Below are 113847 nucleotides of genomic sequence, written 5' to 3'. Positions count from 1 at the left end.
ACGACACGGTCGGACGCTCCTTCGTCAATGTGGTGGCCACCCCCAAGGGCGGCACCCACGTCAGTGGCTTCGAGCAGGGCCTGACCAAGGCCTTCACCCAGGCCATGGGCAACAGCCGCATCCTGAAGTCCGGTGAGGAGGTCATCAAGGAGGACGTCCTGGAGGGCCTCACCAGCGTGGTCACCGTCCGCCTGGCCGAACCCCAGTTCGAGGGCCAGACCAAGGAGGTGCTGGGCACCCCGCCCGTCCGCCGCCTGGTCGCACGCGTCGTCGAGGCTGAGCTGACGACCTGGCTGACGGCCCCCAAGTCCAAGGCCCAGGCCCGCACGGTGATGGAGAAGGTCGCCAACGCCTCCAGGGCGCGGGTCGCGGCGCGCATCCACAAGGACAACCAGCGACGCAAGACCGCGCTGGAGTCCTCCACCTTGCCCCCCAAGCTCAAGGACTGCCGCAGTACTGACACCGACAAGACCGAACTGTTCATCGTGGAGGGCGACTCCGCGCTCGGCACCGCCAACGTCGCCCGCAACTCCGAGTTCCAGGCGTTGCTGCCGATTCGCGGCAAGATCCTCAACGTGCAGAAGGCGTCGGTCGCCGACATGCTCAAGAACGTCGAGTGCGCCAACATCATCCAGGTCGTCGGCGGCGGCTCGGGACGCACCTTCGACGTCGATGCGACCCGCTACGGCAAGATCATCTTCATGGCCGACGCCGACTCCGACGGCGCCCACATTCGCTGCCTGCTGGCGACCCTGTTCTTCAAGTACATGCGCCCGATGGTCGAGGCCGGTCGCGTCTACTCGGCGGTGCCGCCGTTGCACCGTTTCGAGTTGATCAAACCCAAGCGGGGCTACGAAAAGTACATCTACACCTACTCCGACGCCGAGTACCAGCGCAAGCTGGCCGAACTGACCAAGAAGGGTCAGAGCTTCAAGGAGCCGCAGCGATACAAGGGCCTGGGCGAGATGGACGCCAGCCAGCTCAAGGAGACCACGATGGACCCCCAGCACCGCACCCTGCGGCGGATCACCGTGGACGAGGCCGAGGAGGCCGAAAAGGTCTTCGAAATGCTGATGGGCAACGACGTGGTGCCCCGCAAGGAGTTCATCATCGACGGTGCCTACGCCATCGACGCGGAGACCATCGACGCCTGAGCGAGGCAAATGTCACGTGGCGTTCACCGGGTCGCGGGCCGGTCAGGGCCTAGATTGCTTGCGTGAGCTCCACCACTGACCATGCGCTGGCACCGTCCACCGCCCTCGAGTCCGCCCGACCGACCTCGAAGCGGCGGGTGCTGGGCTGGGCCATGTGGGACTGGGGCACCCAGCCCTTCAACACGGTGATCACCACCTTCGTGTTCGCGGTGTACCTGACCAGCGCCTCGTTCGGCGACACCAACTCCACCTCGCAGGCGCTGGCGGTCTCCACCACGGTCGCCGGTCTGGTGGTGGCGTTGATCGCGCCGGTGCTGGGCCAGTCCGCCGACCGCAGCGGACGGACGGTCTTCCACCTGCGTTGGCAGACCTGGCTGCTGGCCGCGATCTCGGCCGCGCTGTTCTTCATCGTGCCCGCCCCCGAGTACCTGTGGCCGGGTCTGGTCATGCTCGGGGTGGGTTCGATCATCTCGGAGCTGGCAGGGGTCAACTACAACTCCACCATCGACCAGGTGGCGAACACCCGGAACATCGGACGTGTCTCCGGGGTGGGCTGGGGGATGGGGTACCTGGGCGGCATCATCGTGCTGCTGGTCATCTACTTCACCTTCATCGCCCCCGGCACCCTCGAGAACGGCCTCGACATCCGCTACTCGATGATCGTCTGCGGCCTGTGGACGTTGGTGTTCACCATCCCCACGTTCATGATGCTGCGCGACCGGCCCGCACCACGGAACCGTGAACGCGTGGGCATCATTGAAAGCTACAGGTTGTTGGGTGGCACCATCGGCCGGCTGTGGCGGGAACGGCGACAGACGTTCTGGTTCCTGCTCGCCTCGGCCCTGTTCCGCGACGGGCTGGCCGGGGTGTTCGCGTTCGGGGCGGTCATCGCGGCGGGGACGTTTGGCTTCAGCGCCGGCGACGTCATCATCTTCGGGGCGGCTGCCAACATCGTGGCAGGTCTGTCGACGATGGCCTTCGGCCTGCTCGACGACAAGGTGGGGCCGCGCACCGTCATCCTGATCTCGCTGGCCAGTCTCAGCGTCCTGGGCACGGGCGTCTTCCTGCTGCACGATGGCGGCACGACTACCTTCTGGGTGCTCGGCCTGCTGATGTGCATGTTCGTCGGCCCGGCCCAGTCAGCGAGCCGCAGCTTCCTGGCCCGGCTCATTCCCGAGGGACGCACCGGTGAGATCTTTGGGCTCTATGCCACCACCGGCCGGGTCGTGTCCTTCTTGTCGCCGGCCATGTTCGGTCTGGCCATCGGGCTGGGTGCGTTGCTCACCGGGGACCAGAACACCCAGTACTGGGGCATCCTCGGCATCGTGTTGGTCCTGGCGGCCGGCTGGGTGGCAATGCTGTTCGTCAAGGAGCACGACCAGCACGGCGCCATGGAGTGAGGCCGGCGGCGGCGCGCTGACGACACAGGCCCTGTTCAGGTGGTGGGCACCCGGCTTACGCTGGGTGCCATGACCGAGATCCTGCCACCGCTGCCCGAGGACCAGATCCACCGGGTGCTGGTCGTCGTGGCGCACCCCGACGACGTCGAGTACGGCACGTCCGCAGCCGTTGCCCGGTGGGTCCGACGAGGAATCCACGTGTCCTACCTGCTGCTGACCGCCGGTGAGGCCGGCATGCAGATTCCGCCCGAGGAGGTCGGCCCCCTGCGTGCCCGCGAACAACGCGCCGCCTGCGACGCCGTCGGCGTGGACGACCTGGTCATCCTGAACCATCCCGACGGCATGCTCAACGACCACCTGGCCCTGCGCAAGGACATCGCCCGGCGCATCCGGGAGGTGCGTCCCGATGCGGTGGTCGCCGGCACGTGGGAGGTCGAGGTCGGCTGGGGCCTCAACCAGGCTGACCACCGGGTCGCGGGCCTGGCAACCCTTGATGCGGTGCGTGACGCCGACAACACCTGGGTCTTCCGTGACCTGGCCACCGAGGAGAACCTGCCCAAGTGGGCGACCCGCTGGCTGCTGGTCTCGGGTGCGACCCCCAGCCACGTCGTCCCCGTCGACCAGCGCGACGTCGACGCCGCGGTGGCGTCGCTGGAATGCCACGGCGAATACCTGGCCGCAATCCCGGGGCACCCGGCGCCCGCCACGTTCATTCCCGAGATGCTGCAACAGCAGGGAACCGCGGGCGGAGTCAGCCACGGGGTGGCCTTCAAGGCCTACCAGTTGATCCGCGACTGAGCCGTCAGCAGAACTCGGGTCAGTAGATCTCGGCCAGCAGCCCGGTGTCGACGTCGAACATGAACCCGCCGACCTCGGCCAGTCCGGTGATCAGCGGATGGCTGCGCAGCGTGCGCACGTCATGGGTCAACGCCGACAACTGGTCAGTGGTCGCCCCCAGCACCATGCCGCGAATGTCGGTGCCGTCACGCTCGAGGATGCTCTCGGCGATCTGCTGGTCGGAACCCGAGGCCATGGCGCAGCGTGTGTGGGGGACCACCATGATGCGGTTGACGTTGAGCAGGTGCACGCCCAGGATGCAGCCGACGGTCGCGTCGGGGGTCGCCCGTCCGCCCGGCGTGCGCAGGATCTTGGCGTCGCCCAGGTTCAACCCGAGCATGCGGAGCGGCTCGATGCGGGAGTCCATGCAGGTCAGCACGAGAACCCCGGCGTGGGCGACACCGTCGAAGCCGCCCTCCTGGAAGGTTTCTGCATAGGTCTGGTTGCGCGTCAGCAGGTCATCAAATTCGCCCATGGGCGCAACGTTACTCCTGGTGCCCGGCACGCCAGGACAGCGTTCACGCCGATGTGCAGACGCACAGCTGCAGTCTGGAGTCGACCCCGAATGGCTGCCCAGACCAGTCACCGAAGCGTTCGACGAGCTGGAAACCGCCGAGCGAGAGCAGCAGGGTCAACTCCTGCGGGAAGATGATCCTGACCTCCATCGGGGCCACGACGAAGTCGGGGTCGGAGTCGGTGGACAGGTACCACGTCCCGCGGGTCACCTGCGCGGGCGCATCGTAGGTGTCGGCGACATCGACGCCCACCTCGCCACGCTCCGGGTCGGTGAACGCCAAGGACTCCCTGGTGCGCCGCACGCCATCGGCTCCGGCAAGCAGGCGCACGTCCGGGTTGAAGACGTCCAGCACGAACCGTCCCTCGGGTGCCAGGTGTCGTCGCACCGAACGGAGGCAACTGAGCAGGTCCTCGGTCTCATGCAGGTGCAGCAGCGAATTGGCAGTAATGAAGATCAGGTCAAATGTTCGGCCAAGGTCGAAAGAGCGCATGTCGCCCTGTACCCATTCCACGTGGGCGCCGCGCTCGCGTGCCTTGCGATCAGCTTCGGCGATCATGTCGGGTGAGGCGTCCAGACCGACGCACGGATGTCCGTCGGAGGCGATGGGAATGAGTTTGTGTCCAGTGCCGCACCCCAGTTCAAGGACGGACCCACCCTGCCGAGCAGCCTCGGCCCGGTAGAACTCAACGGCTGGTCCGCCGCCGGGAAACATGCGGTCGTACAGTGTGGGATGGGAGTAGAACAATGCGCTCATGGCGCTTCCTTTCCGCATTGCTGCAGGTCTCTGCGGCGTGGGGCTTTCGGCGGGAGCCCGTCGTTCGTGCGTTGCTGAGGGCTACAGGGCACGATACGGGTGCGAAGTACGTCCGGGAGGACTCGGTGGCTCGGCGCGGCGTGAGCGCGCGGATTGCTGGGCGGCACACGTGAGAAGTTGAGCGGCTCCACGGCGGCAGTTCCTTCGTCGGTGACCGGATCTACGCCTGCGTTTCCTGGTACCCGTAAGAATGCCACGACAGCACGACCAGTGTGGCCGACTCTCTTCGGCCGGGCTGACGTCGGACATACGGTTCATGCCGGTCACGGAAGAATCACCGGTATTCACACCATTCACCCCAGGATGTGGCCTCACCATGGGCAGTATCCTCATCTCCATCCTGGATGGGTGACCGCCTCGCGAACGCGTCGCCGGTGTGATGTGTCTCGCCCGCGGCACTCGCGGACCGACCCGAAAAATGAGGCAGGAACTTTTCCACAGGGGTTGACCCGCGAATTCCCGCGGCATAGAATAGTACAAACGTTCGAGTCAACGGTGATTCGGGCGATGTTCACAGCAGAGGCGGGTGGTCCGAATGGGATCCAGCGCAGCAGGTACCACTGGTCAACAGGTACGTGGAATGCGATCTGGTGGTGCGAGTTTCAGTGCGGCGGGTGCGCGGCAGAAGCTGGTCGAGTTGAATGCGGCGTTCGAGGCGAAGAAGCGGGCCGAGGCCGAGCAGTTCCGCTGTTTCGCGGAGTTCGCTGACCAGTACCGCTACGTGCCTGATGAGGGTCCGGTGCTGGCGGGTACCGAGCGGTTGATGCAGTGGGGCGGGGACGGGACGCCGGGTGTGGCGGAGTTCTGCACCCTCGAGGTAGCCGCGGCACTCAGGATGTCGGAGGAGAAGGTCCGCATCGAGATCAGCCTGGCCCTGGCGGTGCGGCACCGGCTCCCACGGCTCTGGGCGCGGGTCATGGCGGGCGGGCTGCGGGTGTGGCAGGCGTGCGAGGTGGCGTCGGTCACCCACAAGTTGTCCTACTACCAGGCGTTGGACCTGGATGAGGAGATCGACGTCCTGGTCGAGTCGATGGCGTTCACCCGGCTGTTGGAGTTGGTCAAGGCCCGGGTCATGGACACCTTGCGCGAGGACGCCGACGATGACCACGCGGCCCAATTGGCCAGGCGGCGGGTGGAGTTCGGCGAGTCCTGCCTGGGGGTGACCGACGTGACCGCGGTCGTGGGGGCGGTGGACGCGACGGTGCTGGACAGGCAGTTGACGCGGTTGGCGATCCTGCTGCGGCAGGGCGGGTCGACCGAGTCGTTGGACGTGCGCCGCGCGCGGGCGTTGGGCCTGTTGGCGAACCCGGCGCGGGCACTGCAGTTGCTGCAGGCCGCGTTGACCGACCAGTTGCCGGATCTGGACCTGGATCAGGTCTGCCCGGCTGAGGGTCAGCCGGGTCATACCTGCGGGATGGTCACCGTTGACCCGGAGCGGTTGTTGCCGAAGGCGGAGGTCGTGGTGCACATCAGCGGCTCGGGTCTGGAGACCGGTGCCGGGCTGGTCCGTACCGAGGGCATGGGTCCGTTGCTGGCCGGTTGGGCCAAGGACCTGCTGGGCCACACCAGGGTCACCGTGCGACCGGTGTTGCATCCGGACAACCTGGTTCCGACCGATGCGTATGAGTGTTCGCACTGGATGCGGGAATGGGTCCAGCTCAGGAATCCGTATGAGGTGTTCCCGTTCTCGAAGAAGACCTCACGGCATGCAGATCTGGACCACACCATCGAGTGGGAAGCCGCCCCGACCTGGGACTCCAGCCGCGACCAGTGGATCCATCAACTGGCTGGGAACAACGGGCACGGCCTTGATGGTGGGGGTGACGGCGATAGCAGTGGCGGTCGATCACACGGTCGGACCGGACGTGAGCGGGTGCCCTTGACCGGTCCCCACAACCTGGGTCCCCTGTCGCGCAAGGTGCATCGAGCGAAAACCTTTGGCGGCTGGCACCTGACCCAACCGTCCCCGGGTACCTTCCTGTGGCGATCACCACTGGGGTTCGGCTACCTGGTCACCCCGTCCCACTCGTGGATGATCGAAGACCCGTCCGGTCAAATCCTGCCCAAACAGCAGCACCCGGCATCGGACGAGCTCGCGAGCTGACACCCAGAGCAGCCAGTACCCGCCGTCACCCCGGCGGGCTACTGGCATGCGCGGACAGGCTCAGGTCACGGCGTCCAGGTCAGATCAGCGTGCCCGCGTCAGATCAGCGTGTCCTGCTCGGGGTCATCGTCGACGGATGTCCCTCGAGGGTCCTCAGCGCCCGTGCTGTCCACATCAGTGTCATCCGGGTCCGTACCCGTCAGGTCCGAGTCATCGACATCTGGGTTCCCGACCGCCATCTCGGGGGCGTCGTGGCCAGACTCCGTATGCGCGACTGCCGCAATGCTCCGCGTGGACACCGCCGCAATGGGCATGGCTGCTGGGGTGCCCGAACCGTCGCGCTTGCCGGTGGCCGGAGGCAGGTCGATGGGCGACCCCGAGGCGGCCGCAGCCACGGCGGGCGCGGCGCCAACCCACCCCAGCAGCAGCACGTCCTCACCCTTCAGGAACTTGTGGCAGCGCACGCCGCCGGTGCCGCGGCCCTTGGCCGGGTACTCGCTGAACGGGGCGACCTTCACCAGACCAGTCTGGGTGCCGGCCAGGGCGTCCGAACTGCCGGACACCGTGACCACCACGTCGCCCTCGGCCGCGGGTCCGAACCAGATGGCCCTGGCGCCGCTCGCCAGCCGGATGCCCGCCACGCCGCCGCCGGTGCGCCCCTGGGGTCGCACCGCCTCGGCAGGGAAGTGCAGCAATTGCGCGTCCGAGGTGACGAAGGCCAGGTCCAGGCTGTCATCGGCCAGTTCGACGGCGCCCACGACCTCGTCACCCTTGTCCAGACGGATCACGTCCCAGTCGTCCTTGCTGGCCAGGAACTCCGGGTTCACGCGCTTGACCACGCCCCGGGCGGTGCCCAGCGCCAGACCCCGGGCGTCGTCGCCGAGTGAGGTCAACCCCACCACCCGCTCGTCCTTGGCGAAGGCAAACAGTTCCTTGGCCCGTGACCCACCCTTCAACGACCCGGCGTGGGCCGTCAGCGGCACCGTCGGCAGGTCGATGGTGCTCATCTTCAACAGTCGACCGTGATTGGTCAGCACACCGAACTGGCCCCGGGTGGTGGAGCGAATCGCGGACGTGATCACGTCATGCGAGGCACGCGGTCCGGTGGCGGGCAACGCCTCGTGGGTGTCCACGCGGGCCATCAGGCCAGCAGAACTCAGCAACACCCAGCTGGGGCCGTCGGGAATCTCCAGGTCGGTCGGGGCAGCGGTACTGGCGACCACGCCGCTGCTCTCCAGCAGCACGGTCCGTCGCGGGGTGCCGAACTGCTTGGCCACCTCGGTCAACTCGTCGGCGACCAGGCTGCGCAGCACCAACTCGTCGTCCAGGATCAGGCTCAGCTCGGCGATGGTCTTCTTCAACTCGTCGCGCTCGGCCTCCAGACGAATCGACGACAGCCGGGTGAGTTGGCGCAGCTGCATGTCCAGGATGTAGTTGGCCTGGGTCTCGCTCAGGTCGAAGGCCTCGATCAACCGGGTGCGGGCCTCGGCGGCGTCATCACTGCTGCGGACGATGGCGATGACGTCGTCAATGTCGACGATGGCCAGCAGCAACCCCTCGACCAGGTGCAGCCGGTCGGTGGCCCTGGCCAGACGGAACCGGGTGCGACGCTCGGTGACCTCGAGGCGATGCTTGAGGTAGACCTCGAGCATCTGCATCAGACCCATGGTGCGCGGCTGGCCCTCGACCAGGGCGACCGAGTTGATCGAGAAGGAGTCCTCGAGCTTGGTCATCTTGAACAGCTGCGCCAGCAGCGCCTCGGGATTGATGCCGTTCTTGACCTCGATCACCAAGCGGGTGCCCTGGGCCAGGTCCGTCAGGTCCTTGACGTCGGCGATGCCGGTGATCTTCTTGGCCTGCACCAACGTCTTGATCTGCTCAATGATCTTCTCCGGACCGACCGTGTAGGGCAGTTCGGTGACGACGATGCCCTTGCGGCGGGGCTGGACCTGCTCGATGCGGGTGGTCGCCCGGATCTTGAACGAACCACGGCCGGTGGCATAGGCATCCTGAATGCCATCCAGCCCAATGATCTTGCCGCCGGTGGGCAGGTCGGGGCCCGGAATGAACCGGGTGATCGTGGCCAGGTCGGCGTCGGGGTGGGCCAGCAGGTGCTTGCAGGCCTGGACGACCTCGACCAGGTTGTGCGGCGCAATGTTGGTGGCCATCCCGACCGCGATGCCGGTGGCCCCATTGACGAGAAGGTTGGGGAACGCGGCCGGCAGCACCGAGGGCTCCACCTCACGGCCGTCGTAGTTGGGCTTGAAGTCGACGGTGTCCTCGTCGAGACCGGCCGTCATGGCCACGGCAGGTTCGGCCATGCGGCACTCGGTGTAGCGCATCGCCGCCGGACCGGCGTCCAACGACCCGAAGTTGCCGTGGCCATCGACCAACGGCAGGCGCATCGACCACGACTGCGCGGTGCGCACCAGCGCGTCATAGATGGCGGTGTCACCGTGCGGGTGCAGCACACCCATCACCTGCCCGACCACCCGGGCGCACTTCACGTGACCACGGTCGGGACGGATGCCCATCTGGTCCATCGAGTAGAGGATGCGCCGCTGGACGGGCTTGAGACCGTCGCGAGCGTCCGGCAGGGCCCTGGAGTAGATGACGGAGTAGGCGTACTCGAGGAAGCTGGACTCCATCTCGGCGGTCACGTCGACGTCGATGATGCGTTCGACCTCTTCGTCGGTGCCGTTCTGCTCGCTCGCCATCTGCTGGTCAGGCTCCTTCAACTGGTGCAGCGACCCGCAGCGGGCACGACCCACCCGGGCGCTGACATGAATCCAACGCCCCAGTGTTCCAAATCCGGCCCGTCACGCCGAATCGGCGCGCCGTCAGCCGGTCGGACGCCCGTCGGTGAGGGGCTCGCCGAGCATCGCCCGCACCTTGGGAGCCAGCTCGTCGCCGTCGGCGCCGCGCACCTCGGGGACGGTGTGCGGGGTGTAGTGGACGTGGTTGGGGTCCCCGAGCACGGTGGTGGTGCCGTGGGCCAGCACCTGCTGGGCCATCGTCAGCTGACGGATCGCAATCGCCCGCACGTGGTCGGGCTGCAGGTCGGCGAACTCCCGGTACAGCATGGGGTCGTGCTGGCCGTCGTCACCCACCAGCAGCCACTTCACGTGGGGCAGGTCGCGGGCCAGTTCGTGCAACGAGCGACGCTTGTGGTCGGGGCCGCTGCGGAACCATCCGGTGTTGGTCGGGCCCCAGTCGGTCAGCAGCATCGTGCCCTGCGGGTAGCCGTGCCGCTTCAGGAACCGGCGCAGGAACGGGTAGGTGTTCCAGGCGCCGGTCGAAATGTAGATCGTCGGTGCGCCGGGATGTTCGGCCAGCACCTGGTGGTACATCCGCGCCATCCCGGGCACCGACTGGCGAGCCTGCTCGGTCACCATCAGTGAGTTCCAGACGGCAATCAGGATGCGGGGCAGCGAGGTCGAGATGACGGTGTCGTCAATGTCGCTGATCAACCCGAACTCCTGGTCGGCGCCGACCACCTGGACCGGCGCCTGGGTGGCCCTCGACTCTTCGGTCTTCAGGGTCACCTCGTGCCAGCCCGGCCCCAGCGACGTGTTCCGGACGCGGACGTCGATGTAGCCGCTGCGGTCGGCCTGCACGTCGATGGTGTCCTCGCCGATGGTGATCTTCACCGTGGCCCGACCGATGGGGATGGAGGCAAAGTTGCGCCACCCGCGGCGCCGCATGAAGTCGTCGGCGACCCGCATCAGGTCGGACTTGGGGGTGGCGGGCTGCAGGATCACCCGCCCCAGGATGCGCAGCTGGTCTGACGACCCGTAGCCGGCGTAGGCGACGATGTGTTCCACCCAACTGCGTCGCCGGCGCAGGCGGGCGCCGAGCCAGCGGCTGAAGTGTTCATCAAGGCGGGCACCAACGAAGGGACGATCCGTCATGGCAGCCAGACTAGTCACATGGCGGCCATCGAGGGGCTGGGCGCCAGCAGCGGCAGGTGTGAAAGGATGACCGGGTGCAGGCTCCCATCACCGGACACCATCTACCCGAGCAACTTGGCAACGGCATCGCCGCGTGCGGCTTCTTCCCCGACCTGGTGTCGGAGTCGATCGCGCTGGCCCTGGCCGGTGAGAGCGTCCGGGCCTTCCTGGTCCACCACGAGCCAACGTTCGTCGGCGACGAGGTGCACCGCCACCTGTCGGTGATGGTGATCACCCCCACCAGGTTGCTGGTCAGCCACACCGACGAGTCGACCGACAACCCTCAGCGGCAGGTGCAAGCCATCACCTCGACCGAGTCCGTCGCCCTGTCGCGCATCAACTCCGTCACCCTGACCCGCGTGCTCGCCGAGCCGCACAAGGATGCCGGCACCATTTTGGAGACCTGGCTCAGCGTCGGCTGGGGCACCATGCGCCGCATCGAGATGGAACCGGCGCACTGCGCCGACCCCAACTGTGATGCCGACCACGGCATGTCGGGATCGGCTGTCGCCGACGACCTGACGGTCCGGATGAGCCCCGCCGCAGACGGCGCCACCTCGGTGACCGAACTGATCGCCTTCGCCGGCGTCCTGCAGCTGGCGACCGCCGAGGCAGCCCGCTGATGGCCGGCCCCCGCCGCGCCCAGCCTCCTGACCCCACCCAGCCGCTGCTGCCGCGGTGGCGTGAGTCGACCCTGGCCGACCTGCTGCCGAGCCTGGCCGCCCACCTCGGTCTGCCCGAGGCGGGGGTGCCCAGCATCGACCTGCCGCACAGCCAGCGCTACGTGCTCGTGCTGGTGGACGGCCTGGGTCATGAAGTGCTGCAGCAGGCGCTGGCGATCGCCCCCTACTGCGCGAGCCTGTTCGGTGACGCCGCCCGCCTCAGCGTCACCGTGCCCTCGACCACCGCCACCTCGCTCACCTCGCTCGGAACCGGGCTGACGCCGGCAGAGCACGGCATCGTCGGCTACTCGTTCCGCGACCCCTACACCGGTGTGGTGTTCAACTCCCTGCAGTGGAACACCCCCACCGAGGCGGAACTGCTGCAACAGCGCACCACCTGGTTCGAGCGACTGACCGCGGCCGGCCACGCCAGCCACGCCGTCGTCCCGGTGCGCTTCGACGGCAGCGGACTGACCCGTTCGGCGCTGCGCGGCCAGGTCGTCAGCGGCCTGCTGCGCGAGGACGACGAGGACGACCTCGTCGCCCGCACCGTGGCCGCCTCCCGCGCCGGTGAGCGCAGCCTCGTCTACGTCTACGAACGGATGCTCGACCACACCGGTCATGCCCACGGCGTCAACCATCCCTACTGGCGCTCACAACTGGTCCGCATCGACGCCATGCTGGAACGGCTGCGCGACGAACTCGACGACGACGTGGTGCTGCTGGTGACCGGCGACCACGGCATGGTCGACGTGCCCGAGGAGCGCAAGATCATCCTCGAGAACCACCCGGAACTGACGGAGGGCGTCGACCAGATCGGCGGCGAGGGCCGCTTCCGCCAGCTCTACACCAGCGACCCGCAGTCGGTGGCCCAGCGGTGGGCCGAGTGGCTGGGGGAGCGGGCCTGGGTTCGCACCCGCAGCCAGGCCATCGCCGAGGGCTGGTTCGGCGCCGATCCGACACCCGACATCGCGGGACGCATCGGTGACGTGGTCGCCGCCATGCGCGAGGACTGGGCGGTGATGAGCCTGACCCTGCCCGGCGAGATGGGGCTGGTGGGCATGCACGGTTCGATGACCAGCGCCGAGATGCTGGTGCCCCTGCTCATCGACGAAGGACGCTACGAGGACGAATGGTGAGCGAGGACACCCCCCGGCTGCCGTGGGGCGGCGAGTACGATCCCGGTGAACTGGTCTTCTTCACCGGACCGATGGACTGCGGCAAGTCGACGCTGGCGCTGCAGATGCACCACACCCAGTCGGCCCATGGACGCCACGGCGCCCTGCTCACCAGCCAGGACCGGTCCGGCACCTCGGTGATCACCTCACGCATCGGACTCAGCAGCCCCGCCGTCGAGGTGGGTCCCCACTTCAACTTCTGGGCCTACGTGGTCGCCCAGATCACCACCGGAACCAAACTGGACTTCCTGGTCTGCGACGAGGCCCAGTTCTACACCCCCGACCAGATCGACCAGTTGGCCCGGCTGGTCGACGAACTGGGCCTGGACGTGTTCGCCTTCGGCATCATGGCCGATTTTCGCACCGAACTGTTCCCGGGGTCACGACGCCTGGTCGAACTGGCCGATCGCATCGAGACCCTGCAGGTGCAGCCGCTGTGCTGGTGCGGGGCCCGCGCCACCCACAACGCCCGCGTCGTCGACGGGGTGATGATCACCGAGGGCTCGCAGGTGGTGGTGGGGGACACCGAGGGCCAGCCCAGCGCCGTGCACTACGAGGTGCTCTGCCGCAAGCACCACCGGCGCCGGGTCACCAAGGAAATGTCCCGCGCCACCTTGTCCCCTGAGGTGCTGCCCTTCGACGAGGAGCTGCGATGACCCGCCCCCTGATCACTGCCGCGACCCTGGACGACCTGCTCGCCGCCGGCGGACGGACGCGGGTGCTCGACCTGCGCTACTACCTCGGCCAGCCCGGCCGGGGCAAGGAAGAGTACCGCCAGGGCCACATCCCCGGCGCGGTCTTCGTCGACCTGGAGGACGTCTTCGCCGCCCACCCTGCCGCCGGGGGCGTCGGTGGCCGGCACCCGCTGCCGAGCCTGGCCGCGCTTCAGGACGGTCTGCGCGCGGCGGGCGTCAATGACGGTGACTCCATCGTGCTCGCCGACCAGGGCAACCAGATGGGCGCGGCCCGGGCCTGGTGGGTGTTGCGCAACATCGGCCTGAGCGACGTCCGGGTGCTGGACGGCGGACTGGCGGCATGGCAGGCCGCGGGGTTCCCGATCAGCACCGAGGTCTGCGAGGTACGACCCGGGAACATCACCGTGGGCCAGGAAGGGCAGATGCCGCAGGTCGTCGCCGACGACATCCCTGCCCTCGTCGCCGCCGGCCACCAGTGCGTCGACGTGCGGGCGGCCGCGCGATTCCGCGGCGAGACCGAGCCCATTGATCCGGTCGCCGGGCACATCCCGGGTGCGGTGAACCTGCCCGCAGAACATCTCGACGCCCCGGTCGGGCTGCTCCCTGCCGACCAGTTGGCCGAGGTGCTGGCCGACCTGCGGCCCGGGGACGTCGTCTCCTGCGGGTCGGGGGTGACGGCCAGCAAGGTCATCCTGGCCGCGGAACAGGCCGGGATCACGGGGCTGCGGCTCTACCCGGGCAGCTGGTCGGACTGGATCAGCGACCCCCGTCGTCCGGTCGCCACCGGCCGCGCCTAGGGCTTGGGCCCGCCAAAGACGATCTCGTCCCAGGTCGGGATGCTCGCCCGGCCCTTGCGCGCCTTGGGCTTGGGCTTCGGGGCAGGGGCGGGCTCCTCGGCGATTTCGACCAGGGCGTCCTGCTCGGGAGCCTGGAGCCCCTCCGTGGGCTCCTCCGGGGGCGCGACCTCCGCCACCTCGTCGCTGGTCTCGTCCGGTTCTGTCTCGTCCGGTTCTGTCTCGTCCGGTTCGGTCTCGGGTGCTTCTGGTTCGTCGGCGGACGTCTCGTCGAAGGCCTGCCGCAGCAGGTCGTCGTCGGGATCCTCGTCGGTGACCGGCCGGGACAGGTCGGCATAGACGTTCACGGAGTCCTCGTCGAAGCTGCTGAGCATGTCGTAGAGGACGTCCAACTGGGACGCGTGGCCGACCAGGTCATCCTGGGACGCCTGCACGCTCAACTCCGGTTCGTCATCGACCTGGACCTGCTCGATCGGCTGACGCGGGATGGGGCGGGCAGGGAACTCCGGTGCGGACGGGCCCGTGGGCTCACTCAGTCCGATGGTCGGTTCGTTGTCGGGGTCGTGTCCCGCGAACGTAGGGACAGCCGCCACCTGCGGCGCTGGTTCACCAATCAGCGAACGGGCCAGGTCGTCCCTGGCCACGCTGAACCGGCTGCGCAGGTCGAACCGGAACTCTGCCTGGTGCTCCTCGCCGTCCTGGCTGAACCGAGCCACCACCACCCATTGGCGCTCCGGGTCACGCCACGCGTCCCAGGCCACGTCCTCGGGCGAGAGGCCGCCGCGCTGGAGTCCCTCGGCAGCAACATGACGCAGGGCACGCACCGACGAGGACTCGCCCTTGCGTCGGACCGGGCAGTTCAGCGCCTGCCCCAGGACGTGCTCGCGTTCGGCAATCACCGGTGCGGCGAACGGTTCGATGTGCTCAGCCGGAACCCCGGCGGCCTCGGCGACGGTCTCCAAGGACTCGCCACCGCGAATGCGGGCCTGGATCTCACGAGGGCTGAGTGCGCTGTCCATCCGACTCTCCTGGTTGCTCCGGCATGGGCAGGCTGTCAGCCCACCATCGCGTCAACCTATCAAGTCGAGCCGACCCGACGTGGGCAGCGCGCGGCGAAGGCTGAAGCGCTGGTCGAGGCTGCAGCGACGGGACGGCCCGCTGGTTCAGTCGCGGGTGTCGACGTGGCGCGACTCATGGGTCGTGTGCACCCGATTGCGCTGCGCCTGGGCCACGAACGAGAAGAGGATGGCGGCGATGCCGGCGACGATCAGGATCCAGCCCAGGATGCCATCCGTGACGCCGGGAACGTCGACCTGCAGGGCCCAGTTGAGCACTGCGCCGATGATGATGAGGACGATGCCGAGTCCGATCCACATGTGAGCCTCCTGAAAGGGTTTGGGTCGTGCCCATCATGGCGGCTACCGCGGCCCGACGTCGTAAAACGCCACAATTGCCCCGACTCACCACCCACGGAGGGGACGGGTGCGACGCCCTCTTGACACGTGTGATAGATATGACCGCGACACGGCCGCGCAGAGCGGGCGGCATGCAAGCGTTGAGAGGAAATGATGGCGACTGATTACGACGCGCCCCGCAAGACCGACGAGGAGCAGCAGGAAGACTCGATCGAAGAGCTCAAGAATCGTCGGAATGACGCCAAGTCGGGTGACGTCGACCAGGACGAGGTGGAGGCCGCTGAGTCCTTCGAGTTGCCCGGTGCTGACCTGTCCCACGAGGAGCTCACCGTCCGGGTGCTGCCCCGACAGGCCGACGAGTTCACCTGCGCCTCCTGCTTCCTGGTGAAGCACAAGAGCCAGATCGCCGAGACCAAGGGCGACAAGATCTACTGCGTCGACTGCTACTGAGTTGTTTGTGGGGGACAACCCCCAACACCCCCGCGGGACGTCCCAGCCACTCGGCTCGGGCGTCCCGTGTTTTGTAGGGAGTGGCCTTGCGTGGGGACAACCCCCAACACCCCCCGCGGGACGTCCCAGCCACTCGGCTCGGGCGTCCCACGTGCGTTGGTGTCTGAATCAGACCTTGATGACGGTGGGCAGGCCGTCGTTCTCGATGCCCATCCGCGAGAGGCGGCGGGCGACGTGGCGGGTGGCGGCCAACTGGGCCGCGCCCATGCCGACCGCCGACGACAGGGCCCAGATGAAGGCCTCGGTGGCGGGGACGTCGGGGTCGCCGGGCTGGGGCGGTTCGGTGCCGGTCGCCAGCTTCCAGGCAGCCTTCAACACCCGGTGGGTGACCATGGTCACCGCCGCGCCCAGCGCAATGCCGTACACCTTTTGAATCAGCTTCTCCGAGAGCTCCATGGCGCCCATCCTAGGACGAACCACGGCGCAGGGGGCAGTAGGTTGGACACATGAGTTCCACCTCGTCCCCCCCTGCCCACGCCGGGACGCTGCCGACCCCGCACCACGACGAACGGCTGGCCGTGCCGGCCATGTGGTGGGTGGTCTCCCTGTTCCTGGCCATGACCTTTGTCGTGGCCGTGTGGGCCATTCTCAGCGACGTCTGGGCGCTCGGTGCCCTGGTGGTGTTCTTCGGACTCGTCGTCATCTTCCTGATCGGCTACGGCTCCGCACGGATCACCGCGGACGGGACCGGACTGCGAGCCGGGGGAGCCTCCATCGACTGGGAATGGGTGACGGGTGCCACCGCCCTGGACGGCGAGCAGACCCAGCTGGCGCTCAACGCCGCCGCCGACGGACGCACCTGGCTACTGGTGCGTCCCTTCCTGAAGAGCGCGGTCCGGGTCGACCTGGCCGACCCCGCCGACCCCCACCGCCACTGGCTGCTGGCCACCCGCCAACCCGGCAACCTCGCCGCCGCCATCCTCGCCCACAGCGCGGCCGCCCCGACCACCCGGCGGGGGTCCCAATGAGCGAGCGCCCCCTGAGGATCGCAGTCCGGCTGCTCGACACCGACCTGCCCGTCCCCGGCTACGCACACCCCGGCGACGCGGGCGCCGACCTGCACGCCAGGGAAGACGTCACCCTGGCGCCGGGGGAGCGCCGCCTGGTCCCCACCGGTCTGGCCGTGGCCATTCCCGAGGGCCACGTCGGTTTCGTCCATCCACGTTCGGGACTGGCCGCCCGCCACGGGCTCGGCATGGTGAACGCGCCGGGCGTGATCGATTCCGGGTACCGCGGCGAAATCCAGGTGAACTTGATCAACCACGACCCGCACACCCCCATCGCTTTGAAGCGCGGTGACCGCATTGCCCAACTGGTCATCCAGACGGTGGTCACCGCCGACTTCCAGCCCGTCGAGGACCTGGACGACACTGCCCGTGGAACCGGCGGGCATGGCTCGTCGGGCGGCATCGCTGATTGGTAGACTCGATGCGGTATGCCCCCGATGTCGGCGGAGCCTTCCGTCGCGTCCCAGCCCGACCTGAACTCGAAAGGCATCACCCGTGATCTTTGGTCGCAAGAAGAAGCAGAAGCTCGCCGAAGAGGACATCCTCGACGAGAACGAACTGCTCGAGGAGGACGACCTCGACGACGCTGACGAGACCGCCGTGGACCCCGAGCAGGACGACCTCACCGACGAGGACGCCGAGGCTGACGACGTCGACGAGGACGACGACGCCGAGGACGAGGACGAGGACGACACCGCCGAGGAGACCGAACTGGCCGACCACGACCTGCGTGAGGACGGCCCCTTTGACCTGTCCGAGGTCGACCTGGAGGCCGACGACATCGAGCGGATGGACTTCGGCAGCCTGATCCTGACCCCGTTCGAGAACATGCAGGTCCAGTTGCAGGTCGACCAGGCCACCAACCAGGTGCAGTCGGCGCTGGTCATGGTGGACCAGTCCGCCCTGGAGGTCGCCCTGTTCGCCGCCCCGGCCCGCACCTCCATGGTCAAGGACATCACCGACGACATGACCAAGCAGACCGTCGAGGCCGGCGGCGAGGTCGAGATCACCGACGGACCCTTCGGCCCCGAGATCCGGCGCGTCCTGCCCGTCCAGGGCGAGGATGGCCAGCAGGCCTACCACGTCTCGCGCACCTGGTTCGCGCAAGGTCCCCGCTGGCTCCTGCGCGGCGTCCTGATGGGTGAGGCGGCGCTGGCCGAGGGCTTCGAGGAGGGCGCCGGGGAACTGCTGTTCGAGTTCTTCTGCAATGTCGTCGTCTCCCGCGGTGAGGACCCCATGGTCCCCGGTGACCTCATCCCGATGACGCTGCCCGACAGCATCACCGCAGCAGCGGAAACCACGGCAGAGTAGGCAGTCGAGCATGGGTACCACTGAGGTGACCGGTCGTCGTCCCGTGGGCATGTGGGGTCGGGCGGTCCGCCGCCTGACCTCCTCCAACAGCGAGTTCGAGAACGACCAACTCGCCGGACTCGCCCGCGAGTCGGGCTGCCAGACCCTGTCGGAGTGCCGGGCGCGTCAACTGGTCACCCTGCACGGACGCATCAACAGCGTGACGCTCAGCCCCCGCGGCGGCCGGTCATGGCTGGAGGCCGGACTGGAGGACGGCACCGGTGCGGTCACCCTGGTCTTCATGGGGCGACGCAGCATCCCCGGCATCGAGGCGGGTCGGATGCTGCGGGCCACCGGACGACTGGTCCAGCGCGGCAACCGCCGGGTGATCTACAACCCGCACTACGAACTGCGCAGCTGAGCCCTGCCCGATGAACGGGACCTCACAACCAGGTCTCCCGGTCGTCGTGGATCGGCGGCGGCGCTCCCTCGCCGTGACGCAGCTTCGGCCGCTTGACCAGATGGTCGGCCAGCACCTGCTCGTACTCGGGTGAGACCACCAGCAGCACCTCGTCGCCCACTTCGATGACCCCGTCACGATCGGGTGCCATCCCGATCCCGTCCCGGATCACCGACACCAGGACCGCGTCGCCGGGCAACTGCAACTCACGGATGGGGCGCCCGACGATGGCGCTGTCCTCGGGCATGGTCAGTTCCACCAGGTTGGCAGACCCCTCCCGGAAGGTGAACAGCCGCACCAGTTCGCCGACGGTGACGGCCTCCTCGACCAGGGCACTCATCATCCGCGGGGTCGAAACCGCCACGTCAACGCCCCAGGACTCGTCGAACATCCACTCGTTGTCGGGATGGTTCACCCGGCTCACCGTGCGAGGCACACCGAACTCGGTCTTGGCCAGCAGCGAGTGCACCAGGTTGGCCTTGTCGTCGCCGGTGGCGGCGATCGAGACGTCATAGGACTCCAACTGGGCCTCCTCCAAGGAGTCCAGCTCGCAGGCGTCGGCAAGCAACCAGTCGGCATCGGGCACCGACGCGGTCTTGATCGCGGCAGGGTCCCGGTCGATCAGCAGGATGGAATGACCGTTGCCGATCAGCTCCTTGGCGATGGACCGGCCCACATTGCCGGCCCCCACGATGGCGACGCGCATCTCAGGCTCCCTTCATCGGCGGACAGGCGGGGCCGCCAGCACGGACTCGACGGTGCTCAATGTCTCGGTCTCGACGGCGGCGTAGACCAGGTCGCCGTCCTGCAGGATGGTCGCCTGGTTGGGCACGAGCCCCCGACCGAAGCGCATCACGAATGGCAGCGGCGTGCCCACCACCGCCTGGATGGCGTGCACCCTGGTGCCGATCCAGTCCTCATGGGTCTTCACCTGGACCAGTCGGACATTGCCCGCAGGGTCGGTCCAGACCGGCTCGGAGCCTTCCGGCAGCAATCCGCGCAGCACCTGGTTGGCGGCCCAGCGCACGGTGGCTACGGTGCGAATGCCCAGGCGTTCGTACACCTCGGCACGACCCTGGTCGTAGATGCGGGCAATGACATTGGTCAGACCGAACTCCTCGCGGACCACGCGGGCGGCCAGGATGTTGGAGTTGTCGCCGCTGGACACCGCAGCAAAGCCGTCCGCCTCACGGATGCCCGCCCGGACGAGCACATCGCGATCGAAGCCGACGCCCTTGACGGTGATGCCCTTGTACTCCGAACCGAGCCGACGAAACGCGTTGACGTCCAGGTCGACGACCGCCACCGAGTGTTCGCGGCGCTCCAGGGACTTTGCCAGACTCGCCCCCACCCGACCACAACCCATGATCACGATGTGCACGTGGGCCTCCTTCACTGCCGTGCTCAGCCCCACGCTACCGGTGTTGGGTCCAGCACACGACGAGGAGCAGACGCCGTCCGGCGCGAGATTCTGGCCCACCGTCGCCGCCCCGACGCCCACCGGGGCGTTCGTGGGCACTGGCGGGTCACCCCGAAACGAGGTGATTCAATGACCCGGTCGTTTCTCAAAGGGGTGCCTGATGGCCAAGCTGTTCAAGTTCAACCTGCTCGTGCTGGTGCTGCTGGCCATCCTGCTCGGCATCGGGCTGGGGTCCTTCCTGCCCAGTTTCGTGGTGCGCATCTTCGTCACCTTCAACGGCCTGTTCGGGAACTTCCTGGGCTTCATCATTCCGCTGCTGATCGTCGGGCTGATCACCCCGGCCATCGACGAACTCGGCAAGGGGGCCGGCAAGTGGCTGGCGGTCACGGCCGGAATCGCCTATGTCTCCACCATCCTGGCCGGGCTGCTCAGCTGGGGCACCAGCATGATCGCCTGGCCCCGGTTGCTGGCCGGCAATGACGTGACCGACCTGGCCGACCCCGAGTCAGGCCTGCTGACCCCCTACTTCACCATCGACATGCCGCCCATGTTCCAGGTGATGACTGCCCTGGTCTTCGCCTTCGTGGTCGGGGTGGCCCTGACCCGCTTCGACGCCCCGGCCCTGCACCAGGTCTTCGCCGACTTCCGCGAGGTCATCAACATCGTCATCAGCAAGGTGATCGTGCCGCTGCTGCCGCTCTACATCTTCGGCATCTTCCTGAACATGACGTTCGCGGGCCAGGTCTGGTCGGTGATCCGATCCTTCTTCTGGGTGGTGGTGATCGTCTTCGCCCTGACGGTGGTCTACCTCGTCCTGCAGTACGCCGTCGCCGGCACCATGGCCAAGAAGAATCCCTTCACCCTGCTGCGGACGATGCTGCCGGCCTACGCCACCGCCCTGGGAACCTCCTCCTCGGCGGCCACGATCCCGGTCACCCTGCGTTCGGCCATCAAGGCCGGGGTTTCGGAGAACGTCGCCTCGTTCGTGATTCCCCTGTGCGCCACGATCCACCTGGCCGGCTCGACCATCAAGATCACGGGCTTCGCCCTGGCCATCATGGTCATGTTCGGCATGCCCACCCCGCCCGGCCTGATCCTGGGATTCATCCTTCTGCTGGGCATCACCATGGTGGCCGCCCCCGGCGTCCCCGGCGGCGCGATCGTCACCGCTGGCGCCCTGCTGGAATCCCAACTCGGCTTCAGCCCCGAACAGGTGGGGTTGATGATCGCCACCTACATCGCCATCGACTCGATTGGCACCGCCGCCAATGTCACCGGTGATGGCGCCATCGCCGTCATCGTCGACAAACTGGCCGGCCACCCCGGCCACCGCGACCTGGGTCTGCACCTGCCCCACGAGGAGAAGACCGCCACCGCGGGAGCGTAGCGCCCTGGTTCCGTCGAACCATTGCCGACTCATCTATACAGGTATAGTCTGGCCGTCCAGCGTCCATGGCACCGGAGCCGTGGGACGCGCGTGACACTCAACGGAAGACGGATCATGGTGGATCTTGCAACCGTGGATCGAACAACACTTGGCAAGGCGTTCGACCACTCAGTCCTGTTCAAGAATGCGACCGAGACAGATATCCGCGGCGGCTGCGAGGAGGCCAAGCAGTACAACTGCTCGGCGTTCTACGTCGCCGCCCCCTACTGGCTGCCCGTGGCCACCGAGGCGCTGGCCGGCTCCACGGTGAAGGTGGCCACGGCCATTGCCTTCCCCTCCGGGGTCGCCGACTGGCGCTCCAAGGCGGCCGAGACCCGGCATGCCGTCGAGGCCGGTGCCCAGGAACTCGACATCGTCATGAACATCGGGGCGCTGCTCAGCGGTGACGACGCCGCCGTGCGACGCGAGCTGGAGGCCTTCGTCGGCGAGGCTGGTGAGGCCGTCACCAAGGTGATCCTCGAAGTCTGCTACCTGTCCGACGACGACATCCGCCGGGCCTCCGAACTGGTGGTCGAGGCCGGCGCCAACTACGTCAAGACCTCCACCGGCCAGCATGCGGGCCCGTCCATGACTCAGTTCCTGGCCATGCAGCAGGCCGTGGCGGGCTCGGGCGTGCGCACCAAGGTGGCCGGCGTCCAGGCGCCCCGACCCCAGAACGCCTACGCCTTCCTGCTCGCGGGGGCCGACCTGATCGGCACCCGGGCGGTGCCCGAGATCATCGACGCCCTCGACCAGATGCGCAGCATCGGACTGGTCCCCTCCCCGGCGCCCGCCTCGTGACCCACCCACACCCTCGACAGACAACGCAGTTGGGAGAACACCCATGGTGATGACAGTCGCCGAGTACGCGAAACACTTCGACATGGCCCTGCACAAGCAGGACTCACTGGAAACCGACATCAGGGCCCATGCCCAGGCCGCCCGGGACGCCGGGGTCGCCGCCTGCTACACCAACTCCTACTGGACGCCGGTGGTGGCCGAGGTCCTGCAGGGCTCCGACGTGCACGTCGGCACGGCCATCAGCTTCCCCTACGGATGCACCTCCACCGCCATGAAGTTCGCCGAGATCGAGGAGGGCCTGGAACTGGGCGCGACCGCCGTTGACATGGTGATCAACATTGGCCAACTGCGGATGGGCAACCACGACTTCGTCCGACGGGAGGTCGAGGGCCTGGTCGAGCGCACCGCCGGCAAGGCCCTGTCCAAGGTCATCTTCGAGGTCTGCTTCCTGACCGATGACGAGATCGCGACGCTGACCCGCATCTGCTCGGACGCCGGCGTCAACTACGTCAAGACCGCCACCGGCTCCGAGGGCTTTCCCACCGAATCGCAGGTCGCGGTGATGCGCAAGAACATCACCAACGAGAAGACCCTGCTCAAGGTCTCGGGGGTGCCCCGCACCTTCACCATGGCCGCGACGCTGTGGTTGATCGATCGCATGGGGGTCTCCCTCATCGGCACCAGAAGCGCCGCACAGCTCGTCGCCCAGTACCAGGAACTGTTTACCGAAAGGACCGATTCATGACTGACTACCTCATGGGAATCGACGCCGGCACGACCGGCTGCAAGTCGATCGTCTTCGACTTGGATGGCAATGTCATCGGGCAGGACTACCGCGAGTACCCCTGCGTCTACCCGGGCCCGGGGCTGGTCGAGCAGACCTACGCCGACATCATCCCGCCGCTCGCCGACTCCTGCAAGGCAGCCATCGCGGCGTCCGGGGTGGATGCCAAGGACATCAAGGCCGTGGCCTTCTCGACCCAGGCGACCTTGATGGCCATGGTCGACGAGAACCACAAGTTGGTCCGTGACTTCGTGTCCTGGCAGGACCTTCGCGGCGCCGACTACATCCCCAAGCTGCGCGAGGCCTACGGCGCCGCCGAGATCTACCAGGAGACCGGTGATCCGCAGGGGACGAACTCCGCAGCCCCCAAGTGGGCCTGGCTGCGCGACAACGAACCTGAGAACTGGGCGCGGACCCGCTGGTTCCTGTCCGAGCAGGAGTTCCTGCTCAAGGACTGGGGTGCCGACGGCTACTGGACCGACCTGTCCACGGCTTCTCGTGAAGGCATGCTGGACGTCGACACCATGGACTGGTCGAAGGGCGTCCACGACCTGGTCGGCATCCCGCTGAGTTCGCGTGCCACCGTCGTCACCGAGCCCGGCAAGGTCGTCGGCCAGATCAGCGCCGAGATGGCCAAGCGCACCGGACTGGTCGAGGGCACCCTGCTGTGCATGGGCGCCCATGACCAGAACTGCTCCACCTTCGGCGGTGGCGCCATCAAGGGTGACGACTGCGTGATGGTGATGGGCACCTTCGGGTCCTGCTACGTGGTGATGGACGAGTCGCGCCGCGACCCGCACCGCAAGCTCATCGTCAAGCCCAACCACGGCATGGGCAACTGGACGATCGAGGCGTTCTCGAACACCTCGGCCTCCTCCTTCCGCTGGTACCGCGACACCTTCGCCGACCTGGAGCGAGCCGCCGGGTCGGTGACCCGGATGGATCCCTACGACATCATCACCAACCAGGTCACCCAGTCACCGATCGGTGCCAATGGGGTCACCTTCCTGCCGTTCCTGGGTGGGGCGTCGGGCGCGCGGCAGAACCCGCACGCCCGGGCCAACCTGCACGGCATGAGCCTGGCGACGAACAAGGCCGACGTGGCCCGTGCCGTTCTGGAGGGCATCAGCTTCGAGATGCGCGACATCCTGGTGGCCCAGTCGGCGGCCGGGATCAACCCCTCCACGATCCGACTCGTCGGTGGGGCGGCGAAGTCCAAGGTGTGGTCGCAGATGCTGGCCGACATCTTCCAGAAGCCGATCCAGGTGCTGCGGACCTCCGAGTCCGGGTGTCTCGGTGCGGCCATGTACGCCGGTGTCGGGGCGGGGCTGTACGCCTCGTGCGAGGAGGCCGCCGAGCGTGCCGTCGCCGTGGTCGCGGAGTTCACCCCTGACCCGTCGACCGCGCCCGCCTACGACGAGGCGTTCGACCGGTTCGTCAAGCTCTACGAGGCGCTGGACACCCGCGTCTTCTAGGAGTGACGGCGATGGCCCGGACCCACCCAGGGTCCGGGCCATCGCTGTGTGCGCTCCAGGTCAACGACGCTGGCGACTTGCCACCAGGTCGGTGATCCGGGTGTGCAGCGAGGCGGCGTCCATCCCGTGCTGGTGCTGCAACCCGGCGTAGGTGCCGGTGTGCACGTAGGTGTGGGGGACAGCAATGATGTCGACCACCGCGCCGCCGTGGTGGGCGATCAGTTCGCTGACGATGCCGCCCAGCCCGCCGCGGTCGTAGTGCTCCTCGACGGTGATGACGTGGCCGGTCCGCCTGGCCGAGGACAGCACCAGGTCCTCGTCCAGGGGAACGATCGTGCCCAGGCAGACCAGGTCGACATCAATGCCGTCGGCGACCAAGGCGTCCACGGCCTGCATCGTCTCGATGGTCTGGTAGCCGGCGGACACGACGGTGACCTGGCTGCCCTGGCGGACGTGGCGGCCCTTGCCGATCTGGAAGTCCTCCTCGAACAGGACGGGCACGTTGCCGGCGCCGATGCGCATGTAGACGGGCCCGTCGTGCTCGATCATGGCCCGGACGCCGGCGCGGATCTCGCTGTAGTCCTGGGGTGCCAGCACCGTCACGCCGGGAATCATCCGGATGATGGCGAAGTCCTCGAGCGAGTGGTGGGTCGACCCCAGGTCGGCGTAGGTCATGCCGCCGTTGCGTCCGACGATCTTGACGTTCTGGTTCATGTAGCCAATGTCGTTGCGGAACTGCTCGTAGTTGCGGGCCGTGACGAACGGCGCGATGGCGCAGAAGACCGGGATCTTGCCGGTGGTGGCCAGACCTGCGGCCAGACCGGTGGCGCCCTGCTCCTCGATGCCCACCTCGAAGTAGCGGTCGGGGTGCGCCTTGGCGAAGTCGCCGAACCCGGACGACTTGCCCGAGTCGGTCGAGATCACCACGATGCGTTCGTCGGTCTCGGCGACCTCGGCCACGGCGCGGCCGAACTCCTTGCGGGGGTCATAGGTCTGGGCGTTCATCGGGCTTCCTCCAGGCTGGCGATCACGGCGTCGCTCTCGGCCACGGCAACGGCCAGTTCGTCGGGCGAGGGCTTCCAGTAGTGGCTGGGCACGGTGCCCTGGATCGAGGTGACACCCTTGCCCTTGGTGGTGCGGGCCACGATCACGCTGGGCTTGCCGGGCTCCAGGGGACAGCGGTCCAGGGCGGCGGTGATCTGGGCCATGTCATGGCCGTCGATCTCGGCGGTGGCCCAGCCGAAGGCACGGAACTTGTCGGTCACCGAGCCCATGTTCATCACCTCGTCGGTGGTGCCCGAGATCTGCATGCCGTTCAGGTCGACGAACACGACAATGCTGCCGAGTCGGTGGTGGGCGGCCATGGCGGCGCCCTCCCAGTTGCTGCCCTCGGGCAGTTCGCCGTCGCCCATCATGACGAAGATCCTGGCTTCGGGGTGCTCGTGGCGCAGGCCCAGTGCCATGCCGCAGGCCAGGGGCAGTCCGTGACCGAGCGCGCCGGTGTTGGCCTCGATGCCGGTCAGCAGTGACATGTTGGGGTGGCCGGGCACCGGGGAGGACAGGGCGCCGTACTGGTCCAGCACCGAGGCGTCGATGATGCCCCGCTCGGCGAGCACGGCGTACTGTCCCATCGCCTTGTGGCCGGCCGACAGCAGGAAGCGGTCGCGGCCCGGGTCATTGGGCCCGGACGAGGGTCGCATGGCGTGGAAGTAGACGGCTGTGATCATGTCAATGGCCGACATGGCACCACCCAGGTGCCCCGAGGGGTTTGCTTGGAGCATCCGCAGCACATTGCGGCGGGCGCGGGCAGCGTGCAGCTGCAGCAGCGAGTGATCGTCAGTCATGGGTCCGTCCTCGGCAACTTGTATTGACTTGTACACCATACCTAGACAGGTATAGACAAGCAAGGCGGGTGCGAACGGGTGCCGAGCGGCATACAGTGCTGGGGTGAACATTGCCGATGGGCTCAAGCGTCTGGTGATCGGCCGCAAGCTCGCCTCGAGTCAGTCGGGGGAGCAGCTGCTCCCCAAGCGGGTCGCACTTCCGGTCTTCGCCTCCGACGCGTTGAGCTCCACGGCCTATGCCCCCGACGAGATCCTGCTGACGCTGTCCCTGGCCGGCATGGCCGGGTTCGCGTTCTCCTGGCCGATCGGGCTGGCGGTGGCCGTGGTGATGGGCGTCGTGGTGCTCAGCTACCGCCAGAACGTGCGCGCCTACCCCAGTGGTGGCGGTGACTACGAAGTGGCCAAGGTCAACATTGGCCCCACGGCCGGCGTCAGCGTCGCGGCGGCGCTGCTGGTCGACTACACCTTGACCGTGGCGGTCTCGGTCTCGTCGGGGGTGCAGAACGCCAAGGCGATGCTGCCCTTCATCGAGGGCCACGAGGTGGCGGTCGCCATCGGAGTGATCGTGGTGCTGATGCTGGTCAACCTGCGCGGGGTGCGGGAGTCGGGCGCGATCTTCGCCATCCCCACCTATGCGTTCATCGTCGCGATCGCCGGCCTGGTGGTGTGGGGCCTGACCCGGATCTACCTGCTGGGCGAGGAGGTGCTCTCGCCCACGGCTGACTGGCAGGTCGTCGGCGTCGACCCATACACGAACTTCGAGGGCTTGGCGATGGTGGCGCTGCTGGCCCGCTCGTTCTCGTCGGGTTCGGCGGCCCTGACCGGGGTCGAGGCCATCTCCAACGGGGTGCCGTCCTTCCGTGCGCCCAAGTCACGCAATGCCGCCACCACGCTGGCGCTGCTGGGCGCCATTGCGATCACCATGCTGATGGGCATCCTGCTGCTGGCCAACAAGGTCAAGGTGCACCTGATCGACGAACGCGGCGGGTCGCACTACCTGCTGCCCGACGGGTCGGTCCGCTACCAGGAGGGCACCACCGTCATCGGGCAGCTGGCCACCGCGGTGTTCTACGACAACTTCAGGGTGGGCTTCTACGTGGTGATGGCCTGCACCATGCTGATCCTGGTGCTGGCGGCCAATACGGCGTTCAACGGCTTCCCGATGCTCGGCTCCATCCTGGCCAGGGACGGGTTCCTGCCGCGCCAGCTGCACTCCCGCGGTGACCGATTGGCCTATTCCAATGGCATCGTCACCCTGGCGGTGGCGGCGATGGCGCTGGTCTTCGCCTTTGACGCCTCGGTGACGGCGCTGATCCAGTTGTACGTGGTCGGCGTCTTCGTCTCGTTCACGGTGGGGCAGTTCGGCATGGTCAAGCACTGGACGCGGCTGCTGGCCAGTGAGCGCGACCCGGTGGTGCGCCAACAGATGCGACGCTCACGGGTGATCAACGGGATCGGTCTGGTGATGACCGGGGTGGTGCTGGTGATCGTGCTGGTCTCCAAGTTCCTGCACGGTGCCTACCTGGCCGTGATCGCCATGGGCGTGCTGATCCTGGTGATGCGCTGGATCAGGCGCCACTACGACTCGGTTGCCCAGGAGCTGCGGATCACCGACGACTCCGAGCGGACGATGCCCTCGCGGGTGCGCGCGGTGGTGCTGGTCAGCCGGGTGGACAAGCCGACCGTCCGGGCCGTCATGTATGCCCGGGCCACCCGGCCCAACAGCATCGAGGCGGTGCACGTCGCCGTCGACGACGACGCCTCCAAGGACACCTTCGACGCCTGGGAGTCCGAGGACTTCGGGGTGCCGCTGCGGGTGATCGCCTCGCCCTACCGGGAGGTGACCACCCCCTTCATCGCCCACATCAAGGCGATGCGCACCGACAACCCCCGCGACGTGGTGATCGTCTACATCCCCGAGTACGTGGTGGGGCACTGGTGGGAGGGCCTGCTGCACAACCAGACCGCCCTGCTGATCCGGATCAGGTTGCAGTTCATCTCGGGGGTGATGGTCACCAGCGTGCCCTACCGGTTGCAGTCCTCGACCACCGCGGCCGAGCGACTGGGCCGCGACCACCCGAGCAGCTGGCGGCGTCCCGGCGTCCAGCAGAGTGACCTCGACCCTGCGGAGTCCCGGCGGGACTGATCCCACGGGGTCGGTCCGTGTAACGAATCAGTAACGCCACGCCGCGCTCCACTGGCGCCACCGGATCGTCCGCGCTACGTTTCTGAGACCTGAACCACCTGTCAGGTTTTGGTGCGGGCAACGTCATCGTTGACCAGCCGCGCTGGACGTCCCGTTCGGCACGCACCGCCTAGACCGGTGAACTGGAACTGGAGCTGGTGCCCCAGGGCACCTTGGCCGAACGGATGCGCGCCGGCGGCTCCGGCATCGCCGCCTTCTACACCCGCACTGGGGTGGGCACCCAGGTCGCCGAGGGCGGTCTGCCGCAGAAGCACCACCCTGACGGCAGCGTCGCGGTCGCCTCGCAGCCCAAGCCGGTGCAGACGTTCATGGTCGACGGTGTCGAGCGCGAGTTCGTCCTGGAGCAGGCCATTCGCGCCGACTACGCCCTGGTCCATGCCCGCAAGGCCGACCGCCACGGCAACCTCGTCTTCCACGCCGCCGCCCGCAACTTCTCACCGGTCGCCGCCATGGCCGGCAAGGTCTGCATCCTGCAGACCGAGGAACTGGTCGAACCCGGCGAGATCAACCCCGACGAGGTACACCTGCCGGGGGTCTTCGTCCATCGCATCGTCGAGGTGGGCACCGACATCGAGAAGCGCATCGAGAAGCGCACCATCCGAGAGGGGAACTGACATGGCACTGACCCGCCAGCAGATGGCCGCGCGGGCCGCGGCCGAACTCAGCGACGGCATGTACGTCAACCTCGGCATCGGCCTGCCGACCCTGGTGCCCAACTACGTCCCCGCGGACGTCTCGGTGGTGCTGCAGAGCGAGAACGGCATCCTCGGCGTCGGCCCCTACCTCCTCGACCAGGACGTCGACCCCGACCTCATCAATGCCGGCAAGGAGACCGTCACCCTGCTGCCCGGGGCCAGCTTCTTCGACTCGGCGACCTCCTTCGCCATGATCCGCGGCGGCAAGATCGACGCCGCGATCCTCGGCGCCATGCAGGTCTCGTCCGGCGGTGACATCGCCAACTGGATGATCCCCGGCAAGATGGTCAAGGGACCGGGCGGCGCCATGGACCTGGTGCACGGCGCCGCCTCCGTCATCGTGCTGATGGAGCACGTCGCCCGGGACGGATCCCCCAAGCTGCTGGAGCAGTGCTCGCTGCCGCTGACCGGCAAGGGCGTGGTCGACCGGATCATCACCGACCTGTGCGTCCTGGACGTCACCGACGAAGGACTGCGGCTGGTCGAACTGTCGCCCGGCGTCACCCTGGACGAGATCCGCGCCGCCACCGGTGCGCCGGTGCTGGCATGAGCACCCTGCTGCCCGGCATCAACAGCCAGCAGGTCAGCACCGGACGCGGCCGTTTCCACGTCATCGAGGCCCACCCCCAGCTGGTCGGCATCCCGGTGGTCTTCATCCACGGGAACGTGTCCAGTTCGCTGTTCTTCCAGCCGACCATGCTCGACCTCGATCGGCACTCCTATGCCATCGACCTGCGTGGCTTCGGGGATTCCGAGACCCTGCCGGTGGACGCCCGTCGGGGGCTGCGCGACTTCTCCGACGACGTCGCCGCCGTGTTGGACGCCCTGCGCCTCACCAGCGTGCACCTGGTCGGCTGGTCGATGGGTGGGGGAGTCAGCATGCAGTTGCTGTTGGATCGCCGCGACCTGGTCGCTTCGCTGACGCTGATCTCGCCCGTCTCGCCCTACGGTTTCGGCGGCACCAGCCTGGACGGCACCCTGCTGAGCCCCGACGCCGCCGGCACCGGCGGTGGCGGCGCCAACCAGGACTTCCTGGCCAGCATGGCCAGCCGGGAGACCAGCGACAGTTCCAGCTCGACGGCGCGCTCGGTGTTCCGCGCCACCTATGTGGCGCCCGGCTACCGCACCGACCTGGAGGACCTGTGGGTCGAGTCGATGCTGTCGACGGCGCTTGGCGAGGACAACTACCCCGGTGACAGCGTGGCGTCCGAGTCGTGGCCCGGCTTCGCCGCCGGGACGCGCGGCATCCTCAACACGATGGCCCCGACCCACTTCAACACCACCGCCATCGTCGACCTCGACGACAAGCCCGCGATCCTGTGGGTGCGCGGCGACCAGGACGCCATCGTCAGCGACGAGACCTATTTCGACCTGAACACGCTCGGCAGGGCCGGCATCATCCCCGGGTGGCCCGGAGATCAGGTGGCGCCGCCGCAGCCCATGGTGGCCCAGACCCGGGCAGTCCTCGAGTGCTACCGCGCCCAGGGTGGCCGGGTCCGTGAAATCGTCCATGCCGGCGTCGGCCACTCGGCGCACCTGGAACGCCCCGAGGAGTTCCGCGCCGCCCTGTCCCAACACATCACCGAGAGCGAGTCGACCCCATGAGCCTGCCGGACAACGCCATCGTCATCGTCGGGGGTGCCCGCACCCCCGTCGGGAGTTTTGGGGGTTCACTTGCCGCGGTGCCGGCCCACGAACTGGGTGCCACCGCGACCAGGGCCGCCCTCGAACGGGCCGCGGTGGGCATCGACGGGGTGGGGGAGTTCATCTTCGGTTGCGTCGGGCAGACCGGCAAGGACGCCTACATTGCCCGCCGGATTGCCCTGGCCGCCGGTGCCCCCACCTCGTCGACGGCCATGACCGTCAACCGCATCTGCGGCTCCGGCCTGCAGGCACTGGTCAGCGCCTGCGACGAACTGCGTCGCGGGGACAGCGACGTCGTGGTGACCGGGGGCGCCGAGTCAATGTCGCGCCAGCCCTACCTCGACCTGGACGCCCGCGCCGGCTACCGGTTGGGCAACCGCCAACTGGTCGACGGCACCCTCAGCCTCGTCACCGACCCGTTCACCGACACCGCCATGGGCATCACGGCCGAGAACGTGGCCGCCCGCCACGGCGTCAGCCGGGATGACCAGGACGAGTTCGCCGCCGAGTCGCAACGACGGGCGCAAGCCGCCATCGCCGAGGGCGCCATGGCCGCCGAGATCGCCCCGGTGACGATCAGCACCCGCAAGGGCGACCAGGTCGTCGAGACCGACGAACACCCGCGCGCCGGCATCACCGTCGAGAAGCTCGGCGCGATGCGGGCGGCCTTCGTCGGCGACGGGACGGTGACCGCCGGGAACTCCTCGGGCATCAATGACGGTGCCGCGGCGCTGGTGCTCACCACCGCCAGGATCGCCCGGGAGCGTGGTCTGGTGCCGCTGGCCGAGTTGGTCGACGCCGCCAAGGCTGGCTGCGACCCCGACGTGATGGGCTATGCGCCGAAGCCGGCCATCGACAAGGTGCTGGCCCGCAACGGGCTGGTCGCCGCCGACCTCGACTGGGTGGAACTGAATGAGGCCTTCGCCGCCCAAGCGGTGGCCGTCATCCGCGACACCGGACTCGACCCGGCCACGGTGAACCCGCTGGGCGGCGCCATCGCCTGGGGGCATCCCATCGGCGCCACGGGGGCGATCCTGAGCCTGCGGACGATCACCAACCTGCGCAGCCGCGGGCTGGAGCACGGTCTGGTCAGCCTGTGCATTGGTGGCGGCCAGGCCCTGGCGGTCATCTTCCGGGCCGTGTGACCGGCTGACGGCCACGGCCCGCGCGCTAGGGTCAGGAGCGTGAACCACACCGAGAATCCCGCTCCCGTCCCCGAGCCCGGGACGGTGGTGGGTCCGGTCGAGGTCGGGGCGGTGGCCCACGGCGGCCACTGCGTCGCCCGCCTGGACGGGCGGGTCATCTTCGTCCGGCACGCCATTCCCGGCGAGGTCGTCACGATCCGCCTCACCGACACCGGCAAGGCGAAGTTCTGGCGTGGTGACGTCGCCGAGGTGATCACCGGCAGCGAGCACCGGGTGCGCCCACCCTGCCCGGTGGCCGGGGTCTGCGGCGGCTGCGACTTCCAGCACGTGGCGCCGGTCCACCAACTCGAACTCAAACGCCGGGTGGTGGCCGAACAGTTGCAGCGACTGGCCGGGATCACCTGGGAGGGCACCGTCGAGTCGGTCGACGAACCATTGCACTGGCGCAGCCGGATGCGCTACGTCACCGAGACCGGCCTGGCCGGGCTGCACGCCCACCGGTCCCACGAGGTCGTCGAGCTTCCCGAGGGAGGCTGCCGGATCGCCGAGGACACCGGCCCCGACGTCGAGACCCTGCACTTCCTGGCCCGGGAGGCCCAGGGCCGCGACCTGCACGTCGCCACCGCCGAGCCCGTCTCGGCGGTCGCCGGCACCGAGACCCTGATGGGTCGGCGCACCGTGCGGGAGCAGGTGGGTTCGACCGTGTTCCAGGTCGCCACCGACGGATTCTGGCAGCCGCACGTCCGGGCACCCGAGGTGCTCACCGACGCCGTGCTGTCAGCGCTGCAGCCACGGGTGGGGGAGATCGGGCTCGACCTGTACTGCGGTGTCGGACTCTTCGCGGCGGCCCTGGTGGAACACGGCGTGCGGGTCATCGGCGTCGAGCAGGATCGGCGCGCCGCCCAGTTCGCTGCCCGCAACGTGCCCGAGGCCGAGATCATCAGCGGATCGCTGGAACGCAGCCTGCACCGCCTGCCCCATCAAGTCGACCTCATCGTGCTCGACCCGCCCCGGACGGGTGCTGGAGCGAAGGTGGTGACCCGGCTGGCGGGGTTGGGCGCGCGGGCAATCGCCTATGTGGCGTGTGACCCGGCTGCTTTGGCTCGGGACCTGGCCACCTTCGCCGACCTCGGCTGGCAGCCGGCTGGCATTCGCGCCTTCGACCTGTTCCCGATGACCCACCACATCGAGTGCCTGGCGCTGCTGACGAAGGCGGATGCTGAAGTGCGGTGATTCGGGAAGATGCGCGGAGATGCGGGTGTGCTCGAGGGTTCTTAGTGCACACCTTGTCCTTGGAGTGAGTTTGACTGTTGACCAAGGTGACACCTCGCACACGGGTGCCTGGATTTTCAGATGCGGCTTGAAGACCTTCATTTCTGACTAAGGGTCTCCCCGCGTCACCGCGAGGGCGTCCAGTTTCTGGCCCCTGGATCACCGCCCGTCCTGTGGTTCCGCTGAGTTTTCCCCTTTCACCACCGTGCGTTCGATCAACTTCTGAAATCGTGAGGACAACTGCTCCGCACGCTTCACGCTTTGAAGCCCCTCTTCGTCGACCAACCCCAGACGCAGGAGTGTATAGGTCTCCGACCATTCGTCCACCATCTTCCTGACAACTACGTCATCCGAACCATTAGATTGCGTCGCCGCCTCCAAGACTGCTAAACTCGAGTCCAGGCTTGCGAAAAGTGTGATTCTATTTCCAGGTGACTGAATGTGGGCCTCGGTGAACTGGTCGAGCGCTCTACGATAATATTCCAGCCATTTCGGATCAGCCTCGGATACAAAAAGCCGGCTCCGATTCATGAGAATCGTGCCGTACGTCGTCCGAGTATACGAATCATCATAGAGATTGACCGCGCGACCAGCAAATGACTCGGCGCGCCCCCAATCGTGAATAGCTTTCGCGTGAATGGCACGTTGTTCCCAATATCGACCACTCCAATCGCCAAACACGGTGATAAGGGCTTTGTAGAAATCGTCGAAGTCCTCATTCGGAAATGCGGCACTCAAAGTCTTGTAGGTCATCAAGTGAGACATAAGCAACGGCAATCGATTTCTTTCCCGCATTCCTTCTCTCGAGGCCGCTGGGGCGACACGCTTGATGATCCGCAAGATGGACGCGAGGGCGTCACGCGGCGGCAGCACGCGCAGCAGGGAGGCCAGCGACCTATCGCGCTGTCGCGAGATGAGAACCGAACCGTTCAGTTGTACTAGAGCCTGCAGTCCTGAATCGTCTGTCAGCGCGGCAACAATCGCGTCAGAGGCCACGCCGAGCGCTATGGCTGCGTCAGCGGATGTCACGGTCCTTTGCCCCTGCGAAGCCAGGGCGAGTAGTAAGACCAATTCATGTTGCCAGTCCGCCTTGAGATTGGTGACTTCCGTGTCCAAGCGCTTCCTGAATCCCAACCCGTACTCTACGTCGAGCATCGCCGAAAAAATGTCTCTGCCCTTGAATACTGCAAGAGCAGCGCGACGATCTATTAGCTCGAGGCTACCGAGGCGACCGGACGATCTAAGTTTCTCGTAAAGAGCCGTTGAATCCTTGTTCCCGAGACCCTTCTTGGCGACAAAAGTCGACTTCCCGTAGGTTCCGGTGAGCCGCTCTTCGAGTCTAAGCTCGTTGCCTAGAACTTCTCCGCATAGGAACAGAAGCTGAGTTCCACTTTCTTCAGCTAGGCGTAGACTCCGATCGATATCGTCGCCAAAGTCGGCGCCACCATCAATCACGACCACGGTTGGGAATTGTCGAGCGAGTTCCACTAGAAGGTGGCTGTCCCATCTCGAGGACCTGTCGAACTGGAATACATGCGCTCCCATGGCAATGGCTGAACGGGCGACAGTCAGCAGCACAGTCGATAACCCAGTCAATCGTGGAGCATATTGTATTATCAATCGCGCTGATCGGTGCTCAGAGGACATCCAATTACCCAGCTGGGTGATCAATTCGGAGCTGGTACTGAGATCCACGGGTGTGCGAAGAACCACATCCCGCCAAGTGGGTGGGTCGCCACCAAGAAAGTCGTGGGATCTTGGTGGCGGCTCCACACGGTTCGTAACCAGTCTATGAAGTTGTGGAACACTAAGTTCGCGGGCTTCTCGCAAGGTGGTGATCGCCTGGTCTGTCAACTCAAGATCAGACCTCCACACCTTGACGAACTCTTCGCCTGGCTGGCTAATTACGATGTAGCCCAGTTTCTCCAGTTCCCATCGGTTACCCTCTGAGACGAAGGGGTCGACTATAAGTGAAGGTGCGGTTCCGGTCGGCGGATGCGAGAGAAGCACTGACTCTACGTCTGGGTCCCCGAGGAGGCGAGCGCCCATCACGATAAATGGCTCCGACCCCAGCACGCCGGCTAGCATTTGGTGCCAGACTTGGCGCGCGGCTCCAGTGCCCACGTATTCAGTCATGGAGAAGACGAGGCGGCTCGGCTCATGACCCAGCACGTGTCCGTGAAGATGGATGACATCTAGATCCCCAGTCTCCGAGTATTCGTCGTCCCAGGCAACTGTCCGAATAGGTCGCGCGGTGGCGGAATTCTCCTTCACATACGCATTCTCGACCGTGTCATCGATGTTTAGGGTCCAAATGCGCGCCCAAGGCAGGCGAACTAGGTCCTTGAACCAAGGCTCGTGACTGGCATTACGGAAGTACCTACGCAGGGTGCGCCACACGTCCTCTGCGCTCGTGGCCGTCACCGCTCGTTGGTAGGCTCTCGACAGGCTTATCCCTTCCTCCATGGGCACCGTTGGGACGAAGCGTCGTAGCGCTTCGATCAGTTCTGACGAGCTGAGAACAGGTCCAGTCGGTGTCTTCGCGCCGAGACTCGCTCCGGCTCCCAGAAGGAGTTGGTAACGACCAGACCGTGCTGCGTCACGGATCGCCCTTTGTCGCCGCGCACTGAAAGTCTCTAGCATCACTCTGCGGCTCCACCCATAGCTTGGTCAGGATTTGTAGGAGCCTAGCGGACTGCTTGTGCGATTTGTAGGTGTCGCCCTCTTCGTGGCTGCTCAACCGTACTCCTTCGACGGGGGTGCGGGCCCCGCAGGTTGATTCGACTTCAATGAGGCTTGACGATTCTGGTCAATCCCGTAGGTTCTCTGCTGCTCTCTCCGGGGTGAGGGCGTCGTAGTGCCGGCCTCGGGGCCCAGGTGCAGCGCTCGAAGGCTCGACTGGGGACGGCGGTTCTTGTACTAGTCGACCCAGCGACGCCGAACCGCAGGAGGAGGACACGATGCTCGCACGGATGAGGCAGAAGGGCTCGGCACTGATCGGACGGTTCCACGAACCGACGCGGCTGCTGCTGGCCGACCTGCGTCACCTCCACCGCACCGCGGCGGGGGACTCCCAGGACTGGAAGGTGCTCGCACAGACCGCCCAAGGCTCTAAAGGACACCGAGTTGCTGACGGTGGCCGCGGAGTGCCAGCCCGAGACGGTGCGCCAGATGGGGTGGCCAACGCCAAGGTGAAGGAGACGGCGGCCAGGCAATGGTCACCGGCAAAGGAGGGCCCCCGTGGGAGATTCGGATGCTGCGGATGCCGCGGAAGGCCATTGTCGACGGGTCTGACGCGCGGTGGGCGAGGGGTGTAGCAGACTGGCCCTGTGATCCCGGCTCTGATATCTTGATGTCGAGAGATATTCGGAATGACGAGTACCGGGGCGGCCACGGAGCAGCGGCTGCGATTTTGAGACCCGATGAGGAGAAGCATGAGCATCAACAGTTTTGAGGCGAAGTCCACGCTCGACGTGGACGGAACCAGCTACGAGGTCTTTCGGCTGGACGCCGTCGAGGGCCACGAGACCCTTCCCTACAGCCTGAAGGTCCTGCTGGAGAATCTGCTCCGCACCGAGGACGGCGCCAACATCACCGCCGACGACATCACTGCCCTGGCCAACTGGGACGCCGACGCCGACCCGAGTCGTGAGATCCAGTTCACCCCGGCCCGCGTGATCATGCAGGACTTCACGGGTGTGCCCTGCGTCGTCGACCTGGCCACCATGCGTGAGGCCGTCGTCGCCCTCGGTGGCGACGCCAGCAAGGTGAACCCGCTGTCACCGGCCGAGATGGTCATTGACCACTCCGTCATTGCCGAGGTCTTCGGCACCCCCGAGGCCTTTGAGAAGAACACCGAGATCGAGTACCAGCGCAACCGCGAGCGCTACCAGTTCCTGCGCTGGGGCCAGACCGCGTTCGACGACTTCAAGGTCGTCCCGCCCGGCACCGGCATCGTCCACCAGGTCAACATCGAGCACCTGGCCCGCGTCGTGTTCCCCCGCGAGGTCAACGGCGTGCTGCAGGCCTACCCCGACACCTGCGTCGGCACCGACTCCCACACCACCATGGTCAACGGGCTGGGCGTCGTGGGCTGGGGCGTGGGCGGCATCGAGGCCGAGGCCGCGATGCTCGGCCAGCCGGTCAGCATGCTCATTCCGAGGGTCGTCGGCTTCAAGCTGTCCGGTGAGTTGACCGAGGGCACCACGGCCACCGACCTGGTGCTGACCATCACCGAGATGCTGCGTGAGCACAAGGTCGTCGGCAAGTTCGTCGAGTTCTACGGCGAGGGAGTCGGCGCCGTGCCGTTGGCCAACCGCGCCACCATCGGCAACATGTCGCCCGAGTACGGCTCGACCATCGCCATCTTCCCGATCGACGACAAGACCATCGACTACATGCGGATGACCGGCCGTGACGAGCACCAGCTTGCGCTGGTCGAGGCCTACGCCAAGACCCAGGGGCTGTGGCACGACCCGACGCATGAGCCCCGCTTCTCGGAGTACATGGAGCTCGACCTGTCGACCGTCGTGCCCTCGATCGCCGGCCCGAAGCGTCCCCAGGACCGCATCCGGCTCGACGAGTCGCAGGTCGCCTTCCGCGAATCCCTGCCCGAGTACACCAACAACGGCACCGAGCTGACCGGCTACGACCGCGACGTGGCCGCCACCATGGTCGCCTCCGACCCGACCTCGCACGACCCCCGTCAGGTCGACGACTCCCCGGCACCCGAGGAGCACGGGCACCACGGCACGAAGGAACGACGCGTCTCCCGGGCCACCCCCGTCACCCTGGCCGACGGCACCAGCTTCGAGCTCGACCACGGTTCGGTGGCGGTGGCCTCCATCACCTCCTGCACCAACACCTCCAACCCGAGCGTCATGCTGGGTGCGGGCCTGTTGGCCAAGAAGGCCGTCGAACGCGGCCTGACGCGCAAGCCTTGGGTCAAGACCTCGCTGGCCCCCGGGTCCCAGGTGGTCACCGACTACTACTCCAAGGCTGGTTTGGACACCTATCTGGACGCCCTGGGCTTCAACCTGGTCGGCTACGGCTGCGTCACCTGCATCGGCAACACCGGCCCGCTCATCCCCGAGATCTCAGAGGCCGTGAACAACAAGGACCTTGCCGTCGCCGCGGTGCTCTCGGGCAACCGCAACTTCGAGGGCCGGATCAGCCCGGACGTCAAGATGAACTACCTGGCCAGCCCCATGCTGGTCATCGTCTACGCCATTGCCGGCACCATGGACATCGACCTGTTCAATGACCCCATTGGCCAGGACAGCGACGGCAACGACGTCTTCATGCGCGACATCTGGCCCACCCAGGCCGAGATCGACGAGGTGATCGCCTCCTCCATCAACTCTGGCATGTTCACCAGCCGCTACGCCGACGTCTTCACCGGCGACGAGCGCTGGCGTGCGCTGCCCACCCCGGACGGCAACACCTTTGAGTGGGACGAGCAGTCGACCTACGTCCGCAAGCCCCCGTACTTCGACGGCATGCCGGCCGAGCCGACCCCCGTCGAGGACATCTCGGGCGCCCGGGTGCTGCTGAAGCTGGGCGACTCGGTGACCACCGACCACATCAGCCCCGCCGGCAACATCAAGGCCGACAGCCCTGCCGGCAAGTACCTGACCGAGCACGGTGTGGCCCGTCGTGACTTCAACTCCTACGGCTCGCGCCGTGGCAACCACGAGGTCATGATCCGCGGCACCTTCGCCAATATCCGGCTGCGCAACCAGATCGCCCCCGGCACCGAGGGCGGCTTCACCCGGGACTTCACCCAGGCCGATGGCCCGGTCACCACCGTCTACGACGCCTCGGTCGCCTACCAGCAGGCCGGCATCCCGCTGGTCGTGCTGGCCGGCAAGGAGTACGGCTCGGGGTCCTCGCGTGACTGGGCCGCCAAGGGCACGGCACTGCTGGGTGCCAAGGCCGTCATCGCCGAGAGCTACGAGCGGATCCACCGCTCGAACCTGATCGGGATGGGCGTGCTGCCGCTGCAGTTCCCCGAGGGGGAGTCTGCTGACTCGCTGGGTCTGACCGGCGAGGAGACCTTCGACATCACCGGCGTCACGCAGCTCAACGAGGGCACCACGCCCAGGACCGTGACCGTCACGGCCACCGCCCCCGACGGCACCGTGACCACCTTCGAGGCGCTGGTGCGCATCGACACCCCCGGTGAGCGTGGCTACTACACCAATGGCGGCATCATGCAGTACGTGCTGCGCAACCTCGCCAAGGTCTGATCCTGGGTCCTGAGCCGACTGTTGCTCGTGCCGTGTGGCTCGTCGTCTCACACCTGCGCCCCGTCAGGCTTCGGCCTGCGGGGCGCTCGTGTTGTGTCGTCCCATGTCCATCGTGCAGTGCGGAACACTTGGCGTCTCAGGTCACGTCTGCACGTGCGAAAGCCACGCGTTCCCCTTGCCTTGAGCCCAAACCTGCAGAAGTTCACTGCATGCCAGCCGGCGAACCCAGGTCGACGGCGAGCTCGACAGCGATTCACGCCGACGACGATCAGGACTTCGAGCGATGCCAGGGTGCATCTGGATCTGCCAGCGTCTCCAGCATGAGCTGGCACCAAACCTGGGCCGCTCCGACGACCAGACGGGCGTGTCGCGGACGCACCCACTTCGGCACCTCCTCGGCTCCATGGTCGATGCCGACGCTGTTCCGGAGCTCGGTTACGCTCTGGGTGAGGGTGACCAACGACTGCAGCGCCTGGCGGAGCGCCCGGTCCTCATCGCTGACCGACTTGGCAGCGAGGCCGAGCGATTCTTGGGCGGCATTGACCAGGGCAGGTACCGTCGCCGCGCGGGTGTAGCTCTGCCCACGGGCGGTGAGAACGCACTTGGCGGTCGACTCGATCAGCGCCTTGGCAGTGCTCACAGCGAGCCGGGGATCTGTGTCGACACTGTCGGCGAGCCGGTGCAGGTGATCCTGGATGGACTGCGGATCGGAAAGGGCACTAAGCGCGTGCTCGGTCAGCTGCGCCCCGACTCTGAGCCGGTCAATGCGCACTGAGCCGGTGGCTTCATCGACCTCGAATCCATCCTCGCGGAGAATGCGGGACCACTTGTCCCGCAGCCCGTCGTCGTTGCCCCAGCCCGACGCGGTGGTATGGGTGATCTTCTGTAGCACGTCGCTGAACACAGCAGCCAGCCGCTGGGCATCGGCGGAGTCGTCCCGGTCAAGGGTGGCCAGGTACCGCCGCATCCGCTCGCGCCGAACACTCCCGTCGCTATCGCGCGGCTGCGGCGGGCCGAGAGCTACGCCCCGATCGTCGAACAGTGCGTCGATCTCGCGCACCGGTGTCGCGGTCAACTCGTCTGAGAGCAACCGCATTACCCGCGGAGTGAAGGACCCCATGCCCCGCTACTTCGTCTCGTTCGGGTGTGCGGTGTGGACCTGTTCCAAGTAGACGGTGCTGCCGTCGACGTAGAACCACACCCGTGCGGTGCCCTTTTGGGTGGGCTTGTGCTGCCAGCGCTGGAAGGTCCGGCCGCTCCGGATGATCACGCCCAGGGATCCTTCGAGGGGGTAGTTGATCGGGGTCATCGTCAGGGGAGTGCGAGTCAGGAAGTCCCAGGTCTCGGTCATGGGATTCCTGATGGTCGCAACGAGGTCGCGCCAGCCCCTCTCGGACTGCTTAGAGGCGAACTTCAGCACGTATTCCGACCTCTTCGCCGGTCGCGGGACCAGGGTCTCCCGGGGCATGATCAGGGACGCTCGACGAGCGTGCCGCCAACGGAATTGTCGTCATCGTCGAGCCACTCGACCGGCTGCGAGCCAAGACCCGCGGCGATCGCCGTCGCCGTCTCACGCCAACTGGTGAGCTTGGCGATCGCCAAGTGCGGCTGATGCGTCGAGAAGGATGCCCTCGCTGCGTCGATGAGGTCCCGAGCGCAGATGTCCCGGTCCTCGGCGCTCAGCGCGTACATCCATGGGTACAGGCTGGCCATCCTCTCGGTCAAAGGGCCGTCCTTGAGCGTCACTGTGATGAGTGTGGCGGCGATGTCCAGCAGCTTGGCCCGGGCATCGGCTTCGCGCTGGGACATGAGCACCAAGGACTCGCCGTCGCGCCGGGTCACTGTCACAGGGTGGTCCTCCGCCTCGGCGAAGACCTCGGCCGAGTGCTTGCTCAGGTCCGAGGAGCGGCGGGTGGCTACCGGGAGGCCAGCTGCGATGGTCATGGCACTATCGTATTCCGATCGTGTTCGGAAGTCCAGCACTGAGTGTGTGCTGTCACGCGGTCCGCGCAGCCGACGCCCAAGCTCTTTGACTCGGCCCTCATGAGGCAGCTGGGAATAGTACACCCGCGGCATCATCCGCAATCAGTAGCGTGGTCCACTCCGATGGCGATGAGACCGGTCGAGTACTCATCGACCGCCTTGATCAAAGAGCGCATCCGCATGTGCAGCGGTCCCCAAGGGCGGCCGCTCTGGTTCGACGGGCCCGGCAACTCTCGAACGTTCGTGACATCCACGTCGAACTCAACATTGAGGTCGAAGTTCTCCGGTGACAGCACCACTCCCTGCCCGAGTCGTAGCCGCAGGATCTCGCCGCCTTCGTGAATGATCCCGGGTCGACCAGGGTCGACGACCGCTACCTTGTCCTGGTCGGCGAACAGGCGAAGGTGCGAAAGATAGAGGCCCAGGCCATGGGGTGAACGATGACGGTCAACCCGAGCGAGATCGTGCAAGATTCGGAGACTGTTCCACTCAGGGTATTGGGCCTGGTACGGCTGAATCGCCTCGAGCCCCTCACGAACCTCGAACGGAAGGCCGCTGTACCGCTTGGCCTGGTCCCGCCACTCCTTGGGAGTGATACGGATAGGCCATTCCAGCCGAGCTGCGTTCGGAGGGGGATTCTGCTCCGAGACGAGGACGGCCACGGCGTAGAGGCAGTTGTCGAGTGCTGCCCGCAGCTCGTACAGGATTTCTCCGAAGACCAAGGACAGCTCCACCGGCAGTGGCGTTCTCCGTCGAAGGCGAACGGACACAGTGCCGTCCTCGTTCGGAACATGGTCCAGCGAATGCGGTCGCCCGGAGAGGTACTCGTCCCAGATTCGTCCGAATGACTCATAGTGGTGCTCGGCGCGATCGAGGCGGGCATTCAAGAGCCGTATCTCGAACTCGATCGGCTCGAAGACTGGCAGGTGTGGCTTCAGCACAACCTCATTATCGTTCCATCCGCTCTCGCGAGAGGCGATTGACAATCGACCCCCCGAGTCGCATCGGGGTCTCTCTTGGGGTGACGGCCGTCACCACGGGGGGCCAGCTGATTTCGCTCAAAGCCTTGATTGTGTCGTGGTGATGGCATAGAATCGAACATGCGTTCGGGAGTGTTTCGGGGATGCCGACACCGACGACGAGCCTAGGAGGCCAGCATGACCGCAACCGTGTTTCGCCATGAGTGGAGTCGCGCCGACGAAGAGGGCGGCGAACCCCGCCGTACCGCGCGTGGGCGCACCAAGCCGATCGCAGAATCGGCCCGGATGTTCATCCCGCCGGGGTGGCCCGAGCAGGTGCTGCCGCCATCAGAGATCGAGTGGGAGGCCTCTGCCGTCGGTTTCCTGCTGGACTGCTGTCCACCGGACTACCGCGGCTACCCGCTGCTGCGCCGCCAACCCGTGGTGCTGGCCCGCTTCGCGGCCCAGTTCGTCGAGAGCCAGCTGCGGGCCACCCGCGACGGGATCGCCCAGGCCCGCAGCAGCCTGAAGGACTACGTCGACGCCCCGGTGCTGGATGACTCGGTCGACGTGTTGCAGCGCGAGGAGGCGCGCCTGGTGCGTCTGCGTCGGGCCGTGATGCTGGTCGAGGAGACGCTGCGCGGCAAGATCTTCATCACCCGCCTCTGAGGGTGCGACGGTGGTTGAATGTTTGACGCTCGGCTGGTGTCAGCCGGTGCGCGCTGGGACGTGGGCCTAGACTGGAACGCATGTCCTTGCTCGAATCCATCACCGCGCCCTCGGACCTGCGCGCGCTGACCAAGCCCCAACTCGAGCAATTGGCGGGCGAGATCCGCGAGTTCCTGATCCGCAGCGTCAGCCGCACCGGCGGTCACCTCGGCCCCAACCTGGGGGTGGTCGAACTGAGCCTGGCGCTGCACCGCGTCTTCGACTCGCCCACCGACCCGATCATCTTCGACACCGGCCACCAGAGCTACGTCCACAAGCTGCTGACCGGCCGCCGCGAGGGCTTCGGCAAGCTGCGCCAGCAGGGCGGACTGTCGGGCTACCCCTCGCGGGCCGAGTCGGACCACGACTGGGTCGAGAACTCCCACGCCAGCACCTCGCTGTCGTGGGCAGAGGGCATGGCCAAGGCCTTCAAGCTGCGCGGAGTCGACCGCCACGTGGTGGCCGTCATTGGTGATGGCGCCCTGACCGGGGGTATGGCTTGGGAGGCGCTGAACAACATTGCTGCCCAGCCCGACCTTCCGTTGGTCATCATCGTCAACGACAACGGACGCTCCTACACCCCGACGGTGGGCGGGGTCGCGAACCACCTCTCGGCGCTGCGCACCAGCCGCACCTACGAGCAGACCCTGGGCCTGATCAAGCGCAGCGTCAGCAAGGCGCCGCTGGTCGGCAAGCCGACCTACGACATGCTGCACGGCATCAAGACCGGCATCAAGGACATCCTGGCCCCGCAGAGCATGTTCAGCGACCTGGGCCTGAAGTACGTGGGCCCGATCGACGGCCACGACCTGGCCGGCCTCGAGCTGGTGCTGCAGCGCGCCCGCGACTTCCAGGGGCCGGTGATCATCCACTGCATCACGCGCAAGGGCAAGGGTTTCCGCGCTGCCGAGGAGCACGAGGAGGACCAGTTCCACGCCGTCGGCAAGATTGACTCGGTCACCGGCGTGCCGTTGGTCGACGCGGTCCAGGCCACCTGGACCGAGGCCTTCGCCGAGGAGATGGTGCGCATTGGTGCCGAGCGCCCCGACGTGGTGGCGATCACGGCAGCCATGCTGCACCCGACCGGTCTGGCCCGGTTCGCGGCGGCCTACCCCGAGCGCACCTTTGACGTGGGCATCGCCGAACAACATGCCGTCGCGTCGGCGGCGGGTATGGCCTCGGCGGGGTTGCACCCGGTGATCGCGCTGTACGCGACCTTCGTCAACCGAGCCTTCGACCAGATGCTGATGGACGTGGCCCTGCACAAGCTCGGGGTCACGCTCGTGCTCGACCGCTCGGGCATCACCGGCACCGACGGGGCCAGCCACAACGGCATGTGGGACATCAGCCTGCTCGGCCTGGTGCCGGGACTGCGCCTGGCCGCACCCCGAGACCAGCAACGACTGGTCGAGGCGCTGCGCACCGCCGTCGACGTCACCGATGCCCCCACCGTGGTCCGCTACTCCAAGGAGAAGCTGCCCGACCCCATTCCCGCGATCGCCAGCCACGACGGCCTCGACGAACTGCTGGTCACCGGCGACCCCGAGGTGCTCGTGGTCGGCCACGGCCAGTTCGTGGGGCTCGCCCTGCAGGTCGGCCACCGGCTGGGCGAGCAGGGCATCGGCGTCCGGGTCGTCGACCCCGTGTGGACGCTGCCGATCAATCCCGCCCTGGTCGAGCTCGCCGGTCGCCACCGGCTGGTGGTCACGGTGGAGGACAACGTGGTGGTCGGTGGCGCCGGCGACCAGTTGGCCCAGGCGCTGCGCCAGGCCGACATCGGCGTCCAGGTGATGGACTACGGCATTCCCGACGAGTTCCTCGAGCACGCCAGTCGTGGCGAGGTGCTCGACGCGCTCGGCCTCAACGCCCAGCAGATCTCGCGCGCCGTCATCGAGAAGTACGCCCGACTCTGCGGCACGGCCGCGGAGACCGACGCGCAGCGCCAGCTGCGCGCCTGAGGCCGCGCCTCAGGCGTCGCGGAACTGCTCGACCAGCACGGGCACGACCAGTTGGCGCTGCCACGCCCGGGCCCCCAACGCGGCCAGCTGCGCGTCCATCGCCTCGTGGCCGGGGTCGGCGGGCGGCCGGTAGGTCACCCGGCGCAGGGTGTCAGGGGTCAACAGGTTCTCCGCCGGCACCTGCAGCTGCTCGGACAGGTCGTTGACGGCCGGGCGCACCCGATTCCACCGCGCCCAGGCCTGCGGGTCGTGGCGTTCCCACGACCGGGGCGCCGGCGGTCCGTCGTCATGGGGGGCGCGCAGCGGCGGCAGCTCGGCGGTGGACAGGGCTCCGACGCGATCCAGGGCCGAGACCCACGTCGACTCATAACGCTTGGCCTGGCGTCGCTTGAAGCCGTCAATGCTGCGCAGGTCACCGCGTCCCGGGATCGCCGCCCCCTTGCGCAGGGTCGAGGCGAGTTCGCTGATGGCGCGGTCCTGCAGAATCTTGCCGGGCGCGGTGTCGTTCTTCCGGGCGATCTCGTCGCGGGCCTGCCACAGCTCGCGCACCACCGCCATGCCGAGAGCGGACTTGACCTGGTTGATGCCCGAGGTGCGTCGCCACGGGTCGACTCGGGGCGCTGAGGCCTCGGCGAAGGTGGCCAGCACGTGGGCGAACTCCTGACGTGCCCACTCATCCTTGCCGGCGGCGGTGAGCTCGGCGGCCAGGAGGTCGCGCAGTTCGACCAGCAGTTCGACGTCCAGGGCGGCGTAGACCAGCCACTCGTCGGGAATCGGCCGCACCGACCAGTTGGCGGCCGAATGCTCCTTGCGCAAACGCAGCCCGAAGTAGCGCTCCATCATGGCGCCCAGACCGACCCGTTCGAGTCCCAGCAGGCGCCCGGCCAGTTCGGTGTCGAACAGGGTCTGCGGGTACAACCCCGACTCGCGCAGGCAGGGCAGGTCCTGGGACGCGGCGTGGATGATCCATTCGGTCGTCGCCAAAGCCTCCGACAGGACCGACAGGCCGGGGTCGCCGGCCTCGTCGTCGGCGAAGGGGATGGGGTCGACCAGGTGCGATCCCGACCCCTGGCGGCGGAACTGCAGCAGGTAGGCGCGTCCGCTGTAGCGGAAGCCCTGGGCACGTTCGGTGTCGACGGCCACCGGGCCGCTGCCGCCGGTCAGCGCTGCCGCGGTCTCGGCCAGCCCGGCGCCGGTGCTGACCAGGGGTGGCAGCCCGTCCCGGGGGTGGTCCAGGACCGGCAGCTCGGGCGGTGTGGTCTCGGTGCCGGCGTCGGGGATGTCCTCAGCGGCCACGGGCACCGCCGATGCGGGGGGCCAGCAGGACGACACCATCGGGCAGGGGCGGCAGCCCGGCGGTGAGGCAGAGCAGGTCCTGCCAGGCCCCCAGGTGGGCGCCGAGTGAGGAGTTCTGGTCGAGCAACGGGGTCCACGAAGCGCGAATCTCGATCTCCGCCCGGTCGGGGTCGTCGCTCATCTCACCGAAACAGCGGCTGGAGACCGCGGTGACGGTGCCGGACGCCGCCAGGTACGGGGCGTGGTGCTGCTCCAGTGCCTCGGTCAGCCACCCCCAACCGACCTCGGCCAGCAGCGGGTCGGTGACCATGTCGAGGTCGACGTCGGCGCGCGCATAGGAGACCAGCCGGTAGGTGCCCTGCCAGGCGTCATTGCCGGCGGGGTCGTGCAGCAGCACCAGACGTCCACTGCCGATCTCCTCACCGTCCACCTGAACCTCGGCTGTCATCGCCGCCGAGTGCGGGGCGATGCGTTGCGGGGAGGGGATTTCGGTGATGGAGACCTCGGGGCGCCACCGATGCGACTTCAGCTCCTGGACCGTCTGGTCGAAGCCGTAGCCCCCGCGCGCCACTGGTGGAAATGTCACGCTGTTCACACTAGGACGCGCCGGCCTCCCCACACGCGAGCCGCGCCGGGCTGGTCAGGACTTGGTGACCGGGCCCTCGTCCAGGGTCATCGAGACCGAGTTGATGCAGTACCGAAGGTCGGTGGGCGTGCCGTAGCCCTCGCCCTCGAAGACATGTCCCAGGTGGCCGTCGCAGGTGGCGCACCGCACCTCGATGCGGGGACGACCCGGCATCGAGCGGTCCTCGATGTAGACGACTCGGTCGTCGGCCAGCGGCGCGAAGAAGCTTGGCCAGCCACAGTTGGAATGGAACTTCTCAGTGCTGCGGAACAGTTCGGCCTGGCAGCCCCGGCAGCGGTAGATGCCCTCGGTCTCGGTGTCGGTGTACTCGCCCGTGAACGGACGCTCCGTGCCGGCCTCGCGCAGCACGTGGTACTCGGCGGCGCTGAGCTGGGCACGCCACTCTTCGGCGGTCTTGACCAGCTTGGGGCGGGGGACCGAATCGGTGTCGGTCTGGGTGTTCGACGTCTCGCTCATCTCACTTCTCCTCATTCACGACTTTCTCGTCCCACTATGCCCGACCCACACAATCCCCCACACAATCACTGACAGCGGCCGGGGGCTGGGCCACAATGAGCAGATGTCGAAGAAGAAGCACGCCTCCAAGCCGAAACACCAGAAGCCCGCCCAGCAGCCCACCCGCCCCGGGGTGGTGCCCACCGGCGGCCTGTCGGCGCTGCTGCGCCTGCCCCAGGGGCCGGTCGACCTGGCCACGTTCGACACCCGTGCCACCGAGGGCTTCCCCGACAAGTTGGGCAAGGACGACGCCGAGGTGGTGCAGCGGTCGATGCTGCCGAAGCTCACCGAACTGCAGGAGCGGCTGTTCGCCCAGGGCCGCACCGCCCCGGAGTCGGCGCCGCGGCTGCTGGTGCTGCTGCAAGGCATGGACACCTCCGGCAAGGGCGGTGTGATTCGCCACGCGGTGGGCATGGTCGACCCCCAGGGGGTCGACATCACCAGTTTCAAGTCCCCGACGCCGGAGGAGTTGCAGCACGACTTCCTGTGGCGCATCAACAAGGCACTGCCGGCGCCGGGACAGATCGGTGTCTTCGACCGGTCGCAGTACGAGGACGTCCTGATCGTCCGAGTCGAGGAGTTGGTGGAGCCGGCCGAATGGCAGTCGCGCTACGACAAGATCAACCAGTTCGAGGCGCGCTTGGTCGACAGTGGCATCACCCTGGTCAAGTGCTTCCTGAACGTGTCCTTCGACCGGCAGAAGGAACGCCTGATGGAGCGCCTCGAGCGCCCCGACAAGCACTGGAAGTACAACCCGGGCGACCTGGAGGTGCGAGCCAAGTGGGCCGACTACGCCGCGGCCTACGAGGATGCGTTGGAGCGGTGCAATACCGACGTCGCCCCGTGGTACGTCATCCCGGCCGACCGCAAGTGGTACCGCAACTGGGCGGTCGCGCAGCTGCTGCTGGAACATCTCGAGGCGCTCGACCCGCAGTGGCCGCGTGCCGAGTACGACGTGGAGGAGCAGCGCCGTCTGCTCAGCGCCACCTGATCAGCCCTGGTCCACCACGACCGGTTCGCTGGCGGCAGACTCGTCATCGAACCGGTCGTCCATCAGCGAGGTGAGGTCGTCTCGGGCGTCCAGCACGTCGTCGTCCAGCATGTCCATGGCGGCGTAGCTGTACCGGGCCATCACTAGTTCCAGTACCCGGTCATCGGCGCCCAGTGGCGCGCTGACGGCCACGGCCCCGGCCGCCCGGGACTGTTCGGCCTGCAACGTGTAGGCCGAGGTCTCGCCGATGAAGAGGCTGCCGACGGCGATGTGGCGCCGCCCCTGGGCCCGCAGTGCGGCGATGGCGCTGGCGGGGCTCGGCCCGCTGCCGTCGGCCACCGAGACGACCACGGGCAGCTTGTGGTGGTTCGACCACTGCCGGGCGCGACGCGCCACCAGGGCGTTGCCGCGGGCATCACCGCTCTGGGGAAGGGAGAGCACCAGTCCGTCGAGTTCGACGGTGTGGGTGGCGCGCAGGGCGGTGCGCAGACGCTCGTCGATGACACCGAGCAGGCTGGTGGCGGGTCCGATGGGCCGGGAGGCGGCGATCTTGATGTCCGGGTGCTGCTGTCGCATCGCGATCAGCAGCGTCGTGGCGCTTTCGTCGGGTTCGACGGCGCGGGACAGGTCGAGCGGGATGAACACGATCTCGACGAACCCCTGCCGGACCAGGCGGGCGACCTCGTCGCTGCCGGACGGGATGCCGGGGTCGAGGAAGGCCAGGCTGATCGACAGGGTGGGACGCAGTTGCTGCAGTCGCCGGCACAGGTCGCGGGCAACCTTTTCCTCGGCGGGATGGTCCGACCCATGCGCCAGCATCACCAGGGCTGGGGCTGAAGTCATGTGTGGCACCTTTCCCGGTTTTGAGTCAGTATCGGCGCTCCGCAGCGTTGACAGCAAGACTAATGTCCAGATGTCGATACGGCAATCTCACACTGTGGATCCGGGTTCTGCGGGTTCCTCGCCGTGTTCCTGCAGCTCATGGGCGGTCTGCTCGCTGATGCCCGAGAACTTGGGCCACACCGACTCGATCGAGGCGTTGAAGGCCGCTCCCACCAGGATGGCGATGGAGCTGAGGTAGAACCAGATCAGCACCCCGATGGGCGCGGCCAGCGGCCCGTAGAGCGAGGCGGTGCCGAGTTGGGCAATCAGGAACATGCGGACCAGCGCCGAACCGCCGAGCCAGACCCCCAGGGTGACGGCTGCACCCGGGAGGTCGGCGCGCCAACGTCGCCGCACCGGCACCGCCCAGTTGAAGATCATGGTCAGGCCGAGCACGGAACCGATCAGCACCACCGGCCAGTAGGCGTCGGCCAACCAGCCCAGACTGTCCGGCACCAGGCGGGCGAGCAGGCTCGGTCCGGCTACGACCAGGGGCAGGAAGAAGGCGGCGAGCGCGAGCATGGCGAGATAGGCCGCCACGCTCAGGGCGCGGTTGTGCACGATGCCCCGGCGGCCGTGGTGCCCGTACATGATGGTGACCGTGTCCAGGAAGATCGCCAGCGCCCGCGACCCGGACCACAGCGCCACCACGAAGCCGATCGAAACCACCTCGAAGCGCCCACGCCCGAGCACCTCATCCAGGGTCGGGGCAAGCACGTCATTGATGGCCTGCGGGGTGAGCACGTGGGTCGACAGCTCCAGCAACTGGCTGCGGAAGTTGGCGACCGCAGAGGTGCTGAAGCGCTGGGCGATGAAGCCCACCGAGCCGGCCAGCCCGAACAGCAGCGGCGGCAGGGACAGCAGCAGGAAGAAGGCGGACTCCGCCGCGAGCCCGGTGACGCGGTAGCGCAGGCAGGCGCCGAGCGTGCGCCACAGGACGCGCAGCACGTTGACCTGCAGCCGACGAGCGGGGGAGGGGTCGGGGTCGTCGAGTCGGCGCGAGATGAACTCGGGCATGCGTGGCACGGTCCCGGTGATCATTGTTCGCAGCTTCCGGTGGGCGGTTGGTCGGGGCGGCCGACGGTGGTGGGCCGTGGTTCGGATGATGCCACGTCGAGGTCCCCACGCGGAGGTGACGCGCAGCCCGCGACTCGGGATGGGTCGGGCGTCAGCGTGAATGGGTGGTGAATGGGTGGCGCAGGGGCCGGGAATGACGAAGCCCGCCCCAGGTGACCCGGGGCGGGCTGGTGCTGGTGGTCGATACTGGGTTCGAACCAGTGACCTCTTCGGTGTGAACGAAGCGCGCTACCACTGCGCCAATCGACCATGCGAGGGTCAACACTAGCGCAGGTTTGGCGGATGATCCAATCCGGTCCGGGCGACGTCCGTGGTCGACGCAGGACAGGAGTTTTCGCACCGTCGGGGTGGCCGCACGGGGGTGTCTGCGACGCAGGACGTGGCACCGCGTGACGCCCTCGGCGTCCGGGGCGGCCAGCATGTGGACAAGGCCGCGCTCTGGGTGAAGTGGGTTGTCAGAAGCGGTTTACCGGGCGAGTTGAGTGTGGTGGGGGGTGCGTTTCGACGACGCCAGCGCAGCCTCTGGGGCCTCGATTTGTGTCCTGCTCCTGATGTGGGCTAATGTTCTCAACGCCCCAAGAACGGGAGGCCGAGAGGCCAAACAGGACAGGGCATGCGGACGTGGCTCAGTTGGTAGAGCATCACCTTGCCAAGGTGAGGGTCGCGAGTTCGAATCTCGTCGTCCGCTCGGAAGGGTCTCAGCCCTCTATATCCAAGGTTTGAGGTCACTTTTCCTTGGTGGAGTGGCCGAGAGGCGAGGCAACGGACTGCAAATCCGTGTACACGGGTTCAAATCCCGTCTCCACCTCGGGCGGTTGGCGCAGCTGGTAGCGCGCTTCCCTGACACGGAAGAGGTCATCAGTTCAAATCTGGTACCGCCCACCACGCAGTGCAGGCCGGCTGGCTAGGGAAATCCCTAGCCAGCCGGTCTTATTGTTGCCCTGCCAGGTCCGCTCCGATGGCCCCGAATGCCACGAAGTGGAGTCGAGTGCTCGTGCCGGCCACAAATCCGCCTGACTAGGCGTGATGAATGTGGCCCGCGTGGACTTGTGCCCAGATTGTGCCCATGTTGTGCCCGCCGGTCATGCTGCTCCTGCCGCGAACGTGACGCTGACACCGATGGCCATGCCTGTGGCGAGGTCTGAGTTCTACGCGCCGAGTCTCAGTTCCGTCGGAGCGTCGCTGTCCGCAGACATGCCGTTCGCCTGCGAGCCGCGCGATGGCTTGACACGATGGGGATGGACGACTATGGGCCCGCGGCGATCACGAAGGGAAGGAGTTGCGATGGGGCAGCGACCATACGAGGGGGTGATAATCCCAGCCGACCTTGCGGAGCTATACAGGGATTTGCACGCGCACCCGGAGCTGGGGTTCCAAGAACACCGCACGAGCGCACTGGTCGCTGGGCGGCTGACGGACTTGGGGCTAGAGGTGAGCACGGGGATTGGGGGGACTGGGGTTGTGGGTGTCATACGCAATGGTCCAGGGCCCATAGCACTGCTCCGGGCAGACATGGACGGGCTGCCCGTTGGGGAAGAGACCGGTCTGGACTACGCCAGCCGAGCCACCGGAGTAACGGCGGGCGGCAAACGGGTGGCCGTCAGTCACGCTTGTGGCCATGACATGCACACGGCCTGCCTCCTCGGAGCGGCGGAGGCGTTGGTAACTGACCCAGGGCGGTGGAGGGGGACGTTGCTTCTTGTCTTCCAACCAGCCGAGGAGCTCGGGGCGGGTGCTCAGGCGATGATTGATGACGGACTGTTCGAGCGTTTCCCCACGCCCGATGTTGTGCTTGGCCAACATGTCGCACCCCGGCCTGCCGGCATGATCGCGGGCCACCCGGGCCCTGCATACGCCGCCTCTGACTCACTCCGAGTCCGGCTGTTTGGCCGAGGGGCGCATGGGTCGATGCCTCAGAGTTCGGTGGACCCGGTCGTGATGGCCGCGGAGGCAATCTTGCGATTGCAGACCATCGTGTCCCGTGAAGTTCCTAGCACTGATGTTGTCGTGCTGACCGTGGGCGCCGTCCGTTCTGGAGAGGTTGCGAATGTCATCCCCGATGAAGCCGAGTTGTTGCTCAACGTCCGCACCTACTCCAGCAGCGTTCGTGAAAAGGTGATGACAAGTCTCCAACGGATGCTGCACGGCATCTCGGCGACTGCTGGCGCACCTCAGGAGCCGCTGGTCGAGTCGATCGAACGGTTCCCGGTGGTGGTCAACGATCCTGAGGCTCTCGCCCGGAGCTTCGCCACTTTCCGTGAATGGTTGGGCCCCGACAAGGTCATCGATCCAGGCGCCGGCGCTGGCAGCGAAGACGTCGGCGTGCTCGCGACGGCCGCCGGCGCTCCATTGTCCTACTGGCTACTCGGCGGGGCGGACCCTGGACTGTTCGCCGCGGGCGGAGGCGTGGACGACCCAGCACTCCAGTCCATCCCGTCAAATCACTCACCGCATTATGCGCCGGCGCTGGATCCGACGATGCAGGTGGGTGTAACGGCCTTAGTCGCGGCGGCGCGCACGTGGCTCCCTGCCTGAGCCTGGTGACGCGTGGATCGGATGGGCAATAGTGGCGTCCACGAGGAGCGCCGTGGCGATTCGGAGCCCCTGGGTCGCATCGCGGCGACGCAGGGCTTGCCCGCCGCCAGAAGCCGGAGGCGCATGTCGGTCAAGACGTCCAGAACGGCCTGGGCCGCCAGAGCGCGAAGATGACTCTCGACTTGTACCGCGAGGGACCCGAGGTGCTGCCAAGGGGGACATATTCCTGATACCGAAGAGGTCCCCATTTCACATCTGGTATCACCGACCACGCGGCACAGGCCGGCTGGCCAGGGAATCCTGGTCAGCCGGTTTTTTCGTGCGCATGATCCGGGCCGGGCAGCGGGGCGTCCAGCGTCTGGAGCAACTGGTCCACGCAGCCTCGATAGCGCTCGGCGCTGACCTCAGCCAGGTCCTCGAGCATGATCCGCAGCCGTGGCGTGATCTGTACCGCATTCCGACCGAAGTGTGCGATCTCCACCACCGCGAGCTCCACCAGGTCAGTGATCGGCTGGGGGTGGTGAACCAGGCGCACCTGACCCTGGTCGTCGGCGATGTAGGGACTGGGTGACGCCCGCTGGACCAGTCGACGCAGGATCTGGTGCAACTCGTCGATGCACCGCACCGCTGTCGTCGGATCGTTCACCCCGGGGGACAGGGCGCGGTCGGCGATGTCCACGAGCTGACGAATTCCGAAGGCGACGTCCTGGCGCATCTCTCGTTGCGGTCCCACCCCGACGAGTTTGTACAGATCACGGGTCTCGGCCTCCTCGTCACCGGCGAGCGTCCCCCATACCCGGAGCATGTGCTGACCCTCGGCCAGGAACTGGCCCACCGGACGGTCGAGTGTCACCACGACGTTTCGTTTTCCGGCCCAGCGCAGAAGACCGGCATAGTCCACAAACGTGATGACGCCATGTCGTGAAGCCTCCAGGCTGCAGTGCGGCATCCCCGGATTGGGGGACCAACTGGGCCCGAACGCGGGGATGTTGGTCCCGGCAGGCTCGGGAAACATCCGGTCGGCCAATCGAGCGGTCTGGTCCCCGATCCGCGAAATGACATGGGACACCTGGATCGACAGGGTGATGTGGTGGATGAACGCCAGGAAGAACCCCACGCACGCCAGCACCATCAGGAAGGCCAATGTCACCGAGACCTGCGGAACGAACTGCTCGGTCTCGTTGTCCCCCCGCACTGACCGGGTCACGGTCAGCGCGAACACGAAGGTGGAGACGAAAATGCCCAGCGTGGATTGCACCACGCGGTTCTGCAGGAATCCGCCCAGCACCCGTGGGGTGAACTGACTTGAGGCCAGTTGCAGAACGACCATCGTGATGGAGAAGACCAGTCCGGTCACCGAAATCATGGCTGAGGCGATGGTCCCGAGCAGTCCACGGGCACCATCCGGGCCGCCCTGGAAGACGTACTGCAGTTGACTGGGGCCCCAGGCTTCCTCCGCCCGCGGCAGGAAAATTCCGACCACCAGAGAGATCAGGACTGCGGCTGCTGGAACGGCCCAGAACGGCTTCCACAGACGGTTCCACCACGTCTGCGGGGTCACGACGGGCACCGTGCCCCGGGCGCGCTGACCGGCGGGTGCTCGTTGGGAAACCGTGGGTCGTGTCGGTCCAGCCACCTCGTCCATGGCGTCATCCTGCCAGTCCGGCAGGTGCTGACGGGTGTCGCAAGCTCTCGTCAGCGCAGCGCCGCCAGCGTGTCCGCCTCGTCGGGCCCCTTGTCGTCGCGATAGCGCAGCACCCGGGCGAAGCGCAGCGCCAGCCCACCGGGGTAGCGCCGTGAGGTTTGCACCCCGTCACAGGCGATCTCGACCACCTGCTCAGGTCGCACGTGGACGACATGCCCGTCCCGATGGGTCTCCAGTCCCAGGAAGCGCTCGGTCTGCCAGGTGAGCATCTCGTCGGTCATGCCCTTGAAGGTCTTGCCGACCATGACCAGCTGCCCGGTCGCCGGGTCGCGGGCGCCCAAATGGATGTTGGACAGCCACCCGCGGCGGCGGCCGCTGCCCCATTCGACGGCAAGCACCACCAGGTCGGCGGTGCGTCGCGGCTTGACCTTGACCCAGCCCGCCCCGCGACGGCCCGCGGCGTACGGCGCCCCCAGGTCCTTGACCACGACGCCCTCGTGGCCCTGCGCTATGACATCGTCGAAGAAGGCCTGCGCCACGGCCGGATCCGCCGTCGTGACGCGGTCGACGGTGATGTTTGGGGCGAGCTGCTGCAGGACCTCCCACCGGACGCGGGCCGGCTCGTCCACCAGGTCACGGCCATCCAGGTGGAGCACGTCGAACAGGTAGGTCGTGACCGGGGTCGTCGCGGACAGGGCGACCGGGTCCGCGCTGGACGCCGTCCGGGCGCCGGTCACCTGGAACGGATGCGGGCGCCGATCACCCTGGAGCGCGATCACCTCCCCGTCCAGCACCGCAGTCTCGGCCTCCAGAGACTGCACGAGCGCCACGACCTCGGGAAGTCGGTCGGTGATCTCGTCCAGGCTGCGGGTGAAGAGTCGCACCTGACCGCCGTCCTGCCCTCGGTCCAGATGGATCTGCAGCCGGATGCCGTCGATCTTGGCGTCCAGAGCGACCTCACTGTCCTCAGTGGTGGCGAGTGCCGCGGCGACATCCGGCTCGGAGCCGGCGAGCATGGGCCGAAGCGGACGTCCCACCTCGAGCCTGATCGCCTCGAGCGCTGGCGCACCGCCGTCGAGCGCGGCCCGGGCCACGGGTCCGGCGAAGCCTGCCAGCATGACGGCACGTCGCACCAGCTTCTCGGGAACCTCGGCTGCCTGGGCGATCGCTGGCAGCAGGACGCCGTCGCCGGCTCCCTGGCGCAGCTCGCCGGTGATCAGGCCCACCAGCCACCGCTGCTCATCGTCGGTCGCGCGGGCGAACAGTTCACCGACCGCAGTGGCACGCGTAGCTGTCGAGCCCGAGCCGCCCACCGCACGCAGGGCATCCAGGGCAGCATCGACCTCCAGCACGCGCAGCGTCGAGTTCGGGGCGGGCGCGGGCAGGTGCTGCAGACCCCGCCAACCGACCCCGACAGTGCGCTGCGGCAGAACTCCGGCCAGGTAATCCGCTACCACCTCGACCAGCCGGGCCTGTTCAGCGTCCGCGGCCTCGCGCAGGGTCTGGGCCAGCAGGGCCGTCTTCTCCGTCCGGGAACGGGTTGCGGCCACCGCGGCCGAGGTCTGGATGACTCGGGCGAGCTGCATACCGGGAAGTATGTCAGCGGCGAAGCGGTAGGCGCTGGGGTTGGTGGGCGGAGGCAGTCCCGCCGGCACCCCGGCGGGCCACTGGCATGCCCGTCCCTGAGCGCTCACGCCGGCGGATCCTCGTCGATGCGTCATCTGCAACAGTCCGGTGCTCCTGCAGTGCTTGAAACCGTGCACCTGCCTTCAACCGCTGCAGGTGCGGTCAAGGACTGTCTGGACGCGCGATGAGCTCAGCGCTCCGAATAGCTCGTCTCACCGACGCAGTCGTCCAGCCACTCCACCAGCGGGCGCACCTCGTCCCAACTGTCGTGCACGTAGTCGGCCAGGTCGGGCGTGGCCATCCAGTCCGGTTCCCCCACCACCAGCATCACGTTCAGCGCCTTGCGCCGCAGCAGGTCCAGGCGGGGGGCGTCAGCTGCCACACCTCGCGGTCGGGTCGCCAACTGCTCCCCACCCACCTGGTAACCGGCGGCGACCAACTCGTCGAGCAACCGCTCCAGCCGTGCTCCATGAACGTCATGCGCCACGGCCGCACGGTAGGCGGCCAACTGGTCCGGGGCGAACGAGTAGGAGCCGCCACCCATCCGGAGCCCCTCGGCATCCACCTGGAAGTACCAGCCGGCCCGCGACACGGTCTTGACGAAGACCCCCTGGTGGCCCTTGTAGGGAGACTTGTCATGACTGAAGCGCACGTCCCGGTTGGGACGAAAGACCTTGGTCTCACCAAAGGCCGGCTCCAGCAACCCGGCCAGTTCCGTGATCGGCCCGCGCACCACCTCGTCGTAGCGCGTCTTGTGCGCCAGCCACCATTCCCGGGAATTGTTCTGCTCCAACTCGCGATAGAAGGCAACGGCATCGTGGGGGAGTCCGGCGAACGTCATGGCCCCACCCTACGAGCCGGCAACGGATGCCTCGGGGCGGCAGTTACGGTCAGGGCCCGGGGTGCGGCAGAATGACAGGAGGCCGAGCTCGGCCGTCCGTCAAGAGAGGAATACCGGTGTCCATCACAGTCTCCGTCGTCCGTGCAGGTGCAACCAACCAGCAGGCGGTCGAGGCGACTACTACCGGCCTCGACCTGTTCGGCGATGATCGCTCAATCGTCGCCATGGTGGTCAACGGCGAGACCCGTGACCTGGCCCGTGAACTGGGCGATGGCGACGTCGTCGAGCCCGTGGAGATGACCAGCCCCGAGGGCCTGTCCATCGTGCGCCATTCCGCCGCCCATGTCACCGCGCAGGCGCTGCAGAACCTGCACCCCGAGGCCAAGCTCGGCATTGGCCCGCCCATCACCGACGGCTTCTACTACGACTTCCAGGTCGACCCCCTCACCCCCGAGGACCTCAAGGCCATCGACAAGCAGATGGTGCGCATCATCAAGGAGCGCCAGCGGTTCTCCCGTCGCGTGGTCACCGACGAGGACGCCCGCGCCGAACTGGCCAACGAGCCGTTCAAGCTGGAACTGGTCGAGCAGAAGGCCTCCTCGTCTGACGACGACGGCTCCTCGGTCGAGGTTGGCGCCGGCGAACTGACCATCTATGACAACCTGCGACGCGACGGTTCGGTGGCGTGGAAGGACCTGTGCCGTGGCCCGCACGTGCCGCACACCGGGTACCTCAACGCCGTCACCCTGACCCGCAGCTCGGCGGCCTACTGGCGCGGCGACCAGCGCAACGCCTCACTGCAGCGCGTCTACGGCACCGCCTGGGCGTCCAAGGACGACCTGACCGCGCACCTGACCCGGCTGGAGGAGGCCGCCAAGCGCGACCACCGCAAGCTGGGCACCGAACTCGACCTGTTCAGCTTCCCCGACGAGATCGGCTCCGGCCTGCCCGTGTTCCACCCCAAGGGCGCCACCATCAAGATGGAGATGGAGGAGTACAGCCGTCGGCGCCACATCGAGGCCGGCTACTCCTTCGTCAGCACCCCGCACATCACCAAGGGCCACCTGTTCGAGACCTCGAAGCACCTGGAGTGGTACGCCGACGGCATGTACCCGCCCATGCACATGGACGAGGAACGCGACGCGGCCGGCAACATCACCAAGCAGGGCGTCGACTACTACCTCAAGCCGATGAACTGCCCCATGCACAACCTGGTCTTCCAGAGCCGCGGACGCTCCTACCGTGAACTGCCGCTGCGGTTGTTCGAGTTCGGCAGCGTCTACCGCTACGAGAAGTCCGGTGTCGTGCATGGACTGACCCGGGCCCGCGGGTTCACCCAGGACGACGCCCACATCTACTGCACCCGCGAGCAGATGAAGGACGAGCTGACCTCGTTGCTGAGCTTCGTCCTGGACCTGCTCAAGGACTACGGCCTGGACGACTTCTACCTGGAACTGTCCACCCGCGACCCCGAGAAGTCCGTGGGTGACGACCAGACCTGGGAGGAGGCGACCCAGACCCTGGCCGAGGTGGCGCAGGCCTCCGGACTGGCCCTGGTGCCCGACCCGGGCGGCGCCGCCTTCTACGGTCCGAAGATCTCGGTGCAGGCCAAGGACGCCATCGGACGCACCTGGCAGCTGTCGACCATCCAGCTCGACTTCTTCGAGCCGGAACTCTTCGAACTGGAGTACACCGCCACCGACGGCAGCCGCCAGCGTCCGGTGATGATCCACCGGGCCCTGTTCGGTTCCATCGAACGGTTCTTCGGCGTGCTCACCGAGCACTACGCCGGTGCCTTCCCGGCCTGGCTGTCCCCGGTGCAGGTGCTGGGCATCCCGGTCGCCGACGAATTCAACGACCACCTCGAGTCGGTGGCAGCCGCCCTGCGCGCCGAGGGAATCCGCGTTGAACTCGACCTGTCCGACGACCGTTTCGGCAAGAAGATCCGCAACGCCCAGAAGTCCAAGGCGCCCTTCATGCTGATCGCCGGCGGTGAGGACCGCGACGCCGGCGCCGTCTCGTTCCGCTACCGCGACGGCTCCCAGCGCAACGGCGTGCCCGTCGACCAGGCCGTGGCCGAGATCGTGCAGGTGGTCCGCTCACGCTCGAACGCCAACCCGTCAGCTGCCGAAGGGGCCTGAGCGTGATCACCCCGGGTGATCCCCTCGGTCTGGACGGCGCACCGGGCTCCGAGGTGCACCACGCCGACGAGTACGCGGGCGCGCCCGACCAGTTCCAGCGACTGTGGACGCCGCACCGGATGGCCTACATCCAGGGCGAGAACAAGCCGACCACCGGGCAGGGCGGCCCCCAGTGCCCGTTCTGCCGGGTGCCGGACCAGCCCGACGCCGACGGGCTCGTGGTGCACCGCGGCACTGCCGCGTACGTGGTGATGAACCTCTATCCCTACTCACCCGGCCACCTGCTGGTCTGCCCCTACCGTCACGTGGCCGACTTCACCGAGTTGACGGCCGTGGAACTGCTCGAGATCGGACGGATGACCCGCGAAGCCATGACCACCCTGCGGGCCACGTCCGGGCCCGCCGGATTCAACCTGGGCATGAACCAGGGGGCCGTCGCCGGGGCTGGCATCGCCGCGCACCTGCACCAGCATGTGGTGCCCCGCTACCAGGGCGACTCCAACTTCCTGCCGATCATTGGCCAGACCCGGGCGCTGCCACAGCTCCTGGGCGACACCCGTCGCATGCTCGCTGAGAACTGGATCAGCGACACCGACCCCGTCAACGATGCCGCTGGGGGAGTGTCACCGAATGCTTGAGCGGTTCAGGACGGGCTGGCGGGCCGTGATGACCCCGCCGGCCCGGCTGCTGCTCGCCGCCCGGATCAGTCCCGACGCAGTGACCTGGACCGGCACGATCGCCACCATCGTGGCCGCCCTGGTGATGCTGCCCCAGGGCTGGCTGTGGCAGGGCAGCCTGGTCTGGGCCGTGCTGGTGTGCACCGACAGCCTCGACGGCCAGATGGCCCGGCTCAGTGGCCGCTCGACCACGTGGGGTGCGTTCCTGGACTCCACCCTCGACCGCCTCGCAGACGGTGCCCTGTTCATGGGGGTGGCCCTGTTCTTCGCGGGGCCGGGTGCCTCCGTGACGTGGACCGGGGTCGCGATCGCCGCGCTGGTCCTCGGTCAGGTCACCAGCTACGTGAAGGCACGTGGCGAGTCCCTGGGCCTCGCGGTCACCGGTGGCCTCGTCGCCCGCGCGGATCGGCTGGTGGCCCTGGGACTGGGAACCCTGCTCACCGGACTTGCCCGGGACGGGCACCTGCCCGCGTGGTGGGAGTGGGCATTGCCGTGCGCCCTGGTCTGGCTCGTCGTCGCCGGAGCCATCACCGTGGGCCAGCGGATGGCCCAGGTCTGGCAGCAGCCGGACGTACCCACCACGCCAGCCGCCATCGTCCCCGAGACGCGGTGACCATGTCGGTGACCACGATGGGGCAGCGACTGCGGGCACGGGTCTGGCTGGTGGCCGGCCGCGTCCCGTGGCCATTGTGGTGGCCGCTGGTCGCCGTCGGCGTGGTCGCCCTGAGCGCCTTCCCCAACCGGCCCGTGAACCGGTGGGCCCGCAACCACGCCACCATCACCGGACGGACCACGACCCGCCTCGACGTCATCCGCGGCCTGTGGTCCTGGGCCCGCAACGCGGTCACCTCGCTGCAGTTGGTGCACTGGTCGGCGGCCGACTTCGAACGCCGCGCCGTGATGTCGCCCGAGCACTGGCAGCGCCTCAGCGACGCCATGGCCAACGGGGGCGCCGTGACGGGCCTGCCCCATTCCGGTTCGTGGGATCTGGCCGGCGCCTGGGTCTGCCAGCGCGGTCTGCCCGTCTCGGCCGTGGCCGAGGAACTGGTGCCGGCGGAGTTCGAGGTCTTCGTCCGGCTGCGTGAACGCCTGGGCTTCACCATCTACGGCCACCGCGACCCGCGGGTGCTGCGCCGCCTGGTCGCCGACGTCGGCACCGGTCACCTGGTCTGCCTGATGTCCGACCGGGACTTGAGCCGCCGCGGTATCCCGGTGATCTGGCGCACTCGTTCCGGCGACCGTCACGTCACCATGCCACCGGGTGCGGCCCTCGTGGCACTGCGTTCAGGCGCGGCCCTGTTCGGGGTCACCTGCCACTATGAGGGGCGGCGGATGCGGATCGTCGTCTCCGAGCCGTTGCGGGCACCCGAGGACGCCACCACCCACCTGGCCCGGGCCAGCGCCATGACCCAGCAGCTGTGCGACTTCTTCAGCGAGCAGATCCAGGCCCATCCCCACGACTGGCACATGCTGCAGCCTTTCTTCGCCGAGGACCGCTGATGGGCTACACGATCGGACTGGTCTGTCCCTACTCCTTCAGCCGACCAGGTGGTGTGCAGAACCACGTCATGGGACTGGCCGGCTGGCTCACCGGCCAAGGTCATCGGGTCGCTGTCCTGGGGCCGGGGATTCCGGACGCCACGGCACTGGCCAGGTCGGGGCTTGGCGCCGACCAGTTCACCAGCACCGGGCCGGCGGTGCCCGTGCCCTACAACGGTTCGGTGGCGCGGATCAGCTTCGGTCCGCTCGAGACGATGCGGGTGCGGGCCTGGCTGCATCGGCTCCAACCCGACGTCCTGCACCTGCACGAGCCGGTCACGCCCAGCATCTCCCTGCTCAGCCTGTGGCAGTCCTCCGGCCCCGTGGTGGCCACCTTCCACACCGCCACCCCGGGATCGTCCTCGATGAGCGCCGCCCGCCGACTGCTGGCCGGCAGCATCGCGTCGATCGACGTGGGCATCGCCGTCTCGTCGGTGGCCCGGCAGGTCGTGCGTGACCACCTGGGGCTCGACCCCGTCGTCATCGGCAATGGCATCGGCATCGGGCCCCGTCCGGGCGACCTGGAACGCACCAGTTGGCGCGGTGGGGACCATCCGCGGATCACCTTCGTCGGGCGCTACGACGAACCCCGCAAGGGATTCGATGTCTTCGCGCAGGCGCTGCCCCTGATCCGGCAGCGTCTGGGCGGCACCCACGTGATGGTCGTCGGCGAAGGGACCCCGCGACCCCTGCCTGGGGTCGACTTCCTCGGCTGCCTGGACGACACCGCCCGCGACGCGGTGCTGGGCAGCACCGACGTCTACGTGGCGCCACACATCGGACGGGAAAGTTTCGGCATCGTCCTGCTGGAGGCCCTGGCGGCGGGGGCCGACGTCGTCGCCAGCAGCCTGCCAGCCTTTGCGGAGGTCCTCACCGACGACCAGCAGGCGCTGGTGGGCACCCTTGCCCCCATCGGGGACGCCGGACGGCTGGCCGACCAGGTGGTGTCGGTCCTGGAGCACCCCTCGGTCGCGCGTCGTCTCGCCGGATGGCAGCACGCGGCAAGTTTCGACTGGGACGTCCTGGGTTCTCGCATCGGCCAGATCTACGAACAGGTGATCTCCGCCCACGACGTCGGCATCCGACGGGGTCGCTAGTCTTGGGTTGTGGCACGACCGGACCCCGTCCTGACCGGCGACACCGAGAGGGACGTCGCTGCGCTCGACGCGCCCAGCTACGACACCGACCGGGTGCTCACGATTCCCAACATCCTCTCCTTTGCCCGACTCGTCGGGGTGCCGCTGTTCGTCTGGCTGGTCCTCGCACCCCCCACGTGGCTCCCGGGGGCCGACCTGGTCGCAGTCATCGTGCTCGCCGTCGCCGGCGCGACCGACTGGCTCGACGGCTTCCTCGCCCGGCGCTGGAAGCAGACCTCGCGGGTCGGTCAGATGCTGGACCCGATTGCTGACCGCCTCTACATCCTGGCCATCGTGATCGCCCTGGCGGTTCGCGACCTGGTGCCCTGGTGGCTGCTGGTGGTCCTGGCGCTGCGCGAGATCGTCCTGTTGGCCATGGTGCCGTTGCTGAAGACCAGGGGTTTCACCAGCCTGCCGGTGCACTTCATCGGCAAGGCGGCCACCTTCTGCCTGCTCTACGCCTTCCCCCTGGTGCTGCTCGGCGACGGTGACTCGGGCTGGCACACCGCGGCGCGGGTGGGCGGCTGGGCGTTCGCGCTGTGGGGCGCCGGCCTGTACTGGTGGGCCGGACTCCTCTACGTGCGCCAGACCGCGGCCCTGCTGAGGTCGCATCCGCGAGTCTGACCCCGGCGCGGACGACGCCTACACTGGCCACCATGCCCCTCGAACCGACCCCCGACGCCCCCGGACCCGCGCCGCGGCGTCCGGACCAGAGCATGTCCCTGCTCGGTGAGGTCGTCGAGACCAGCATCGACCCCGGCTACCGGTCGGCCACCGCAACCGGACCCGGGCGCCGCACCCGCGTGCTGCTGCTGGTGACGCTGGTGCTGGCGGGCACACTGCTCGGCATGGCCGTGGTGCAGAACTTCCGCCAGCAGCCCGAGGCCGCACTGGAACGCGCGGCGCTGATCAAGCAGGTGCAGAGCCAGCAGGACGACCAGTCCGACCTGCGTCGGCAGTTGGCCGAGGTGGAGGCCCAGGTGGACGACCTGCAGGCCGAGGCCGTCGGCAAGGACTCGAGCACCGGCACCCAGCTCATCAACCTCGGCGCATTGTCCGGGGCCACCCCCGTCACCGGCCCGGGGCTGGTCGTGGTGGTCGATGATTCCAGTACCCAGACCAGCGACCAGAGCCGCGTCATCGACCAGGACCTGCGCCACCTGGTCAATGGACTCTGGGCCGCCGGGGCCGAGGCCATCGCCATCAACGGCCACCGCCTGAGCGCCCGCACCGCCATCCGTGGCGCGGGCAGCGCCATCACCGTCGACTACACCTCACTGAACAGGCCCTACACCGTCGAGGCCATCGGCGACCCGAACACCCTGCCCGCCCGCTGGGCCGCGACCACCGGGTCGAGCTGGTGGGACTACCTGCGCGAGAACTACGGCATGCGCTACGAGCTGTCGGTGCGCCAGATCCTGAGCCTGCCCGCCGACCCGGGGCTCGGCGTTCAGAAGGCGGGGCCGGTCAAGTGATTGCCATCCTGGGACTGATCGCCGGTGTTGCCCTGGGCCTGGTGCTGGAGCCCACGCTGCCAGCCTTCCTCGCTCCGTACCTGCCCATCATGATCGTCGCCGCCCTGGACGCCCTGTTCGGCGCTGCCCGCGCCTACCTCGAGGGCACCTTCGCCGACAAGGTCTTCGTCGTCTCGTTCTTCAGCAACATCCTGATCGCCGCGCTGATCGTGTGGCTGGGTGACCTGATCGGTGTGGGTGGCCAACTGTCCACCGGCGTCGTGGTGGTGCTCGGCATCCGCATCTTCACCAACGCGGCCGCCATCCGACGGGCGATCCTGCATGCCTGAGAAGACCACACCCACCACCAGGCCCGGCGCCCTGCAGGCCTTTCTGCGGCCCAGCAAGGCCCAGTTCGTGCTGGCCGTCGTGCTGTGCCTGGTCGCCATGGCCACCGTGTGGCAGTTCCGGGCCAACCGGGCCGACGAGAGCTTCTCGTCGCTGCGACGTGACGAACTGGTCGGGCTGCTCGACCAGCTCAATGGCAGCAACAACGACCTGCGTGAGCAGATCGCCGAGCAGGAGGCCGCCAAACGCCAACTGCAGACCGGCGCCGACAACCGGGCCCAGGCCCAGGCGCAGGCACGCAAGCGCGTCCAGGACCTGTCGATCCTGGCCGGCACCGCGCCGGCCGAAGGCCCCGGCATCACCATCACCATCCACGACCAGGACGCCAAGGTGACCCCGCAGTTGCTCCTGGACGGCATCGAGGAGATGCGTGACGCCGGCGCCGAGGTGATGGAACTCAACGGGGTCCGGGTGGTGGCGTCCACCTGGCTGGGCTCCGACCGGGGCACCATCACCGTCAACGGCACCCCGATCACCGCACCGTACGTGCTCAAGGTGATCGGCGACCCGCACAGCCTGGAGGAGGGGGCCCGGTTCCGTGGCGGATTGGTCAGCCGCCTGCAGGCCCCCGAGATCGGGGCCCGGGTGAACATTGCCCAGGCCCCTCGCATTCTGGTCGAGTCGCTCCACAGCCCCCGACCCCCGCAATGGGCCCGACCCGCATGAGACGGCTAGGCTGGGCGCACCGACGGATCGAGGAGTTGGGGTGTCGCGATTTCCTGATGACGTGAAGTACAGCCCGCACCACCTGTGGGTTCGCCTGGGCGACGGTCGTTCGCTGCGGGTGGGCGCCACCGACTACCTGGTCGAGTCCTCCGGCTCGGTGGTCCACGTGAGCCTGCCCACCGTCGGCGCGGACCTGCGGGCCGGGGACGCCTGCGGCGAACTGGTCGGTCCCAGTGGCTCCGAGGCGATCATTGCCCCGGTGACGGGGGTGGTGACAGCCGTCAACCAGACGCTGGCCGACCAGCCGGAATCGGTGCGCCAGGACCCGTACCGCAGCGGTTGGCTGTTCGAGCAGGAACTCGCGGCCGTCGAGCACGGCTCGGTAGGCTTGATGGACGCCGACGGCTACGAAGTTTTCGTGGGTGAGTGACCGCGGAATTGCCACTGCGCGGCGAGTGATCGCCGCGCGGGCCGCAGTTCTGCCTAGGATGGACCAACCGCCACCATGACGTGGCAGGCGCAGCAAGCGCTGAGCACGTCACGACGAGGAAGAGAAGTGATGGTCGACTGCCCAGCTTGTGGTCACGGCAACGCTGCCGGAAGCAATTTCTGCGCCCAGTGCGGTGAGAAGTTGACCAAGGTCAGCGACGCCACCCGGACCATCCCGATCATCGTCGACGACGTCCGCTCCGCGGGGGAGCAGTCCACCGAGGTGCTCGAGGCGGTCCGCGACCTGCCCGTCGGCAACGCCCTGCTGCTGGTCGAGCGTGGCCCCGGCACCGGCGCGAAGTACCTGCTGGACACCGACCAGGCGACCGTCGGGCGTCACCCGAAGTCGGACATCTTCCTGGACGACATCACCGTCTCGCGCCACCACTGCCGTTTCCTGCGCAGCCACGAGGGATTCTCCCTGGAGGACCTCGGCTCGCTGAACGGCACCTACGTCAACAGGGTCCTGGTCGAGAAGCCGTCGCCACTGCGCCAGGGTGATGAGGTGCAGATCGGCAAGTTCCGCATGGTCTTCTGCGTGAGTGAGCAAGGAATGCACTGATGGCCGCGCCGATGCGTAGCATCGGGCAGGTCCTCAGCATCCTCAAGCCCGAGTTCGCCGACATCTCGATCTCGAAGATCCGCTTCCTCGAGAGCGAGGGCCTGTTGTCGCCCGAGCGGGCACCATCGGGCTACCGCAAGTACGCCCAGGTCGACATCGACCGGCTCGCCTACATCCTGCGGGTGCAGCGCGACCACTACCTGCCGCTGAAAGTCATCAAGGAACACCTCGACGTCATGGACGCCGGCGGGGAACCACCCAGCCTCGAACCGACACCGACGCAACCCACCACGGTGCCCGCGGCGACGCCGGAGCACCGACCCGACCCGGGACGCAAGGACCGCACCCCGCTCAAGCCGATCCGGATGTCACGTCGGGAACTGGTCTCGGCCAGCGGCATCTCCGATGCCACCCTGCTCGACTTGGAACGGCTGCAGATCGTCGGCCCCAAGCGCGGCACCAGCTACTACGGACGCGAGGCGCTGACGATCTGCACGGTCGCCAACAAGCTGGCGCCCTACGGCATGGACGTGCGTCACCTGCGGGCCATCAAGCAGTCCGCCGAACGCGAGGCGGGTCTGGTCGAGCAGGCCATCGCCCCGTACGTGAGGCGCCGCACCCATGCCAGCGAAGCCGCCTCGGAGGTCACCCGACTGGTCCTGCACGCCCATGCGGCGATGATGCACACCATGCTGGAACCCTGACCGGCCGACTGCGGGTAGTGTTGGTGCCATGCCGAAGCTGGATGTCATCGGAGTTGTCATGGACTGGGCGGGTCGGGTCCCGACCCTGATCCTGCGCGAGCAGGAGGGGTCCCGCCAGCTCACCATCTGGGTCGGTCACGCCGAGGCGCGCGCCGTCCTGACCGCCATGGAGGGCCAGGTGCCCGTCCGTCCGCTGACCCACGACCTGATGGCTGACCTGTTGACCCAACTGGGCCACACCAGCCTTGAGGGCCGGATCACCGAGGTGCGCGATGGGGTCTTCAATGGTGAGCTCATCGTCGACGGCCATGTCATCACCGCGCGCCCGTCCGACCTGGCCGCCCTGGCGGTCCGTGCCGGCCTGACCCTGACCTGCACCGAGGAGGTGCTGGACGAGGCCGGGATCACCGAGGAGGAGGCCGTCCCCGAGGACGACGTGGAGAAGTTCCGCGAGTTCCTCGACAACGTCAACGCCGACGACTTCGAGGCGTGATGCGGCAAACCCTCAAGATGTAGTTCACCCCCTGTCATTTCCAAAAGTCCTAGCCAGACCCACATTGTGGGGACGGATGACGGGCCACCGCCGGGGTTGGCGGCGTGGCACCCGGCACCAGCGGCGGCTTCGGTTTAGGTTCGTTGATGTTGGTCCAGCACCGAGAAGGAGCCCGCAATGAGCGGAACCGCAGAATCGCAGCGACCCGCGTCGACCGGGCAGGTCGACCTGCAGGGCACGCTGTTCGACGGGGACTTCGCTCCGCTGCCCGAGGACCTCGGGTTCCGCGGGCCGGTGGCCTGCGGTGCGGCGGGCATCACCTACCGACAGCTGGACTACTGGGCCCGCACGGGTCTGGTCGGACCCAGCATCCGCTCGGCCGAGGGCTCCGGTTCACAGCGCCTGTACTCGTTCCGCGACATCCTGATGCTGAAGGTGATCAAGAAGCTGCTCGATGCCGGCATCTCGCTGCAGCAGATCCGCCTGGCCGTCGACCACCTGCGCCAGCGCGGCGTCCAGGACCTGACCCAGGTGACCCTGATGAGCGACGGCGTCTCGGTCTACGAATGCACCTCCAACAACGAGATCATCGACCTGCTCAACGGTGGCCAGGGCATGTTCGCGATCGCCCTGGGCGGAGTGTGGCGCGACCTCGAGGGGTCCTTGGCCCAGTTGCCCACCGAGCGGGCGCAGCCGACCCCGGTTATCGTGTCCGATGACGAACTCAGTCGCCGTCGCCGCAAGAAGTTGGCCTGACACTCGAGGAGCACACCGTGAAGCGAAGGTTGGCAGCGCTCAAGGCACACCCCACCGTCGCGCACCTGCTCAGGGCCAATGTCCGCTTCGGCAACCGCCTGGCGAACCAGTTCGGCGCGGCCATCACCTATTTCTCGGTGCTGGCGCTGGTGCCCATCCTGATGTTCGCCTTCTCGCTGCTGGGCATGACGCTGACGGTGCTGCGGCCCGACTGGATGGACAGCGTCAGCAACCTGCTGGTGGAACGTCTCAGCGGTGATGCGGGCCAGCAGCTCACCGACCTGATCGTCGACTACCTGCGCAACTGGCGCGCCGTGGGCCTGGTGGGTCTGCTGTCCCTGGCCTACGCCGGATCCGGATGGGTGGGCAACCTGCGCGGCGCCCTCAACGCCCAGTGGCGGCCCGAGTTCGAGTACGTCAAGGACAAGCGCAACATCGTCGCCGCCACCCTGCTCAACATGGCCACCCTGCTGCTGTTGCTGCTCGGGGTGTTGGTCACCTTTGCGCTGTCCATGGGCGGCACCGCCCTGAACGCCTGGCTGGTCGGGTTGCTGCGGATCGAGGACTGGCCCGGGGGACAGGTGCTGCTGCGGCTGGCCAGTTACCTGTTGACCGCCGTGGCCGCCTGGCTGCTGTTCATGCTGATCTTCGTGCTGCTGCCCAACGACCACCGGATCAGCAAGGCCAAGATGATCGGGTCGATCATTGGGGCGGTGGCCTTCACGGCGCTGCAGATCGGTGCCGGCGCCCTGATCGGCGTCTTCTCCGGCAACAAGGCCGCGGCACTGTTCGGCCCGGTCATCATCCTAATGTTGTTCATGAACCTGTTCGCGCGGATCATCCTGTTCATCGGCTGCTGGATCGCGACCGACAAGCAGCCGGCGATCGCCTTCCACTACCACGAGGCCGACGAGCCGCTGCGCCACCGCGACGACACCGTCGCCGCCGAGGACCACTGGGCCCAGGCCGATCAGGAACGTGCCGAACAGCGCGCGGACAAGAAGCTGACGTTGACGGCCGACGACATTCCCAGCGTGATGACCACGGCCCGTCCGCACCGCTACCAGCCCTACCGTGCCAAGATCGTCACCCTGGACGACTATCCCCAGCCCGACCCCGACCGGATGGTGTCCGAACCGGTCGCCGCCCGCTCGGTCAGGACCGGCATCCGGGCCGGCTGGGTGGCCGGGACGGCCACCGGACTGGGCGCCGGTGCACTGGCCGTCGCCGCCGTTGGCAGGCTGAAGCGGCTGTGGCGACGGGGACGCTGACCCGGGCTGGCTGAGCCGGTGGCCTGCCCGCGCGTCTAGACCTCCAGCATGCCGACGTGACCGTCGGTGACGTCCTTCTTCCACACCTGGAGCAGCTGGTGGACGCCCTCCAGGGCGCTCAGTCGGCCCGAGGCGATCTGCGACTCCAGGTCGGCGCGGATGGCAGCGACGGCGTTGCTGCGGTGCAGGCTGGAGCGGACCTCCTCCTCAGCCATCGACCACAACCAGTCGACCTGCTGCTGCGCACGCCGCTTGGCGAGTCCGCCGGAGGCCTCGAGATCGTGACGGTGGTCGAGCACGGCCTGCCAGAGTTCGTCGAGGCCCATGCCGGTGTAGGCGCTGCAGGGCCGGACCTGCGGGATCCGACCGTCGTCGGCCGACGAGATGAGCTTCATGGCGATGCGCATCTCGCGGGCCGCGACGCGGGCGTCGCCCTCGCCGTCGCCGTCGGCCTTGTTGATGCCGATCACGTCGACCATTTCCAGGATGCCGCGCTTGATGCCCTGCAACTGGTCGCCGGCCCGGGCCAGGGCCAGCAACAAGAAGGTGTCGACCATGCCGGCCACGGCCACTTCCGACTGCCCGACGCCGACGGTTTCGACGATGATGACGTCGAAGCCGGCACCCTCGAGGATGAGCATCGACTCACGCGTGGCGCGGGCGACGCCGCCCAGGTGGTTGCCGCTGGGGGAGGGACGGATGTAGGCGTTCTCACGGCTGGCCAGTGCACCCATCCGGGTGCGGTCGCCCAGGATGGAGCCGCCGGTGCGAGAACTGGACGGGTCGACGGCCAGCACCCCGACCTTGTGCCCGGCATCGACCAGACGGCTGCCCAGGGCGTCGGTGAACGTCGACTTCCCGGCCCCGGGCACCCCGGAGATGCCCAACCGGACCGCGTGGGTCTCGCGGGTGGCCAGGTGCCTGAGCAGGACGCGGCTGCGTTCGCGGTGGGCGGGCAGCTTCGACTCGACCAGCGTGATGGCTCGGGCGATGTGCGGGCGGGACCCGTCAAGGATCCCGCCCAACAGTTCATCGACCTCGTAGGGATCAGGCACGGGCCTCATCCAGTCGCACCCGCAGCCGCTTCAGCAGGGAGGCTGCGGCGTTGGGGATGACTGTGCCGGGCGGGTAGATGTCGTCGGCACCCTTGGCCCGCAGTTCCGCGAAGTCCTGCTCGGGGATGACGCCGCCGACGACGATCATGATGTCGGGACGTCCCATCCGGTCCAGTTCCTCGCGCAGGGCGGGAACCAGGGTCAGGTGCCCGGCGGCGAGCGACGAGACACCCACGATGTGGACATCGGCCTCGATCGCCTGACGGGCGGCCTCCTCCGGGGTCTGGAACAGGGGGCCCACGTCAACGTCCATGCCGAGGTCGGCATAGGCGGTCGCGATCACCTTCTGGCCGCGGTCGTGACCGTCCTGGCCCATCTTGGCCACCATGATGCGCGGACGACGACCCTCGGTGGCCTCGAACTCCTCCACCAACTGTCGGGCCTCGGCGACGGCGGGGGTATCCCCGGATTCCTTGCTGTACACACCAGAGATGGTACGGATCTGCGCCTGGTAGCGCCCGAACTCCTTCTCCAGCGCGTCGGAAATCTCGCCGATGCTTGCCCGGGCGCGGGCCGCGTCGATGGACAACTTCAACAGGTTGCGTCCGGGGTCGGTGGAATCGCGGTTGGCGGCGGCCCAGGTCAACTTGGCCAGGGCGTCCTCGACGGCCTGCGGGTCGCGCTCGGCGCGCAGCGTGGCCAACTTGGCGATCTGGCCGCGGCGCACCTCGGCGTTGTCAATCTTGAGCACCTCGAGCGGGGCCTCATGGTCGAGCTGGTACTTGTTGACGCCGATCACCGGCTGGCGGCCCGAGTCGATCCGGGCCTGGGTGCGGGCCGCGGCCTCCTCGATGCGCATCTTGGGGATGCCCGCCTCGATGGCTTTGGCCATGCCCCCGGCCTGCTCGACTTCCTGGATGCGTTCCCAGGCCTTGGCCGCCAGGTCGTGGGTCAGACGCTCCACGTAGGCGGACCCGCCCCAGGGGTCCACCACCCGGGTCGTCCCCGATTCCTGCTGCAGGAACAGCTGGGTGTTGCGGGCAATGCGTGCCGAGAACTCGGTGGGCAGCGCGATGGCCTCGTCGAGGGCGTTGGTGTGCAGGGACTGGGTGTGGCCCTGGGTGGCGGCCATCGCCTCGATGTTGGTGCGGGTGACGTTGTTGTACACGTCCTGGGCGGTCAGGGACCAGCCCGAGGTCTGCGAGTGGGTCCGCAAGCTCATCGACTTCGCCTTGGTCGCGCCCGCGTCACGGGTCAGGCGGGCCCACAGCAGACGGCCGGCACGCAGCTTGGCGACCTCCATGAAGAAGTTCATGCCGATCGCCCAGAAGAACGACAGTCGCGGTGCGAACTGGTCGATCTCCAACCCCACCGCCTGGCCGGCCCGCAGGTACTCCACACCGTCGGCCAAGGTGTAGGCCAGCTCGAGGTCGAGCGAGGCGCCAGCCTCCTGCATGTGGTAGCCCGAGATCGAGATCGAGTTGAACTTCGGCATGTTCGCGCTGGTGAAGGCGAAGATGTCGGAGATGATCCGCATCGAGGGCAGCGGCGGGTAGATGTAGGTGTTGCGAACCATGAACTCCTTGAGGATGTCGTTCTGGATCGTGCCGGCGAGCTTCTCGGGCGGGACGCCCTGCTCTTCGGCGGCCACCACGTACATCGCCAGCACCGGCAGCACCGCACCGTTCATGGTCATCGACACCGACATCTGGTCCAACGGAATGCGGTCGAACAATTGGCGCATGTCCAGGATGGAGTCCACTGCCACACCGGCCATGCCGACGTCACCGGTCACCCGCGGGTGGTCGGAGTCGTAGCCCCGGTGGGTGGCCAGGTCGAAGGCGACCGAGAGGCCCTTCTGGCCTGAGGCCAGGTTGCGCCGGTAGAACGCGTTCGACTCCTCGGCGGTCGAGAAACCCGCGTACTGGCGGATCGTCCACGGCTGTGAGGTGTACATGGTGGCGTAGGGGCCGCGCAGGAAGGGCGGGAGTCCGGGACGAGTGTCCAGGAAATCGAGCCCCTGGTAGGCCGACTCGTCGTACTGGGTCGGCACCGGGATCAGTTCCGGGGTCTCCCAGACGGAGGTCTCGCCGGCCAGTGCGGTGAACTGCTCGGCGGCGTCAGCAGGGGGTGTGCTCGCGCCGAGGTCGATGTCGCTGAAGTTGGGGATGCTCATGCTGATGCCTCCACGGTGTCGAGGATCTCGGTCAGGTGGGTGACGACGTCCATGCCGGCGAAGACGAATCCGTCGATCAGGCCCTGGTGGTCCTGGTCACCGAGCTCCTTCGCGGCACCGGCCAGGTAGACCTTGGCAGCGCCGGCGTCCTTCAGTGCCCGAGCCACCGGCAGCGCGTGCTCAGCGTAGACGTTCGTCGAGGAGCACAGCACGGCCACCTTGGCGCCGGAGGCGGTGAAGTCGGCGGCGAAGGCGGCCGGGTCGGTGCCCTCAGTGGTGGGAATGGGCAGGCCGGCGATGAGTTCGACGTTCTCGGCGAAGCCGAGGCGCGCACCGAAGTCACGTCGGGTGCCCAGCGCGGCCAGGAAGACCGCCGGGTGACCGGCCGCCGCGGCCCGGTCACGCAGGCCCTCGAAGATGGCAGCGTCGCGGCGCAGCGGGAACTGCTGGCGCGCGAGCGGCGACCGGGGACGAGGACCGGCCTGGATGGGCAACTCGTCGCGCATCGGGAACATGCTGACACCGGTCAACGGCTGCTGACGGTTGGCCAGACGCTTGGTGCGTTCGGCGTGCGTGGCGGCAATGGCCTCGGCGACCTGACCGCTGGCGAAGGCCTGGCCGAAGCCACCGGAGCCCTCGATCTGCTGCACGCGGGCCCACGCCTTCTGGGCGATCTGCTCGGTCAACGACTCGACGTACCAGGAACCGCCGGCGGGGTCGTTGACGCGGGCGATGTGGGACTCCTCCGCCAACACGACCTGGACGTTGCGGGCCACCCGGCGGCTGAAGTCACTGGGCAGGCCGACGACGGTGTCGAAGGGCAGCGTGGTGACGATGTTCGCCCCACCGACGGCGGCCGAGAAGGTGGCGATGGTGGTGCGCAGGATGTTGACGTAGGGGTCGTCGCGGGTGAGCATGCGCTGCGAGGTGACCGCGTGGGTCAGGGCGCCTCGCTGCTCGGCGGGCACACCGGCGACTTCCCCCACTCGGGCCCAGAGCCGGCGCAACGCCCGCAGGCGGGCGATGGTCACGAACTGGTCGGTGGTGGCCGCCACCCGGAAGGCGATCTGCCCGAAGGCGTCGGCCGCGCTGATGCCAGCAGCCGCCAGGGTGCGCAGGTACTCGATGCCGGTGGCGATGGCGAATGCGGTCTCGTCGACCTCGCCGGCGCCTGCCTCGTGGTAGGCCAGCACGTCCACGGTCATGGCGCGGGCGGCCGGGAACTCGGCCAGGGCCCGGGTGACCCAGTCCGCGGCCGGTGACAGGTCGACGGGCTGGTCGGTGTGCGCCGCCAGGGCGAAGGGATCAATGCCCAGGTTGCCGACGAGTTTGTCCAGCGGACGTCCGCTGTTCTTCCAGACGTCGTACAGGGCCTGGGCGGCAGCCGTCTGGTCGGTGTGGCTGACCACCGAGACCGGGGCCAGGTCGAGGATGACCTCGCTGAGTTCGTCGGCCAGCGCGGTGGCCGCGATGGCGTCGGGGTCCAGGCGCAGCCACAGCGAGGTGGCGCCGCGCTCCACGTCGGCCAGGATCTGCTGCTTGGTGAAGGCCAGGTCGGAGTCCTCGTGGAAGGCTCGGATGTCCCAGCCGACCGGGTCGCCGTCCTTGACGGTGGATCCACGGGTGAACGGGGCCACACCGGCGGCGCCGAGATGTTCGGGGGCGTCCTCACGGGTGTACAGCGGCTCGATGTCCAGGCCGTCGACGGTCGTGGTCCGGAGGCGGGCGAGTGCCTGTTCGGCGCTCAGCTGCTTGCCTTCGGGACGGCCACGATTGAGGACCTTCTGGACCTCGGCCTGCCACTGCTCATCTGTGGGAACCGGGAAATCACCGGCGAGGAGCAGGGAGTCCGCCTCGTCGAAACTCATCGGCGACACCTCTCTGGGTAGCTATTGCCACCGCCGACGTCTCGGTCGAGCGGTGGGACGGGCTCACCGGCATCATTGCTTTCGCTCCGGTGGGGCCCGCTTGTGGGTTGGTCCAAACCTAGTCCACCACGGTGTAACCGGTGGCGCCGGGGTCGCTTTCACACGCCGGGTGGCGCTGGGGCCGTTGGGTAGGCTGGGGCGACGGGCGAAGCGCGTCTGGGGTTGGCGAGGAGCATTCATGGACAGTGTTGATCTGGGACTTCTGGTGATGAGCGTGCTGCTCCTGGCGGTCGCCGCAGGTGCCCATGCGCTCAGCCGATTGTTCAGCAGGGACCAGATCTTCCAGGGCGTGGTGCCCGGCCAGGTGCCCGGGAGGGGCGCCGAAGCGCAGGTCGAGCGGGTCTCGCCCGGACGCGAGTACTCCGGCGAAGTGGCCGTGCAGTTCCAGCCACCGCGGGGGTTGACCCCCGGTCTGGTCGGCACCGTCGTCGACGGCGTGGCCGACATGCACGACGTCACCGCCACCATCGTCGATCTGGCCGTGCGCGACTACGTCAGGATCTCGGCCCTCGACGGGCCGCCGGCCGACGAACTGCCCGGGGCACGCCGCCGGACCAAGCAGGCCAAGCCCAAGGACTGGGAGATCACCCTGCTGAGGGCACCCGGCAGCCGTCCCGGCGAGACCCGCCTGCATGCCTTCGAGGCGCGCCTGCTCGAGGAGTTGTTCCGCCACGGTGACAAGGTGCGGATGTCGGACCTGGGCAGCCGGTTCGCCGGCACCATGCGCGCCACCCAGCAGGACCTGTACGACGCGGTGCAGGCGATGGGGTGGTACCGCAAGCACCCGCGGGAAGGGGGCGGCTGCCTGGGTGTGCTGCTGATGACCGCCAGCGTCCTGCTGGCCGTCTTCTTCGTGGCCGCCGGTGGTCTGTCGGTGGTCTCGATCATTTCCGGCGCCATCGTGGTGGGTGCCGGCTGGCTGTTCAAGCGTGCCGCCAAACGACGGACGCCGCGCACCGCGTTGGGCACCGCCGCCTACATCCAGACGCTGGGGTTCAAGAAGTACCTGACCACCGCCGAGGCCGACCAGATCAAGTTCGAGGAGGCGGCCGAGATCTTCAGCCGCTACCTGCCCTACGCCATCGTCTTCGGTGTCGCCGACCACTGGGCCAAGATCTTCGGTGAGGTCGCCGCCCGCGCCCGCCTCGAGGGCTACGACGTGCCGATGGCCCTGGACTGGTTCGACGGCCTGTACATGGGCATGGTCGTCGCCGACTTGCTGGACGGGGTCGGCGGTGGGATCGGGATGCTGGACATCCTGGGTGAACTCGACGTGATGGACGCCCTGGGTGGGGCCGTCGAGGGATTCTCGGGCATTGCCGAAGGCGTCGGGGACTTCATCGGCGGCATTGACTTCGATTTCTGAGCATCGGCCGACCACCTCACTCGGTGGCCGCCCGGCGGGGGGCTGCGTCGGCGGCCAGGGCGGCCTGCGCCCGGGCCACGTCGGCGCCGGCGACGGTGGTGAGTCCACCATTGCTGGCGTGCGCGCGGCGCTCCAGGCGGCCGATGACCAGGTCGTAGAGCACCGGCACCAGCAGCAGGGTCAGCACCGTGGAGGACAGCAGCCCACCGATCACGACGATGGCCAGCGGCTTGGAGATGAACACGCCACCGCCGCTGAGACCCAGGGCCATGGGTGTCAGTGCCCCGATGGTGGCCAGGGCGGTCATCAGGATCGGACGCAGCCGGCGACGGGCACCCTCGATCAGCGCCACCTCGGCGCTCATGCCCTCGCGCCGGTAGTGGTTGACCAGGTCGATCAGCACGATCGCGTTGGTCACCACGATGCCGATCAGCATCAGCAGCCCGATCAGTGAGGGGATGCCGAGCGGTGTGTCGGTGACCAGCAGGCCCAGCAGCGCCCCGGTGGCGGCGAAGGGAATCGACACCGCCAGGATCAGTGGCTGGACCAACGACTTGAAGGTGGCCACCATCACCACGTAGACGATGGCGATGGCGGCCAGCAGTGCCAGTCCCAACTGGCGGAAGGCGTCCTGCTGTTCGGCGGCGACGCCACCGACCTCGGTGCTGGCCCCCTCGGGCAGGGTCACGGCCGCCAGCGCGTCGTTCACCTCGTTGGTCGCCAGGGACAGGTCGTCGCCGGTGGGGGTGACGGTCACGGTGACGCTGCGTTCACCGTTGGAGTGCTGGATCGAGGTGGCGACGCTGGTGCGGGTCACCGTGGCGACCTGGGACAGGGGGACCGGCCCGGCGGCGGTCATGATCGGCATCTGCTGGAGTTCGGCCAGGCCGACCGGTGCTGTCGCGGTCTGCAGCGTGAGGTCGATGGGGCTGCCGGTGGAGTCCACCTGGCCGACCGTTGCCGGTGCCAGGGCACCTCGCAGCAATTGGGAGACCACCGCATCGGTCAGACCCGCGTTGGCCGCGGCGGGCTGCTTCAGCACCACGCTGATCTGGGGACGGTCAGCGGCCAGCGAGGACTTCACGTCACTGACGTGCTGCAGCCGGTTCAGCTGCCCGGTGACCGCCTCCGAGGCCTGCTGTAGCCGGGTCGTGTCGGGTGCGGTGATGATGACGTTGATGGTGTTGGTGCCGGCGGCGGCAGCAGCCGAGACCAGCAGGGTCTCGCCCTGGATGCCGTCGAGCACCCCGCGGACGGTTCGCTGCAGGTCTGCCTGGTCGACCTCAGGATCGGTGGTCAGCGTGTAGCTGGCCTGGTCGTCGCCCGCGCCGAAGAAGATGTTGCCGCCGTTGCCGACGGTCAACTGGACGCTGCGGACACCGGGTACGTTGCGCAGGGCCTGCTCGACGGGCTGGGTGCGGCGGTCCTTCTCGGCCAGGGACAGGGCCGGCTCGAACTGCTGGGTGACGCTCAACGTGTTCTGGCCGGTGTCCCCCAGGAAGTTGGTCTTCAGCTGGGTGCTCAGCGCCGCGGTGCCGCCCAGCAGCAGCACCGCCGCCACCAGCACGATCACCGGATGCTTCAGGCCCCAGGTGATGGTCGGCACGTAGGCGCGTTGCATCCAGTCCCGGTGTTCGCGGGGCTCGGCGCCGGTCGGCGACTTCAGGAACCAGTAGGCCAGCACCGGCACGATGGTGAGGCTGACCACCAGGGAGGCCATCAGCGCCAGCGTCACGGTGAGCGCGAAGGGACGGAACAGTTCCCCGGTCTGGCCACCGACCAGCGCGATCGGGAGGAACACGGCCACCGTGGTGATGGTGGCCGCCGTGATGGCGGTGGCCACCTCGCGCACCGCCACCAGGATCGCCTGCAGTTTCGGGGTGCCGGCCGACAGGTGCCGGTTGATGTTCTCGATCACCACGATGGAGTCGTCGACGACGCGTCCGATCGAGATGGTGATGGCACCCAGGGTGAGGATGTTCAGCGAGTAGTCCAACGCGTTCATGCCGATCAGGGTCACCAGCAGCGAGACCGGAATGGAGACCGCCGTCACCAGCGTGGAGCGAACCGACAGCAGGAACACCAGGATCACGACGATGGCGGCCACCAGACCCAGACCGCCCTCGGTGAGCAGGTCGTCGATGGACTGGGTGATGAACGGGGCCTGGTCGAAGACGGTGGTGAACTGGGTGCCCTCACCGATCTGGGCGGCGATCTCGGGCAGCAGCGCCATCACCTGCTCGGAGACCCCGACGGTGTTCGCGTCGGGAATCTTGGTGATCGACAGGGTGAGGCTGGACAGGCCGTCGGTGCGCGAGATCGAGGTGGACGGCTTGTCGGTCAACTCGACGGTGGCGACGCTGCCCAGGGTGACCGGTGGTCCGCCGGGAGTGGTCGGCGGGATCTGGACGGCGGAGACGTCCTCGACCGAGGCGTAGCGCTTCCCGACGGTGACGCTCACCGTCAGCGACCCCTCGTCGAGCTGACCGCCGGAGTTCAGCTGGCCGCTGCCGCCGATGGCCTGCAGCACCTGGACGCTGGTGAGGCGGGCGGAGGCCATCCTGGCCGCGTCCAGCCTCACCAGCACCTGTCGTTCGGGGGCGCCGATCACCTCGACCTGGCGTACCCCCTCGACCTTGGTCAGGCGGGGCGCTGCCACGTCGGTGAGTCGGGCCGCGAGTTCCTGCGGGCTGGCGTCGGAGGTGACCGAGAGCACCACCACCGGGATGGAGTCGAAGCCCCCGGTGATGACCTGGGTGTCGACGCCCTCGGGCAGGAACGACCGGATCCTGGAAATGGCCGCCTGGATCTCCTGCTGAACGCTGGCCATGTTGGAGCCGTACTGCATGGTCACCGTGATCACCGCGGAGCCGGCCGTGGAGGTGGACTCCGAGGACTCCACCCCCTGCAGCGACAGCACCGCCTGTTCCAGCGGAACGGTGACCTTCTCCTCCACCACCTGCGGTCCGGCCCCCGGGTAGCTCGCCACCACGATCGCCTGTGGGAAGGTGATGGAGGGGACGAGCTCCTGCTTCAGCTGGCCGGAGGTGATCACCCCGAAGACCATCACGAAGACCGTGATCAGCGCGATCAGGGCGCGGTTTGCCAGGCTGAGATTCGCCAACGTGTGCACAGGAGTCTCCGTGGTGGTCGGGCTGGGGGCGTGCACAGACTACGGCGCGGGCCGGACCCCGCGCCGAATCCGACCAGCGCTGTGCATCAATGCGTGACGGTGACCTTGGTGGGCGCCGGCTGGCCAATCGCGGCCAGGGTCTGCTGGTACCAGTCGGTGTCCAGGTCGAACGCCTTGCCACCGGCGATCCGGTCGAAGGCAATGTTGGTCAGCACGTCACCGTTCTGCTCGTCGTGGCCGATGACGCCGGCGCGGCCGTCCAGGGCGCATTCGACGGCCAGGTCGGTGCACTGCTTGATCAGGTCCAGGTCGTCGGAGTTGGCGGCAGCCGAACGGCTGAAGTAGCCCGACTTCTGCACCATCACCTTCTCGGCGCCGAGCAGGGCGGCGAACTTCTCACCGAACCACTGGCCGGGGTTGATCTTGTCGAGCTTCACGTGCCCGAACGGGTCCCGCGGAATCTCCTCACCGGCCTTCTCCATCTCGGCCAGGATGGAGTCCAGCCCGGCGCCCTCGGACAGGAAGATGGTGACGTTGCCGACCCGGTCCATCACCTCGGTGAGGCGTTCGGCCTCGGACTGCAGGTCGATGTGGCCCTCGGGCAGGTAGACGGCGTGGACGTCCCAGGCCTCCTTGGACAGGCCGATCTCGGGCAGCCACTGCTGGGCCTCGACCCATTCGCGGTACTTGGCGGCGGTGGCGGCGGTCAACCAGCCGCAGTTGCGGCCCATCACCTCGTGGATGATCAGCATCCGTGAACCCGAGTTGTGCTCGCCGATGATGTTCTGGGCGAAGACCGAGCCCTGCTCGGCGGCGGTCCAGGCGCCCAACGACTGGCGGATCGGGATCACGTCGTTGTCGATGGTCTTGGGCAGGCCGACCACGGTCAGGCCGTAGTCGTGCTTGGCCAGGTAGGCGGCGAGGTCGGCGGCGGTGGTGTTGGTGTCGTCGCCACCAATGGTGTGCAGCACGTCGACGCCGTCGGCGACCAGACGGTCAGCGGCGACCTTGAGCGGGTCCTCGCCCTCGGCGACCAGTCCACGCTTGACCAGGTCCTTGGCGTTGGTCAGCTTCACCCGCGAGTTGCCGATGGGGGAGCCACCGAAGCGGTGCAGCAGGGCGGCGTCCTCGCGCACCTGCGGGGTGACGGTGAAGTAGTCGCCGCGCAGCAGGCCCTGGTAGCCGTGCTTGTAGGCAATGATCTCGGTGTCCGGGGACAACTCGGTGTAGCGCTGGATCAGCCCACCAACAGCCGAGGAGAGGCACGGGGCGAAGCCGCCGGCGGTGAGCAGGGCAACCTTGGAGACCATGGTGCAGCCTTTCGTTCGTAACAGATCGGTTCGCGCCAAGCCTAGGGCACGACATTCTCTGTGCCTGTGGACAACCCCAAAACGGTCCGGGGTTCGGCAAGACTGGGGTGGTGCCCACCGACCAGCACCCAGTCCGCGGCGACCGCGGCGCCAGCGTCACCGCCCTGTTCGCGGCGGTGATGGTGGTGCTGCTGCTGGCCGTCGGGCTGGTCGTCGACGGCGGGGCGCAGTCGACGGCCAGGGCCCGCGCCGAGGCGGTGGCCGCCGAGGCCGCCCGCGCCGGTGCCACCGCCCACGCCAGTTCCTCGGTGCAGGGTGGCACCCCGGGCGCGGACGCTCGGGCCGCCGCGCAGCGGGTGCTGGACGCCCGCGCCATGCCGGGGACGATCACCGTGGCGGGCGGACGGATCACGGTCTCGACCCGGACCAGCACCCCGACCACCTTCTTGTCGTTGGTCGGCATCAACCGTCTGGACGCCGCCGGCAGCGCGTCGGCCGAACTCGTCGATTCCTGAGGCGTGCCCCGACCCGGCGCACTAGAGTCACGCCATGGCCCGCTATCTCGACGTCCACCCGGACAACCCGCAACCGCGCGCGCTGCAGCAGTGCGTCGACGTCCTCACCGGCGGCGGCCTGGTCGCCTATCCCACCGACTCGGGCTTCGCCCTGGGCTGCATCCTCAACAACAAGGAAGGACTCGAGCGCATCCGCGAGATCCGCAACCTTGACCAACACCACCACTTCACCCTGATGATCAGCGAGTTCGCGCAGGTGGGCCCCTGGGTCGACATGGACAACTGGGTCTTCCGGGCGCTGAAGGCGAACACGCCGGGCAGCTACACCTTCATCGTCAAGGCCTCCCGCGAGGTGCCGAAGCTGATGCAGCACGACAAGAAGAAGTCGGTGGGACTGCGGGTCCCGACCCACACCACCACCCTGGCGTTGCTCGACGCCCTGGGCGAGCCGCTGGTCACCTCGACGCTGATCCTGCCTGGCCAGACCGAGCCGATGACCGATGGCTGGCAGGTCAAGGAGGCACTCGACCACCAGGTCGACCTGGTGCTCGACTCGGGTGACTGCGGGCTGGTCGCGACCACCGTGGTCGACCTGACCGGTGACCAGGCGGAGGTCAGGCGGGTCGGTGGGGGTGACACCGGACCGTTTGAGGAGTGAGCACGGCCACCCCCTAGCATGGGCGCCATGTCGAATCCACTGCTGGGTGCCAGCACCCTGCCCTACCAACTGCCCGACTTCGCGAACCTCGGCGTCGAGGACTACCGCGAGGCGATCCACGAGGGGATGCGCCGGAACCTGGCCGCTGTCCAGGTGATCGTGGCCGACCCGGACGAGCCGACCTTTGAGAACACCATCGCTGCCCTCGAGGCCGCCGACGTCGACTTGTCGCGGGCCCTGTCGGCCTTCTACACCGTCGTCCCCGCGCACGGCACCGACGAGATTCGGGCGCTGGCCACCGAACTGGCCCCTGAGCTGGCCGCCCACAGCGACGCCATCTGGATGAACCAGCCACTGTTCGCCCGCATCGCCGCGGTCGCGGGCGGCAACCAGTCCGGTCTGGCCGCCGACGCCCGGCACCTGACCCAGCGCTACCTGACCTCGGCGCGGTTGGCCGGCGCCGAACTGGACGACGACCGCCGCGAGCAGTTGGCGCAGCTGAACGCCCGGCTGGCGACGCTGCGGACCCAGTTCCAGGAGCGGCTGCTGAAGGACACCAATGACCTGGCGGTGCTGTTCGAGGATGCCGCCGAGTTGGACGGCCTGACCAGCGAGCAGCTCGACATGTGCGCCGACGCGGCCCGAGAGAGGGGGTTGGACGGCTACCTGGTGGCGCTGGTGAACACCACGGTCCACCCCTACCTGTCCGTCCTGACCAACCGCACCAGCCGCCGGCGCCTCTACCAGGCGACCGCCCAGCGCGGCAGCCGCGGCAACGAGTTCGACACCACCGGGTTGGTCGTCGAGATGGTGGAACTGCGTGCCCGACGGGCGGCCCTGCTGGGTTTCGCGACCCACACCGAGGTGCGCACCGCCGACCAGACCGTCGGCAGCCCCGCCCGCATCCGTGAGCAGATCTACCCGCTCGCCCCGGCTGCGCTGGCCAACATGTACCGCGAGGCGGAGGCGCTGCAGGAACTCATCAACCAGCGACAGCATGCTGCCGGCGAGCCGACCTTCGAACTCGCGCCCTGGGACTGGACGTTCTACACCGAACTGCTCCAGCAGGAGCGCTTCGACCTGGACTCCGCTGACCTGGTGCCCTACCTGGAACTGGGCCAGGTGTTGCGCGACGGGGTCTTCTACGCCGCCACCGCCCTGTACGGCATCACCTTTGCCCGCCGCGATGACCTGACCGGCTACCACCCCGACGTCATGGTCTTCGAGGTCTTCAATGCCGACGGTTCGCCGCTGGGCCTGCTGCTCTACGACCCCTATGCGCGGGACACCAAGCAGGGCGGCGCCTGGATGAACTCACCGGTGCAGCAGTCGGCTCTGCACGGCACCCTGCCGGTGGTCTGCCAGAACCTGAACCTGCCCAAGCCCCGCGAGGGTGCCCCGGTGCTGCTGACCATTGACCACGTCAACACCGCCTTCCACGAGTTCGGCCACGCCCTGCACGGCTTGTTCTCCCAGGTGCACTGGCCGACCCAGTCGGGCACCGCCGTGCCGCGCGACTTCGTCGAGTACCCCAGCCAGGTCAACGAACTGTGGATGACCTGGCCCGAGGTGCTGGCCAACTATGCCCGCCACCATGTCACCGGCGAGCCGTTGCCCCAGCACCTGGCCGACCGGCTGGCTGCGCTGGGCAGCTTTAACGAGGGCTTCAAGACCACCGAGTACCTGGGGGCGGCCCTGCTCGACCAGGAACTGCACTCACTGGGCGCCGACCAGACGGTGGGCGACCTGGCCGCCTTCACCGCTGCCGCCCTGGACCGAATCGGTCTGGCCAACCCGTACGTGGCGCCCCGCTACCTGCCGGCCTACTTTGCGCACACCTTCGGCAACAGCTACGACGGCGCCTACTACTCCTACATCTGGTCGGAGATCCTGGACGCCGACACCGTGGAGTGGTTCAAGGCCAATGGGGGACTGAGCCGCGACCTGGGTGAGGTCTTCCGGGCCGAGCTGCTCTCGCGGGGCGACTCGCGTCCCCCGATGGAGTCCTTCGAGGCGGTGGTCGGGCGCGCGCCCGACATCACCCCGCTGCTGGTGCGCCGCGGCCTGGCCACGACGCACCCCTGACGGATCAGTAGTCCTGACGGATCAGTAGTGGAACGTGTCCGAGGGGGCCGGGTAGTCGTGGTACCCCTCGGGCAGGTCCAGCCCGAAGCGTTCGGCCAGGCCCAGGATCTTGTTGGCGCGGGCCAGTCGGGGCAGGTCCGAACCATTGCGGATGGTGCCGCCCTCGGCCTTGAACTCGGTGAGGAAGTCCAGCGCCCAGGACATGTCGCCGAGGGAGGGGGACAGGATCTCGTTGACGGTGGCGCACTGCTCGGGCATCAGGCAGATCTTGCCGGTCATCCCGAACTGGGTGGTCACCCCGGCGGCGTCGGCCAGGGCCACGCCGACGGCACCCACGGCGGGCCCGTCGATCGGACCCGGCAGCCCGGCCGACCGTGAGGCGATGGTGAACTGGCTGCGGGTGTAGGCCAGGACGGTGGGGGTGTCGTCGAAGCCGGTGTCGCGACGGTAGTCGCCCAGCCCGAAGCCGAGGCGGTACAGGCCCTTGGTGCGGGCGATGCTGGTCAGGTTCTCCACACCGCGGGCGGTTTCGACCAGGGCCACGATCTTCACCCCGGGCAGCAGGGCCGCGGTGCGCTCGATGTGCTCGTGTGACTCGACCATGGCGAGCATGACGCCCTGGAGGCCGTCGAGCTGGCCCAGTTCACGGCAGTCGTCGGCCCACCACGGGGTGCCGAAACCATTGATCCGTGCCCACGCCTGGTTGCCGGCGTCGAGCCACTCCACCACGTTGGCGCGGGCCTGGTCCTTGTTGTCGGGGGCTACCGCGTCCTCCACGTCCAGGAGGATGACGTCGGCGGCACTGGCAGCCGCCTTGGCGAAGCGTTCGGGTTGGTAGGCGTTGACCAGCAACCAGGAGCGTGCGAGATCGGGACCGACTGCGACCTTGGGAGACAACCTTGTTTCCTTTCGGGAAGTGAACGTGGCCAACCCTAACCGCAACCAGCGGTGGGGGGCGAAACGGACCTCGCGGCGTGGACAGGGGTCGGACACGGCACACGTATCATCGAGGCCATGACACCACTGATCGCCGGAATCCTCGCCTTCGTGCTCGCCCTGATCGGGGTGGTCGGCATCATCGTGCCGGTCGTGCCCGGCTCGATCACCATCCTGGTGGGCCTGCTGGTGTGGGGAGTCTGGGGCGGTTCGACCCACGCTGTCGTGGTCGCCATCATCGGTGCTGCCCTGGTGCTGGCCGGCATGACCGCCAGCACCGTGCTCACCAAACGCAACCTCGACAGGAAGCAGATTCCCCAGTGGCCGGTCATCGTGGGCCTGGTCGGTGGTGTCATCGGCAGCTTCGTCATTCCCGGTTTCGGGCTGCTGATCGGCTTCGTGGCGACGCTGTTGGTCTGCGAACTCATCCGGGTCAAGGACGTCCGGCTTGCCCTGTCGACGAGCTGGACGGCAGTGAAGTCGGTCGGTCTGGGAATGCTCATCGAACTGGGGTTGGCGCTGCTCGCCATCACCGGCCTGGGCATCTCCGTCTTCATGACCGCCATCTGAGTGCTCACCCCACCACCCACCGGAGGCCACCATGTGCCGCAACATTCGTCCGCTGTTCAACTTCGAACCCGAGGTCAATGACGCCGAGGTGCGCGCCGCCGCCCTGCAGTACGTCCGCAAGGTCTCCGGCTTCACCAAGCCGTCCCAGGCCAACCAGCAGGCCTTTGACCGGGCCGTCGACGAGATCGCCCACATCACCGGGCACCTGCTCGACGACCTCGTCACGAATGCGCCGCCCAAGGACCGCGACGCCGAGGCGGCCAAGGCGCGGGCACGGGCAGAGAAGTCGGGGCGCTACGCCAGCACCGTGTAGCGGGCAATGATCGTGGCCACCACCAGGGCGGCGATCGCGGCGACCTCGAGCCACATCTGTGAGGTGGTGGTCTCGCGGCGACGTCCTCGGGCCAGGGCCCAGGCGACGCCGGCGCCGATGATCAGTCCGCCAATGTGGGCCTGCCAGCCGATGTTGGGCAGCAGGAACGACAGCGCCAGGTTGAGGCCCAGCACCGGGATGAGGTTGCCGGCGCGCACGACGCCGTAGCGCTGCAGCACCACCAGGGCCCCGAACAGCCCGAAGATCGCACCCGAGGCGCCACCGGCCGCGGTCTCCGCGTAGGGATTGGGCATGGGCTGGGCGAACAGCAGGAACAGCGCACTGCCGCCCAGGGCCGCGGTCAGGTAGAGCACCAGGTACTGCACCTTGCCGAAGACCTGTTCCAGGGGGCGACCCAGCAGTACCAGCGCCACCATGTTCAACCCCATGTGGATGATGCCGAAGTGGACGAAGGCCGAGGTGATCAGGCGCCACGGTTCGGTCCTGGTCCGGGTGTAGGTGAGCACCACGTCCTCGAGGAAACCCGGCACCGTGTAGATGGCGATGAAGAAGGCCACATTGATGCCCAGCAGTGTCCAGGTGACCGGGTAGGTCGGCTTCGACCGCTGCAGTTGGTGGACCTGCTGCTGCGGGGGGTAGGGGGGTGGCGGCTGGGTCATCTGGTGGGTTCCTCCGGGGTGAAGAGCGCGTGACGTTCGGCGTTCAGGTTGCGGCGTGCTGGTTGTTCCCAGTCGGTGGCCCCGCGATGGGTGTGGAACAGGCGCGGGCGGTTCAGCAGGGTGCCGGTGACGGCGATGCGCACCTTGTCCCACTCGATGTCATTGAGTTCGGTGCGTTCGTGGCGCAGCGCGGCAATGCTGCGCTGGTAGCTGGGCCAGTCAGCGGCGAGGATGGCCAGGTCCGCGTCGCAGACCCGGTGACCGGCGGTGTCCTCGCTGGTCGGGTTGTGGTTGATGGTCACCAGCACGAGTCGGGCCACCTCGTCGACCTGGTCGGGTGCCAGCAGCCCCGTCAGGCGACTGCGGGCCAGCTCGGCTGACTGTTGCTCATCCAGGGGCGGGTCGTTGTGGTGGACCGCGTCGTGGAACCACCAGGCGACGACCTCGATCGGGGGTGCCGACAAGTCGGCCAGCACTCCCAGCCCGGCGACCAGGTGGTCGGGGCCGTGGTAGTCCCGGTGCGGCTCGTTCCAGCAGTCCAGCAGGTCGCGGCCCAGGGCAGCGACGGCGGGATCGTCTGGCGCGGTGCCCAGGGCGGTCATGGTGTCGGTCCAGCCCCGCAGGAGGCGTTCACGCAGGCTTCGGGTCACGATGTCGTCCTCAGGTGAGGCTGGTCAGCCACAGGGTCAGGGCGGCGCCGCCCACCGCCAGCAGCACGCTGACGAAGGTTCCGATGATGAAGCGTTCGGCGACGTCGGGGTCCTTGGCCCGCAACTCGGGGTAGCGGGCCAGACCCTTGACCGCCAGGATGATGGCGAGCCCGGGCAGGAAGTGGGCAATGACGCTGACGTAGGTGGCCAGCCGTTCCAGGGCGCCGATCCAGGCGCCGCCCTTCAGCTTGTCGGCGGCGCTGCGGGGCTCATTGCTGGCAAACCGCAGCAAGCGGTCGACGAAGCGGACGCCGAACAGCACCAGCAGTGCCCCGATGACCAGGGTGATGCCCGCATCGACGCCGAACTCGCCCCAGCGGTTCACGACGCCTCACCGCCGGTGAGCGCCTCGTCCAGCAATGATTCGAGCAGCTCGCGGCCCTGTTCACCCGGCTGCCATCCGGCGGTGCGCAGCCGTTGGGAGACTGCTGAGGCGGAGATGTCGAGACGCTCGGCCGCCGCCCGGCCGGTGCCGCTGCGGCGCAACTGGTCGATCACGTCCCACCCCTCTTGCGTCCGGCGACTCCACAGGTGCTGCAGCAGACTCGCGACGACATTGGCCTCGGTCACACGCCTGGCTCGGCGTGCATCCCGCTCACCGACAGCGTAGTCGTCGACGCCGACACGGCCGGGGGCGGCGACCAGGGCGAGGTTGGTCGGCGAGGAGTGGGCCGTCTGGATCGCCTCCCGGGCGGCGAGGAAGGCCGGGCCGCGGGCCTCCCGGACGCTGGTGGGCAGCGGCGTCTCGACGGGCCCGAGACCGATCCCGACTCGCCAGTCCTGGCCGCGGGCGACCGTCTCCAGCAGATGGCCCACCGCGGCCGCGCTGCTGGTGAGCAACTGGACCTCGTCGCCGACGGTGCGTTCAGGGCCCAGCAGGACGTCGAGGCTCGACAGGTCGGCCAACAGCTCGGGAACCCGGTCGGGGGAGGAGCGGCTGCGACGCTGGTCAATGTTGACGACAGCCAGCCAGCGCCCGCCAGCAAGCGTGAAGGACTCAGACTTCATTCCAGAAGGTTAAGCCCTCAAGCTGCACTATTCAAGTCCGTCGCTGCGGTGGGCCCGCAAGAAGGCCTCCGCCTCGGCGGCAATGTCGTCGCCGGTGGGCAGGTTCTCGGGGCTGGCCGTCAGGGGAGGGGTGGACTTCAGTTCCTCGTGGAAGCTGTCGAACTGCTCCTCCAGGGCGTGCACCAGACCGGTCGCTTCTTCGGAGCTCTCCACCTCGTGGGAGATGGCGGCGCGGCTGATGCCGGCGCGAATCGCGAGTTCGGTGGTGGGAATGGTGTGTCCGGTGGCCTGGCTGAAGGCCTTGATCAGGGCGATCGCGGCGTCCGGGAACTCCGCCTGGGCCAGGTAGTGCGGCACGTGGGCGGTCAACCCGATGACCTGGACGTCGGCCTCGCCCAGACGGAACTCCAGCAGGCTCGGGAACGCGCCACCGGTGGCCATCCGGGCGAACATGGGCTGGTTGCCCGGGATCAGGTCGGGACTGCTGGCATGACGGGTGATGACGACCGGGCGCGTGTGGGGCACCGGCATCGGGATGGCGCTGACCAGGACGACGCGCTCCACGGCGGTCTGGTCGATCACCCACTTGACGGAGCGGATCATCTTCTCCCAGCGCAGGTCGGGTTCGACGCCACGCAACAGCAGGAAGGGCACGGCGGACTCGTCGACCAGGTGGTGCAGGTCGATGCGGGGCTGCTGGTACTCCACGAACTTGTCGGCGTCGAAGATCAGCACCGGGCGCTGGCCGCGGTAGTCGATCAACTCGTCGACATCGAACTGGCCCAGCTTGTGGTGGGCGAAGGCGTCCAGCAGGTGTCGATCGATCAACTGCTGGCTCTGGCCGGCGTCGACGAAGGATGTCATCGTGACCAGCAACGTCCGGGCACGGACGGTCTGCAGGTCGACATGCGGTTCGGCCTGGAAGAGGCCCTCTGGATCGATCATGACGCACCTCCTGCTGGGGTCACTGCTGACGGAACGAACTGATGGACAGGCACACTCCATCAACACCAGTGGACCCCGCAACATTCCCGGTGTGCCTTGTCAGTGGCCAGTCTACCGTCGCGCGGCAGCACCTCGACGGCTCAGCGCCAGGTGCTGGGGCCCGTCGAACCGGCCCGGTACTCGTCCAACGGCACCAGGTTCTGCTGCCAGGCGTCCAGCACCGGTCCCAGGATCCGCCAGCACTCCTCGGCCATGTCGCCGCGGACGCTGAGCAGCGGGTCACCCTCCAGGATCAGGTCCAGGATTTCGCCGTAGGGCCTGATCGGCGACTCGCCCAACTCACTGTGCATCACTGTGTTCTCCAGGTCCCACCGGTCGCCGGCCGCATTGGTGGTGATGGCCAGGGACAGGGTCTCCGGCGCGATGCCGATGGACAGGACATTGGGCGCGGGCGTGTTGTGGAAGCCGGTCACCGGGTGCACGATCGGACGGTACTTCAGCACGATGCCTCGGAAACCGTCGCCCAGAGCCTTGCCGGAACGCAACCGGATCGGCACGCCGGTCCAGCGCGCATTGCGGATCTCGACGATGACCTCGGCCAGGGTCTCGGTCATCCGCGATGGGTCGACGCCCGGTTCGTCGGCGTAGGACGGGATCTGGCGGTCGTCGACGTGGCCGGCGACGTAGCGGGCCCTCCGGGACGCGGCGACCGGGTCGTCGTCCCACAGGTGCGTGGCCCGCAGGGTGTGCACCATCAGGTCGCGCAGTTCGACCTCGTCGATCGAGGCCGGCTCCTCCATGCCCACCAGCGACATGACCAGCAGCAGGTGGCTCTGCAGCATGTCCCTGAGGGCGCCGGCATGGTCGTAGTAGCCGGCCCTGCCCTCCAGCGCCAGGGTCTCGTCGGTGATGATCTCGACACGCTCGATGTTCGTGGCGTTCCAGGTGGGCTCGAAGAACCGGTTGCTGAACCGCAGCCCGATCAGGTTCAGCACGGTGGCCTTACCCAGGTAGTGGTCGACCCGGAAGACCTGCTTCTCGGGCACCAGGCTGGTCAGCAGTTGGTTGAAGGCCACCGCCGACTCGTAGCCCGACCCGAAGGGCTTCTCGATGGCCAGCCGCAGGTTGCTGGGCAGGTCGAGGTGGCGCAGGGCCTCACAGGCGCGTTGGCTCACCGACGGCGGCAGGGCGAAGTACAGGATGATCGGACGCTCGGGATCGGCCAGGTCGTGCAGCAGACTTTGCAGGGCGGTGGCGTCGGTGGCATCCATCCGCCGGTAGGACGTGTGCTTGACCACCGCCTCGATGCGCTCACGCTGGCAGGCGCCGTCCGACAGGCCCTGGCGCACCCGCTCACGCCACTGCTCGTCGGTGAGGTCGTCGGCGGCGGCACCGACCAGGTGCAGGTCGTGGTGCGGACGCTGGGTCAACAAGGTTCCGAGCCCGGGCAGCAACAACCGGTGGGTCAGGTCGCCGGAGGCACCCAGGATGACCAGGGTGGTGGTCGTGCGGCGACGGTCTTCGGTGGTCATGGATGACCTTTCGGTGAGCGGCACACCAACTCTATGGCGTGCCCCGGGTGGCGGGTGGGCGATTGGTCGGGATGCCCGCCGGATGCGCGCGCTCGCCGCAACGCCTACAGTGGCGCGGTGACCCCGCCCCTGCGCCACCTCGGTTCCCAGCTGGATGTGACCATCACAGCCCCCGCCGACATCGTCTTCTCCGTCGCTGTCGCCTCGACCCACCGTCCCGTCAGCGAGCAGCTGACCATGCTGGTCGACGGGGTCCCCGTCGAGTTCCACGAGATCGACACCCACTCGCACGTGCGGCTGCACCGGGCGCGGACCATCCCGGTGGGCGAGCTGGTGGTCACCTACACCGCTGTGGTGGGCGCCCAGGCCTCATCGATGGACGACGGCGAGGCCGAGGAGATCCTGTACGGTCGCCCCTCCCGCTACTGCGACTCCGACCGGCTGGGACAGGTCGCCTGGACCCACTTCAGGGACCTGACCGGCATGGCCCTGGTCGACGCCATCCGGGTCTGGGTCAACACCAGGATTCGCTACACCCTGGGCAGCAGTCGCGTCGTCGACGGGGCGCTGGAGACCTACCTGTCCCGCAAGGGGGTCTGCCGGGACATGGCCCACCTGGTGATCACCTTCTGCCGGGCCATGAACATCCCGGCCCGGTTGGTCTCGGTCTACGCTCCCGGGCTGCAGCCCATGGACTTCCACGCCGTCGCCGAGGTGTGGATCGAGGGGGCCTGGCACGTCATCGACGCCACCGGCCTGGCGCCGCGGCAACCCATGGTGAGGATCGCCACCGGGCGCGACGCCTCGGACACGGCGTTCATGACGACCGTGTCGGGACGCACCACGCTGCGCAGGATGTCGGTGACGGCCACCGTCGAGGGTGACCTGCCCGTCGATGACCCCGCAGCCCTGGTCAGACTGGGCTGAGTGGGCTGACTGGCTCGGGCATCCGGATCACGTCCACCCCGACGCTCAACGACGAGGTGTTGGCCTCGGTGAAGATGACCCCCTTCAGCGGCGAGACGTCGGCGAAGTCACGACCCCAGCCGCTGACGACGTACCGGGAGTCGGCGAAGTGGGCATTGGTCGGGTCGATGTCGATCCAGCGCCCGTCGGGTGCCAGCACCGAGGCCCACGCATGGGTCGCGTCCGAACCGGCCAGTTTTGGCTGGCCCGGTGGCGGCATCGTCTCGATGTAGCCGCTGACGTAGCGGGCCGGCAGCCCGAACAGTCTCAGGCACCCGATGGCCAGGTGGGCAAAGTCCTGGCAGACGCCCTGGCGCAGCGCCAGCAGCTCGGTCAGGGTCGTGCGGGTGGTGGTCACCCCGGGTCGGTAGGTGAACTCTTCGAAGATGCCCAGGGTCAGGGCCTCCAGGGCGTCACCCAGCCCCTGGTCGGCGCTGAGCCGGGAGCGTGCGTAGTCGACCACCTCCTCGGTGGTGGCCACCTTCGCCGAGGGCATTGCGTACAGGCTGCGCTCCACGCCCAGACGAAGGTTCCCCCGCAGGGCGTCGGCGGCCTGCTGCACCGTCCACTGGTTGAGGTGGTCCATGCTGATGCGTGGCCACGCCACGTCGACGAGCAGGTCCTTGGTGACCGCCAGCTGGCTGTGCCGGGACTGGATCTCGAGGTAGTGCGACAGGTTGCCGAAGTAGTCGACGTGCTCGAAGGCGGTCGCCGCCGGCGGGTCGACGCGGTAGGCCGAATGCACCACCCGCTGTGAGGGGGTGTCACGGGCGCCCAGCAGGCCCCGCTCGTAGCATCCGGTGACGTCGCCGTTGTACTGGTAGCGGGTGGTGTGGACGACCCGGTAACGCCGCGGGGTGAGGTGCTCGGCGGTCTGCAACATCCTGCTCACGGTCACACCTGCCTGGGTGGGGTGGGCGTCAGCCAGGACGCCTGGCGGAAGATACGCGGCGTCGGCCGGGCGAAGTGGCGCCTGGTGATGGCCTCGGAGGTCTCGCGCATCGTCTGCTCGGCGGCGACCAGGACCTCCACGATGGGTCCGCGGTCCCCGGTGAGCAGCAGCACGGCGTTCGACGCCAGGTCGGCCAGCACCTGCTCGACGTCCCCGGCCACCACGTCGTCGTTGACCAGGCGCAGGTCGGCGACCAGATGGCGCAACTGGAAGGCGACCGAGCGTGGGTTGGACTCGTCCAGCACCAGCAGCGCCATCGCCGAATGCAGTGGACGGGTGGGGGAGCCGCCCATGGCGACCCGGCGGTGATGGGTGATCAGCGACTCGCAGATGGCCATCACGGCCTCGCCGGCCTGGTCCTCGACGGACATCGGCACTTCGGTGCCGAAGACCTCGACCAGCAGCGAGAGGGCATTGCTGGCACGTTCGGTCCGGACACCGGCATCGATGAAGGCCCAACTGTTGTCGCGGACCATGGATTCGGCATTGAGCCCGGCCAGGGCCATGGTGGCGCCGGTGACGTCGTCCAGTTCCAGGCTCTGTTCGCCACTGGCCATGGCCCGTTCCAACGCGCTCAGCAGTGGCCAGGCGCCCGCCGAGAGGGTGTCGGGCACCTCGTGGGCGGCACGGACCAGACTGGTGATGTCGTGGGCGAGGCTGCCGACCACCAGCGGGTCGGTGGCGGCACGGCGCAGCAGTTGTCGCGACGAGGCCGGGGAACCCTCCTCGTGCGGTGGCAGGTCCGTGATGGACGAGACGGCCTCGCGGATCAGCTGCAGCACCTGGAAGCCGGTGGAACCGACCCGGTTGCCGTAGTCCTCGGACAGGTCGAGGGCCTGGGCCAGCAGCCGTGCGGTGGCATCGACGCGTTCGCCGTAGCGCCCGTACCAGTACAGGTTGTCGGCGACGCGAGGCGGCAGCGGGCGGGGATCGCTGCCCTCGACCCACAGGCTGCGCTCGTGCGCCGAGGGCAGGGCCAGGGTGGCCGGGACGGACTGCTCGGAGTCGAGCACCCAGACGTCCTTCGCGATGGCACCGTTGCTGCTGGCGATCCGCCAGGAGTCATCGTCGGCAGCCACCCGGGCCAGACCGCCGGGCATCAGCGTGTAGCCGTCGTCGGTGGCGGCCCCGAAGGTGCGCAACACCGTGCGCCGCGGCACCAGTCCAGTCGCGGTCACCAGCGGTGTGGTCGACGGCATCACCGGGTCCTGCCCGACCCAGGCCCACGGCTCCTGCTGGATCCGCCGGGACAGTTCGTCGCGCTCGGAGCTGGACAGGGTCCATCCCGGACGTGACGGGCCATCGCTGCGGCGTCGCAGTGGCTTGACCACCAGCACGTCGAGGTTGGCCAGGACGTGCTGGCGCTGGACCGGGTCGCCGCACCACCAGGTGGGGCTGGAGGCCAGCAGCAGGTCCTCGCCGAGTAGTTCACGGGTGATCTGGGGCAGGTAGGCCAACAACCCGGCGTTCTCCAGGACCCCCGACCCCAACCGGTTGGCGATGCTCAGGTTTCCCTGCCGCGACGCCTCGAGCAGGCCGGCGACGCCCAGTTGGGAGTCGGGCCGCCACTCCAGGGGGTCACAGAAGGACGAGTCGACGCGGCGCAGCAGCACGTCAACCCGGGACCGGTGGTCGCCGTCCTGGACCCACAGCGCCGCATCGCGCACGACCAGGTCGTCGGCCTCGACCAGGGAGTAGCCCAGCAGTGTGGCCAGGAAGCCCTGCTCGTAGGCGGTCTCGGACGCCGACCCGGACCACAGCAGCGCTCCGTGGGGGGTGCCGGGGCCGTCGGGGGCGGCCGCCAGCAGGCTGTGCCGCACCGCCGTGAAGTAGCCACGCAGTCGGCGCAGCCGGGTGCCGCGGTGCAGGTTGGCCATCACCCGGGAGGTGATCCGCCGGTTCACCATGGCGTAGCCCGCACCGGAAGGGGCCGCGGTCCGGTCGGACAGCACCACCCACTGCCCGTCGGGGCCGCGGGCCAGGTCGGTGCCGACGACGCTCAGGTGGTGGTTGCCGGCGACCGGCACGCCGTGGGCCTGGTGAAGGAAGTCCTCGTGGGCGAAGATGATCTCGGGCGGCAGCACCCCGCGCTGCAGCAGCCGCTGCTCGCCGTAGATGTCGGCCAGCAGGGCGTTGAGCACCTGCAGCCGTTGGGTGACGCCGGCCTCGATACCCGCCCACTCGTCGCTGTCGATGACCATCGGGATCGGGTCAAGGGACCAGTGCCGCGGGCGCAGGGTGCCGCCGTAGTGGACGCCGTCCTCGGCGACGAGTCGTCGGGCCTCCGACCGCGCCGCCAGCAGGCCGGCCGTCCCCATCCCTTCGACGGCCGCCGCGACGATCTGCTGCGGGTCCCGAACGCCCTCGGGCCCGACCACCTCGTCCCAGTGCGGCGCCACGCCGGGCCCATCGGCCTCGGCCAGGGTCGCATAGGTGGCCAGCGCGGACGACGCCCAGCCAAGCTCTTCGGCACTCATCCGCGCTCCTTCTGGTTGACGACCATGGACGAAGGCAGCCGCGGCTGCGTTCGGTCAGCGGATTTCGTCCTGACGATAGCCTCCTGCGTGGGTGCAGGCACAGTGACCGGGCCGCATGTCGGGTGCCGGGCTGGACTGCTCACATCACCCAGCCCACCCAGTCCTTGCCCCGGGGCAGCGCACGGATCACCCGGCGCGCCACCCAGGCGCCGAGCATCGAGGCCACGAAGACCAGCAGCGACACCGCCGGCACCATCACCACCACCGGGACGGGTGCCTGCCGCACGGTGAGGTCGCTGAGCCGGAAGAATGTCTCGATCAGCGCCGGGTGGATCAGGTAGATGCCCAGGGTGACCGCGCTGAACTGCTCGACCAGGCGGCGCATCCGGGGTGAGGGGTCCAGTCCGGCCGCGACCTGCTTGACGGCCACGAAGATCGCCATGGCCGCCGCCGCGGTCGGCAGCGTGAGGTAGTTGTAGAAGGTCTCATTGAACGTGCCGGTGGCCGACGAGGCCCAGGCCGTGCCTCCGACGTTGATGGTGACCCCGAGCAGTCCGGCCAGGTACAGCCCCCGTCGCTGCCTGCTCGACCACTCGGTCTGGCCCAGCCACCAGCCCAGGAAGAAGTAGAACAGGTAGCCGCTGAACTCGGGCATGGGGCGGTACATGCCCTGACCGCTGTAGATGGCCACCAGTGACGTGACGAAGGTCAGCACCGGCCCGCCGATGCCGAGCACGACCACCACGGTGCGCCAGTGGTGGGGTTCGGTGCGGGCAATGAACAACTGCACCAGGGGGGCCAGGAAGTACAGCGGGACGAGCATGTACAGGAACCACAGGTGGTAGTAGATGGGGCCGAACCACATGTCCCACAGGCCGGCCACCGCACCCCTGGGGGTGAGGGGCATTCGGGTGGCCCGCAGCAGGAAGACCTGGTAGACCAGCGACCAGATCACCAGGATCGATGCCAGCCGCAGGGCCCGTCCGAACGTCTTGCGATAGGCGGTGCGCAGGTCGTCGGCGTTCCTGCCGGGTCGCAACAGGAACAGCCCCGAGACCATCACGTAGATCGGGACGCACCAGCGGGCCGCACCGTCGTACAGGTTCATCAGCTGCCACTCGGCCGAACCCAACCTCACCCGCTGCAGGTCACGCATGGCCACGTGCAGGGTGACCACCGCGAGCATGGCGATGATGCGCAGCAGGTCGGGGTAGACCAGGCGTGGTGGGGTGGCGCTCACAGCGAGTCTCCTGGGGTCTGGCGGGTGCGGCGGACCCCGCAGGGCCCCGTCCACCCTAGGTCTCCGAGGACATCATGTGCGACGGTGGACACCGGTTGGGGTGGTAACTTGCTGGGGATCTTCCCTCAACACACCCGGAGGTAGTGCCGTGGCCGGTGGTCTAGCCGCTCTGCTCGATGACGTTGCCGTGATCGCCAAGATGACCGCGCTCGCGGGCAAGAAGGCGGTCGCCGTCGTCGTCGACGACGCCGCTGTCACCCCTCAGTACGTCGAGGGCTTCACCCCGGCACGTGAACTGCCGATCATCTGGCGCATCGCCAAGGGGTCGCTGGTGAACAAGGCGATCCTGATCGCCCTGCTGATGCTGCTGGACACCTTCCTGCCGGTGGTCCTGACCCCGCTGCTGATGCTGGGCGGCCTGTACCTCGTCTTCGAGGGCGCTGAAAAGGTCTACGAACTGGTCTCCGGTCATGGTGGGCACAAGGACGGCGAGCCGGTCGTCGAGGTGGGCCCCAACCACGAGAAGTTGATGGTCAAGGGCGCCATCACCACCGACTTCATCCTGTCGGCCGAGATCCTGGTGATCTCGCTGAACACCATCAATGACTCCGTCGGCGGCGACCTCGGCATCTGGACGAAGCTGCTCGCCCTGCTGGTCGTCGGCCTGGCCATCACCGTGCTGGTCTACGGGGTCGTCGGTCTGATCGTGAAGATGGACGACATCGGCCTGCACATGACCAACCAGGACGCCGAGGGCACCCAGAAGCTGGGCCGCATGCTGGTCAACGGCATGCCCGTGCTGCTCAACGTCCTGTCCTTCGTCGGCATGATCGCCATGCTGTGGGTCGGCGGACACATCCTGGTCAGCGGCACCAACACCCTGGGCTGGCACGGCCCCTACGAGCTGGCGCACTTCCTGGCCGACCCGGCCCACGGGGTGCCCGGAATCGGCGGTGCGCTGGCGTGGCTGGTCGACACCCTCTACTCGGCGCTGGTCGGGCTGGTGGTCGGCGGGCTGATCGTGCTCGTGCTGCACTTCCTGCCGTTCGGGCGCAAGGATCCCCACGACCCCGCCGCGGTGGAGGAGCCCGCACACTGATCCTCGCCGCTGGCTAGGCTGCTGGTGCAGGGACACACCAGCGCACTGGCGCGCGAAAGGACCAGCAACCATGATCAACGGCACCGAACGTGATGCCATCACCCGGGCCATCCGATCCCACGGCGAGGTCGACCCCGACTACCTGACCAGCTACTACCAGCTGGTGCCCACCGACAGACTGTCCAACCACCGCGCCGAGGACCTGTTCGGCATCGCCGTGGGCCACCTGGTGCTGGCCCAGCAGCGCCAGCCCGGGCAGGACCTCGTCCGCGTCTTCACCCCCACGGTGGCGCGCGACGGCTGGGCCGTGGGCGCCAGCGTCGTCGAGACCGTCACCGAGGACCGGCCCTACCTGGTCGACTCGGTGCGCGGCGCACTGGAGGGACTGGGGCACCGCGTCATTGACCTGTTCCATCCGATCTTCACCGTGACCCGCGACGCCGGGGGCCGGCTGCAGCAGGTGAGTCCCCGCACCGCCAGCGAGGAGGACTCCCATGACGACGAGTCGTGGATCCACCTGCACATTCCACGGCTGCACGAACCCGGCGCTGCGGCGCACCTGGAACAGACGATCCATCGGGTGCTGCAGGACGTGCGCACCGCCGTCGACGACTGGGGGGCCATGTCGTCGCGGATGTGGCAGGCGGCCAACCACGTCGCCGACCGTGAGGCTGCCGACCTGCTGCGGTTCCTGTCCGACGACGAGTTCACCTTCCTGGGAAGTGTCCGCTACGACATCGACGGGGACCAGGTGCGCGCGGTCACCGACTCGCGCCTGGGCATTGCCCGGCGGCTGCTGGATGCCGCCGACCTGCCGCTGGACACCGCGCTGCGGCGCGCCGCCTGGCACGACCGGCAGGTCATCGTCACCAAGGGTGGCCACCCGTCCAGCCTGCTGCCGGGGCGGCACAACGACATCGTCGCGGTGAAGCTGTTGGGCCCCGACGGAACCCCCGTCGCCGAGGAGCGCTTCGTGGGCGCGTTGGCCAACACCTTGCACACCGGGTCGACCACGCGCATCCCACTGGTGCGGGAGACCGTCGAACGCGTGCTGGCCGAGTTGGAGGTGCAGCGCGATTCCCATGCCGGCCGTGAACTCATGCAGGTCATCGACAGCTATCCCCGACAGGAGCTCTTCCACGCCGAGGCCGCCCAGCTGGCCCAGACGGCGCTGGAAATTCGCGAGCTGGGTTCGCACCCGCAGTCGCGGCTGTTCGTGGACGTCGAACCCTTCCAGCGCTACGCCACCTTCATCGTCTTCCTGCCCCGGGACCGCTACTCGACCACCTCGAGGTTGCAGATCACCCGGCTGCTGCTCAACGCCGTCGAGGGCGAGTCGGTCGAGTACCAGACCCAGGTCACCAATTCGCCGCTGGCCGTCCTGTACTTCACGGTGCGGATGGCGCCGGGCAGCAGCGTGCCGGCCATCGACCGTGACGGACTGGAGCGACTCATCGACGAGATCGGGCGCGACTGGAACGAGGAGTTCCAGGCTGCGCTGGTGGCTGAGTTCGGCGAGGACCACGGGGACGCCCTGGCCGGACGCTACATCGGCGCCTTCAACCAGAACTACACCGAGCAGGCGACGGCCCGGATCGGTGCCTGGGACGCCTTCCAACTCGATGCCCTGCGCGAGGAGCCGCTGCGACTGACGTTGTACCGCCCGACCGGGGCCCCCGACGGCGTCCGGCGGCTGAAGCTGTACCTCTCGGCGCCGGCGACCCTGTCCGACCTGCTGCCCATGTTCAACGACCTGGGCGTCACCGTGACCGATGAACACCCCCACGTGGTCCACCCCACGGGGGCAGAGCCGCAGTTCCTGCTCGACCTGGGGCTGCTCACCGACGAGGAGCACTGGGCCGCACCCGAGGCCGCCAGCCGCTTCCAGGACGCCGTGCGGGCCGTCCGACTCGGTGAGGTCGACTCCGACCCGCTGCAGTCCCTGGTGCTCAGCGCGGGCCTCACCGTCCGGCAGGTGGTCATCCTGCGTACGGTGGTGGCCTACCTGCGCCAGCTCGGGCTGAGCTATTCCACCTCGTTGGTGCAGCAGGTGCTGCACGCCAACCCCCGCACGGCTGGACTGCTGGTCGACTTCTTCGAGTCGCGGTTGGACCCCGAGCGATTCACCGACCCCGACGAACGCGCCGCGGCCGTGGCGCAGGTGCGCGCCGACCTGGACGAACTGGTCGACGCGGTGCCCTCCCTTGACCAGGAGTTCATCCTGACCGGCTGCTGCCAGGTCATCGCCGCCATCCTGCGGACGAACTACTACCAGCGTGACGCCGCGGGCAGGCCCGAGCCGGCACTCGCGCTCAAGCTGGCCACCCGTGACCTGCCGCTGGCACCCGAGCCGCGGCCGTACCGCGAAATCTGGGTGCACGGCCCCCGCGTCGAGGGGGTGCACCTGCGCTTCGGGTCGGTGGCCCGCGGGGGACTGCGCTGGTCCGATCGTCGCGAGGACTTCCGCACCGAGATCCTGGGCCTGGTCAAGGCGCAGGTGGTCAAGAACGCCGTCATCGTCCCCGCCGGGGCCAAGGGCGGCTTCTTCGCCCGCAGGGCCGGCTCGCCGACGACCAACCGGGACGCCTGGCTCGACGAGGGCAGGGCCGCGTACCAGCAGTTCATCACCGCCATGCTGTCGGTGACCGACAACCGTGTCGGCACCACCGTGGTGCCCCCCGAGCAGGTGCTGCGCTACGACCAGGACGACCCCTACCTGGTGGTGGCGGCGGACAAGGGCACCGCCAGCTTCTCCGACCTGGCCAATGCCATCGCCCTGGAGCGCGGCTTCTGGCTCGGTGACGCCTTCGCCTCGGGTGGTTCGCGCGGCTTCGACCACAAGGCGATGGGCATCACCGCCCGCGGCGCCTGGGAATCGGTCAAGCGACACTTCCGGGAACGCGGCCTTGACACCCAGGCGCAGGACTTCACCTGCGTCGGCGTCGGGGACATGTCCGGTGACGTGTTCGGAAACGGCATGCTGCGCTCACCCCACATTCGGCTGGTGGCGGCCTTCGACCACCGCCACGTCTTCGTCGACCCCGTCCCGGACGCCGCCGTCAGCTTCGGGGAGCGGCAGCGGTTGGCAGCCCTGCCCCGCTCGTCCTGGGACGACTACGACCGCACCCTGATCAGCGAGGGCGGCGGGGTGTGGCCCCGGGACGCCAAGTCCATCGAGATCACCGGACCGATGCGCCACGCGCTGGGCATCAGCGCCACCCGGTTGACCCCTGCGGAGCTGGTCAAGGCCGTGCTGGAGGCACCGGTCGACCTGTTCTGGAACGGAGGCATCGGCACCTACGTCAAGGCCACCGACGAGCGCCACGACCAGGTGGGCGACCGCAGCAACGACGCGGTGCGGGTCGATGCCAGCAACCTGCGGGTGGCGGTCATCGGCGAGGGCGGCAACCTGGGCCTCACCCAGCGGGCACGCGTCGAGGCGGCGCTGGCGGGCATCGGGGTGAACACCGATGCCATCGACAACTCGGCCGGGGTCGACACGTCTGACCACGAGGTCAACATCAAGATCGTCCTCAACCAGGCCATGAGGGCCGGTGACCTCACCCAGAAGCAGCGTGACCGGATGCTGGTGGACATGACCGACGAGGTTGCCCAGCACGTGCTGCGGACCAACTACGAACAGAACGTCCTGGTGGGCAATGCGCGCACCCAGGACGCGCAGATGGTCGGGCCGCACCAGCGGCTGATGGCCAGCCTGGAGGCCTCTGTCGGGATGAACCGCGACCTGGAGGCGCTGCCCACCGACGCCGAACTGGATGAACGCCAGGCCAGTCTCGGGATGGGACTCTCCTCGCCGGAATTTGCCGTGGTGATGGCCTGGACCAAGATCGAGGTGAAGTCCCACCTGCTGGAGACCGGCCTGTTGGATGACCCCTACTTCGACCATGTCCTGGTCGACTACTTCCCCGAACAGTTGCGTCGTCGGTTCGCCGGCGAGATCCAGCAGCACCCACTGCGTCGCGAGATCGTGGCGAACGCGGTGGCCAACAACGTCTTCAACCGTGGCGGGGTCTCCTTCGTCTTCCGGGCCATGGAGGAGACCGGTGCCGAAGAGGCCGACGTCGTGGGGGCCTTCATCGCCTGCCGTGAGGTCTTCGGGCTGAACGAGTACATGCATGCCGTCGAGTCGCTCGACAACGTGGCCCCGACCCGGGCGCAGGCAGAGCTGTACCTGAGTTTCCGGCGCCTGCTCGACCGCGCCGTGCGACGCACCCTGCTGCAGGGGGACCTCAGCGACATCACCGACTACGTCGAACGCTACCGACCGGCGGCCACTGAACTGCGCGGACGAGTGCGCGAGTTGCTGCAGGGGCGACTGGCCGAGGAGTACGAGGCCGACGTCCAGCAATTCCTGGACTGGAACGTGCCCGAGGACCTGGCCCACCACGCGGCCGGGCTGGCCGCGTCCTACGTGGTGCTGGACGCCGTCGACCTGGCCGGACAGCATGCCACCGACGTGCCCCGGGTGCTGCGCATCTGGTTCGAGTTGCAGCATCGGCTGCAGGTGGGCGACCTGCTCGACGCCATTGACGACCTGGGTCATGCCGGTCGCTGGGACGCGATGGCACGAACCTCCAGCAGTCTGGACGCCCACCTGGTGCTGGGGCAACTGGTGGGTGGCGTGCTGGAGGACGGCGGTGACGTCGACCAGTGGTGGACCGATCATGCGGTGGCCATCGAATCGGCGCTGTCCACGATCCAGGAGGCGCTGCAGGTCGAACACGGGGGACTGGCCCCGGTCTCGGTCAGCCTGAGGGCGCTTCGCGACATCCAGAGGTGAAGCCTGTGACCTGAACTCGCCCGGATTCAGGCTGTGGACTCACCTCACGCAGCGCCGACACTGGCCGATCAGGAGAGATGTGCTGTCGGGAGGGACCAGTGGGGTCAGCTGTTCTCGGCGAAGAAGGTCCTGGCGGCGGCGACCAGTTCGGGGTCGGGATGCTCGGCATTCAACTGGTCGATGCTGTCCAGGGTGGGCTGCTGGTCGCCGTCGGTGTCGGCGACGAACAGCACCGGGGCCCAATCCGGGTTGATGTTGGTCACCGATTGGGCCACCAGTTCGTGTCCCAGTGCCGCCTGGAGAATGTCGCGGGCGGCCTTGTGCCAGTCGTTGACCATGATGCCGGAGGCAGTGGCGGTCCGTTCGAGGTCGAACAGGTCGCGGCTCAGGTCGGTGGTGGTCTCGGCCCCGGACTCCGGGTCGACCTCCCAGTCGTGGATCGACCACTCGTCCGGCCACCAGCGGTAGTACTCGGGTTCGTCGTCGACCTCGGGAATGGCGGCCAGCGCCTCCTCGGTGTGGGCCAGCAGTCTGCAGGTGGTGACGTCACTGTCGGTGGTCACGGCCAGCGCGTACAGGTCCTCGTCGGCGTGACTGGCGAGCATCGGCGGGATCGTGGCCACGAAACAGGCCACCATCCGCTCGTACAGATCCCGAAGTTCGGCATGGACCAGATCAGCTGACTGCGACATGCCCCAAGGCTAGATCGAACCGTGGTGCGCCGCGCGCCAAGGGTGGGAAATCCAGTTGATCACGGCAGGTCCGCGGTGCGACTGTGGAGCCGTGACCAGCACCCAGAGCCCCATCCCTTCGCCCACGCTCACGCTTCGACGGCTGCAGCCGACCTCGAACGCCGACGTCGAGGCCTGCGCCGCCTTCGAGATGGCCGCCATCGAGGAGACCCTCGGCGGCCGTGACGTTCGCACGACCCAGCAGCAGGCGACGAACATGACCCCCACCGACTACTGGGACATCCGCACCTTCGGGGCCTTCCTGCCCACGGATTCAGGAGAGGAGGTCATGGTCGGCCAACTGGAACTCAATGTGCCGCTCAACGAGAACCTGGACATGATCCACTTCCACGTCGAGGTGCTGACGCCCTACCGGGGACGTGGCATTGCCTCCCGGCTGCTGGACGAGCTCGAGGCCCAGCGCGAGCAGATCGGTCGGCCACGGCTGACCACCTACGGCACCGTGACCGACGCGGAAGCTGACGTCGACGACCCCAGTCTGCCGATCAACAGGATCGCCGCCCGACTGGGTCTGACCCGCCGCAACGTGGCGGTGGCACGGCTGCTCGACCTTCCCGTCCCGGCAGAGGTCCTCGACGCGATGGAGGCCGAGGCCGCACCCCACCTCGGCGACTACAGCATTCAGGTCTGGCACGGGCACCCGCCCCGGGAGCACTGGCTGCGCTACGGGGCCCTGCTCACCCAGCTCGACCTGGACGAGCCGGACGAGGACGTCGAGCTGGAACCCCAGCACTACGACGAGAAGCGGCTGCAGATCGCCTTTGACCGGCAGGACCGCACCGGCATCGTCCCGGTCATCGCGGTGGCGGTGGCACCCGACGGCAGCCTGGTGGGGCATTCGGAGTTGCAGTACCGCAACAACCCGGGCACCACCCTGGTCTGGCAGGAGAACACCCTGGTGATGCCCGAACACCGGGGACACCGACTCGGTCTGGCGCTGAAGGCGGCCACCCATCGGGTGATCAGTGAGCAGGCACCCCAGCTGCTCCGCGAACTCACCTGGAACAGCCACGTCAACGACCCGATGATCGGCATCAACGAGAAGATGGGCTACCGCGTGCTGCTGCGCGAGGTCGCCTACCAGAACGCCTGACGTGCCCGACGGGCCCACCCCCGGTCTAGAGTGCCGGGGGTGAGCTCTGTTCCCGCTGCCCCGTCGGCCGCACACCCGGCGTACCTGCGTCCCTCCATGCTGGCGCTGGTCGCGGCCGGCGGGGCCGTCGGCACCTGGGGGCGGGCCGCCCTGGGACAGGTGGTGCGCCGTGAACCAGGCGGTTGGCCCTGGTCGACGCTGCTGGTCAACCTGGTCGGGGCCCTCGTCCTGTCGGTCATGCTCGAGCTTCTGGGGCGGCTGCGCCGGGGCCACCTGCCGCTGCGTCTGGCGCTGGGCACCGGGCTGATGGGCGGGTTCACCACCTACAGCGCCTTTGCCGTGGAGACGGTGGACCTGCTGCGCACCGGGCAGCCCGTGCTGGCGCTGCTGTACGCGGTGCTGACCCTGCTCGGGGGTCTGCTGATGGCCCTGTTCGGCCTGTGGTTGGCCAGTCCTGGACGGCGCACCCTGCTCGGGGCCCCGCTGGAGCGGTCCTGATGCTGACGATGCTGCTGGTGGGCGTGTTCGGCGGTCTGGGTGCCGCGGCCCGGTTCTTCGTGGACGGCGTGGTGACCTCACTGCGCCGCACCTCGGTCCCGATCGGCACGCTGGCGGTGAACCTGTTGGGCTCCCTGGGCCTGGGACTGCTGTACGGATGGTGGGCGGGACACTCCGAGCTGGTGATGGCGCTGGTGGGCACAGGATTCTTCGGCGGGTTCACCACCTTCAGCACCGCGATGCTCGAGTCCGCCCGGCTGGTGGTGGAGCAGCGCCGCTGGGCCGGGCTGGGGCTGGTGGCGCTGATGGCGGTGCTCTGCGTGGCAGCCGCCGCCTTCGGATGGACGCTGGCGCCCTGATTCGGTGGGCCCCTTGTCGAGTCCGCGCGGGTCGGGGCAGGATGAGGCATGACCGATCTCACCGCGAGCCGTGAATGGTTCACCCGGCTCACCCGGGCCGCCCTGTCGTTGATCGACCAGGTGCCCGAGGATGCAGCCGACCGTCCGGGTCTGGGCAACTGGAACTTGGCCGAGCTCACCGCCCACACCATCCGAGCCTGGACGGTCCTGAGCAAGGCGCTCGCCGACGACGAGCCGACGGGTCAGTCACCGATCAGCGCCGTGCAGTACCTGGTGGAGGGGCTGACCGCACCCGGTGTGCACCCCGGCGTCGAGGAACGGGCCCGCAACGACGCCGCCGAACTGGGGGTGAGTCTGGCGGCGGCGGCGCGGGAGGCCGCCGCGGCGGCCCGCGAGGCGTTGGACGAGGCGCCCGACAACCGGCTGGTCAGCAGCCGGTTCGGCACCCTGGCGCTGCGGGAGTTCCTGCGGACCCGCAACCTGGAGCTCGTCGTCCACGGCTTGGACCTGGCCCGGGCCCTCGGGACCGAACCGCCGCCCGAGCTCGTCGAAGCGACGGTTCCGGCTCTGTCCCTGCTGGGTCAGGTGGCGGTGCAGCGGGGCATGGCGGTGGCATTGTTGGAGGCCGCCACCGGACGGGTGCCGCTGGCGGCCGACTACAGCCTGATGCGCTGACTCAGTCCTCTTCGGGCATCAGCGGCAGTTCTTCTTCATCACCCAACAACTTCTCGTCGTCCTGTTCGTGCTGCGGGGCCTCCTGCTGGGTGGAGTCCGACTGCACCTGGCGCAGCTCTTCTTCACGGGGGTTCGGGTTCTCAGTCATGACCTCAGCCTTGCACGCCCGCGTCAGCCAGCGTGGCATTTTGCGGATCCTCGGTGCCACGGTGGCCGTCTCCGCCTGCCGTGGTGGCTTGGCCACTGTGGCAGGCGCCCTCGGCTAGTGCCACGTCCACGGCGACCAGACAACCAGTGGGGTCGGGGGACCTAGGCATCAGTCCTGGGGGACGTCAGTCCTCGTCGTTCAGCAGGGGCAGGTCCTCTTCGTCCCCCGGCAGCTCGTCCTCGAGTTGGTCACTGGTGGGGACGATGTCGGAATCGGGGTCGGGCTCCTCCTGGTCAAGGCGCTCCTCGATCGAGTCACGGCGCTCCGGCTGGGCCAGATCTGCCTGGAAGTCACGGATTCCGGAGCGGTCCTGTTCGAGGTCTGCCGGCGCGACCTCGTTGGCCAGCAGGTCATCGGACGACAGGTCCTCAGTGGTGACCTCGGAGGACGTGGGGTTCACCTGCTGTTCGGCCTGTTCCAGCAGTTCGGCGTCCTCGCGGGACAGTTCATTCGGGTCCTCAGTCATGACCTCAGCCTTGCACGTCAGCGTCAGACGGTGGGGCATTACGTCGATGCCCGCCGCGGGGGTGCCGATGGGTGGGTTAGCGTCGGGGCATGCTGATTGACCACGCCATCTGGTGGCATGTCTACCCACTCGGTGCCGTTGGGGCACCCATCCATGACCCCGACGAACCCGGTGAGCACCACCGGCTGCGACGACTGGAGGCGTGGCTCGACTACGCCATTGACCTGGGCTGCTCGGGGTTGCTGCTGGCACCCATTTTCGCGTCCGCCAGCCACGGGTACGACACCCTGGACTACTTCCGCATCGACCCCCGGCTGGGGGATGACGGCGACTTCGACCACCTGGTGGCGGCGGCGCGTGACCGCGGCCTGATGGTCATGCTCGACGGGGTGTTCAACCATGTCGGTCGAGAGCACCGGCTGGCGGCGTCGCTGGGCACCTCGGCGGCGTGGGAGGGGCACGAGTCGTTGACCGAGTTGGACCACGCCAACCCGGCGGTGGTCGACCTGGTGGTGGAGGTGATGACGCACTGGCTGAGGCGCGGCATCGTCGGCTGGCGCCTGGACGTGGCCTACGCCGTGCCGGCCGAGTTCTGGCAGGCTGTGCTGCCGCGGGTGCGTGCCGAGTTCCCCGACGCCGTCTTCCTGGGCGAGGTGATCCACGGCGAGTACGACCAAATCCTGAGCGAGACGAGCCTGGACTCGCTCACCCAGTACGAGTTGTGGAAGGCCATCTGGAGCTCCCTGCACGACGCCAACTTCTGGGAACTGGCCTGGACGCTGGAACGCCACGACGCCTTTTCCCGCGAGCACGTGCTGAACACCTTTGTCGGCAACCACGACGTGGACCGCATCGCCAGCCTGGTCGGCGACGACGGCGCCGCATTGGCGGCGGTGCTGCTGCTCACCCTGCCCGGCATGCCCAGCATCTACTACGGCGACGAGCAGGGCTTCAGGGGAACCAAGACCGAGGGGTTCCGGGCCGATGATCCGCTGCGACCCGAGCTGCCGGCCGACCCCTCCGAACTGGCGGGGGTGGGGCGGTGGTTGTTCGATCTGCACCAGGACCTGATCGGACTGCGCCGCCGCCACTCGTGGCTGACCCGGGCGCGGGTGGGCGTGCTGGACAAGGAGAACGAGTGGATCACCTATGAATGCGTGGGTGGCCCGGGGGAGCGACTCGAGGTCGAGATTCGGCTGGCCCCCGTGGCCAGTGCCCGGGTGCAGGTCGACGGCGGGGAAACCTTCACCTGGTCGGCAGGCTGATCCGGGCTGGTCCGGTCTACCCGGCCTGGTCCGATCTACCCGGGCTGGTCCGATCTACCCGGGAAGGACGTCGGGTAAATCAGCGGAGCCCGGGTAATCCGGGTCCGACTGGTGCGTTGTCGGCGTCCGGCACGGGCCGTACGGTCTGCGCCTATGGTGGAAAGGGCACGACATCCCTGCACCGCACGCTGACCGAGGACGAGATTTCCATGACTGGCACCGGCTGTCCGCTCCACGACGACTCGCTGCGTTTCTTGCGCGACGGCTACCGTTTCACCTCGAAACTGCGTCGGGAACGCCATGGCGACGACGACGCCCGTCCGCTGGCGGTGCGGCTGCTGGGCCGACCGGCCACCGTCCTGCGCGGTGCTGCCGGGGTGCGCATCTTCTACGACGAGTCCAAGGTCAAGCGGGCCGGTGCCATGCCGACCCCCATCCAGGGATCGCTGTTCGGCAACGAGTCGGTGCACACGCTGGACGACCAGGCCCACCGGCTGCGCAAGCAGACCTTCGTCAGGGTCTGCTACGACGACGAGCAGGTGGCCAGGATCAAGCCGATGGTCGAGGCCGAAGTCCGTGAAGCCGTCCAGCGCTGGACGAAGCACCCCGACAGCGTCTACGACTCGGCGGTGATCGCCTACGGCCGGGCCAGCATGCGCTGGGCCGGCATTGAGGGGCGCGACGCGGACCTGGACGTGCAGGCTCGACGCCTGGGCGAGATCGTCGAGGGCTTTGCCCACCTCAACGCCGACCACCTGGTCTCGTGGGTGAACCGGCGTCGCACCGACCGCTGGTGCGCCACGGTGATCCGTGAGCAGCGGGCCGGCACCCGCACCGCGGCACCGGGGACCTCGCTGTACGAGTGGGCGAATCATCGCGAGAACGGCGAGTTGCTGGACCCGAAGCTGGCCGGCATCGAAATGCAGAACACGTTTCGTCCGCACATCGCGGTGGCACGCTTCGCCGCCTTCGCCGCCAAGGCATTGCACGACCACCCGGTGTGGCGCGACGAGATCCGTGCCGAGACCGGTGACCGGGGCACGCTGGTCGACGGACCCAAGGCCACTGCGTTCGCCCAGGAGGTGCGCCGTTTCTACCCGTTCGTGCCCATGCTCCCGTCCTTCGCCCGCACCGACTTCGAGGTCGACGGACACCAGGTGCATGAGGGGGAGCGGGTCCTCATCGACGTCCTGGGCACCGATGTCGACCCCCAGGAGTGGGAGCGGGCTGGTGACTTCGACCCGGGCCGCTTCCTGGGGGTCGACGACTACGAGTCGCTGGAGGCCTTCATCCCGCACGGTGGCGGCGACGTGCACACGGGCCACCGCTGCCCGGGAGAGAAGATTGCGATCAGTTCGCTGGCGACGATGATCGCGGCCCTGTGCGAGCCCGGGGTGACGATCCACCCCGAGGGGCTGGACGTGGACTTGTCGCAGATGCCGACCAAGCCGCGCAGCGGCGGCATCGTCTCCAAGGAGCCGCGCGGTAGCGGCATCGTGTCGAACGGCGGCTGATGCTGGTTTCTCCACCACCGCCCGGGCACCATGGGGGCATGTTGGACACAGGAGTCACCGGGCACGACGTGCTGCTGGCCGAGACCACCAACCAGGCCGGCGACGCGATCATCGCGATCGACCGGCAGGGCATCATCCGGGTCTGGAACCAGAAGTGCGTCGAGATCTTCGGCTGGGCTCCCGAAGCGGCGCTGGGGCAGTCGGTCGACCTGATCATCCCCGAGAAGTTCCGCAGCGGCCACGACCACGGCTTCACCGCCGCCATGGAGTCGGGGCACCTCGCCTCGGACGGCAGGGCGCGGCTGACCAGGGCGTTGACGCTGAGCGGTGAGCCCGCCTACGTCGAGATGACCTTCGCCGTGGTCAACGACGCGTCCGGTGCCGCCGTCGGTGCGGTGGCCGTGGCCCGGGCAGCCAGCAAGCCGGACAAACCCGCCGACCCCCGCGACGAGAAGACCCGCAAGCTGTACACGGGGCCGATCGTGGACGTGACCTTCGACGGCAGCCTGTGCATCCATTCGGGCAACTGCACCGGGGGGATGCCCTCGGTGTTCGACACCTCCCGGCGGCCCTGGGTCAATCCCTCGGTGGCCGATACCGCGGGGGAGGCCGACGAGTTGCGGCGGGTGGTCGGCACCTGCCCGACCGGGGCCCTGCAGATCGTGGAGCACGGCAGCGCCGTCGGTACCGACCCTCGCCGATCGGATGTCATGGATGCTCCGGAACCGGCGGTGGAGGGGCGTCGCGACCTAGGCTGACCTCTCGGACATAGCCAACAGAGCGGGGCCGACCATGGACAAGCCACATCCCAGTGACGTCGGGGACGTCGACGACGGCACCGCCGAGAAGGGGACCGTCGGGGAGGTGCGCGTCGACACCCAGGTGGGTGGGCGCGACCTGACCCGCTGGAACACCCGGCTGGGACAGTGGCTGGTCGACATCGTGGAACGGACCGGTCTGGCCCTCGGGCTGAAGAAGACCCTGGTGCTGATCCTGGCCCTTGGTGCCGGCACGGCGACGATGATGACGTGGTTGGCCTCCGAGGTCTACGAGTCGGTCGTGGAGGCCGACGGGGTGGCCCGGCTGGACCATCCGCTGCTGAGGATGATGCTGCGGCTGCGGTCCCCGGCGCTGGACGAACTGGCCACCGACTACACCAACATCGGGGGCGTGGTGATCATGCCGATCCTGGCAGCAGCGACCATGGCGGCCCTGGCCCTGATCCGTCGCTCCTGGACACCCGTGATCCTCATCACTGCCGCCGGCGCCGGATCCTTGCTGATGACGATCGCCGGCAAGCAGTTGCTGGGTCGCGCCCGACCCTCGCTCGCCGACGCGGTGCCGCCCTATGAGCACTCGGCGTCCTTCCCGTCGGGTCACACGCTCAATGCCACCGTGATCGCCGGCGTCGTCGCCTACCTGCTGGTGCTCCGGCAGCACCGGCGGTTCTCCAGGGTGCTGACCGTGCTGGTGGCGACGCTGTTCGCGTTCACGATCGGGGTCAGCCGGGTCTTCCTGGGGCACCACTGGTTCACCGACGTGCTGGCTGCCTGGGCGCTCGGCGCGGGGTGGTTGGCGGCGGTCATCACGGCCCATCGGCTGTACCTGAGCGCGACCACACGGGTCGTCGCCATGGACGGGTCGGACGCGCAGGCGTCGATTCAGGCCAGGGTCGCGGCCAGGCCCGCCAGGGACGACTCCAGCGCTGAGGCGTCGTAGTTCTTGGCCAGCGAGCGCACCGCCGGGTCGTCAATCTCGGTCGGGTCGTAGGTGAGGGTGACATTGGTGGTGCCCGCGTCCAGGGGCTCCAGCTCCCAGAGCCACTTGGCGCCCACCTGCACCCCATTGGTGACGTTGCGCAGGTTCTGCCACCCGATGACGCGGTTCTCGACGAAGGCAAAGACCTCATTGTCGGTCTGGTAGTCGCCCTCGTCATTGGTCATGTTCATCCGGAACGTGTCGCCCACCGCCTTGATCCGATCACCCTGGTCGAGGGAGCGGACCCCACCGGTGCCGTCGGTCTCCGGGTGGCGAACAGGGTTCGACAACAGGTTGAAGATGTCGGTGGCGGCGGTCGGAATCTCGCGCGAGGCGCTGACAGTGCTGGTCTCGGTCATGTCCCCAGCACAACACAGAACGGGACGGCTGTGGCGGTCCCGGCCACGATCGTCGACCACTCCCTGCCGGGCGTCCCGTTCGGAATCCCTACGCCATCGCGTCGGCGACGGCGGCCACGAAGTCGTCGACGTGGGCCTCGGTGGTGTCGAAACTGCACATCCAGCGCACCTCACCAGAGGCCGCGTCCCAGTCGTAGAAGAAGAATCGTTCGCGAAGTTGCGCCGCCGCCTGTCGGGGCAGCACGACGAACACGGCGTTCACGGCGACGTCCCGGGTGATCCTCACCCCCGGCAGTCCGCGGACGCCCTCGGCCAGGCGGGCCGCCATGGCATTGGCGTGGGCGGCCGAGCGGTGCCACAGGTCGCCCTCGTACAGGGCAATCAACTGGGCCGAGGTGAAGCGCATCTTGCTGGGCAGTTGTCCCAGCAGCTTGCGCAGGTACAGCGGCCCACGCACCCGGTCAGGGTTGAGCACCACGACGGCCTCGGCGCCCAGCAGTCCGTTCTTGGTGCCGCCCAGGCTGAGCACGTCGACGCCTGCGGCCGCGGTGATATCGCCGAGCCCGCCGCCCAGTGAGGCGGCGGCGTTGCCGAGTCGGGAGCCGTCCATGTGCAGCGCCAGCCCACGGTCGTGGGCGGCTTCGGCCAGCCCACGCACCTCGTCGGGGGAGTAGACGGTGCCGAGTTCGGTGGACTGGGTGATGCTCACCACGGAAGCCTGGGCGTGGTGCTCGTCGCCGCGACCGTGCGAGTAGTGGGCGACCAGGTCGGGGGTGAGCTTGCCGTCCGGGGTGTCGATGGTGACCAGTTTGATGCCGGCGAGCTTCTCGGGGGCACCGCACTCGTCGGAGTTGATGTGGGCGGTGCGGGCGCAGAGCACCGCGTCCCAGCGTTCGGTCAGCAGGCCCAGTGACATCACGTTGGCGCCGGTGCCGTTGAACACGGGATAGGTCTGTGCCCGGCCGCCGAAGTGCTGGCGCATGACGTCCTGGAGTCGGGCGGTGTAGGGGTCGGCGCCGTAGCTGGGGACATGGCCCGTGTTGGCCGCGGCGATCGCCTCGAGCACCTCGGGGTGGATGCCGGAGATGTTGTCGGAGGCGAAGCCGTGGCTGGTGGGGTCATGGAGCGGAGCGGGCATGCCGCTCACAGTACTGGCAGCGAGAGAGGCCTCAGGATCGGTCGGCCTTGAACAGGGCATAGGCGTCCAGTGCCTGCTGGCGGGACTCCTTGAGGTCGACGACCATCGGGACGTGGTCGTCGCCCACCCAGCGCGCGACGAAGCCTCCCTCAGGGTCGAACTTGCCCTGTTGCAGCGCCGGGTTGAAGACCCGGAAGTAGGGTGCCGCGTCCGCGCCACAGCCGGCGACCCACTGCCACGAGACCGGGTTGTTGGCCTCGTCGGCATCCACCAGGGTGTCCCAGAACCACGCCTCGCCCTCCCACCAGGGCTGCAGCAGGTTCTTGGTCAGGAAGGACGCCGTCACCATCCGGGCACGATTGTGCATCCACCCGGTCTGCCACAGCTGCCGCATGCCGGCATCGACCAGGTCCTGACCGGTGCGGCCCTGCTGCCAGGCCGTCAGCAGCTCGGGATCGGGGTTGTACGGGAAGCTGGCGTACTCCCGGCGCAGCGGTGCGTTGGGCAGGTCGGGATGGTGGTAGGTCAGGTGCCAGCTGAACTCGCGCCAGTAGAGCTGGCGTTGCCAGGCCGTCCGGTCGGTGGTGGCCAGCTCGGTGAAGGCATTCGAGGCGTGGATGAGCTGGCGGGGTGAGACCTCACCGCAGCGCAGCCGGGGCGACAGCCGACTGGTCGCCTCCGGGTCGGCCAGCAGGTCGCGTGAGGTGGTGTAGCCGTCGATGCGCGGCGCGAGGTCTGCCAGCGCCGTCTCGGCCGCGTCCTCGCCGGGCTGCCAATGCTGGGCAATGGTCTCGCGCCACCAGGCCGGGTGGGTGTCCAGCAGTCCCAGGTCGTCCAGGCCGACCAGTGTTCCGCGCTCGTGCAGAGCCTTGACGGCCCCGTCGAGACGGTCATCGGTGGGTGCGGGCAGCGGGTCTGGCACGTCCAGCGCCGGTGCCACCTCGAGCTGCGAGGCAGCCTTGTGAAATGGCGTGAACACCTGGTAACTGCCACCCGAGCCGGTCTGCACCTGCCAGGGCTCGACCAGCAGGGCGCCGGCATGACTGCTCGGGGCATGCCCGGCGGCCTCCAAGGCCGACTTCACCTCGGCGTCGAGTGTGCGGGCCGCCACGGCATAACGGCGCGACCAGTGCACCGACGAGGCACCCAGCTCGAGGGCGATCTCCGGCACCAGCCGACGCGCGTCACCGCGTCCGTAGACCAGCGGCACCCCCAGCCCGTCCAGTCGCGTGCCCAGCAGCTGCAGGCTGCGGTGGTACCACCACCGGGTCGCCGCGCCCAGGGGTCGGGGGCCCAGCGGCGCGCCGTGGTCGTCGAGGGCACCCTCCTCGCGGATCCAGAGGGCGAGCACGCCGGTGCCCGCGCGGCGGGCGTCCTCGACAGCGGCCGACAGTGCCTCATGGTCAGCGGTGCGCAGGTCGTCGCGGAGCCACAGCAGCACGGTCATGGCCACAGCCTAGGAGGCCGGGACGGGTACCCCGGGCTCCGCGGAAAACCTTGTCGAGAGTTGCTCGGCTGGCTAGGTTCGGGGTGGAACCGTCGGCCAACAGTGGGGGACAGTCATGAACTCGTTCGACGTCGTGGTGGTGGGAGCCGGCATCTCGGGGCTGGCGTGCGCGCAG

The 113847-nt window shown here is 68.0% G+C and carries 104 protein-coding genes, 4 tRNA genes and 2 pseudogenes (1 of these 110 only partly in view); 63 read left to right on the top strand and 47 right to left on the bottom strand.

Annotated features, from left to right (window positions below):
- The 3 genes from IPV09_RS00545 to IPV09_RS00535 all read left to right on the top strand — a co-directional run.
- Positions 1-1154: the 3' portion of a type IIA DNA topoisomerase subunit B gene (locus IPV09_RS00545; RefSeq protein ID WP_370590157.1), read on the top strand. It extends 916 nt beyond the left edge of the window; the window shows 1154 of its 2070 coding nt (coding positions 917-2070); the start codon falls outside the window, past its left edge; it ends in the stop codon at positions 1152-1154.
- A 62-nt stretch (positions 1155-1216) separates the two neighbouring features.
- Complete coding sequence (locus IPV09_RS00540) at positions 1217-2554, top strand: MFS transporter (protein ID WP_370590156.1); 1338 nt, start codon at positions 1217-1219, stop codon at positions 2552-2554.
- Positions 2555-2623: 69 nt separating this feature from the next.
- On the top strand, positions 2624-3352 hold the full coding sequence (locus IPV09_RS00535) for a PIG-L deacetylase family protein (protein ID WP_207472900.1): 729 nt from the start codon (positions 2624-2626) through the stop codon (positions 3350-3352).
- Positions 3353-3371: 19 nt separating this feature from the next.
- On the opposite strand, the gene IPV09_RS00530 is transcribed toward IPV09_RS00535, so the two are convergent.
- Both IPV09_RS00530 and IPV09_RS00525 read right to left on the bottom strand, forming a co-directional pair.
- Positions 3372-3866, bottom strand: coding sequence for a carbonic anhydrase (locus IPV09_RS00530; RefSeq protein ID WP_207472899.1), 495 nt, complete (start codon positions 3864-3866; stop codon positions 3372-3374).
- A gap of 43 nt (positions 3867-3909) precedes the next feature.
- Positions 3910-4662: a class I SAM-dependent methyltransferase gene (locus IPV09_RS00525; RefSeq protein WP_207472898.1), complete on the bottom strand. Its 753-nt coding sequence runs from the start codon at positions 4660-4662 to the stop codon at positions 3910-3912.
- A 640-nt stretch (positions 4663-5302) separates the two neighbouring features.
- Between IPV09_RS00525 and IPV09_RS00520 the strand changes: the two genes are divergently transcribed.
- Positions 5303-6826: a DUF222 domain-containing protein gene (locus IPV09_RS00520; protein ID WP_207472897.1), complete on the top strand. Its 1524-nt coding sequence runs from the start codon at positions 5303-5305 to the stop codon at positions 6824-6826.
- A gap of 98 nt (positions 6827-6924) precedes the next feature.
- On the opposite strand, the gene IPV09_RS00515 is transcribed toward IPV09_RS00520, so the two are convergent.
- Both IPV09_RS00515 and IPV09_RS00510 read right to left on the bottom strand, forming a co-directional pair.
- Positions 6925-9543 (bottom strand): DNA topoisomerase (ATP-hydrolyzing) subunit A, encoded by a 2619-nt coding sequence (locus IPV09_RS00515; protein ID WP_207472896.1) that lies wholly within the window; start codon positions 9541-9543, stop codon positions 6925-6927.
- A 123-nt stretch (positions 9544-9666) separates the two neighbouring features.
- Positions 9667-10551, bottom strand: a complete 885-nt coding sequence (locus IPV09_RS00510) for an App1 family protein (protein ID WP_242681052.1) — start codon at positions 10549-10551, stop codon at positions 9667-9669.
- Between the two features lie 260 nt (positions 10552-10811).
- On the opposite strand from IPV09_RS00510, the gene IPV09_RS00505 reads away from it, so the two are divergent.
- Genes IPV09_RS00505 through IPV09_RS00490 form a run of 4 tightly spaced genes read left to right on the top strand, consistent with a single transcriptional unit; the run spans position 10812 to position 14108 of the window.
- A complete protein-coding gene (locus IPV09_RS00505) occupies positions 10812-11399 on the top strand; it encodes a DUF5998 family protein (protein ID WP_370590155.1) in 588 nt (195 codons plus the stop codon).
- The gene (locus IPV09_RS00500) at positions 11399-12577 is read left to right on the top strand and encodes an alkaline phosphatase family protein (protein ID WP_207472894.1); all 1179 of its coding nucleotides are present in this window, start codon (positions 11399-11401) and stop codon (positions 12575-12577) included. The genes IPV09_RS00505 and IPV09_RS00500 overlap by 1 nt, the downstream gene beginning before the upstream one ends.
- Entirely contained in the window at positions 12574-13272 is a 699-nt protein-coding gene (locus IPV09_RS00495; RefSeq protein WP_370590154.1) for a thymidine kinase, read from the top strand. Before IPV09_RS00500 ends, IPV09_RS00495 begins: the two co-directional genes overlap by 4 nt.
- Positions 13269-14108, top strand: a complete 840-nt coding sequence (locus IPV09_RS00490; RefSeq protein WP_207472891.1) for a sulfurtransferase — start codon at positions 13269-13271, stop codon at positions 14106-14108. The genes IPV09_RS00495 and IPV09_RS00490 overlap by 4 nt, the downstream gene beginning before the upstream one ends.
- On the opposite strand, the gene sepH is transcribed toward IPV09_RS00490, so the two are convergent.
- Together sepH and IPV09_RS00480 are read right to left on the bottom strand one after the other, a co-directional pair.
- Positions 14105-15163, bottom strand: coding sequence for a septation protein SepH (gene sepH, locus IPV09_RS00485; RefSeq protein WP_304650731.1), 1059 nt, complete (start codon positions 15161-15163; stop codon positions 14105-14107). The two genes, IPV09_RS00490 and sepH, sit on opposite strands and share 4 nt — an antisense overlap.
- Positions 15164-15268: 105 nt before the next feature.
- Complete coding sequence (locus IPV09_RS00480) at positions 15269-15481, bottom strand: DUF6458 family protein (RefSeq protein ID WP_207472889.1); 213 nt, start codon at positions 15479-15481, stop codon at positions 15269-15271.
- A 192-nt stretch (positions 15482-15673) separates the two neighbouring features.
- Between IPV09_RS00480 and IPV09_RS00475 the strand changes: the two genes are divergently transcribed.
- Entirely contained in the window at positions 15674-15970 is a 297-nt protein-coding gene (locus IPV09_RS00475; protein WP_207472888.1) for a DUF4193 domain-containing protein, read from the top strand.
- Positions 15971-16138: 168 nt separating this feature from the next.
- On the opposite strand, the gene IPV09_RS00470 is transcribed toward IPV09_RS00475, so the two are convergent.
- Positions 16139-16426: a DUF4235 domain-containing protein gene (locus IPV09_RS00470; protein WP_207472887.1), complete on the bottom strand. Its 288-nt coding sequence runs from the start codon at positions 16424-16426 to the stop codon at positions 16139-16141.
- A gap of 50 nt (positions 16427-16476) precedes the next feature.
- On the opposite strand from IPV09_RS00470, the gene IPV09_RS00465 reads away from it, so the two are divergent.
- From IPV09_RS00465 to IPV09_RS00450, 4 genes are all read left to right on the top strand, one after another.
- Positions 16477-16998, top strand: coding sequence for a DUF3093 domain-containing protein (locus IPV09_RS00465; protein ID WP_207472886.1), 522 nt, complete (start codon positions 16477-16479; stop codon positions 16996-16998).
- Complete coding sequence (gene dut, locus IPV09_RS00460) at positions 16995-17453, top strand: dUTP diphosphatase (RefSeq protein WP_207472885.1); 459 nt, start codon at positions 16995-16997, stop codon at positions 17451-17453. The genes IPV09_RS00465 and dut overlap by 4 nt, the downstream gene beginning before the upstream one ends.
- Positions 17454-17637: 184 nt before the next feature.
- Positions 17638-18348, top strand: coding sequence for a DUF3710 domain-containing protein (locus tag IPV09_RS00455; RefSeq protein WP_370590170.1), 711 nt, complete (start codon positions 17638-17640; stop codon positions 18346-18348).
- 10 nt (positions 18349-18358) lie between these two features.
- Positions 18359-18748, top strand: a complete 390-nt coding sequence (locus IPV09_RS00450; RefSeq protein WP_207472884.1) for an OB-fold nucleic acid binding domain-containing protein — start codon at positions 18359-18361, stop codon at positions 18746-18748.
- Between the two features lie 22 nt (positions 18749-18770).
- Here IPV09_RS00450 and IPV09_RS00445 read toward each other — a convergent pair whose 3' ends face one another.
- Positions 18771-19493, bottom strand: coding sequence for a TrkA family potassium uptake protein (locus IPV09_RS00445; protein WP_207472883.1), 723 nt, complete (start codon positions 19491-19493; stop codon positions 18771-18773).
- A gap of 12 nt (positions 19494-19505) precedes the next feature.
- Positions 19506-20183: a TrkA family potassium uptake protein gene (locus IPV09_RS00440; protein WP_207473028.1), complete on the bottom strand. Its 678-nt coding sequence runs from the start codon at positions 20181-20183 to the stop codon at positions 19506-19508.
- 184 nt (positions 20184-20367) lie between these two features.
- Here IPV09_RS00440 and IPV09_RS00435 point away from each other — a divergent pair, with 184 nt between their 5' ends.
- The 4 genes from IPV09_RS00435 (at position 20368) to IPV09_RS00420 (ending at position 24693) form a co-directional block, all read left to right on the top strand.
- Positions 20368-21594 (top strand): dicarboxylate/amino acid:cation symporter, encoded by a 1227-nt coding sequence (locus IPV09_RS00435; RefSeq protein ID WP_207472882.1) that lies wholly within the window; start codon positions 20368-20370, stop codon positions 21592-21594.
- 114 nt (positions 21595-21708) lie between these two features.
- Complete coding sequence (gene deoC / locus IPV09_RS00430) at positions 21709-22434, top strand: deoxyribose-phosphate aldolase (RefSeq protein ID WP_207472881.1); 726 nt, start codon at positions 21709-21711, stop codon at positions 22432-22434.
- Between the two features lie 43 nt (positions 22435-22477).
- Positions 22478-23179, top strand: coding sequence for a deoxyribose-phosphate aldolase (gene deoC / locus IPV09_RS00425; RefSeq protein WP_207472880.1), 702 nt, complete (start codon positions 22478-22480; stop codon positions 23177-23179).
- Complete coding sequence (locus IPV09_RS00420) at positions 23176-24693, top strand: FGGY-family carbohydrate kinase (protein WP_207472879.1); 1518 nt, start codon at positions 23176-23178, stop codon at positions 24691-24693. The genes deoC (IPV09_RS00425) and IPV09_RS00420 overlap by 4 nt, the downstream gene beginning before the upstream one ends.
- 60 nt (positions 24694-24753) lie before the next feature.
- Here the strand turns inward: IPV09_RS00420 and IPV09_RS00415 are convergent, their stop codons facing one another.
- Complete coding sequence (locus IPV09_RS00415) at positions 24754-25698, bottom strand: transketolase family protein (RefSeq protein WP_207472877.1); 945 nt, start codon at positions 25696-25698, stop codon at positions 24754-24756.
- Entirely contained in the window at positions 25695-26537 is an 843-nt protein-coding gene (locus IPV09_RS00410; protein ID WP_207472876.1) for a transketolase, read from the bottom strand. The genes IPV09_RS00415 and IPV09_RS00410 overlap by 4 nt, the downstream gene beginning before the upstream one ends.
- Before the next feature lie 103 nt (positions 26538-26640).
- Here IPV09_RS00410 and IPV09_RS00405 point away from each other — a divergent pair, with 103 nt between their 5' ends.
- From IPV09_RS00405 to IPV09_RS00380, 6 genes and pseudogenes are all read left to right on the top strand, one after another.
- Complete coding sequence (locus tag IPV09_RS00405) at positions 26641-28683, top strand: APC family permease (RefSeq protein WP_207472875.1); 2043 nt, start codon at positions 26641-26643, stop codon at positions 28681-28683.
- Between the two features lie 173 nt (positions 28684-28856).
- A pseudogene (locus tag IPV09_RS00400) lies at positions 28857-29357 on the top strand (CoA transferase subunit A); the annotation flags it as partial.
- 1 nt (position 29358) lies between these two features.
- Positions 29359-29988 carry a 3-oxoacid CoA-transferase subunit B gene (locus IPV09_RS00395; RefSeq protein ID WP_207472874.1) on the top strand — a complete coding sequence of 210 codons (630 nt, stop codon included), beginning with the start codon at positions 29359-29361 and terminating at the stop codon, positions 29986-29988.
- The gene (locus IPV09_RS00390) at positions 29985-31043 is read left to right on the top strand and encodes an alpha/beta fold hydrolase (RefSeq protein WP_207472873.1); all 1059 of its coding nucleotides are present in this window, start codon (positions 29985-29987) and stop codon (positions 31041-31043) included. The genes IPV09_RS00395 and IPV09_RS00390 overlap by 4 nt, the downstream gene beginning before the upstream one ends.
- Positions 31040-32227: a thiolase family protein gene (locus IPV09_RS00385; RefSeq protein ID WP_207472872.1), complete on the top strand. Its 1188-nt coding sequence runs from the start codon at positions 31040-31042 to the stop codon at positions 32225-32227. The genes IPV09_RS00390 and IPV09_RS00385 overlap by 4 nt, the downstream gene beginning before the upstream one ends.
- 84 nt (positions 32228-32311) lie before the next feature.
- Positions 32312-33460: a TRAM domain-containing protein gene (locus IPV09_RS00380; RefSeq protein WP_207473025.1), complete on the top strand. Its 1149-nt coding sequence runs from the start codon at positions 32312-32314 to the stop codon at positions 33458-33460.
- A gap of 198 nt (positions 33461-33658) precedes the next feature.
- Here IPV09_RS00380 and IPV09_RS14030 read toward each other — a convergent pair whose 3' ends face one another.
- Entirely contained in the window at positions 33659-34960 is a 1302-nt protein-coding gene (locus IPV09_RS14030; protein ID WP_242681023.1) for a hypothetical protein, read from the bottom strand.
- A gap of 555 nt (positions 34961-35515) precedes the next feature.
- A pseudogene (locus tag IPV09_RS14520) lies at positions 35516-35965 on the bottom strand (SIR2 family protein); the annotation flags it as partial.
- 968 nt (positions 35966-36933) lie between these two features.
- On the opposite strand from IPV09_RS14520, the gene acnA reads away from it, so the two are divergent.
- Positions 36934-39747 (top strand): aconitate hydratase AcnA, encoded by a 2814-nt coding sequence (gene acnA / locus IPV09_RS00370; RefSeq protein ID WP_207472870.1) that lies wholly within the window; start codon positions 36934-36936, stop codon positions 39745-39747.
- 268 nt (positions 39748-40015) lie between these two features.
- On the opposite strand, the gene IPV09_RS00365 is transcribed toward acnA, so the two are convergent.
- The 4 genes from IPV09_RS00365 to IPV09_RS00350 all read right to left on the bottom strand — a co-directional run bounded on the left by IPV09_RS00365 (position 40016) and on the right by IPV09_RS00350 (position 42671).
- Positions 40016-40867, bottom strand: coding sequence for an abortive infection family protein (locus tag IPV09_RS00365; protein WP_207472869.1), 852 nt, complete (start codon positions 40865-40867; stop codon positions 40016-40018).
- A 6-nt stretch (positions 40868-40873) separates the two neighbouring features.
- Complete coding sequence (locus tag IPV09_RS00360; RefSeq protein ID WP_207472868.1) at positions 40874-41098, bottom strand: hypothetical protein; 225 nt, start codon at positions 41096-41098, stop codon at positions 40874-40876.
- A 119-nt stretch (positions 41099-41217) separates the two neighbouring features.
- On the bottom strand, positions 41218-41691 hold the full coding sequence (locus IPV09_RS00355) for a hypothetical protein (protein WP_207472867.1): 474 nt from the start codon (positions 41689-41691) through the stop codon (positions 41218-41220).
- Between the two features lie 131 nt (positions 41692-41822).
- Entirely contained in the window at positions 41823-42671 is an 849-nt protein-coding gene (locus IPV09_RS00350; protein ID WP_207472866.1) for a hypothetical protein, read from the bottom strand.
- Between the two features lie 216 nt (positions 42672-42887).
- Between IPV09_RS00350 and IPV09_RS00345 the strand changes: the two genes are divergently transcribed.
- Positions 42888-43358 carry a hypothetical protein gene (locus tag IPV09_RS00345; protein ID WP_207472865.1) on the top strand — a complete coding sequence of 157 codons (471 nt, stop codon included), beginning with the start codon at positions 42888-42890 and terminating at the stop codon, positions 43356-43358.
- Positions 43359-43438: 80 nt separating this feature from the next.
- On the top strand, positions 43439-45355 hold the full coding sequence (gene dxs / locus IPV09_RS00340) for a 1-deoxy-D-xylulose-5-phosphate synthase (protein WP_207472864.1): 1917 nt from the start codon (positions 43439-43441) through the stop codon (positions 45353-45355).
- 9 nt (positions 45356-45364) lie between these two features.
- On the opposite strand, the gene IPV09_RS00335 is transcribed toward dxs, so the two are convergent.
- The 3 genes from IPV09_RS00335 to msrB are packed head-to-tail and all read right to left on the bottom strand — an operon-like array spanning position 45365 to position 47753.
- Positions 45365-46651 (bottom strand): HRDC domain-containing protein, encoded by a 1287-nt coding sequence (locus IPV09_RS00335; RefSeq protein ID WP_370590153.1) that lies wholly within the window; start codon positions 46649-46651, stop codon positions 45365-45367.
- Entirely contained in the window at positions 46641-47237 is a 597-nt protein-coding gene (locus IPV09_RS00330) for a DUF3000 domain-containing protein (RefSeq protein WP_370590152.1), read from the bottom strand. The genes IPV09_RS00335 and IPV09_RS00330 overlap by 11 nt, the downstream gene beginning before the upstream one ends.
- A 54-nt stretch (positions 47238-47291) precedes the next feature.
- Complete coding sequence (gene msrB, locus IPV09_RS00325) at positions 47292-47753, bottom strand: peptide-methionine (R)-S-oxide reductase MsrB (RefSeq protein ID WP_207472862.1); 462 nt, start codon at positions 47751-47753, stop codon at positions 47292-47294.
- A 103-nt stretch (positions 47754-47856) separates the two neighbouring features.
- On the opposite strand from msrB, the gene IPV09_RS00320 reads away from it, so the two are divergent.
- Positions 47857-48783 (top strand): PPK2 family polyphosphate kinase, encoded by a 927-nt coding sequence (locus tag IPV09_RS00320; RefSeq protein ID WP_207472861.1) that lies wholly within the window; start codon positions 47857-47859, stop codon positions 48781-48783.
- Here IPV09_RS00320 and IPV09_RS00315 read toward each other — a convergent pair whose 3' ends face one another.
- The 3 genes from IPV09_RS00315 to IPV09_RS00305 all read right to left on the bottom strand — a co-directional run bounded on the left by IPV09_RS00315 (position 48784) and on the right by IPV09_RS00305 (position 50991).
- A complete protein-coding gene (locus IPV09_RS00315; protein WP_207472860.1) occupies positions 48784-49626 on the bottom strand; it encodes a sirohydrochlorin chelatase in 843 nt (280 codons plus the stop codon).
- Between the two features lie 87 nt (positions 49627-49713).
- Entirely contained in the window at positions 49714-50682 is a 969-nt protein-coding gene (locus IPV09_RS00310) for a YihY/virulence factor BrkB family protein (protein ID WP_207472859.1), read from the bottom strand.
- Positions 50683-50916: 234 nt separating this feature from the next.
- A tRNA-Val gene (locus IPV09_RS00305) sits at positions 50917-50991 on the bottom strand.
- Between the two features lie 366 nt (positions 50992-51357).
- Here IPV09_RS00305 and IPV09_RS00300 point away from each other — a divergent pair.
- The 4 genes from IPV09_RS00300 (at position 51358) to IPV09_RS00285 (ending at position 53277) form a co-directional block, all read left to right on the top strand.
- Positions 51358-51430, top strand: a tRNA-Gly gene (locus IPV09_RS00300).
- A 49-nt stretch (positions 51431-51479) separates the two neighbouring features.
- Positions 51480-51550, top strand: a tRNA-Cys gene (locus IPV09_RS00295).
- Between the two features lies 1 nt (position 51551).
- Positions 51552-51627: transfer RNA gene (locus tag IPV09_RS00290), tRNA-Val, on the top strand.
- 141 nt (positions 51628-51768) lie between these two features.
- On the top strand, positions 51769-53277 hold the full coding sequence (locus tag IPV09_RS00285; RefSeq protein WP_370590151.1) for an amidohydrolase: 1509 nt from the start codon (positions 51769-51771) through the stop codon (positions 53275-53277).
- A gap of 304 nt (positions 53278-53581) precedes the next feature.
- On the opposite strand, the gene IPV09_RS00280 is transcribed toward IPV09_RS00285, so the two are convergent.
- The 3 genes from IPV09_RS00280 to IPV09_RS00270 all read right to left on the bottom strand — a co-directional run bounded on the left by IPV09_RS00280 (position 53582) and on the right by IPV09_RS00270 (position 57389).
- Positions 53582-54838 (bottom strand): DUF2254 domain-containing protein, encoded by a 1257-nt coding sequence (locus IPV09_RS00280; protein WP_207472855.1) that lies wholly within the window; start codon positions 54836-54838, stop codon positions 53582-53584.
- Positions 54839-54972: 134 nt separating this feature from the next.
- Positions 54973-56616, bottom strand: coding sequence for an ATP-dependent DNA ligase (locus tag IPV09_RS00275; RefSeq protein WP_370590150.1), 1644 nt, complete (start codon positions 56614-56616; stop codon positions 54973-54975).
- Positions 56617-56738: 122 nt separating this feature from the next.
- The gene (locus IPV09_RS00270; protein ID WP_207472854.1) at positions 56739-57389 is read right to left on the bottom strand and encodes a DUF2461 domain-containing protein; all 651 of its coding nucleotides are present in this window, start codon (positions 57387-57389) and stop codon (positions 56739-56741) included.
- A 71-nt stretch (positions 57390-57460) separates the two neighbouring features.
- Between IPV09_RS00270 and thrS the strand changes: the two genes are divergently transcribed.
- The 15 genes from thrS to IPV09_RS00195 all read left to right on the top strand — a co-directional run bounded on the left by thrS (position 57461) and on the right by IPV09_RS00195 (position 69685).
- Positions 57461-59530 carry a threonine--tRNA ligase gene (gene thrS / locus IPV09_RS00265; RefSeq protein WP_207472853.1) on the top strand — a complete coding sequence of 690 codons (2070 nt, stop codon included), beginning with the start codon at positions 57461-57463 and terminating at the stop codon, positions 59528-59530.
- 2 nt (positions 59531-59532) lie between these two features.
- Entirely contained in the window at positions 59533-60168 is a 636-nt protein-coding gene (locus IPV09_RS00260; RefSeq protein ID WP_370590149.1) for an HIT domain-containing protein, read from the top strand.
- Positions 60161-60820: a phosphatidylinositol phosphate synthase gene (pgsA, locus tag IPV09_RS00255; RefSeq protein WP_207472852.1), complete on the top strand. Its 660-nt coding sequence runs from the start codon at positions 60161-60163 to the stop codon at positions 60818-60820. Before IPV09_RS00260 ends, pgsA begins: the two co-directional genes overlap by 8 nt.
- A gap of 2 nt (positions 60821-60822) precedes the next feature.
- The gene (locus IPV09_RS00250; protein ID WP_207472851.1) at positions 60823-61707 is read left to right on the top strand and encodes a hypothetical protein; all 885 of its coding nucleotides are present in this window, start codon (positions 60823-60825) and stop codon (positions 61705-61707) included.
- Entirely contained in the window at positions 61707-62843 is a 1137-nt protein-coding gene (locus tag IPV09_RS00245; RefSeq protein ID WP_207472850.1) for a glycosyltransferase family 4 protein, read from the top strand. The genes IPV09_RS00250 and IPV09_RS00245 overlap by 1 nt, the downstream gene beginning before the upstream one ends.
- A gap of 9 nt (positions 62844-62852) precedes the next feature.
- On the top strand, positions 62853-63506 hold the full coding sequence (locus IPV09_RS00240) for a CDP-alcohol phosphatidyltransferase family protein (RefSeq protein WP_207472849.1): 654 nt from the start codon (positions 62853-62855) through the stop codon (positions 63504-63506).
- A 32-nt stretch (positions 63507-63538) separates the two neighbouring features.
- Entirely contained in the window at positions 63539-64357 is an 819-nt protein-coding gene (locus IPV09_RS00235; protein WP_207472847.1) for a DUF881 domain-containing protein, read from the top strand.
- Complete coding sequence (locus tag IPV09_RS00230; RefSeq protein WP_207472845.1) at positions 64354-64686, top strand: small basic family protein; 333 nt, start codon at positions 64354-64356, stop codon at positions 64684-64686. The genes IPV09_RS00235 and IPV09_RS00230 overlap by 4 nt, the downstream gene beginning before the upstream one ends.
- Positions 64679-65410 carry a DUF881 domain-containing protein gene (locus tag IPV09_RS00225; RefSeq protein ID WP_207472843.1) on the top strand — a complete coding sequence of 244 codons (732 nt, stop codon included), beginning with the start codon at positions 64679-64681 and terminating at the stop codon, positions 65408-65410. The genes IPV09_RS00230 and IPV09_RS00225 overlap by 8 nt, the downstream gene beginning before the upstream one ends.
- Before the next feature lie 40 nt (positions 65411-65450).
- Positions 65451-65840 carry a glycine cleavage system protein H gene (locus tag IPV09_RS00220; RefSeq protein ID WP_207472841.1) on the top strand — a complete coding sequence of 130 codons (390 nt, stop codon included), beginning with the start codon at positions 65451-65453 and terminating at the stop codon, positions 65838-65840.
- A 129-nt stretch (positions 65841-65969) separates the two neighbouring features.
- Positions 65970-66461 (top strand): FHA domain-containing protein, encoded by a 492-nt coding sequence (locus tag IPV09_RS00215; RefSeq protein WP_207473021.1) that lies wholly within the window; start codon positions 65970-65972, stop codon positions 66459-66461.
- Positions 66461-67165: a MerR family transcriptional regulator gene (locus IPV09_RS00210; RefSeq protein ID WP_207472839.1), complete on the top strand. Its 705-nt coding sequence runs from the start codon at positions 66461-66463 to the stop codon at positions 67163-67165. Before IPV09_RS00215 ends, IPV09_RS00210 begins: the two co-directional genes overlap by 1 nt.
- A 28-nt stretch (positions 67166-67193) precedes the next feature.
- Positions 67194-67658 carry a bifunctional nuclease family protein gene (locus IPV09_RS00205; RefSeq protein ID WP_207472838.1) on the top strand — a complete coding sequence of 155 codons (465 nt, stop codon included), beginning with the start codon at positions 67194-67196 and terminating at the stop codon, positions 67656-67658.
- Positions 67659-67835: 177 nt separating this feature from the next.
- Positions 67836-68414 carry a MerR family transcriptional regulator gene (locus IPV09_RS00200; RefSeq protein ID WP_207472837.1) on the top strand — a complete coding sequence of 193 codons (579 nt, stop codon included), beginning with the start codon at positions 67836-67838 and terminating at the stop codon, positions 68412-68414.
- A gap of 17 nt (positions 68415-68431) precedes the next feature.
- Entirely contained in the window at positions 68432-69685 is a 1254-nt protein-coding gene (locus IPV09_RS00195; RefSeq protein WP_207472836.1) for a YhjD/YihY/BrkB family envelope integrity protein, read from the top strand.
- Positions 69686-69720: 35 nt separating this feature from the next.
- Here IPV09_RS00195 and meaB read toward each other — a convergent pair whose 3' ends face one another.
- Genes meaB through mutA form a run of 3 tightly spaced genes read right to left on the bottom strand, consistent with a single transcriptional unit; the run spans position 69721 to position 74784 of the window.
- Positions 69721-70740, bottom strand: coding sequence for a methylmalonyl Co-A mutase-associated GTPase MeaB (gene meaB / locus IPV09_RS00190; protein ID WP_370590148.1), 1020 nt, complete (start codon positions 70738-70740; stop codon positions 69721-69723).
- The gene (gene scpA, locus IPV09_RS00185; protein WP_207472834.1) at positions 70733-72916 is read right to left on the bottom strand and encodes a methylmalonyl-CoA mutase; all 2184 of its coding nucleotides are present in this window, start codon (positions 72914-72916) and stop codon (positions 70733-70735) included. The genes meaB and scpA overlap by 8 nt, the downstream gene beginning before the upstream one ends.
- On the bottom strand, positions 72913-74784 hold the full coding sequence (gene mutA / locus IPV09_RS00180; protein ID WP_207472833.1) for a methylmalonyl-CoA mutase small subunit: 1872 nt from the start codon (positions 74782-74784) through the stop codon (positions 72913-72915). The genes scpA and mutA overlap by 4 nt, the downstream gene beginning before the upstream one ends.
- 238 nt (positions 74785-75022) lie before the next feature.
- Between mutA and IPV09_RS00175 the strand changes: the two genes are divergently transcribed.
- Positions 75023-76210, top strand: a complete 1188-nt coding sequence (locus tag IPV09_RS00175) for a DUF2207 domain-containing protein (protein ID WP_207472830.1) — start codon at positions 75023-75025, stop codon at positions 76208-76210.
- Positions 76211-76226: 16 nt separating this feature from the next.
- Here the strand turns inward: IPV09_RS00175 and IPV09_RS00170 are convergent, their stop codons facing one another.
- Together IPV09_RS00170 and IPV09_RS00165 are read right to left on the bottom strand one after the other, a co-directional pair.
- The gene (locus IPV09_RS00170) at positions 76227-79343 is read right to left on the bottom strand and encodes an efflux RND transporter permease subunit (RefSeq protein WP_207472829.1); all 3117 of its coding nucleotides are present in this window, start codon (positions 79341-79343) and stop codon (positions 76227-76229) included.
- Between the two features lie 86 nt (positions 79344-79429).
- Complete coding sequence (locus IPV09_RS00165) at positions 79430-80653, bottom strand: pyrophosphate--fructose-6-phosphate 1-phosphotransferase (protein ID WP_207472828.1); 1224 nt, start codon at positions 80651-80653, stop codon at positions 79430-79432.
- Between the two features lie 110 nt (positions 80654-80763).
- Between IPV09_RS00165 and IPV09_RS00160 the strand changes: the two genes are divergently transcribed.
- From IPV09_RS00160 to IPV09_RS00150, 3 genes are read left to right on the top strand one after another with little or no spacing between them, the layout of a single operon-like run.
- Entirely contained in the window at positions 80764-81168 is a 405-nt protein-coding gene (locus tag IPV09_RS00160; protein WP_207472827.1) for a pilus assembly protein TadG-related protein, read from the top strand.
- 34 nt (positions 81169-81202) lie between these two features.
- Complete coding sequence (locus IPV09_RS00155; RefSeq protein WP_207472826.1) at positions 81203-81826, top strand: L-threonylcarbamoyladenylate synthase; 624 nt, start codon at positions 81203-81205, stop codon at positions 81824-81826.
- 27 nt (positions 81827-81853) lie between these two features.
- Complete coding sequence (locus IPV09_RS00150) at positions 81854-83911, top strand: M3 family metallopeptidase (protein ID WP_242681020.1); 2058 nt, start codon at positions 81854-81856, stop codon at positions 83909-83911.
- Between the two features lie 21 nt (positions 83912-83932).
- On the opposite strand, the gene IPV09_RS00145 is transcribed toward IPV09_RS00150, so the two are convergent.
- Entirely contained in the window at positions 83933-84808 is an 876-nt protein-coding gene (locus IPV09_RS00145) for a CoA ester lyase (protein WP_207472824.1), read from the bottom strand.
- A 117-nt stretch (positions 84809-84925) separates the two neighbouring features.
- On the opposite strand from IPV09_RS00145, the gene IPV09_RS00140 reads away from it, so the two are divergent.
- Positions 84926-85417 (top strand): DUF456 domain-containing protein, encoded by a 492-nt coding sequence (locus tag IPV09_RS00140; protein WP_207472823.1) that lies wholly within the window; start codon positions 84926-84928, stop codon positions 85415-85417.
- 31 nt (positions 85418-85448) lie between these two features.
- The gene (locus IPV09_RS00135; RefSeq protein WP_207472821.1) at positions 85449-85730 is read left to right on the top strand and encodes a DUF2277 domain-containing protein; all 282 of its coding nucleotides are present in this window, start codon (positions 85449-85451) and stop codon (positions 85728-85730) included.
- On the opposite strand, the gene IPV09_RS00130 is transcribed toward IPV09_RS00135, so the two are convergent.
- From IPV09_RS00130 to IPV09_RS00105, 6 genes are all read right to left on the bottom strand, one after another.
- Entirely contained in the window at positions 85712-86410 is a 699-nt protein-coding gene (locus IPV09_RS00130; protein WP_207472819.1) for a rhomboid family intramembrane serine protease, read from the bottom strand. The genes IPV09_RS00135 and IPV09_RS00130 overlap by 19 nt on opposite strands.
- Positions 86407-87060, bottom strand: a complete 654-nt coding sequence (locus IPV09_RS00125; RefSeq protein ID WP_207472817.1) for a hypothetical protein — start codon at positions 87058-87060, stop codon at positions 86407-86409. Before IPV09_RS00125 ends, IPV09_RS00130 begins: the two co-directional genes overlap by 4 nt.
- Before the next feature lie 10 nt (positions 87061-87070).
- Positions 87071-87445 (bottom strand): hypothetical protein, encoded by a 375-nt coding sequence (locus IPV09_RS00120; RefSeq protein ID WP_207472815.1) that lies wholly within the window; start codon positions 87443-87445, stop codon positions 87071-87073.
- On the bottom strand, positions 87442-88128 hold the full coding sequence (locus IPV09_RS00115) for a hypothetical protein (protein ID WP_207472813.1): 687 nt from the start codon (positions 88126-88128) through the stop codon (positions 87442-87444). Before IPV09_RS00115 ends, IPV09_RS00120 begins: the two co-directional genes overlap by 4 nt.
- Positions 88129-88155: 27 nt before the next feature.
- Entirely contained in the window at positions 88156-89073 is a 918-nt protein-coding gene (locus IPV09_RS00110) for a PAC2 family protein (RefSeq protein ID WP_207472811.1), read from the bottom strand.
- A gap of 140 nt (positions 89074-89213) precedes the next feature.
- On the bottom strand, positions 89214-90605 hold the full coding sequence (locus tag IPV09_RS00105) for a glucose-6-phosphate dehydrogenase (protein ID WP_207472809.1): 1392 nt from the start codon (positions 90603-90605) through the stop codon (positions 89214-89216).
- Between the two features lie 117 nt (positions 90606-90722).
- Between IPV09_RS00105 and IPV09_RS14515 the strand changes: the two genes are divergently transcribed.
- Entirely contained in the window at positions 90723-91532 is an 810-nt protein-coding gene (locus IPV09_RS14515) for a transglutaminase family protein (protein ID WP_207472807.1), read from the top strand.
- Here the strand turns inward: IPV09_RS14515 and IPV09_RS00095 are convergent.
- The 3 genes from IPV09_RS00095 to IPV09_RS00085 form a co-directional block, all read right to left on the bottom strand.
- Complete coding sequence (locus tag IPV09_RS00095; protein WP_242681033.1) at positions 91519-92454, bottom strand: transglutaminase family protein; 936 nt, start codon at positions 92452-92454, stop codon at positions 91519-91521. The genes IPV09_RS14515 and IPV09_RS00095 overlap by 14 nt on opposite strands.
- A gap of 11 nt (positions 92455-92465) precedes the next feature.
- Positions 92466-95000, bottom strand: a complete 2535-nt coding sequence (locus tag IPV09_RS00090) for a circularly permuted type 2 ATP-grasp protein (RefSeq protein ID WP_207472803.1) — start codon at positions 94998-95000, stop codon at positions 92466-92468.
- 139 nt (positions 95001-95139) lie between these two features.
- Entirely contained in the window at positions 95140-96240 is a 1101-nt protein-coding gene (locus IPV09_RS00085; protein ID WP_207472802.1) for an acyltransferase, read from the bottom strand.
- Positions 96241-96388: 148 nt separating this feature from the next.
- On the opposite strand from IPV09_RS00085, the gene IPV09_RS00080 reads away from it, so the two are divergent.
- Together IPV09_RS00080 and IPV09_RS00075 are read left to right on the top strand one after the other, a co-directional pair.
- The gene (locus tag IPV09_RS00080) at positions 96389-97339 is read left to right on the top strand and encodes a DUF808 domain-containing protein (RefSeq protein WP_207472801.1); all 951 of its coding nucleotides are present in this window, start codon (positions 96389-96391) and stop codon (positions 97337-97339) included.
- A gap of 70 nt (positions 97340-97409) precedes the next feature.
- Complete coding sequence (locus IPV09_RS00075) at positions 97410-102140, top strand: NAD-glutamate dehydrogenase (RefSeq protein ID WP_207472800.1); 4731 nt, start codon at positions 97410-97412, stop codon at positions 102138-102140.
- A gap of 104 nt (positions 102141-102244) precedes the next feature.
- Here IPV09_RS00075 and IPV09_RS00070 read toward each other — a convergent pair whose 3' ends face one another.
- Positions 102245-102832 (bottom strand): DUF4303 domain-containing protein, encoded by a 588-nt coding sequence (locus IPV09_RS00070; protein ID WP_207472799.1) that lies wholly within the window; start codon positions 102830-102832, stop codon positions 102245-102247.
- Positions 102833-102923: 91 nt separating this feature from the next.
- Here IPV09_RS00070 and IPV09_RS00065 point away from each other — a divergent pair, with 91 nt between their 5' ends.
- From IPV09_RS00065 to IPV09_RS00050, 4 genes are read left to right on the top strand one after another with little or no spacing between them, the layout of a single operon-like run.
- Positions 102924-103985, top strand: coding sequence for a GNAT family N-acetyltransferase (locus tag IPV09_RS00065; RefSeq protein ID WP_207472798.1), 1062 nt, complete (start codon positions 102924-102926; stop codon positions 103983-103985).
- 39 nt (positions 103986-104024) lie between these two features.
- The gene (locus IPV09_RS00060; RefSeq protein WP_207472797.1) at positions 104025-104483 is read left to right on the top strand and encodes a CrcB family protein; all 459 of its coding nucleotides are present in this window, start codon (positions 104025-104027) and stop codon (positions 104481-104483) included.
- Entirely contained in the window at positions 104483-104842 is a 360-nt protein-coding gene (locus IPV09_RS00055) for a CrcB family protein (protein WP_207472796.1), read from the top strand. Before IPV09_RS00060 ends, IPV09_RS00055 begins: the two co-directional genes overlap by 1 nt.
- A 48-nt stretch (positions 104843-104890) precedes the next feature.
- Complete coding sequence (locus IPV09_RS00050) at positions 104891-105517, top strand: maleylpyruvate isomerase N-terminal domain-containing protein (RefSeq protein ID WP_207472793.1); 627 nt, start codon at positions 104891-104893, stop codon at positions 105515-105517.
- 1 nt (position 105518) lies between these two features.
- Here the strand turns inward: IPV09_RS00050 and IPV09_RS00045 are convergent, their stop codons facing one another.
- Positions 105519-105665, bottom strand: coding sequence for a hypothetical protein (locus tag IPV09_RS00045; protein ID WP_207472791.1), 147 nt, complete (start codon positions 105663-105665; stop codon positions 105519-105521).
- 184 nt (positions 105666-105849) lie between these two features.
- Positions 105850-106191: a hypothetical protein gene (locus tag IPV09_RS00040; RefSeq protein WP_207472789.1), complete on the bottom strand. Its 342-nt coding sequence runs from the start codon at positions 106189-106191 to the stop codon at positions 105850-105852.
- Positions 106192-106280: 89 nt separating this feature from the next.
- Between IPV09_RS00040 and IPV09_RS00035 the strand changes: the two genes are divergently transcribed.
- The 4 genes from IPV09_RS00035 (at position 106281) to IPV09_RS00020 (ending at position 110689) form a co-directional block, all read left to right on the top strand.
- Complete coding sequence (locus tag IPV09_RS00035; RefSeq protein WP_207472788.1) at positions 106281-107456, top strand: alpha-amylase family protein; 1176 nt, start codon at positions 106281-106283, stop codon at positions 107454-107456.
- A 209-nt stretch (positions 107457-107665) separates the two neighbouring features.
- The gene (locus IPV09_RS00030; RefSeq protein WP_207472787.1) at positions 107666-108970 is read left to right on the top strand and encodes a cytochrome P450; all 1305 of its coding nucleotides are present in this window, start codon (positions 107666-107668) and stop codon (positions 108968-108970) included.
- A 38-nt stretch (positions 108971-109008) separates the two neighbouring features.
- Positions 109009-109728: a (4Fe-4S)-binding protein gene (locus IPV09_RS14020; protein ID WP_242681019.1), complete on the top strand. Its 720-nt coding sequence runs from the start codon at positions 109009-109011 to the stop codon at positions 109726-109728.
- A 34-nt stretch (positions 109729-109762) separates the two neighbouring features.
- Positions 109763-110689 (top strand): phosphatase PAP2 family protein, encoded by a 927-nt coding sequence (locus IPV09_RS00020; RefSeq protein WP_207472786.1) that lies wholly within the window; start codon positions 109763-109765, stop codon positions 110687-110689.
- On the opposite strand, the gene IPV09_RS00015 is transcribed toward IPV09_RS00020, so the two are convergent.
- From IPV09_RS00015 to IPV09_RS00005, 3 genes are all read right to left on the bottom strand, one after another.
- On the bottom strand, positions 110632-111087 hold the full coding sequence (locus IPV09_RS00015) for an SRPBCC family protein (protein ID WP_207472785.1): 456 nt from the start codon (positions 111085-111087) through the stop codon (positions 110632-110634). The two genes, IPV09_RS00020 and IPV09_RS00015, sit on opposite strands and share 58 nt — an antisense overlap.
- Positions 111088-111175: 88 nt before the next feature.
- A complete protein-coding gene (locus tag IPV09_RS00010) occupies positions 111176-112225 on the bottom strand; it encodes a low specificity L-threonine aldolase (protein ID WP_207472784.1) in 1050 nt (349 codons plus the stop codon).
- A gap of 31 nt (positions 112226-112256) precedes the next feature.
- Positions 112257-113672 carry a deoxyribodipyrimidine photo-lyase gene (locus IPV09_RS00005; protein ID WP_207472783.1) on the bottom strand — a complete coding sequence of 472 codons (1416 nt, stop codon included), beginning with the start codon at positions 113670-113672 and terminating at the stop codon, positions 112257-112259.
- Positions 113673-113847 lie beyond the last annotated feature (175 nt).

This window comes from Tessaracoccus sp. SD287, assembly GCF_017355265.1.
In the GTDB taxonomy this organism is placed as follows: domain Bacteria; phylum Actinomycetota; class Actinomycetes; order Propionibacteriales; family Propionibacteriaceae; genus Aestuariimicrobium.
Note: the sequence above shows the minus strand (reverse complement) of the source record. Positions and strands in the feature narration are given on the sequence as shown.

Bases quoted from the DNA above. Each gene is read 5' to 3' on its own strand.
- IPV09_RS00020 (WP_207472786.1), top strand. From the start codon at position 109,763: ATGGACAAGCCACATCCCAGTGACGTCGGGGACGTCGACGACGGCACC.
- IPV09_RS00250 (WP_207472851.1), top strand. From the start codon at position 60,823: ATGTCGGTGACCACGATGGGGCAGCGACTGCGGGCACGGGTCTGGCTG.
- IPV09_RS00535 (WP_207472900.1), top strand. From the start codon at position 2,624: ATGACCGAGATCCTGCCACCGCTGCCCGAGGACCAGATCCACCGGGTG.
- IPV09_RS00010 (WP_207472784.1), bottom strand. From the start codon at position 112,225: ATGCCCGCTCCGCTCCATGACCCCACCAGCCACGGCTTCGCCTCCGAC.
- pgsA (WP_207472852.1), top strand. From the start codon at position 60,161: ATGCTTGAGCGGTTCAGGACGGGCTGGCGGGCCGTGATGACCCCGCCG.
- IPV09_RS00075 (WP_207472800.1), top strand. From the start codon at position 97,410: ATGATCAACGGCACCGAACGTGATGCCATCACCCGGGCCATCCGATCC.
- IPV09_RS00510 (WP_242681052.1), bottom strand. From the start codon at position 10,551: ATGCGGGTCGCCGACGACTTCATGCGGCGCCGCGGGTGGCGCAACTTT.
- IPV09_RS00445 (WP_207472883.1), bottom strand. From the start codon at position 19,493: ATGCGCGTCGCCATCGTGGGGGCCGGCAATGTGGGCCGGTCCATCGCC.
- mutA (WP_207472833.1), bottom strand. From the start codon at position 74,784: ATGAGTTTCGACGAGGCGGACTCCCTGCTCCTCGCCGGTGATTTCCCG.
- scpA (WP_207472834.1), bottom strand. From the start codon at position 72,916: ATGAGCATCCCCAACTTCAGCGACATCGACCTCGGCGCGAGCACACCC.
- IPV09_RS00235 (WP_207472847.1), top strand. From the start codon at position 63,539: ATGCCCCTCGAACCGACCCCCGACGCCCCCGGACCCGCGCCGCGGCGT.
- IPV09_RS00030 (WP_207472787.1), top strand. From the start codon at position 107,666: ATGACTGGCACCGGCTGTCCGCTCCACGACGACTCGCTGCGTTTCTTG.
- IPV09_RS00140 (WP_207472823.1), top strand. From the start codon at position 84,926: ATGACACCACTGATCGCCGGAATCCTCGCCTTCGTGCTCGCCCTGATC.
- IPV09_RS00035 (WP_207472788.1), top strand. From the start codon at position 106,281: ATGCTGATTGACCACGCCATCTGGTGGCATGTCTACCCACTCGGTGCC.
- IPV09_RS00055 (WP_207472796.1), top strand. From the start codon at position 104,483: ATGCTGACGATGCTGCTGGTGGGCGTGTTCGGCGGTCTGGGTGCCGCG.
- IPV09_RS00310 (WP_207472859.1), bottom strand. From the start codon at position 50,682: ATGCCCGAGTTCATCTCGCGCCGACTCGACGACCCCGACCCCTCCCCC.
- IPV09_RS00095 (WP_242681033.1), bottom strand. From the start codon at position 92,454: ATGTTGCAGACCGCCGAGCACCTCACCCCGCGGCGTTACCGGGTCGTC.
- IPV09_RS00315 (WP_207472860.1), bottom strand. From the start codon at position 49,626: ATGACTTCAGCCCCAGCCCTGGTGATGCTGGCGCATGGGTCGGACCAT.
- IPV09_RS00490 (WP_207472891.1), top strand. From the start codon at position 13,269: ATGACCCGCCCCCTGATCACTGCCGCGACCCTGGACGACCTGCTCGCC.
- IPV09_RS00225 (WP_207472843.1), top strand. From the start codon at position 64,679: ATGCCTGAGAAGACCACACCCACCACCAGGCCCGGCGCCCTGCAGGCC.
- IPV09_RS00345 (WP_207472865.1), top strand. From the start codon at position 42,888: ATGACCGCAACCGTGTTTCGCCATGAGTGGAGTCGCGCCGACGAAGAG.
- IPV09_RS00045 (WP_207472791.1), bottom strand. From the start codon at position 105,665: ATGACTGAGAACCCGAACCCCCGTGAAGAAGAGCTGCGCCAGGTGCAG.
- IPV09_RS00475 (WP_207472888.1), top strand. From the start codon at position 15,674: ATGGCGACTGATTACGACGCGCCCCGCAAGACCGACGAGGAGCAGCAG.
- IPV09_RS00205 (WP_207472838.1), top strand. From the start codon at position 67,194: ATGCCGAAGCTGGATGTCATCGGAGTTGTCATGGACTGGGCGGGTCGG.
- deoC (WP_207472881.1), top strand. From the start codon at position 21,709: ATGGTGGATCTTGCAACCGTGGATCGAACAACACTTGGCAAGGCGTTC.
- IPV09_RS00520 (WP_207472897.1), top strand. From the start codon at position 5,303: ATGCGATCTGGTGGTGCGAGTTTCAGTGCGGCGGGTGCGCGGCAGAAG.
- IPV09_RS00395 (WP_207472874.1), top strand. From the start codon at position 29,359: ATGGCACTGACCCGCCAGCAGATGGCCGCGCGGGCCGCGGCCGAACTC.
- IPV09_RS00525 (WP_207472898.1), bottom strand. From the start codon at position 4,662: ATGAGCGCATTGTTCTACTCCCATCCCACACTGTACGACCGCATGTTT.
- IPV09_RS00155 (WP_207472826.1), top strand. From the start codon at position 81,203: ATGGCCCGCTATCTCGACGTCCACCCGGACAACCCGCAACCGCGCGCG.
- IPV09_RS00210 (WP_207472839.1), top strand. From the start codon at position 66,461: ATGGCCGCGCCGATGCGTAGCATCGGGCAGGTCCTCAGCATCCTCAAG.
- IPV09_RS00015 (WP_207472785.1), bottom strand. From the start codon at position 111,087: ATGACCGAGACCAGCACTGTCAGCGCCTCGCGCGAGATTCCGACCGCC.
- IPV09_RS00245 (WP_207472850.1), top strand. From the start codon at position 61,707: ATGGGCTACACGATCGGACTGGTCTGTCCCTACTCCTTCAGCCGACCA.
- IPV09_RS00135 (WP_207472821.1), top strand. From the start codon at position 85,449: ATGTGCCGCAACATTCGTCCGCTGTTCAACTTCGAACCCGAGGTCAAT.
- thrS (WP_207472853.1), top strand. From the start codon at position 57,461: ATGACAGGAGGCCGAGCTCGGCCGTCCGTCAAGAGAGGAATACCGGTG.
- IPV09_RS00360 (WP_207472868.1), bottom strand. From the start codon at position 41,098: ATGACCGAGACCTGGGACTTCCTGACTCGCACTCCCCTGACGATGACC.
- IPV09_RS00130 (WP_207472819.1), bottom strand. From the start codon at position 86,410: ATGACCCAGCCGCCACCCCCCTACCCCCCGCAGCAGCAGGTCCACCAA.
- IPV09_RS00285 (WP_370590151.1), top strand. From the start codon at position 51,769: ATGAATGTGGCCCGCGTGGACTTGTGCCCAGATTGTGCCCATGTTGTG.
- IPV09_RS00270 (WP_207472854.1), bottom strand. From the start codon at position 57,389: ATGACGTTCGCCGGACTCCCCCACGATGCCGTTGCCTTCTATCGCGAG.
- IPV09_RS00420 (WP_207472879.1), top strand. From the start codon at position 23,176: ATGACTGACTACCTCATGGGAATCGACGCCGGCACGACCGGCTGCAAG.
- IPV09_RS00115 (WP_207472813.1), bottom strand. From the start codon at position 88,128: ATGAAGTCTGAGTCCTTCACGCTTGCTGGCGGGCGCTGGCTGGCTGTC.
- IPV09_RS00410 (WP_207472876.1), bottom strand. From the start codon at position 26,537: ATGACTGACGATCACTCGCTGCTGCAGCTGCACGCTGCCCGCGCCCGC.
- acnA (WP_207472870.1), top strand. From the start codon at position 36,934: ATGAGCATCAACAGTTTTGAGGCGAAGTCCACGCTCGACGTGGACGGA.
- IPV09_RS00050 (WP_207472793.1), top strand. From the start codon at position 104,891: ATGACCGATCTCACCGCGAGCCGTGAATGGTTCACCCGGCTCACCCGG.
- IPV09_RS00365 (WP_207472869.1), bottom strand. From the start codon at position 40,867: ATGGGGTCCTTCACTCCGCGGGTAATGCGGTTGCTCTCAGACGAGTTG.
- IPV09_RS00470 (WP_207472887.1), bottom strand. From the start codon at position 16,426: ATGGAGCTCTCGGAGAAGCTGATTCAAAAGGTGTACGGCATTGCGCTG.
- IPV09_RS00435 (WP_207472882.1), top strand. From the start codon at position 20,368: ATGGCCAAGCTGTTCAAGTTCAACCTGCTCGTGCTGGTGCTGCTGGCC.
- IPV09_RS00165 (WP_207472828.1), bottom strand. From the start codon at position 80,653: ATGGTCTCCAAGGTTGCCCTGCTCACCGCCGGCGGCTTCGCCCCGTGC.
- IPV09_RS00105 (WP_207472809.1), bottom strand. From the start codon at position 90,605: ATGACCACCGAAGACCGTCGCCGCACGACCACCACCCTGGTCATCCTG.
- IPV09_RS00355 (WP_207472867.1), bottom strand. From the start codon at position 41,691: ATGACCATCGCAGCTGGCCTCCCGGTAGCCACCCGCCGCTCCTCGGAC.
- IPV09_RS00200 (WP_207472837.1), top strand. From the start codon at position 67,836: ATGAGCGGAACCGCAGAATCGCAGCGACCCGCGTCGACCGGGCAGGTC.
- IPV09_RS00070 (WP_207472799.1), bottom strand. From the start codon at position 102,832: ATGTCGCAGTCAGCTGATCTGGTCCATGCCGAACTTCGGGATCTGTAC.
- IPV09_RS00110 (WP_207472811.1), bottom strand. From the start codon at position 89,073: ATGATCGATCCAGAGGGCCTCTTCCAGGCCGAACCGCATGTCGACCTG.
- IPV09_RS00480 (WP_207472889.1), bottom strand. From the start codon at position 15,481: ATGTGGATCGGACTCGGCATCGTCCTCATCATCATCGGCGCAGTGCTC.
- dut (WP_207472885.1), top strand. From the start codon at position 16,995: ATGAGCGAGCGCCCCCTGAGGATCGCAGTCCGGCTGCTCGACACCGAC.
- IPV09_RS00385 (WP_207472872.1), top strand. From the start codon at position 31,040: ATGAGCCTGCCGGACAACGCCATCGTCATCGTCGGGGGTGCCCGCACC.
- IPV09_RS00175 (WP_207472830.1), top strand. From the start codon at position 75,023: ATGGACAGTGTTGATCTGGGACTTCTGGTGATGAGCGTGCTGCTCCTG.
- IPV09_RS00005 (WP_207472783.1), bottom strand. From the start codon at position 113,672: ATGACCGTGCTGCTGTGGCTCCGCGACGACCTGCGCACCGCTGACCAT.
- IPV09_RS00415 (WP_207472877.1), bottom strand. From the start codon at position 25,698: ATGAACGCCCAGACCTATGACCCCCGCAAGGAGTTCGGCCGCGCCGTG.
- deoC (WP_207472880.1), top strand. From the start codon at position 22,478: ATGGTGATGACAGTCGCCGAGTACGCGAAACACTTCGACATGGCCCTG.
- IPV09_RS00530 (WP_207472899.1), bottom strand. From the start codon at position 3,866: ATGGGCGAATTTGATGACCTGCTGACGCGCAACCAGACCTATGCAGAA.
- msrB (WP_207472862.1), bottom strand. From the start codon at position 47,753: ATGAGCGAGACGTCGAACACCCAGACCGACACCGATTCGGTCCCCCGC.
- IPV09_RS00090 (WP_207472803.1), bottom strand. From the start codon at position 95,000: ATGAGTGCCGAAGAGCTTGGCTGGGCGTCGTCCGCGCTGGCCACCTAT.
- dxs (WP_207472864.1), top strand. From the start codon at position 43,439: ATGTCCTTGCTCGAATCCATCACCGCGCCCTCGGACCTGCGCGCGCTG.
- IPV09_RS00320 (WP_207472861.1), top strand. From the start codon at position 47,857: ATGTCGAAGAAGAAGCACGCCTCCAAGCCGAAACACCAGAAGCCCGCC.
- IPV09_RS00450 (WP_207472884.1), top strand. From the start codon at position 18,359: ATGGGTACCACTGAGGTGACCGGTCGTCGTCCCGTGGGCATGTGGGGT.
- IPV09_RS00500 (WP_207472894.1), top strand. From the start codon at position 11,399: ATGGCCGGCCCCCGCCGCGCCCAGCCTCCTGACCCCACCCAGCCGCTG.
- IPV09_RS00040 (WP_207472789.1), bottom strand. From the start codon at position 106,191: ATGACTGAGGACCCGAATGAACTGTCCCGCGAGGACGCCGAACTGCTG.
- IPV09_RS00515 (WP_207472896.1), bottom strand. From the start codon at position 9,543: ATGGCGAGCGAGCAGAACGGCACCGACGAAGAGGTCGAACGCATCATC.
- IPV09_RS00390 (WP_207472873.1), top strand. From the start codon at position 29,985: ATGAGCACCCTGCTGCCCGGCATCAACAGCCAGCAGGTCAGCACCGGA.
- IPV09_RS00150 (WP_242681020.1), top strand. From the start codon at position 81,854: ATGTCGAATCCACTGCTGGGTGCCAGCACCCTGCCCTACCAACTGCCC.
- IPV09_RS00215 (WP_207473021.1), top strand. From the start codon at position 65,970: ATGGTCGACTGCCCAGCTTGTGGTCACGGCAACGCTGCCGGAAGCAAT.
- IPV09_RS00465 (WP_207472886.1), top strand. From the start codon at position 16,477: ATGAGTTCCACCTCGTCCCCCCCTGCCCACGCCGGGACGCTGCCGACC.
- IPV09_RS14020 (WP_242681019.1), top strand. From the start codon at position 109,009: ATGTTGGACACAGGAGTCACCGGGCACGACGTGCTGCTGGCCGAGACC.